Origin of the sequence: Bacteroides sp. AM32-11AC (assembly GCF_003603515.1) — a bacterium.
GTDB lineage: Bacteria > Bacteroidota > Bacteroidia > Bacteroidales > Bacteroidaceae > Bacteroides > Bacteroides uniformis.
Genome location: NZ_QTNH01000009.1, coordinates 138,569 through 227,634, shown reverse-complemented (window position 1 = coordinate 227,634; position 89,066 = coordinate 138,569). Strand labels below are relative to the sequence as shown.

The window sequence follows — 89,066 nt, the reverse complement described above, 5'->3', positions numbered from 1 at the left end:
CCTGCCACAAACCAGCCATTGATACAAACATACCGGAAGTATCATAGCCAAATAGCCCGAATAAGGTCCCGGATTGAAGAAAGAACCCGTCAAGGCGTACATAGAGTGACCGGAAGTTGCAAAGCCATAGAGTTGGCGCAACCCTAAAATAGCTTCAGATCCTCCCAACACAACCAATACCCAGAAAATCACAGAATCCAAACTTATAAAATCCCCTTTAGACTTAAAGATAAGCGCCGATAGAATACATCCAGCCAACAAGAAGGACGCCTTGTCGAACCAGACCCACTGCCCGACAGTTTCAGCAGGAAGTAACCCTGAAGAAGCTACGCATACCATTGACAATAAAACCAGAACAGCCATCCAAAGCACAGTCCAAGTAACGACAGCCTTTATTTGCCTTATTCTATTTTCTTCCATACCCGTTCCCATTTTATACTTCCTGACATATCATCCTTCGATTTCCAAATGCGTAGAGCCCTGCCTACAATAAAAGGTTCAGGCAACAATCCCCAATAGCGTGAGTCTTTCGAGTTCTCCATCTTGTCACCGGATACGAAATAATAATTCTCACGGAAACAGTATCTGCTTATAACACTGTCTCCTAACAATACAGTATCCCTCCTGAACGTCAGTTTCTCCTTCTGTTCCCATTCTATCAGATTTCTATAAAGCATCCGGTTCAGTGAATCCATCTCTACTACACTTCCTTTAGCCGGTATGTACAATGGTCCAAATTCGGCAATGCTCCAGCCCAGTTCTTTATCAAAAGGATAACTTTCAACCACTATTCCCCTATTCACAAATTCCTCGGAGTCAAGTAATTTTTGCAATTTATCTTGTGCAGCAGTATTCCCCAAGTATCCGTCATGCCCTTTCACCCTATAATGGCAGTCCTTGATTTCCAAAGTGTCTCCCGGAACTGCTATACAACGCTTTACATAATATGACATTACATCAAAGGCAATGCTGTCCCAACTTCCCGGATAAGGAAAATTGAATACAAGCACATCATTCCTCTTGAACTCCCTCCATCCGGGCATACGATGAATCTTAACCTCTTTCCTTTCCAATGCGGCAAACACATCGAACAACCTCGCTCCTTTTGAGCACTTATCAACCAGAATATAGTCTCCTGCCAACAAGGAAGGTTCCATCGAATCAGAAGGAATCTTAAAGGAAGTGACAAGCAACAACTGAGCCAACAGTCCCCAAAGAGCCACAAAACACAATCCATAGACTAAATTAATGCCCCAAGCCAACAACTTACGCAAGAATAAATTATTCCGAAACCTCATTTCCCAAAATTTGATATGAAAACCTGCTTTCCGTTCTCAATCCGAAATACTTGCTCCTCTTTGCCACGTGTGATGTCATGAAGATAAAAAAGTGCGCCCCTAGGCATGTTGTCATACACCAAAAAAGTATCGGTAGCCTTTTTCTGTCCCAACGAAATCCATCCATCTTTTCCCCCATGATAAAACAACTCATAAACATCGCCTATACGGACAAAATTATCATCATTTCTGGGCATATACATCAATTCATTGAAACATATCTCCTTACCAAAATCAATCACCATAGAAGCACCTCCCTTTTTAGGTAAATAGTAAGTAAGCACGTCACCGTCAATAATATTATCTATTTTAAGATACTTATTTTCCGAAACATCTCCTTCTATTTTCAGAGGATTCACCTTCACTCCATCATAACTGAAAGACAACTCGGCCAATTCAATACGTATATCTTTTGGCGTAGAGAACCTAACATACCGTCCTTTCACCGGTTCCGGCAAATGTATAAAAGTACGGTTGGTATGTGGGGTATCGCAAATACAATAAAATGGTTCATTCCCTGAAAAATCTTTTCTATTTGACACCTCAAATTTACTGCCTACCATGATATTGAAACAGTATCTAATCCAGTCAAAGAAAGCAGCTTTTCTTTTTAAAACGACAGTATCCTTTACAGACAAATCAGGAATGTAAGGATGTGCCTCCTTACCGTCAAAGAAAAAGGGATAACCTATGGGCTTATAGGTTGAATTCTCATAAGCAAGAGGCATATATATCATTTTAGCCTCTATATTATTGAAAGTCGCTTTTCCTTTCCTCAATTTAGCTATATCCACTCCCTCTCCTGCCGTTTGCGGACGAAATACTCCCAAATATACATAGTCGTCTTCTACATCACTTAAATCCAACACCAAATCATCTTTAAAATAATCTTCAGAAACATCCTTCACAAAACAATGTCTGAACAAGGGAGGTATCTCATCTTTCACACTCAGAAACTTCAGTTTCTCTTTTTGTAGACCATAACAATAGCGAAATACCTTCCCTATCCTTCTTCCGTCCACGTCCCACTTAAATTTAGCCACATGGAAAGAGTTTATATTAACAAAATTTCCCAAAGAATCTCTCACTACATCCCAGATATGGCCCATTCGGGATTCCGATTCAAAGAAATACACGTCTGCTGTGGCCGGAATTCCTAATGAGCGCAAAACATAAAGTCCAAAATCACACATGTCCACACATTTTCCGGCCCGATGCTCCAATAGGAAAAGAGCACCCATATGAGGTGAATCAAAGTCATTATTAAACCGAAATCCCCTTTCCCTCAGGTTCTCCATAACAACCTTCGTGGCTTCCATTACATCTGTTCCTATATAAACAGAGTCCAATAAAAACGAGAATTCCTCGCTGTATACACTCCGCCAGTCTTCAAGCGTTTCATCACCGATACGATAAGGAAGAATCAATTCACAGAAATCATCAAAGGAAAGATCTTTATTCCAAGGCCTTTTCTTCCAGACCACAAAGGCTTGATCTATATTACGAATCAGATAATCAGCAGTTATAACATGAATATCATACTCTTTATTCATCATCGAAGCCGGATATTTCTCCCATTTTGCTACTTGACTACTATCAATGATACCAAAAGAATCCGTAGTTGCTTTCCAATATCTCAACGTATCTATCAGCCACCCTTTGTAACTGTAACATTTAGGCATATTCTCAATCAAAAAGCAAGCTGCTTTATATTTCTCCCCACTATCTTTATAGTGGATAAGTACCTTTTCTAACTCGCCCCGATTACTCCCAGCCAGTTCAAGCGCTTTACTCAAACGATGGTTGTTCACACAAGAGCAAAGAAGCAATAATGTAAACAACCACACAGATTTCCTCATACCTTATTAATTTTCGTTTTTACTTTTTTAAACACTCACTGTGCATTACCAGAAACCGTAAGTATTATCGGAGATGACTCCGAATTACAATGTATTCTTACTGTTTTACTAAAATGTTCAGGATGTTCTGCCTTATAAATAATAGACAAATTCAAATCCATTCCCGGACGAACCGGCTCTTTAGAGTACTCTACAGAAATACAGCCACAAGACGTATCCACCCCCTCTATTGCCAACAGTTTATCGCCTACATTTTTCATGATAAAAGTAACCTTCTGTTCTTTTTGCCAGTCGAAATTCCCCATAGATGTCGAAACTTTATCCACATCAACAATTGTTTGAACATCATTGTCTTCATCATCAGATTTTACTTCTCTGCCTTGTATAATCTTCAAATAGAGCTCTCTTACTTTCAAATTATGGATAGGATTACCCATAGCTACAACTCTATTATCATTATCCAACAAAAAAGTTTGAAATGCCATATCAGCAGGAAAATGATTCAACTTATTCAAGTAGTCTCCTTCATCAATACAAATCGGATGTTTAAACCTTTCCACCCGTAAAGTTTGATATATCTCCATTCCATTTTTAGGACACAAGAAAAAAAGGAACTGTACCGTATGAGGTCGTATAGAATCGACTACGGTGATAAACTTTTCCCATTCAGCAAGTTTCAGTTTACAACTGGTACAACCCGTAGAATCAATATAAGTCAATATTTTATATGTGTTTTGAATGGGATATTCTACCGTATCTTTTCCTTGAATCGTAAAAACCGACCTAGCAGGCAAACTCAATTCTTTTCCTATCCATTTCTGTAACAAAGAAAAAGATTTGTCTTTATTGGATTTTCCACATGAAGCAAATACCACAAAACCTAAGATTATTATTATAAAATTCTTCATAAGTTATCATTTATAAACTACCTTCAATCAATTATCTAATAAATCCATCTTGAAGAATCGTGTACTTTCATAATCAGAGCAACTTCCACAAAGAATTTTTCTCTCTTCATCTACAAATATATCATTGATAAGCACACTGAAACGATATTTAGCGACCAAATTCCCTTCCCAATCCAAAACCAACAAATTGCAATGCGGAAGCAAAGGCCCCGCACCCAACTGATTCGGATTTATCAAATAAATATACCTATCCGTTACAAACGGACAACTAAAATGCCAATACTGCTCTGAAGGGCGAGCGGGAACTACCTTGTAATTTCCCAGCCCACCTTCCAGAAAGACGTCATGCCGCAAATTTTCATTCCGATCATAGATCCGGATACGTCTCAAAGAAGCGTAAGTAACCACAAAAGCACTCCTATCCGGTTTCATCATCAGATAATGATAATAAGCCGATTTAAAGCTTTCCAAATTCTTAAAACGAATATCATTTTCCGGATAATTCCCCCCTGAGACATCTCTTCCCGTCTGAATATCTGTCACATGATATTCAGACACTCCCGGATGTTTTCTCCTATCTGCATATATATACACCCCGGGATTCAACTCTTGCACCGTCCCAATATTTTCACTTACTTTATCAATAACAAAAGAAGATGTTTTACACAAGGAATCACTTTTCAAGGTATAGGCATCCACTTCTCCTCCCGATTCAAGATACAAACAATCTTTTCCTTGAGAAACAGAAAAACGACCGGGAAGCACCATTTTCTTTATGAATTTTAAATCGGGGTAATCATAGATTCCTACTTCTTCATATCCCCCAAAAGCAATCACCCGATTGTTGATTCTATTCATCCGAGCGGGACGTACCAATTCTTCTGCCGGATATGTCTTAATAGGAAGCATTGTATCTATAGGAAAATGTTCTTTATAGACGACAGCCACAGCATTACGCTGTTCCCCACAAGCCACACAAAGAAGTAGTGCAACGCAAATAACGATTAAATGCCCTATCTTATAATTCATATTTCACCAAGACAAAATCCGGATTCACCCCTATGGCATACAACGTATTACTCTGTTCTTCAGAAGCTATACGCATTACGGGAATGCCCAAATCAACAATCTTCACTAAATTTCCATCATAATCATACAAGAAAACAGTATGAGGGCATTTGCTTGCATCCCTTCCCACTGTAGATTCATCCGTATCATCCTTTCTACGGTCTCGTTGCAATGTAATAATAAAATCCTTGCTCATACAAAGTCCCCGGACACCTTTTACCCTGCGGTCAAAAATCACCTCATTGTTCCGAATCTCGTATTCGTCACCATCTGTTCTCCATTCCCACACTAATGAAAATTCATCCTCACCCTGCTGATACAATGCTAAATAAGGGAAATCATAACAAGAACAGACAAATACTCCACGAGATGCATTATATCCTCTCTCTCCCCCTAAATATTGTTTCACCTGCGGAATGGGATAATTGCCAAACGAAGAAGCCTGACCATGCAATAGAGTTTCAAAACAATGTTCCGCACCAGCATCCGCAACTCCAATATACACATTCTTGGCATATTCAGCCATGGCAGGACGTGATAACCGTTCCTCTTCCGTCATAGGAATAAACGCATCTTTACTTTGCGACAAGCTATCAAGAGACAAGAAGCCACGCGTCTTTCCATTAGCATCCACGGCAAAAAAACGATTGTCGATACATGAGCCATTTATACCTCCTGTGATAAATTCACGCGGACCTTCTCCTACCTTTCCCATCACTCCCACTTTACGACCAGTTTCTTTTTCGTGCACATGTACAAAATAGTCGCGCGCAAAAGGGTCCTCCCACACCAAAAAATCACCGGCTACGCGTAAGGTTCCCGGCATGGTAGTTGCTATTTCATCATCCAGCAACTCATAAGTTGCACTCACATATTCTACATTCAGTTTTTTCTCATTTGCACAGCCATACAAGAAAAAAAATATAAGCAAATAATAATATGTTTTCATTATATACTATTTTTTATTAGCGAGCACCGCAAAATAGTTACATGATCCAACGAATTTTATAAATATTCTACAGTGCTCTATCATTTTATGTCTTTAAGCAGCCATTAGGCTGTCAAATTCCACTAATAATGACAATTCTTTCGAGTTTCACAACTATTTTTACCATTAGCATACGCATATGTATGATGTACATTAAAGCAAACACAACATTCTCTATCCCAACTGGGGTCACAACCTGGATTCGATATTTCACTACCTGCCAACGCTTCCACATTCGCCAACATCAAATCAGACATAGTTTCCGATTGTTGGTTAGCATAAACACCGTATCCTGCCACTGCCGCAAATGCTGCAACAAAAGCTATTTTCATTATCTTTTTCATTGTTTTCTTTGTTTTTCTTAATCAATAATATTTTGTTTTGTCTTCCATATCTATCCTTTCAATGGGAAAGCAAACATTTTGCTTATTCAATCCAAATCCTTATCTTTGCCTCGACCTCCTTTCTGGGTGGGTTATGGAACGGACGGCTCATCATGCACCAACAAGACGTTTGCCGTCCGTTCCTCTCCATTCCTATTTATATTTTTCTTTTATTTCATTGTATACTCTATTATCGGTTCATCCTTGTTCACATCCGTAGCAAGAATCGTCCCTTTTTGCTCATTTACAGAGATGCCATAGATACAATGGTCGAGTACATATTCACAGAGAGGTTCCCCCTTCAAGTTGAATACATAAATATATTGTCCCCCATCCACTTGGATGCCTTTCCGTGCATTCTGGGCTATTTCTTTAAAAGAGCGTCCATGAAAGACGGCATAAATGGCACTGTCCGTCACTTGCACATCGCTGAATCCCATGATACCCGTAGGAATGCCATAACCTTCTGACAATTTGAATTCCGGCTCGCCATGAGGCCCGATGCGTACCACGTGCGTGCTGTCTTTCAAATTAAAGACTTCAAGCACTTCGCCCAGTTGGGTGACCGCCGCCAGCACTCCGTTTCGGGGATTGTAATCGATGAAGCTGCGCCATGCCTGCGCCAATGCAGGACGAGCATGCTTCATGGCATCCTCATTGGAAGAAGGGATTGCCCCCATTTTATACAACAGTCCGCCTTGCCTGTTCACCCAGCAAAAACGGTTGTCTCCCGAATAATCGGGAATAATAAAGGTAGAATCATCCATCATCACAAAGTCCAAAGCACGGAGAATGTCTTTATCCAGGTTCACTGCTTCTTGACGAAACAGTGAATCACCGGATAAATCACAACCAAACCGAGTTAATTCAGACTTGTTGGCATCAAGAGACCACAAAGATTCCCCATACCACCGGATATTTTCGACAGAAATCTGCTCATCGGGAGATTCTCCCCGCTTGCCGAAAGAGGATATGTAGTGAAATTCCGGATAACTAAAAGCATGACAGAAACAGTCTGTCCCATGCAAATCCATCACCACAGCCATATCTCCCTGCACCCGAATACGGAAAGGATAACGGAACAAAGCAGTATCCAGCGGAATAACTGTTCCTTTCAGTTCCCGCGTTTGCGGGAAATCAGCACAAAACATCCCGTTACTGTGTGGAGTAGAGGTACAAGCTACTAAAATAATGAACAAGAACAATATGTTAATAAAGTTCTTCAAGGCTACCTACTCATTACAGCCCAAACCTTAACATGATTAATCGGACAATCCACAGATCCGGTACCACGACAGTAGATATTTGTACCCGTTTCACCGGATGCCAAAGCATCTATATTCTCCAACATTAGACTTCCTAAATCATTTTTTCCTGCATTCAATTGAAAAGAGATTGTAACTACTGCAACCAAAAACAAGCTGATAAATAAAATTTTCTTTTTCATCCTTTTACTATTCTTTATATTAATAGTTTTGTTTCTAAACGATGGTGCGAAGTACCGAAAAAGAAAAGAAACTACCAAATTTCAAGTCTGACAAAGTCTGACAAGCACTTATTTTAGGCTTTGTCAGGCCTTGTCAGATGAAAGATTCCATCATTCATTCAAGGATTTTTCCGATGAAATGGGGCTTTTTAGTTGATAACAAAGATCTTTATTTTCTATCCGCCAATCAGAAACTTCGGACAGGGCTTTTCGTAATCTTGTTATTACAGTATGTACATTTCCCGGTGTTACTGAACCGTCCGGCCACAATAGTTCCATAATTCCATTGACTGACAACCTATAATCTTCCGCATCCAAGAAGGCTTGCAGTAGTCTTGCAAGAGTTGCCGTCAACTTCACCCTATGGTCTACTCTATACAACACACCGGAATCGGCATCAAAAAACAAATCATCTTCCAACCGATAAACAAGCGCCTCACTCCTATCTACTACAATCATTGGTATTTCTTTCTCCACAAATATCGGGACTGGGGTTTCTACCGTCACCTCTTTGACAAAGAAACGACAATAAATCTTTACAATGTATTCTTGCAGAAAAAACAGCAGAAAGCAACAAAGAGCAAGAGCGCACAAAAGAATCTTATCCTTAACTGTAAAAACGTTCAACCAAGAATAATACAAATATCCCGTCACACCAATTTCGCACCTATAGCCCAAATAACAAGACATAAGACTATCCGGTTTTAACATATAAAGGGAATCATCCGAAAAAGTATAAGTTTCACGTTCATCCCAATCAGCCACAGATATACGTACTACCGTTTTACCAAAATAGTTCATTTCTTCCAGTAAGCGATACCATATCCTATTCAACGAATCAGCCTGCAAAGGACTCTTATACAACACATAAGAATATGACGCTCGCATATCTGAAGAGCGTTCTATATTATGGGAATGCTTTTCATAAGGGATAAAAAAGTCTTTTACCCCATATTCACTTTCTATACGTACTTTTATCGGTTCCTTCTTAATATCAATGGAATTATCTGGTAATCTAATATTTCCTGACGAACTGAAATACACGTCAACTTCATTCCTTTTCTGCAACTCTTCTCCCAAAGCCATACGAAAAGCACTCCGTGCCTGCGTTTCCCAGAACTCCATTCGGTTTTGATACAAGAACCATCCAGTAATTACTGCTACAATAACCCCTATAGCAACGTATATCAATAGCATTTGTCGTCTCTCCCTTTTCTCGTCCATGTGGTGTGTCTAATATTAATCCGCCTCAAAGTTAAGCATTTTTTTACAAGGGACACCAATCTTAATCATCTTCTTACCATGCTCGCCTGATAAGAAATGGTAAGATACCATTGCGCAGCAGATAAAATACTTGAAGAAAAACGAGAAAACCATAAAAATATGGCATAAGCATACTTACAAGAGTTTCTAATCAGCTTTAGCTATTTTCCACCCACCAATCGTCCGCGTGGCACTGTCAAAATTCACACCAATCTTGACCACACGCCTGCCGTCCGCCCGGTAAGGGATGGCATACTGCTTGCTGTCAATCTGAGCCAACGCCTCTTCCGGGGTACCGTCGTATTTGAACTCGAAGACATAAACGACATCCTGCAACTGCACCACCACATCCGCACGGCCTACGGAACTCTTCACTTCCGACTCCACATATTGCCCCATCAACCGGAACAGCAAATAGAAAATGGTCTGATAATGCTTTTCGGTCTTGTTCTCCAAATCATTGGGAATGGAGGCAAAGAAGGAACGGGTACGCTCCAGGCAGCTCTCCACATCACCCTTCATCAAGTCGCGAAGGAAAGAGACGACGTAGAAGGTGTTGTTCTGGGCAGGCAAGTGCACGTAAGAGGGAAGCAGGGATTCAATGAACCCTTTACGGACCTCACCGTTGGGATAGGCCAAACGATAGATTTGGAAATTACGGTCATAGCCCTTAATGGTCAGATAACCGCTCTGGTAGAGCACCGGGATGGGACTCGTTATCTGTTCCGTAGGCGCATCAAACTGCTCATCGGTAGCCTCAACACCTTCCAGCGCACGCACATCGAAGTCTGCATGGCGCAGAATATCTATCAGGAAAGTAGGCGTGCCCGTGGAGAACCAATAGTTCTTGTATTCTTTGGAATTGAAAGCATTGAACAGGCTGAACGGGTTGTAAATATCCGCACAAGCCTTACTGAAATGATAACCGTCATATTGCCGCTTCAAATGCAAGCATGCCTCCTCGTAAGTCTCATCATTAGCCTCGGCCATCCGCTCAATATCGGGTTTCAACTGCGTCAGCAGTTCCTCCTCGGTGATGCCGCAGAGGGCACTGAAGTCATCGCGCATACTGATATTTTGCAAATTGTTCAGTTCGCTGAAGATGCTCAGCTGGCTGAACTTGCTGATACCCGTGATAAAAAGAAAACGGAGATATTGCCCCAGCCCCTTGAGAGGACTGAAGAACTTGCGCATCTCGTTGCGAAGCTGTTGTTGCAAAAGGGCATCGGAATTACTGTCAAGCAGAGGAGCATCGTACTCGTCAATCAGCACTACAACCGGCTTTCCGGTCTTGGCGTAGGCACGCAGGATGATGCCTTGCAGACGCTCTGCCGCCCCCTCTTCCTCTTCCTTTTTTCCGTAAATTTCTTCCCAACGAGATAAAAACAAATTCAATTGCCCCGTCAAGTCACGCAGCTCAGTATATTTCGTCAAGCTGAAATCAACGTGCAGCACCGGGCAAACCTCCCATTCCTGCTCCAGACGTTCCATAGCCAGCCCTTCGAAAAGTTCCTTTTTCCCCTGGAAATAGGCCTCCAGCGTAGACACGAGCAAGCTTTTGCCAAACCGACGGGGGCGGCTGAAGAAATAAATTTGGTCTGTATTCACCAATTTGTACACCAGCTCCGTCTTATCCACATACACACAATTCCGCGTACGCAGTTGCTCAAAATTCTGTATCCCTATCGGATAGCGTCTGCCACTCAATTCCATAGCTGCTACTGTTTAAATTACAAGTATGACAAAGATAGCACATATTCCGCAAAAAAGAAAGCACGCCCATGGCTTTTTCATCACAAGCCCTCACTGCAAACCTACTGCACATCTTTTGCAGTAACACTGCAAAGGCGTTGCAGTAGCACTGCAAAACAGTTGCAGTGGCACTGCATCTATGTTGCAGCGGCACTGCAAAAACGATGCACTGGTTTTGCAGTGAGTATTTGGTATCTTTAACATTGGCACCCAAAGCCTTACAGCGGAGCAGAGCCCGTTTTCATCACATAACGCCCTGTCCTGAAAACAGTCAACCAAAATCAGGAGAACAAAAAGGGTGAGGGCAAAATTTGCCCTCACCCTTTTAAATTGCTCTCACTCACCCCTGAAACACCGATGAACAAGCAGATGCAGACAAGCGGTGAGGGTGGTGAGGGTGGAATTGCAAAACTTTTATTAGTTTGCTTATTTCAGCAAGCTTTCCGCATCCAGGTGCTCTGCCTCAATATCCTTGAAGTAGCGGTAAGTACCCACCTTCAATTCTTCGGTGGCCGCATCGTCACAAACGATGATACCCTTTTCGTGCATCTGCAAGGCGCTGATAGTCCACATCTGCATCACGGGACCCTCGACTGCATGATAGAGGGCACGTGCCTTGTTGTGTCCGTTTACGATAATCATTACCTCGCGGGCGCTAAGCACAGTACCCACACCGACGGTCAGGGCAGTCTTGGGCACCTTGTTCACGTCGTTGTCAAAGAAACGGGAGTTGGCAATGATGGTATCGGTAGTCAATGTCTTCTGGCGGGTGCGTGACGAAAGGGAAGAACCCGGCTCGTTGAAAGCGATATGTCCGTCGGGACCGATACCGCCCATGAAGAGGTCGATGCCGCCGTAGGACTTGATTTTTTCTTCATAGCGTGCACACTCGGCATCCAGGTCGGCAGCGTTGCCGTTCAGGATATTGGTGTTCTCCGGCTTGATGTCTATATGGCTGAAGAAGTTGTTCCACATAAAGGAATAGTAGCTTTCGGGATGTTCCTTGGGCAAACCTACATACTCGTCCATATTGAAAGTCACTACGTTCTGGAAAGACACGATGCCTTTCTTGTTCAGGTCGATAAGTTCCTTGTACATGCCCAACGGAGAAGAACCGGTGGGGCATCCCAATACAAACGGTTTTTCAGGTGTCGGATGAGCGGCCTTGATCTTGGCAGCCACATAATGTGCCGCCCACTTTGATACGGATTGATAATCCGGTTGAATGATTAGTCTCATTGTGATTGTTTTATTAGGTTAATAAATTAGGGGTAATTTTCAACTTCAATTCTTAATTCTTTAATTCTTAATTTTCAACTACTTCCTATCCTTCTTCAAACGCTCTGCCATGGCACGTGCCAGGTTTTCGCATTGTTCGTAAGTAATGTCCTTCATGGCCTGCTTCATCTCTACCGGGTCGCCCACAATCTCGAACTTGCTCTTTTCGGCAAACTCGCCCATGCGCTTCACGGCAGCACCTGCCCAGCAGAAGGATCCGAAGTATCCCAGATAACGTCCCTTCACTTCGCGTACCAGAATCTTGGAGAGCAAGGATTCTATCTCAGGATAAATCTGGTTGCTGTAGGTGGGGCTGCCGATGATAAGTCCGCGATACTTGAATATGTCGGCAATGATATAAGAAGGATTGCTCTTGCTCACATTGTGCATCACGATGTTCTTGATGCCTTGTGCAGAAAGTTCCGCCGCAATGGCTTCCGCCATCTGCTCCGTGTTGCCGTACATGGAACCATAGGCAATGACCACACCTTCGTCAGCGGCGTAGCGGCTCAACTTGTCGTAGATGCCGATAACCTTGGCTATGTTTTCCGTCCACACCGGCCCGTGCGTGGAGCAGATGGTGGAAATGGGCAGACCGCCCAGCTTGGCAAGTGCCTTCTGCACCGGAGAGCCGTACTTGCCCACGATGTTGGAATAGTAGCGCACCATCTCGTCCCAGTATCTGTCCAGATTGATGCGGGTATCCAGGAACCCTCCGTCCAACGTGCCGAAACAGCCGAAACCGTCACCGGCGAAAAGGACTCCTTCCGTTTCGTCAAAAGTCATCATCGTCTCGGGCCAGTGCACCATCGGGGTCATATAGAAGCGGAGCTTATGATGTCCCAAAGCCAGAAAATCCTCGTCCTTCACCATGTACTGTTCGCCCGTCACGCCATAAAAGCCCTCTATCATGCCGAAGGTCTGCTTGTTGCCCACGATGATGATGTCGGGATAATGCTGCTTTATCAGGCGGATAGAGCCCGAATGGTCCGGCTCCATATGGTTGATGATGAGATACTGGATGGGGCGCTCGCCGATAATGCTCTTTATCTTGCGCAGATACACCTCGAAATAGCAGATGTCTACCGTATCGACCAAAGCGACCGTCTCATCATCTATCAGGTAAGAGTTGTAGGAAACCCCATACGGCAACGGCCACATACCTTCAAACAAATGCTTATTGCGGTCATTCACTCCCACGTAGTGGATTTTTCCTTTTATCACTGTTTTTGGGTTCATAATTATTCTTTATTTAGATTGATTCCATATTTAAAGTTGCGGCAAAAATAATTCTTTTTTCTCACATTTCATACTTCTTTCCCTGATATGCACCGAGTTCTTTCATTCTTTTTTGAACCCGATGATTAAATTCATAATTTTTCAGTCCCCAGTCGGGTGCAATGAGCAGTTCCTTAGGAGACTGGGAGACAAAACGCTCCAGCACCAAATCCGGCCGCAGATGCTCGATATAGTCTATCACGAGGCCGATATATTCCTCCACATCAAACAGATGAAAATCTTCAGGATGCTGCCGGTACTCCAGAGCCATGCGGGTACCCCTTATCAGTTGCAACTGGTGCATCTTCAAGGTAGTGAGTGGCAGGCGGGACAATACACCGGCTTGTGCCACGATGCTTTCGTGCGTCTCGCCCGGCAGTCCGAGTATGACATGCCCACCGGTCAGGATTCCGCGTGAAGCGGTTCTTTCCACCGCATCGGCGGCGGCATGAAAAGTATGCCCGCGGTTGATGCGGCAAAGTGTCTTGTCGTCGGTACTCTCTATGCCGTACTCCACTAAGAGGAATGTATGCCGGTTCATCTCCTCCAGATAGTCCAGCAGGCTGTCGGGCATACAGTCCGGACGGGTGCCGATAACCAGGCCCACCACCCCGTCTGCCGACAAGGCCTCCTCGTATTTCCGCTTCAAGTCTTCCAATTCACCATACGTGTTGGTATAGGCCTGGAAATAGGCGAGATACTTCATCTCCGGATATTTGTGTGCAAAGAACTGCTTGCCCTCTTCCAGCTGGCGGGTAATGGATTTCTCCGTACGGCAATAATCGGGGTTGAAGGTCTGGTTGTTACAATAGGTGCAACCGCCGACTCCTTTGTTTCCATCCCGGTTGGGGCACGTAAAACCGGCATTCAGCGATATTTTCTGTACCTTATAGGAAAAATATCGCTTCAGAAAAAGAGGGAACTCATTATAGAGCGTAGATTTGGTTTCCATACATATTCCTTATGTAAGTGGCAAATATAGGATTTTTCCGTGGGATGAACCTGCAAAAACAAGAATACTTTCCACCCGATTTGTTAACGAACATAAAACAAAGAAATTCCACCTGCACTAAAAAATGTTTCATCCACTGATATACAACTAATTAATTGAGAAAGAGTACATCCAAGCGCAATTACATTAAACACAATTTAGTGATTAGACACTCTTTTTACACACAATTTCCTCAGTTTATACACCTCAAGAATGAAATAAATTCATAGCTTTGCATACAACCTTAATGAATCAACCTATAAATACTATAACACCATGGCAACAATCGCATTGGACATAGGCGGCACAAAAATAGCCAGCGCCATTTTCTTTCCGGACGGAAGCATGATGTTTAACCGCAAACGGCTCCTGAAAGGAAGAACCGGACACGAAGTGGGCAAGCTCGCCGCGGATATCCTCGCCAAACTTCTTACCGTAGCACGCAGAAGCCGTATACACGTCGACGGAATAGGTGTCTGCATCCCCGGTATCGTTTACTCCCAAACCAACCGGGTATGGGCCCCCAACATACCGGGCTGGGACAACTACCCCCTCTATGAGGAGCTGCGCAGTGTAACGCCTCCGGGCATCGAGATATACATCGACAGCGACCGTACCTGCTATATGTATGGAGAGATGTGGCAAGGTGCCGCCAAAGAATGTCACAGTGCCATATTCATTGCCGTGGGAACCGGTATCGGTGCCGGCATCATCATCGACGGGCACGTGTTGCACGGAGCCAACGACATTATCGGCGCCACCGGCTGGATGGCCCTGCAACCTCCCTACCGGGAAGAGTATGACGCATGCGGATGTTTCGAATATTACGCTTCCGGCAATGGTATCGGGGCACGGGTACGCGATGCCGTACGCGCCAACAAGGCATACAAAGGAAAACTGCGCCAGAAACCCATCTGCCGCATATCGGCCTATGATGTGTTCAGTGCCTATAATGAAAAAGACCCTATCGCAATCTCCGTATTGCACAAAGCCGTCGAGATGTGGGGCATGGCTTCCGCAAATCTGGTCAGCCTGCTCAACCCGCAGAAGATAATTTGGGGCGGAGGCGTATTCGGCCCTGCCGGTATCTTTATAGATGACATTTACAAGGAAGCCTGCAAATGGGCGCAACCGCTCAGCATCAAGCAGGTGGAATTTGTACCTTCTCAGTTGTCCGGTAATGCCGGACTGATAGGAGCAGCGTTTCTTGCCATCAAAAATCACTTGTATGAGTAACAGTTATCACAAGAATCTCGTATTCACGGCAGCGTGCATCGGGATGTGTTTCTTCGGAGTCTCCATGATTACATTGGGAGCAGTGTTGCCATCCCTCATAGCCAAGCTGAATCTGAGCGGGTTGCAGACAACCTCACTGGTCACTTTCCTGCCTCTGGGCATGCTGGCCGGTTCCCTGATTTTCGGTCCCATCGTAGACCGGTTCGGACATAAAGCCCTGCTGGTGCCCAGCTGCATCATCGTACTGCTGGGGATGGAAGGACTTGCCTTCTTTGAAAGCGTGCCACTGCTGCAAGCTTCCATCGTCGGCATCGGTCTGGGCGGAGGCATCCTCAACGGAGAAACCAATGCATTGGTATCCGACATCTCAGGAGAATCCGAAAAAGGCTCACGCCTCAGTTTTCTGGGCATGTTCTACGGACTGGGCGCATTGGGCATACCAATGTTGCTGGGCTCCCTTTCCAGGCATTATTCATTCGAAACCATCTTACTGGGAATTGGCGTAGTGATGCTTGCGGGCATTATATTCTGCATCCCCGTACGCTTCCCCGCCCCTAAGCAGGCGCAAGGTTTCCCGGTAAAAGAGGGATTGGGACTGCTGAAAGAAAGCAGCTTACTGCTACTCAGCTTCATTCTTTTTTTCCAAAGCGGCATCGAGGGTGTCTGCAACAACTGGTCCACGAGTTACTTTGGGCAGATGACGGATATTCCGGCCAATCAGGCATTGATTGCACTGACCTGCATGGTAACGGGACTGACCGTAGCACGTATGATGCAAGTTGCGATATTCAAGAAGATAAAACCGGAAACCGTGCTGCCCTACAGCCTTACGCTCACTGCCATAGGATTCTGTTTCCTTATGTTCTCGCCGAGTTTTGCACGCGCGGCAGTCGGCATGGTGCTGGTAGGTATGGGGCTGTCGGCCACGTATCCCGTGATACTCAGCATTCTTGGAAGCCGGTACCCGTCCTTATCGGGAACAGCATTCAGCGTGGCGCTTGCCATAGCCCTCATTGGCCAGACTGCAATGAACGGCCTGATGGGAATGGTTTCCCAATACACCAATGGCATCGGGCTTTATCCTTATCTGATGATTGCCTCACTTGCCGTCATGCTCCTTTTGTATAAACGCTCACTCAAATAAATTTATTAACTTCTTAAAAAACAAAAAAGTTATGTTAGCACTCGAATGGTTAAAGAATGCCCATGGCATTATGGAAAAACTGGAGGCTACCCAGTTGGAAAACATCAAAAAAGCAGCCACTGTTATGGCAGACTCCATCGAAGCCGGTCGTTGGGTCCACACGTTTGGTTGCGGCCACGCAACAATTCCCGTAGAAGAAATGTATCCGCGTATCGGCAGCTTTGTAGGATTCCACCCACTTTGCGAATTGCCTCTGACATTCTTCACACAGATTATCGGCCAGATGGGTATTCATCAGTTCCTCTTCCTGGAACGGGCAGAAGGCTACGGCCAGGAAATCATGAAGAATTATGATTTTGATTCCAAAGACTGTATGTGGATTTTCTCACATACCGGTATCAATGCCGTCAATATAGACATGGCATTGGAAGCCAAGAAGCGCGGCATGAAAGTTATCGTATACGGTTCGGCCAGCGAAACGGGCGACAAGGCCAGCCGCCACTCCAGCGGAAAGAACCTCTTCCAGTTGGCAGATATCGTAGTGGATTCCTGCGTTCCCCTGGTAGACGCCTCTGTACCTTTGAAGAACCACTTCGACAAGGTAGGTCCGTTGTCTACATTGAGTTTCGTCACCATGGTATGGATGACCATCACTACCGTTGCTGAAATCCTTGCCGACCGTGGCGTACACTTGTACATCCATCCGTCGCACAACGTTCCGGGTGACACAACCGCCCACGAACGACTGGATGCAGCCATTGCAGAATATCAAAGAAAAGTCAAGTGCTTGTAACGAAAGATATTCCAATCATCATCTCATCCAATCATCATCTATGAGTGACGGAGGCCCGTTCCTGCTTCGCCCCCAAGAAGCAGGACGGGCTTTTTCTGTTCAAAAAGAATAAAATCGGCCCACTGCTTCGATAAATCTTCCCTTTGTTGTATATTTGTTCCCCAGAAAAAATAGGGAAACAGATAAGCATAAAAGATAGATATGAAACAGATAAGCATCGCACTTCTCCTCTGCCTCTGTACGCTGGCAGGTTTCGCCCAAAGTGGCAAGGCACTCGATTTGAAAGAAATCGTATCGGGCAAGTTCACTCCGAAGAATATTTCCGGCGTTATCCCCATCCCGGGAGACGGGGAACATTATTCGCAGATGAATGCGGACAGGACACAAATCATCAAGTACTCCTTCAAAACGGGAAAACCCGTGGAAGTGCTGTTTGATGCCGCTACCGCACGCGAATGCACGTTCAAGACATTCGACAGCTACAGCTTTGCTCCGGACGGCAGTAAGCTGCTCATTGCCACCGAAACAACTCCCATCTACCGTCATTCCTATACGGCTGTGCATTACATCTACAGCCTAAAGCGCAATCTGGACGGTAAAATCAACAACATTGTGGAAAAGCTTTCGGACGGCGGCCCGCAACAGGTGCCCGTATTTTCACCGGACGGCAACCTGGTGGCTTTTGTACGCGACAACAACATCTTCCTTGTAAAACTGCTCTACGGCAACAGCGAAAGCCAGGTGACGGAAGACGGGAAACAGAACGAGGTGCTGAACGGCATCCCCGACTGGGTTTACGAAGAGGAGTTCTCCTTCAACCGTGCGCTGGAATTCAGTGCCGACAGCCAGATGCTGGCTTTCATCCGCTTCGACGAGAAAGATGTTCCCTCCTACTCTTTCCCTCTTTTTGCCGGACAAGCCCCCCACTTCACCCCTTTCGAGAAGTATCCGGGAGAGTATACTTACAAATATCCTAAAACGGGAGAAGTAAATTCCAAAGTGTCCGTACACACCTTCGACATCAAGTCGAAAGTGACCCGCAAGATAAACGTGCCGGTAGATGCAGACGGCTATATTCCCCGCATCCGCTTTACCCAAGACCCCAACAAACTTGCCGTCATGACACTGAACCGCCATCAGAACCGGTTCGACCTATACTTTGCCGACCCTCGCAGCACGGTAGCCAAACTGGCTCTGCGTGATGAAAGCGATACCTATATCCGCGAGAATGTATTCGACAACATCGTCTTCTATCCGGAAAATTTCAGTTTTGTCAGCGAAAAGAGCGGATACAACCATCTGTACTGGTATAGCATAGGCGGCAATCTGCTGAAACAAGTGACAGCCGGACAATATGAAGTGCAGGAGTTCCTGGGTTATGACCCCGAAGAAGGAAGCTTCTACTTCAGCAGCAACGAGGAAAGCCCCATGCGCAGTGCCATCTACAAGATTGACCGGAAAGGTAAAAAGACCAGACTATCGTCACAAGCCGGAACAAACAGTGCGCAGTTCAGTGCGAACATGAAGTACTATATGAACCGTTATTCCAATCTGGACACTCCGACCGTCATTACGCTGAACGACAATACCGGCAAGACTCTTGCCACCCTGATGGACAATGCGGCATTGAAGCAGGAAATCAGCGGCTATGACATGCCACGGAAGGAATTCTTCACTTTCCAGACTTCCGACGGAACCACATTGAATGGCTGGATGATGAAACCTGCCGACTTCTCTGCCGGCAAGAAATACCCGGTACTGATGTACCAGTACAGCGGCCCCGGTTCACAGCAAGTGCTTGACAAGTTCAGTGTAAGCTGGGAAACCTACATGGCATCACAAGGCTATATCGTGGTTTGCGTAGACGGGCGTGGCACCGGAGGACGGGGTGCCGAATTCGCCAAATGCACCTATCTGAACCTGGGTATCAAGGAAGCCAAAGACCAGGTGGAAACCGCCCTCTACATGGGCAACCAGCCTTATGTGGACAAAAACCGCATCGGAATCTGGGGATGGAGTTACGGTGGATACATGACCATTATGAGTATGAGTGAAGGAACACCGGTATTCAAGGCCGGAGTAGCCGTAGCTGCCGTTACCGACTGGAACTACTACGACACCGTTTATGGCGAACGCTTTATGCGCACACCGAAAGAAAACGCCGAAGGCTATAAGGCCAGTTCCACCTTTACCCGTGCCGACAAGCTTCACGGCAACCTGCTGCTGGTACACGGCATGGCAGACGACAATGTACACTTCCAGAACTGTGCCGAATATGCCGAACAACTGGTACAACTCGGCAAACAGTTCGATATGCAGGTTTACACCAACCGCAACCACAGTATCTACGGAGGAAATACCCGGTTACACCTATACACGCGGTTGACCAACTTCTTCAACAAAGAATTGAAATAATGCCCGAAAGAGTACGTAAGCCTGAGTGGCTCAAAATAAGCATCGGTGCCAACGAGCGCTATACCGAGACCAAACGCATTGTCGAATCGCATTGCCTACATACCATCTGTAGCAGCGGCCGTTGCCCCAATATGGGGGAATGTTGGGGGAAAGGCACCGCAACCTTCATGATTGGGGGAAATATCTGCACCCGGTGCTGTAAGTTCTGCAACACGGCAAGCGGGAAGCCCTTGCCACTGGATGCCGATGAGCCTACACATGTGGCAGAGTCCATTGCCTTGATGAAACTCTCCCATGCAGTCGTCACCTCCGTAGACCGTGACGACCTGCCCGACTTAGGCGCGTCACACTGGGTACGTACCATCCGGGAAATCAAGCGGCTCAACCCTGACACCACCGTCGAAGTGCTGATTCCCGACTTCCAGGGAAGAAAGGAACTCGTGGCACAAGTCATCGATGCACAACCGGAAATCATTTCGCACAACATGGAGACTGTCCGTCGCATCAGCCCCCTCGTACGCAGTGCCGCCAAGTATGAAACAAGCCTGGAAGTGTTGCGGCAAATTGCAGAAAGCAATACTACCACCAAGTCCGGCATTATGGTGGGATTGGGCGAGACTCCGGAAGAAGTGGAAGAACTGATGGACGACCTCCGCCGGGTGGACTGCCACATACTGACTATAGGCCAATACCTTCAACCCACACACAAGCATTATCCGGTAGCAGCATATATTACTCCCGAACAATTTGCACTCTACAGAGAGAAAGGATTGAAAAAAGGGTTTCAGCAAGTGGAAAGCGCTCCATTGGTACGCTCCTCTTATCATGCGGAAAAACAGATCCATTTTATACAAAAAAGAAGTAAAATAGGAAACATTTAAATTTCCCAGTTGTTATGATGTAAACGACAAAATCATAATACGGATAATGAGCCATCAAAGAATTTTATCATCAAGATTCAATATGTCGCTGGGATTCATCCCCGTTATAATATCCATCATATTATGCGAGTTTATAACGCAGGACATGTCCATCTACATCGGTGCAGGTGTAGGACTCTTGTTTAGCATCTATTCGGTGAGGCATAGAGGAACGCATGTTCCGCAAATCATACTTTACTGTACTACCGGAATATTACTGCTGTTATCGGTAACAACCCTATTCCTCGTAAACTACTGTCCCCGTTTCATGCTTCCGTTCACGCTGGAAATCAGTGCCATCATTCCCCCATTCGTCATCTACCTCAATAGGAGAAAATTTCTGGACTACCACATGTCTCAGACACAGAAATGCTGCAAGCAGCTTTTTGCACAAGGGGCAGAAGCCGCCATCGTATCCTCACGCGTAATCCTTATCATAAGCCTGCTGCATTTTCTGATTATCTTCTTGGCGGTTCTGGTCAGTTACCCTTTGGGAGACACTACCCGCCACATTCTGTTTTATGTGGCGCCTCCCCTCGTCTTTATATCAGGCATTCTGTTCAATCAGTTCGGCATTTTCTATTTCAATATAGTGATGAACCACACGGTTTTCGTACCGATAGTCAATACCAAAGGAGATGTCATGGGGAAAGCCATCGCCTCAGAAGCCATCAACCGGAAAAACGACTATATCAATCCGGTCATCCGGATTGCCGTTGCCTCACACGGCATGCTGTTTCTCCTCCCCCGCCCCAAATGCAACGTTTTCGAGAAAGATAAAATCGACTTGCTGATGGAGGGTTACCTGATATATGGAGAAACATTGGAACAAGGCGCACACAGAATTTTACGACAAACGCTTCCCACCGCCCCATTAGACCATTTGCACTTCAACTTCATGTATCATTTTGAGAATGAAGCCACCAACCGCCTGGTCTATCTCTTCACACTAGACCTGGACGATGACTCCATCCTATGCAATAAGAATTTCAAGGGGGGAAAGCTATGGACATTCCAGCAAATGGAACACAACCTGGGACGGAACTTCTTCAGCAGTTGCCTGGAATATGAATTCGAGCACCTGGAAGCTATTATTTATACAAGAGAAAAATACAAGGAATCTTAGAAAGGTCGGGAGTCTTGCCCTGCCACTCCCTCACGGTCTTGGTTTTGATATACTCCCCTTCACAAGTAATGTTCGCCGCAATGCAGAGCTTGGTCTGCGGACGGCAGTTATGAAGAATATCCTCTATCATCTTATTATTGCGATAAGGCGTTTCAATGAAAAGCTGAGTCTGATGTTCATTATAGACGCGTTGTTCCAGCATTTTCAGCTTTTTGGCACGCTCTGCCGGTTCAATGGGAAGATAACCATGGAAGGCAAAGCTCTGACCGTTGAAGCCGGAACCCATGACGGAGAGGATAATGGAAGAGGGCCCCACCAAGGGGACCACTCTCAAGTTTTTCCGTTGTGCAATAGCCACTACGTCCGCTCCCGGGTCGGCCACAGCCGGACAACCGGCTTCGGAGATCACGCCCATCGGATGCCCCTCCACCAGCGGCTTCAGATAGCCGGAGATGTCTTCGGGCGACGTATGCTTGTTCAACGTATAGAATGTCAGCGCATCAATATCTATTCCCTTGTCCACCTTTTTCAAAAAACGGCGTGCCGAGCGCACATCCTCCACGATGAAATAGCGGATTCCCAGTATTATCTCCTTATTATAAGGAGGCAACACCGTTTCAATAGGCGTATCGCCCAGCGTGACTGGCAAAAGATAAAGTGCGAGTTCCATTAGCCGTAAATGATATTTCCGTTTTCGTCCTTATACTCATCCAGTCCCTTCTCGTAAGTAGCCATGGCGCGAAGGCTCATACCTACGCTGGAGAAACCTCCATCGTGGAACAAGTTCTGCATAGTGACCTTGCGGGTGAGGTCGGAAAACATCACGATACAGTAGTCCGCACACTCATCGGCAGAAGCATTACCCAGAGGAGACATGCGGTTGGCGAAGTCGAACAGTTTGTCCATACCCTTCACACCGGAACCGGCAGTGGTCATCGTGGGAGACTGGGAAATGGTGTTGACACGTACATGGTGTTCACGTCCGTAGATGTAACCGAAGCTGCGGGCAATGGATTCCAGCAGTGCCTTGGCATCTGCCATATCGTTGTAACCGTAGAACGTACGTTGCGCAGCCACATAACTCAAAGCCAGAATTGAACCGTAGTCGGCAATGGCGTTGAGTTTCTTGGCAGCTTGTATCATCTTGTGGAAAGAGACAGCGGAGATGTCCAGCGTCTTTTCCAACATATCGTAATCCAAATCATCATATGTACGTTTCTTACGCACATTGGGAGACATACCAATGGAGTGCAGCACGAAGTCAACCGGGCCACCCAATACTTCCATAGAGCGTTTGAATACATTTTCCAAATCTTCTACACTTGTAGCATCTGCGGGAATCACCTCGCAGTTCAGTTTCTCCGAAAGAGCGGACACTTCGCCCATACGGACAGCAACCGGTGTATTCGATAAAGTGATGGTTGCACCTTCTTTTACTGCTTTTTCTGCTACTTTCCAGGCAATGGACTGCTCATTCAGAGCACCGAAAATAATGCCTCTTTTTCCTTTCAACAAATTGTAACTCATACCTATTTTTAGTAAAATTCGGCTGCAAAGATAGGAAGTTTTTGCATAAAAAGCCCGAAAGTGTGCAAAGAAAAGGGAAGAACGGCAAAAAATACACCGATCACCCACTGCAAAACTACTGCAACGCTTGTGCAGTGCCACTGCAATACAGTTGCAGTATCACTGCAAACATATTTGCAGTAACGCTGCACTCCATCTGCAGTACTACTGCAAAACGCATGCAGCAGGAATGCAGTAATAACGCACTGATTATCAGCCCAGGGCTTCCTATTCTGCAAATACCTGATGAAACCCGAGACAGCATTTGAACATGAGCGCAAAAAGCCCTATATTTGCAGCAAACTAAAAAATAGAGAAGGCAATGAAGAAGTTGATTATATTTGACCTGGACGGAACTTTACTGAATACAATAGCCGATTTGGCACAAAGTACAAACCATGCCCTGCAAGCGCTTGGCTATCCCACTCACCCGGAATCGGCCTATAACTTCATGGTTGGCAACGGAATCAACAAACTGTTCGAGCGCGCCCTCCCGGAAGGGGAAAAGAGCGAAGAAAACGTCCTGCGCGTCCGCAAGGAGTTTGTGCCTTATTATGACGTGCACAATGCTGATAAAAGCCGCCCTTACCCCGGCATCCCCGAACTACTGGAACAGTTGCAGGAGAAAGGGATGATATTGGCAGTGGCTTCCAACAAATATCAATCGGCTACCGTGAAACTGATTTCACATTATTTCCCCAACATACGTTTTACCGCCGTCTTCGGACAACGGGAAGGGGTCAACGTGAAGCCCGACCCAACAGTGGTGCATGACATTCTGGACATCACCCGGATATCCCGTGAAGACGTGCTATATGTGGGAGACTCCGGAGTGGATATGCAGACGGCCGCCAATGCCGGAGTCACTGCCTGCGGAGTCACCTGGGGATTCCGTCCCCGCACAGAACTGGAAGAGTTTCATCCGGCACATATCGTAGACAATGCTACGGACATTGCCGTTATCGCCGATCTTTGAGAGGGCACTCCCTCCCCCAGCTATCCGAGAGCGCATATTTACATTATGATATTTTTTAGGCGCGGATTACGCGAAAAACGCGGAGTTTTTCTTTGTCTCTCCGTGAAATCCACGTATTTCCACGCCTAAAAAATAATCAGAAAGAGAACAGCCTCAGAACAATTTCCGCATCGTTCCTTTATCTCCCACCACAAGATAGGTATTCCCGTCAATCAGTAAAGCGCGCCCACGTTTCTTCTTTCGGTTTTCCTCGTTATCCACATTCACTCCAATCACCCGTCCATCATAGAAAGTGGAAATATCCTTAAAGATAGTATGCCCCACAATGATATGTTCGACGTCATAACGTTTCAACATCAGTTGCAGGGAGTCTTGTGCCAATGGATGGTATTTTGCATCCGTCCGTACCAATCCACGATACCAGATAGGGCCGCTATTACCATATAGGAAAGCCGTGAGAGGCGATAGAGCCTTACGTTCCTTCTTGCTCATGAACAATGCACGGCTCATTTCCTCATTCACTGTGGGAATATTCAAGTCACTGTCATAAAACTCCTTTCCCAAACCTGCATGCACATACAGATTAGGTCCGATGGTCTGCATCGTATTACGGGTACCAAGCCATTTGCCAAGTTCTGTGTCCGGACCGAACAATGCCGGATAATCCATACCCAGTTTTCGGGCCAATGTCTTGTACTTTTCTTTGGTATAACGCAAATCATTTGCCGTCACAAGCGGTTCATGGTTACCCAACAGAAACGAGACATGACCACCTGCATCCGCCGCCTCCTTCTCCAATTTATAGAACAGCCAAAATATCTGCGGCACATCTTTGCCACGGTCAAATATATCACCGATAACCACCAGATGGTTGGTTCCAAAACTCCAATGGTAGTCTTTATCAATGACATTGTTGCCCCGCAGCAAGCTCATCACGCAATTCAGCTTGCCATGGGGGTCAGACATCACAAACACTTTATCCGGTTGTCTGTATTGCCATTCCGGACGTTTGACCGGATGCAGCTTCACATCAAACGGATAACGCCCTTTGTGGTCCGTGACATGAAGAGTGAAATCCTGAGGAAGTACTGTATAAGTCGTATCTTCTATCTGCCCTTGGGCTGTAACGCTTATGACGCGCACCTTTCCGTCCGGTTCATAAATCACATAAGGTCCGTCTGCCGACAATTCCTCCTTCTTCTCCTTATCCTTCTTCTTACCGTCTAAACCAAGAGTTCCGGCACTTAGGCCGGAACTGATGAAGATTAGAATAAATACAGTAAAAAAAGACTTTACAATAGTAGTCTGATACTTCATATTCTCGCTTTTTTGGAATTAATCACCATAAGTCGGATTCTGCTGCATATTCGGATTGGAATTCATCTCTGCCTTAGGAATGGGCAATACTACACGATAATAGTTCCAATCAAAAGATACGCTCTCATCCACCATCTTCAGATGTGAAGTCTCGGCTATTTCCGGGAATTCCTTGGTCGACTCCTTGCGCACGATAGTCTGATGATTACGAAGGGCGTCGAAGAAACGGTGTCCTTCACCGAACAACTCTTTACGGCGTTCCAACAGAACATCATCCAACGTCACCGTCTTACCCTGCACGGTCTTTTCCGGATTGGCACGGCTGACAATAGCATCCAGATACTTTACAGCCTTGTCATTGTTATTGAGCTTTACAGCCGCTTCGGCAGCAATCAGATAAAGTTCGGACAGACGAAGTACTGGAATATTGGAATCTTCCACAGCCTTGCCGCTTTGCGGCTGATACTTGGCTATGTAAGCTCTCTTTGTCTTAGGAACAACCGTATATGCCTGATTCCTGACATCATCCGGATCTTCCTGCATCAGTTCATAGAAAGAACTGGTCAGGCAATAATCATCATAACCCGCCTGCCAACAAAGGTAAGCCACACTTTCTTTGCCAACGCCGTCCACTGTCAGATTCACCAACTCAAACAAGACTTCTCCCGGATCGGAAGAGGCAAAATCAGTTCCCCATATCGTGCCATACTCATCATTGGTCCACAAACGGTACTTATTCTTTTCCGCTCCCGCAATGGCAGCTTCAGCCGTAATCAAGGCATTCTGATTATCTTCCATATACAAATAGGCTCTACTCAGCAACAGCATTGCCGCCCACTTATTAATCTTACCCTTGTTGAATTCTTCATCCAGCAGGTCAGCACCTTCCTTCAAATCCTTGATGATTGCCTCATAACACTGGGCAACGGTATTGCGCGACGGCTTGTTTTCCGTATTGGATACTTCGGTCACAATAGGCACTCCCAAAGAAGCTCCTCCATCCTTGGCATACGGATAGCCGAAGAAACGGGTCAGGTCGAACAAGGCAAATCCACGGAGAGCCAAGGTCTGGCCTTTCAGGTCGTTGAAGTATTCCGTATCATCCTCACTGACATCCAATCCGTCTATTTGAGACAAAATGATATTACAATTCTGGATAATCTTATAGGCATAAGACCAGTGGGAAGACGGACCGGAATCCTTTGTATAGTCCAGCATATAGTAGCTGGTGGTACGCTTTCCGGTCTTTATGGACTGCGTATCGTCACCCGTCACGTCTCCGTAATAAATCATACGGCCCGAGTAATAGTTGGTACTGCGCATCACGTCGTAGATACCGTTCAAGCTATATTCCACATCATCCAGATTCTGTATGGCGGTTTCAGTCGGAATCTTTGTACTGGATTCAACATCAAGCCAGTCATTGCCACAGGAGGCGGTCAGGCTGACCAACATCCCCATCATCATATATTTTAATGCTTTCATTGTGTTTCTTTATTATGAGGTTAGAAATTCAAATTAAGACCGAAAGTTACTGTTTTCAAAGGAGGTGTTCCCCAGCCGGCTGTACCAGCACTGACTGATTCCGGATCATAGAAATCGTAAGCGGCCCAAGTCCACAAGTTGTTGGCAGATGCGTAAAGGCGCAGGCTGTTTACGCCGATTTTCCGGGTCCATGTTTTAGGAACGGTCACACCGAAAGTCAACGTTTTCAGACGGATAAAGTCCGTGCTGTGCAAGCGGCGGGTAGTGGTAACGCCATTCATGGCTACCGCCGGCTTCTCTATAAACACTTCATATTTACTGATATCTCCCGGTTGCTTCCAATTGTCACGATAATAGGCCGGAATATTAAGAGTAAAGTCCTTGCCGCCATGTTCTGTTTTCTGTGCCCAGTTATCATATCCATAAGCACCGAACTGATAAGAGAACATGAAGCTCAAATCGAACCACTTGTAACGCAAAGTATTAGAGAGACCACCGGTCACATTGGGCTCGGCATGTTTCTTCAGAGGAATGGCTTTGGCATCCTTGTTATTCTCTGTGATTTCCTTGATATAGTTTCCATTCTCGTCCACGTCGTTGGTATAGAACTGAGGTGCACCGGTCTCGGGGTTGATTCCGGCAAATTCTATCATGTAGAATGTACGGTAGGACTTGCCAATCATGTGAATCTGCGAGCCGCTGATAATCTGGGTCTGTTCGCCGTCCAGTTTCACAATCTTATTCTTGTTGTGCGAAAGGGTGAAAGAGGTAGACCAGTCAAAGTCTTTGGACACAATGTTCTTGGAATTGATTTCCAATTCCACACCCTGGTTCTTCACCTCACCGATATTCATCAGATAGGAACTGAAACCGGTAGTCATAGATACGGGACAGTCCATCAAAAGGTTCTTAGTGGTACGGGTATAGTACTCCAAAGTGAAGTTCAAACGGCTGAAGAAGCCGAAGTCCAGACCGATATTCAAGTTGTAATTCGTTTCCCATTCCAAATCCCTATTTTCAATCTGCGACTGAATCAATGCGGGATTCTCCATATAGCCGCCACTAAGGCTCGTCAAGCCCATATAGCCGTATAAGTCGGAGGGCAACGTACCATTCACACCGTAGGATGCACGGAGTTTCAAATCGGTCAGCCATTTGGACGTGGGTTTCATGAAATCCTCTTCGATAATACGCCATGCTCCTGAAACAGACCAGAAACTTCCCCAGCGATTATCTCTGTGCAAGCGTGAACTGCCATCCATACGATAGCTCCCACCCAGATAATACTTGTTCTTGTAGTCATAGTTGAGACGGGTGATGTAAGAAACCATTCTTGACCTCTTGGAAGAACCATCTATGCTCTCTAAAGTCTGCCCGTTGGCAATGTCATTCTTTATCGGAGTCAGGAAGTTAGTAGCATATCCCGACAAGAAATCATTGTACTTGGAATCGATTTCATATCCGACAAGGGCATCCAAATTGTGGTCCTTTTGGATAGTAGTCTTGTAAGTCAACTGGTTTGACCACACCAACTTGTTATATTCACTATATGCCTTTTCGGCTCCACCATTATTCTTCTCACCGTCGGAGGTACGGGAGTCTTTCCATTCTTTACCCTTACTGATGTTATAGTCATAGCTCAAAATAGACTTTAACTTCAAGTCCTTGATAAATTCATATTCGGCATTAATCGTATTGAACATACGGGTAACATACTCACGCTGGTAATTGTACTCCTGGGCAAGAACGGGATTTCTTCTTGACAACGAAATCAAGTCCTGGTTATAGCTTCCATCTTCATTGTAAACCGGATCTGAAGGCGTCAATTTGCTTACGCTGGAGTAGAAAGGAGCAGTATAACCGGTTCCTTCACTATATACATCCTGATTCAGATTGGTAAACATGATGTTGGCACCGAATTTCAATTTATCCGTAGCCTGAAAATCAACATTCAAACGTCCGGTAATTCTTTCCAGCCCCGATGTTTTTACAATACCTTCTTGGTTGAGATAGGACAATGAAGAATAGTATTTGAATTTGTCAGTTCCTCCGGATATGGAAGCCTCATAACTGGAATGGCTTCCTTTCTTGAACAGATAATCTCCCCAATCCGTATAGCCGCACCAGGGAACCGGAGCATATTTGTCGATATTCTTATCAGCATAAGCTATGGCATCCGCATCCGATTTGCCGCTGCGCTGTTGTCCAAGCACCATACCATTGTATATGTATTCGCGACGTTCTGCTCCGCTCAAAGTAGGACGATAATCCATAGCAAAGTCACTGAATCCCCAATCGGCTTTCAAACTGATAGAAGCCTTACCGGTTTTACCTTTCTTCGTCGTAATCAGAACCACACCATTCGCAGCGCGCGAACCGTAGAGTGATGCAGCAGCGGCATCCTTGATAATCGTAATATTCTCAATATCCGAAGTGTTGACGGTTGACATGGCATCCAGACCACCATCCGAACTGATGGAGTTTATCGAACCGGAAGTAACGGGCACTCCATCAATAACATACAGCGGAGAGTTGGAGGCATTGAAAGAGCCCATACCACGAATACTCAAAGAAGCTGAAGAACCCGGCTGGCCGGAAGCAGAAGTAAACTGTACACCCGTAGCATTTCCCTGCAACAAATCCTGGAAAGAAACGGAAGGCACATCGGCAATCTTTTCATTCTTCACACTGGCAGCCGAACCCGCATAAGCAGATTTCTTGAATGTACCGTAACCAGTTACAACCACCTCTTCCATCATATTTGCATCCGGCACCAATACAATCTTCAATATCTTACCCGAAGTAGCTTTCACTTCCTGACGAACATAGCCGACATAAGAGACAAGCAAGGTAGCCGATGCATGCTCCACCTTGATAGAGAAACCTCCATTCAAATCGGTAATCTGACCGTTTGTAGTACCTTTGACCAAAACATTGGCTCCAATGACGGGCTCACCGGTCTCATCCACCACTGTTCCGGAAATAACATTAGCTTGTTCTACTGCCTTCACAGCATTCACTTCATTGGCTGGACGGATAGCAATGGCCCCGTCTTTTACGACATAAGCCAATCCGCTATTCTTAAGACATTCATCCAGCACTGCTGCGATTTTTCCATTCGTGACCCTCAAATTACGTACCTTGACATTCTTTACGTCATTTGTACTATAAATGAAAGTAAAATCCGTCTGGCGTTGAATTTCCCATAACACGTCACTTAAAGTGGCGTCCTGCACATTTACAGTAACTGTTGTCTGGGCAAACGCCGTATTGGCAGCCTGCACAAAGCCAATCATAATAAAACTGAAAAACAGGAATGTAATCCACATACGTTTACTACCTTCCCAAAACCTGGTGTAGCTCTGTTCCTTAGTCATAATTAAATTATTAAATGGTTATTTATAGAATATAATAGTTTTACCGTTGATTTTGACATGTATGTTTTCCGTCGCTTCCAGTAGCTCAAGGAAAGGAGCTATTTCCTCATAACGGTTCACATAGCAACCGAAACGCAGGTTCTTTAACGCTTCGTCTGAATAGTCCACTTCAATATTATACCACCTTGAAAGGATTCTCATAATATCTTCCAGCCGTTGATCTTTAAAATTGATTTTTCCCTTCACCCATGATGTATAGAAGGCAGTATCTACTGTACGCACTTGTATATTCCCGCTCCCGGGAATTAATGATGCCTGCTGTGAAGGTTTTAAGACAAGACTCTGTCCCTCCCCGGTGTCCACCTTAACAGAACCACTGACAAGAGTCGCCTGATATTCTTCACCCGGATAGGCCGAAATATTGAAAGTTGTTCCCAACACCTCAATCTGCATACCTTGAGTCGATACAATGAAGGGATGACCGGTCTTATTTACTTCAAAATAAGCTTCTCCCGCCAATTCCACTTCCCGCTTCCCTGCTTCGAAAGCAAGCGGAAAACGTAGACTGCTCATTGAATTCAGATGTACTTTTGTACCATCATTCAGAACAAGTGTATACTCACCGCCTCGAGGCACTTCAACTTTATTATATGCCAAAGCTGACAGCACAACCTGCCCGTCTGCAGCGCTGTAGTTCAAGGTCGTCGAATCTATCTGTATTTGTTTACCAGCCAACTGCAACTGCCGCCCATCGGCATTCTCATCCAGATAAACCGTTTCCCCATTATCCAATGTAAGAATAGCTTTGGCTCCACCCGGCAGTATTTGCTGGGCAGCCAATAATTGATTGCCATCCATGACATGGGGTACAGAAATATCCTGAAATGCAAAAACCAATATCAGCACCGGTGCAATAAAAAGAGCAACGTACCGTAACAGTTTCAAATGTCTCCTTCTGAGCTCCATCCTCTTGATACGTGTTTCGACACCTTTCCATCCAGCCTGCGAATCAAACTCCATTTTACGAATTTCGTGCTGTGCATAATGTTCATCACTACAAATCTTTTGGAAAAGCTGCTCATGGCTTTTGCTCTCTTTGCGCCATTTATCCAAAAAACGGCTTTCTTCCGGTGTTACTTCACCGGATAGGTGCTTGGAAATAAGATGAGCTATATGAAAGTACTCTTTTATCATAATTTGGCATGTTTTAGTCTATCTTTAATGATAATACAAGCCAAAATGAAAACATGGTGAATCGATAAAGACTTTTTTTTGAAAAAATAGAAAAAAATGTGCTTTTAGATAAATAACAGAAGGCAATAATAATAATCGGTAAGGAATGCACGAAGCTTTTTATAAGCCACTTTTTTAAGAGTATGTACCGTTTCGGGAGAGACATTGAGACGCTCTGCTATTTCTGCATTCTTTTTGCCTTCCAAAGCCAACTGCATGATGGCTCTCATTTGGGTAGGAAGTTTCTCTATAGCTTCTGACAGAATCCGGAAAGTCTCTTCTTCCACAATCGCATCACGAAAAAAAGCATCTGCTTTTTTGGCTATAATCTTTTGCTCGTATTCATGAGCTACCTTCGAATGCTCAAGTTCGTTCAAGGCATGGTTACGTACGGCCGTATAAAGAAAAGCTTTCACCTGATGAAGATAAAAGAAATCGTCTCTTATCTGCCACAACTTGGCAAATACGTCTTGTACTATATCTGCTGACATATCCGCATCCTCCATGTATTGGAACGCGAAAGAACAAAGCGCCGCATAATATTCCTTAAAAATATTATGAAACTCTTGCTCATCCAGCTTAATGCTTACAACAGAGTGGGATTTATCCTTTTTTATCAGATTTAGCGCCATATTTATGCTTTTCTGGCGCTAATATAGTTAAATTTTCAGAATATAACCAATATAACTATCAATCCTCTAAATCTTTTCCCCATAAATCAATATCGGATGGAGCTTTCCATAAGCTCCATCCGACCAATAGTCCTATTGCCAATAAAAAAATCAAATATATCATTATAGTCCGGTTTGTTTCAATGTCTTATAATAACACAGTAAACTGGATTAAAGTTCACTCCACCCAAAATTGTTGTTTTTCCTATGTATACTTTTCAATGCAGAGAGTGTATTATTTGGTTTTCGTGTACGAAAACGAGCAATTTTGTGCACGATAACGACCAATTTCGTCCAAAATTGTCCCATTTACTAAATAATTATGCTTTTCGAGTTTGATTAATTGAGAAAAGGTCTTATTTTTGACCCGGTTTTTAATTCATACTATTGCAAAAACAAACTCAATTACCTAATTAAATCACAAGAGAATGGAACAAGTTTTCGGCTATATCATCGGCTTAGGAGCAGCAGTGATGATGCCTATAATCTTTACAATTTTGGGAGTATGCATCGGCATCAAATTCAGTAAGGCGCTAAAGAGTGGTCTGCTGGTAGGTGTCGGTTTCGTAGGTCTGTCAGTTGTCACTGCGCTGTTGACCAGCAGCCTCGGTCCTGCTCTGAGCCAAGTCGTTGAAATTTACGGTCTTCAGTTGAAAGTATTCGATATGGGATGGCCTGCAGCTGCGGCTGTAGCCTATAACACATCGGTGGGTGCATTCATCATTCCGGTATGTTTGGGAGTAAATCTTCTGATGTTATTAACGAAAACGACCCGTACGGTCAATATCGACCTTTGGAACTACTGGCATTTCGCATTTATCGGCGCAGTCGTTTATTTTGCCAGCGACAATATCTGGTGGGGTTTCTTCGCCGCTATTATCTGCTACATCATTACCCTGATTATGGCCGACTATACCGCCGACAAATTCCAGGGATTCTACGACAAGATGGAGGGTATCTCCATTCCCCAGCCTTTCTGCGCAGGTTTCGTTCCATTTGCCGTAGTCATCAATAAAGCATTGGACAAAATCCCCGGTTTTGACAAATTGAACATTGATGCGGAAGGCATGAAGAAGAAATTCGGTTTGCTGGGTGAGCCTCTGTTCCTGGGTATTCTGGTCGGTTGCGGTATCGGTGCTTTGTCTTGCAAGAACGGTCAGGAACTGGTAGACAAGATACCTTATATATTAGGTTTGGGTATCAAGATGGGCGCCGTAATGGAGCTGATTCCGCGTATCACCGCTTTGTTCATCGAAGGCTTGAAGCCTATTTCTGATGCTACCCGCGAGCTGATTGCCAAGAAGTTCAAAGGTGCTGTCGGCCTGAACATCGGTATGAGCCCCGCATTGGTTATCGGCCATCCTGCAACGCTGGTGGTTTCCCTGCTGCTGATTCCCGTAACCATACTGCTGGCTGTCATCCTGCCGGGTAACCAGTTCCTGCCTCTGGCATCGCTGGCCGGAATGTTCTACCTCTTCCCACTGGTACTGCCCATCACGAAAGGAAATGTAGTAAAGACGTTCATCATCGGACTCGTTGTACTGACCATCGGTCTTTATTTCGTAACAGACCTCGCCCCCTATTTCACACAAGCAGCCCACGATGTATACGAGAAGACACAAGATGCTGCCGTGAATATCCCCGCCGGCTTTGAAGGCGGCGCACTGGATTTTGCATCCAGCCCCTTTGCTTGGGTCATTTTCCACCTGACCTACTCGTTGAAATGGATAGGCTCCGGTATCCTTGTATTATGCACATTGTTCCTGATGATTATGAACCGTCGTGCTATCATCAAATACCAGAAATCAATCAAAAATTAAAAGTTAAAAATTAAATAGTAACGGATTATGAAAAAGTTAGTACTTGCATTTATGATGGGAGCAGCTGCCATGGCAGCCAATGCCCAAGTGAATTACAAAGTGCAGACCGCCTGCCATCCGCAGGACGTGAAGCATTATGACACGGAACTTCTGCGCAGCAGATTCATGATGGACAAAGTGATGGCTCCGGATGAAATCAACGTAACCTACACCCTCTACGACCGATTGATTTACGGTGGCGCCATGCCGGTGAACAAGACATTGAAGTTGGAAGTGTTCCGTGAACTGGGTCCGGAAATCACTTACTTCCTCGAACGCCGCGAACTGGGTGTCATCAATACCGGCGGTGACGGAGTGGTTACTGTAGACGGTAAGGAATACCCCATGAAGTATAAGGAAGCCCTTTACGTAGGCTGCGGAAATAAGGAAGTAACCTTCAAGAGCAACGACGCTACCAATCCCGCCAAGTTCTACATCAACTCGGCCCCGGCCTACAAACCCTATGTTACTCAGCTGATTACCACCGATGCCAAGCTTCAGAAAGCCAACCCCAAGAAATATGCACTGGGCATCTCCGACCATTATGGAAAAATGGGAGACAGCAACGACCGTATCGTAAACCAGCTGATTGTGAAAGATGTACTGGAAAGAGTGAAAGACGGCGGTACCAACCAGTTGCAGATGGGACTCACGGAACTGGCTCCCGGCTCTGTATGGAATACCATGCCTGCCCACACGCACACTCGCCGCATGGAAGCTTACTACTACTTCAACCTGAAACCCGGCAACGCTATCTGTCACCTGATGGGCGAACCACAGGAAGAACGTTTGATATGGCTGCACAACGAACAAGCCATCACTTCTCCCGAATGGTCCATCCACGCTGCTGCCGGAACCAGCAACTATACTTTCATCTGGGGTATGGGCGGTGAAAACCTGAAATACAGCGACAAAGACGAAATCAAATACATCGATATGAAATAAAGTTGCCCTGCAACGTCCGATAGGCATGGACTTAAATAATCCATGCCTATTTTTGTCATTTTCTACCTCCTTTTTACTCAATATTACACCTCGAACAACACACAAACCCCTACATTTGCATCAAAATATAAATCTATTATCATGAGTACATTTCAAAACACCGCAGGGCGGATGACCAATTACCGTTGGATTATCTGCGCCATGCTATTCTTCGCGACAACCGTCAACTACCTCGACCGTCAGGTTCTTTCATTGACCTGGAAAGATTTCATCTCCCCCGAATTCCACTGGACCGATACACACTACGGCTACATCACAGCTATCTTTTCCATCGTCTATGCCTTAGGCAATCTGTTTGCCGGACGTTTCATCGACTGGATGGGAACGAAAAAAGGGTATTTATGGGCCATTGCCGTATGGTCTATCGGTGCTTGTATGCACGCCCTCTGCGGACTTGCCACAGAAATGACCCTCGGCATTGAAAATGCCGCCAACATGATTAGCGCTACCGGTGCATTGGCCTCTACCATAGCCATCACCAGCGTTTACTACTTCATTGCCGCCCGTATCATACTGGGCATCGGTGAAGCAGGAAACTTTCCTGCCGCCATCAAGGTGACTGCCGAATATTTTCCAAAGAAAGACCGTGCCTTCTCCACTTCCATATTCAATGCCGGCTCTACCATCGGAGCACTGATAGCCCCATTGTGTATCCCTACCCTGGCCCGCTACTTCCAACGCATGGGCGTGGGCAACGGCTGGGAAATGGCTTTTATCGTTATCGGCGGATTGGGTTTCATCTGGATGGGACTGTGGATATTCATGTACAAGAAACCTGATGAAAATCCACACGTAAACGCAGCTGAGCTGGCATATATAGAACAAGACAAAGACAATGAGGAGGATAAAAAGGCGACTACTCCGACAACCAAGGATGAAAAGAGCATTTCTTTCCTGCAATGTTTCAAATATCCGCAAACCTGGGCTGTATTTTTCGGCAAATTCATGACTGACGGTGTATGGTGGTTCTTCCTCTTCTGGGCACCCGCATACATTTCGGACGTTTACGGATTCTCCTCAGATACTCCCACGGCACAGATGCTTATCTTTGTGCTCTATGCCATCACGATGTTGTCCGTCTATGGCGGGAAATTGCCCACCATCATTATCAACAAAACCGGTAAGAACCCCTACGCCGCACGCATGCAGGCCATGTTCATCTTTGCACTGTTCCCGCTATTGGCATTGTTTGCACAGCCATTGGGCAACAAGGAAGTATTTGGCGAACAAGCCTATTGGTTCCCGATTATCATCATAGGTATTGCAGGCGCTGCCCATCAGTCCTGGTCGGCCAACATCTATTCTGTGGTAGGTGATATGTTTCCCAAGAGCACCATTGCCACCATTGTGGGAATCGGAGGTATGGCGGGCGGTATCAGCTCATTCCTTATCAACATGAGTTCCGGTTTGCTGTTCGACTATGCCGACAAGACACAAATGGTATTTCTTGGATTCCAGGGCAAGCCTGCCGGATATTTCATCATCTTCTGTGTATGTGCAGTGTCCTACCTGATAGGCTGGTGCATCATGAAGGCACTGGTTCCGAAGTACAAACCGATTATAGTGGACTAATCAGAAGTCTTTTTATAGATATTCAGAATCATGCGGAGTTTGCAAACTGCATTACATGCCTTGCAAACTCCGCACAAAAAAAGCCTTTTCTCACGAAATGGCTTTTCTTCGTTCAATTACAGTCAAAAACAAAAAACTGTAAATGGAACACAATTTAAGATGAAAAAAAGGGAAGTCTCACGACTTCCACAATTCTTCTAACCTTAAATCTAAATCTCTATGAAAAAAACGTGATGCAAAGATAATGGTTTATCTCACACAGCGTTATTAATAAACTCTATAAAGAAGCATAAAATATTTAAGATTTACTAAATAAGACGGTTACGAATGGCAAACTACAGACAAGAGCTCGGCATAAATAGGATTAAGTTTCAATAGTTGCGGCACTCCTGTCATAAACATCTGCTTGCGGGCACGAGTAAGGGCTACATTCAATTTCCGGTCAATCCGAGTACCGTTTTCCTCCGTCATATTTGCCAGAAACTTCAACTGATAAGCCCGGTTCACACAGAAAGAGTAGATAATGACATCCCGTTCGCTACCTTGGAAGCGTTCCACGGTGTCTACCAATATATCCTCCAAAGGAGCAATACCCAAAGCGGCAATCTCTTTCTTAATCAAGGCTATCTGACTGCGATAAGGAGTGATGACACCTAAAGTGACAGCCGGGTTGAAACCGGAAACAGCTGCATACTGCCGATAGATAGCCGCTGCCAACCGTGCCACAATCCGCGCCTCCGAATGGTTCATCTTGGCCGACTGTGCCGGCGGTTCGACTGCGGCAGGCAGAAAAGCGACACGACGAGTCAGCAAACCGGCAAACTCACAATCACACAGCTCAGGAGCAAGAGTCAGCTCTCCCTGCTGGTGCGGCAGACCAACCGGTTCCAACAGACCACCGTAAAAAGCCCGGTTAGGAAACAAAGCTACCTCGATATTCATACGCCCCTGACGGCAGAGCATGTCGTAGGAGGGATGAGGGATAAAAGATGAAGAATGAGAGGTTGATGCCTGGCGATTGGCACTTTCCTTGGAGAGATTCCTATAAAGGCGTTCGAAAAGGGAATCTTTCAAATTATACAATCCGATGGCCTGCAAAGCTTCGTCACACACTTCCGACTGCTCGGACGACTGCAAGACCACTGCGGGTAGCTGCTTATGGTCACCTATCAAAATAAATTTGCCGATGGCATCCGCGCCTGCGGGATTGCGGGTACAGAGTAACCCCAGCAGTTGTGGTTCCAAAATTTGGGTAGCCTCATCCACAATCGCTACATCAAAAGTCTTCAACCGGAAAAGTTCGGTCTTGGAAGAAAGCGTGGCAACCGTACCGACAAAAACACGGCAACGGGCAATGCGCTCCTGCACCTGCCGCCGAGTGGCACAAGGTTCCAACACATTCTCAATCAGATACGGGCGGAATGAGTCATCGCAAGACAACTCACTACCTAAACGGATAAAGTCTATTTCAGGCTCAATGGAAGCCAGCGCCTTACTGATTTCATCTACAGCACGATTGGTATACGAAAGCAGTAGAATCTGTTTCCCCTCCCGGTAAAAGGCTTCTACCATGCCCCGCAGCGCGCGAGAGGTCTTGCCAGTACCCGGCGGACCGATTAAAAGGAAATAGTCGCGGGCAGCCTGCGCTTTCAGAATAATCCGCGAAAAATCATCCGGAGCGGTCGCAATAGCGGCATCCAAAGAAGTATCGAATTCGGGAGAGCGCTGCCCCAACAACAAGTCACGCCGTCTTTGGGTGGCAGAAAGGAAAGCGGAAAGTCCCAGATACATGCTACGAAAGGAGGTGTCCATATAGTCGTGCTCTATGGCATAGAGGCTAGCAACAGGCAATACACCCGCATTCTGCTGGGTGGCACGAAGACGGATACAGACCTCGTTATCGGATATGCGCTCTATATTACCTTTAAACACCATCTTGTTGGTAACGTTGTCGGTATCCGTATTCCGTTCGTAAAGAACCACCGCATCACCCTGACGGAAATTGGGCAGAACCCGCTCCTGCCGGGAAGCAACCATTTGCTTCGTTCTGAGGGACAAATACGGTTTATGCGCATCTGCCGCATGATTCTCGCAAATAGCCAAATCGTACAGAATTTCACCTGCCTCACATTTCTCAGCCAGTGTGGAAAGCCAGAGGGCGGCAGCGCCAGTACGTCCTTCATAATCCACATCTCCAGATTTGGAGGTATAGAGTTCCTTGGTTATAAAGTTATAGAGCGTATAAAAATAGCTTTGTTCCAACGACGAAAGCGAACGGATGCGTTGCGCTACGGCATCGATGGAGGGGCAAAGGAAGCGTTTCCACAAGGTATTGTCCAAACCGCGCTCATTCAAGGTATCCGGATGGATGTCTTTCAGGCGCTCTGCCGTATACTGTGGGCTATTCCGTAACTGGATGCCATATTCATTGGCTACAATCCGGTTACGCACATCCATCACACGGCGCACCATTGCCCACGAAGGACGTGCCGGATAAAGCAACGGATAACGGGTATAGAGCAGGTAGGCCTTTACACGTCGATGGTCCATTCCCATAGAATACTCCAACACAGCCTGATAGAGCAACATCTGTACCTTATTGTTTTCTTTAGGCTCCACCTTACCACGGATGGAATACTCGTCCGCCTTACCGGACTTCATTTCAATGAACGAGGTCATATCCCGCTGCATGTAGTCCAGACGCCCTTGCAAACCCAATGCTTCACAGATGTAAGAAGGTTCCAGCACGGCATCAGTCCTATCGAGCTCATAGCCGGATGCACGGAATGTTTCTGTCACTGTCCGGTGGATATTGTCGAAATGGCGCTTGCAATCGGAAAAGAATTCGGCTTCCTTCTCCCGGTCGCGCAGGTCGGCACATGCTGCCAGCTCGATGAGATAAGAACGGAAGGCCTTCTTCATGCATGCCAAATAATCGGGTGCCTCCTTGGCATGAATCCATTCGTCCAGAAAGAGGTTGGCAATATTACCCAACAGTAACGGACGGGTATTGTCTGGCGACTGGAGCCGTGCCAGAATATAGTTGGCAGGATGATGCCCGTAATCCTTGAAGCATTCGGCAAGCGAACTGATGTCTATCAAGTAATCGGGCTCAAGTATAATAAAGGAAGGGGTGAGTATACCGACTTCGTCCACCGTAACATCCAGCAGATTGACCTGGGCATGCCGCCACAGAATCCGGCAGGTTTCTGCAAACTCTTCATTAATCTGAGGTACATTATAACGGACACGCAACGGCTCATCGGCCACAGTGTCTACGGGCAGTACATATAAATAAGTATCATCGGCATACTGAAAACAGACGCGCATGCGCTTTATCCGCTCTTTGACAGGCGGTGCCACTATATAGGTGGCATCCGCACGGGGTAGCAGGCGATAAAGTTCGGCAGGTATCTCCTCCCCCGTCAAGCGCTTGACAAAGAATGCCAGTGTCTTGGCATCACGCAACAACTGTTCACGTTGCGGTTCCGCCTGGCGGTTCAGAATAGCATTGGAGGTCAGCCGGAAGGTATGCAGACGGTTCTGTTCCACGGTGGAAAGTCCGACCTTCGAAGCCACGAAACTGATACGTGCAGAAAGGTCTGTCATCTGCAAGCTGCCGTCGGACATCTGTGTACGGCACAAACGCTCCAGCAACTCGCGCAATTGCCGGTAGGCCACGTCCAAGGAGATTTCCTCAACGTGGCAGGCTTCCAGCAATATACTAAAATATTCCTTTACTTCACAATCCATCATTCCTCTGTCTCCACTTCTTCCGCTTCATCATCAGTCTTTTTATCCTTTATCATCAGGATACTCAACTCATAGAGCAGATAAAGCGGCACCGCCACTACTGTCAAGGTAAACGGGTCACCGGTCGGAGTAATGATGGCCGAGGCAATAACAATGATGACAACAGCATGACGGCGGTATTTCCGCAAAAAGGTCTTGTGCACCAGTCCCAGCAGGGAAAGCAGCCATGTCACCAGCGGCAGTTCGAATGCCAGTCCCATGCAAAGCACCAGCATCATGAAATTGTCGATGTACGAGTTCAGGGAAATTTGATTCTCGATGGCTGCGCTCAATTGATAAGTGGAAAGGAAACGCAATGTCAGCGGATAGACCATAAAATACCCCAGCAACACACCGATGAAAAACATCACCGTACCTATACCCAGCGCTTTCCTCACCCCTTTACGCTCGTTTGGATAGAGTGCAGGGCTTACAAAGCGCCAGATTTCATAGAAAATATAAGGAGCAGCCGTTACCACCGACATCCAGAAAGCGGTAGACATGTGGACAAAGAACGGTGCAGCAAGATTGATATTGACGAGCTTCACATGAAACTCCTGGGTAAAGAATTCATCCTGCAAGTCCAGTCTCTGCCCTATCCAGCGCAGCAAGTCATAGAAAATGAAGTCGTTATGGCAAGGAGCCAATATCACATTGTCAAACAGATAAGGCATGGCAATAAAATAACCGATAGCCAATACAAACCACACACCGAGTACACGAAACAACACTCGGCGCAACTCGTCCAAGTGGTCCCAAAAGGTTAGTTCTTTTTCTGACATAAAGGGATTTACTATTTGACAATTTACTATTTGGGCTGCGCTGTGGGGATTTACTATTTGACAATTTACTATTTACTATTTGGGCTGCGCTGTGGAAAAGGCAACAAGCCTACCCATACTCCTGAACTTCTCAGAGTATCAAATAGTAAATAGTAAATCGTCAAATAGTAAATACCCTTGTTCCTTTTATTTCTTTTCAGCCGGTTTATCCAAATCTTCCTGAGCCTTGTTTATCTCTTCTTTGGCTTCATTCACACCATCCTTGAAGCTCTTCACCCCTTTGCCCAAACCACGCATCAGTTCGGGAATTTTCTTACCACCAAACAACAGTAAGATGACCAATGCAATAATTATCCATTCGGAACCGCTGGGCAGAAAGCCTAATAAAAGTAAGTTTGTCATAGTTATATCTGATTAATTATAGTGCAAAGATAGGAAAATTAAGGATTAGGGATTAAGGATTAAGGATTAATTTTATCGCAATCCCTAATCCCTAATCCCTGCCCCCTATCTTCAGTCTTGATAATAAATACGTTTTACCCGCGTAGAAACGCTTGTCAACACCTCATAAGGAATAGTTTCGAGTACATCGGAAAGAACGGTTATAGGCAGATGGTCACCAAAAATTTCCACACTGTCACCCTCCTTGCAATCAATGTCCGTCACGTCAATCATACAGACATCCATGCAGATATTCCCTACATAGGCTGCCCGTTGGCCGTTTACAAGACAATAAGCATGTCCATTTCCAAGATGGCGGTTCAGGCCGTCGGCGTAACCGATGGGAAGAGCCGCTATACGCGACGGACGGGTGAGATGCCCTTTCCGGCTATACCCCACCGTATCCTCTTCGGGAACATCACGTATCTGGAGGATGGTAGTCTTCAACGTGCTCACATTATTCATAATGGAATTGTCTATGGGATTGACACCATAGAGGCCGATACCCAGGCGCACCATATCGAATTGCGCCCCCGGGAAACGCTCGATACCTGCGGAATTGCAGATATGGCGAAGTATCTTATGCGGAAAAGCCTCCTGCAATTCCATGGACGCTTTCTCGAACATTTCTATCTGCCGGCGTGTAAAACTGTCGAATTGTTGCGAATCGCTCCCTACCAAATGCGAGAAGACGGAACGGGCAATCACGGCATTCTGTCCCTTCAGCCGTTCTATCAGCCGGGGCATATCCTCCGGAGCAAACCCCAGGCGGTGCATACCGGTATCCAGCTTTATGTGGATGGGGAAGTTTGTGATACCTTCCTTTTCCGCTTCTTTAATCAAAGCGTCCAGCAGATGGAAGCTATATACTTCGGGCTCCAGCTTGTAATCGAACATGGTCTTGAAAGCAGTCATCTCAGGATTCATGATAATGATATTCGCAGTGATGCCCGCTTTGCGGAGTTCGGAGCCTTCGTCGGCAACCGCCACGGCAAGATAATCGACATGATGTTCCTGCAAAGTCTTGGCTATCTCGTAAGAACCTGCACCGTAAGCGGAGGCTTTCACCATGCAGACCATCTTTGTTTCCGGCTTCAGCTTGCCACGATAATAGTTCAGATTGGCAATCATCGCTCCAAGATTAACCTCCAGAATGGTTTCGTGCACCTTCTTCTCCAATACTTCCGTCAAGGAGTCAAAACCGAACTTACGTGCACCCTTAATCAGAATTATTTCGTTTCCAAGGCGAAGTTCCCCACGCTGAATGGCACGTATCAAGGCCGCTGTATCCGGATAAAAGGTCTTCTCTATATTAAAGCGTGCAGCGCAGGAAGATATTTCATTTCCTACACCTATGATGCGTTCAATGCCACGGCTGTTTACCAGCTGTGCCACTTGTCGGTAAAGTGTCGGCGTGTTCTGACCGGTCTCCAATATATCCGAAAGAACCAAAGTCCGCCTCAATCCCTTACTTTGCGAACGGCGGTAAAGAAAATCGAGTGCAATATCCAATGAGCCAAGGTCAGAATTATAACTGTCGTTAATCAACAGACAGTTGTTTTTTCCCTCCTTGACTTCCAGCCGCATGGCGATGGGTTCTAGCCTTGCCATACGTTCTGTAATCTGTTCGGCAGGAAGCATCAGATAGAGGCATGCGGCCAGGCAGTTCAGCGAATTCTCGATGGAAGCATCATCTATGAACGGTAGAGTAAACGTATTATCCATATCCAGATAGCGATAGGAAATGACAGTACAGTCATCCCGTTTCTCCACCTTACTTATATATAGAGGACGTTCCATATCTTTCCGGCTCCACGCAATCTCACGTGCAGACAGCATGGACTTCGCCACACAGTTGCTGACGAACTCATCGTCACCATTATAAATCACTACATCACAATTCTTGAAAAGCGTCAGCTTCTCCATGCATTTCTCCTGCAACGAGAAGAAATTTTCCTGGTGAGCCCCTCCTATATTGGTCAGGATACCTATGGTAGGCTTGATGATGTTCTGCAAAGCACGCATTTCCCCCGGCTCGGAAATACCGGCTTCAAAAATAGCAAGTTCGGACTGTTCGTTCATCTGCCACACAGACAAAGGCACTCCAATCTGGGAGTTATAACTGCGGGGAGAACGGATAATGGCACGTTCCGGACTGAGCAACTGGTGCAGCCATTCCTTCACAACAGTCTTACCGTTGCTTCCCGTAATACCGATGACCGGTATCTGGAACCGGTTCCGATGCTGTTCCGCCAGTTTTTGCAAGGCTTTCAGCGGGTTGGGAACAATGAGATAATTGACAATTGACTGCGCATCATCACGCTGCATAGCATTGTCAATTGTCAATTGTCCATTGTCCATTAATCTAAAGCTTTCTTCGCTAAGCACAAAATTACGTACTCCACGGGCATATAAATCTGCAATATAGCGCGCACCGTCATTCCTCTTGGTGGTCAAGGCAAAGAATAATGTTTCCTCAGGAAAATTCAGGGAACGGCTGTCAGTGAGCAGCCAGTCTATGGTAGCCGGCGCGTTTCCCATACGCCGTGCGCCAATACTTTCGGTTATGCTTTCAATCGAATACGACATATTTCTCTCTCTTTTTGGAAATCTAAGTACGGGTATTTTCCGTTAAGTTGGTCTATTTTTAACACAATTTGTCCTAAAAAACGCTTATACTCTTCTGAAGCGGGATAAAATGGCTTATGCAACAACATCTTACGGATATTTTCACTTTCTTCCATAATCCGTAACGCATCGGCAGAGATGCACGACTGGGTAAACCGTTCCCAGACATAGCGAATGGCCGTTTCGGAAGGATGCACCATGTCTTCTGCATAGAATCGATAGTCACGAAGCTCGTCGAGCAGCAACTCATAAGCCGGAAAATAGAAAACATGTTCCGGGAAAGTGGCTTGCAACTGGTTCACGGCAAGCAGCAAGGTAGCTTTACTGAGCTGGTTGGCATGCATTCCGTCACGCACGTGGCGGATGGGGCTGACGGTGAACAATACTTTCAACCGGGGAATCCGCGCCAGCAAGCCGGAAAGCAAAGAGGTGTAGTCAGATACTATTTCACTGACAGAAAGCATACGGCGGGTAAAGCAGGACTCAGGTTGCTTATGACAGTTGGCAACTACAGTTCCCGTCTTTTCATTTTCATAAACCCAGGCAGAGCCGAAAGTCAGCAACAGACAATCCAACCGGTCCAGCCTTTCATGGGCGCTTTTCAAACGCCCGTTAATGCCTGCCAATGTTTCCTCTGCAGAGACTGAGGAAAAACTACCATGATGCATGGCACTATGCCAAAGTTCATGAAAGAGGAAAATATCGTTTTCATTGTAGCATCTGCCCGCAATGATTTCACGCAATGCCGCAGAAATGGAAAACGGATTATAAAGCACACCATAAGGATTGACGTCACAACGGAACTTGGCATCCACCAGCCTTTGCCCCATCTCGGACGCAAAACAAGAACCCATCAGCAACAGATTATTCTCTTGCGAAAGAAGGGGCATACTGGAAACTACTTCTACAGGCGTATAAAGATTCATAAGTTCGAAATAAATAAACCATTCACTTTCTCAGAAAAAATGATGTACCAACTGCTTGCTACGCCACAAAGATAGTAAATTTCAATATATAACGGTCGAAACATAAAAAGGCAGGTGATATAACCTTTCATTATATCATCTGCCTTAAATAAAAATACTATATATTCTATTAATACCAATTAGCCGTAGGATCAGCCACCCAATCTGCAAAACCTGGATATTTATCATTAATAGCCTGACGCTCAGTAGTCCATTCATATCTTGTCTCTACACGTATCTTCTGCGGAGCTTTGCCAATCTCTGCTTTCAGTGTATATACTTCAGCATTTTGGCCTTCCACTTTGATATTTACGGCACCGGTACCGTTAACTCTGTACATCACCGGAGCCTTAGTTGCCCCAGCATCCGTATTTACCATTGTAGTATTAGAAACACCAAAGAGTTCATGAACTTCACGGCTATCACCGCCTACCTCAATATACAAAGGCAAAGTACCACCCGCAGCCTGCAGGGTAATGATAGTTGCTCCCCCATTGGTCGCTACATCAAACACGACATCGTTGAAGTCAAAATCATCACTGTCTCCAAGGTCTTCTGCTATGATTCTGTACGCATTCGTATATATGGCCGGAGAGATTTTCACAATCCAATCACTATAATACCCATCTGCAGCCACTTGTTGATTTGGGTTCTGTCCGGTAGCTTCAAAGTCAAATCCCACATAATAAGCACCCCCAATATATTGTATAGTATAATTATAGTGCATTTTACCATCCAAAGAAACCCTATAGCCAAAAGAAGACGTTCCACTATTCTGCATTAGCATTATAGCCCCCTCAGTAGCATTAAAATTATTGATATGCTCATCTGATGCTGCAACCAAAAAATCCATATTAGAGTGTGAGCCACTTACATGTTGAACAAAAAAGTCGGTCCAATCCACACCAATGGATTGTGGATTCTGATGTGTTTTAAACCATTCCGTAACCACTTCTTTTTCTGTAGCCGTAATACCCTCGGGTACTTCCGTAAAATCTTTCCATTGATTGCTATTAGTGTTAGCAACACGCGTTGTCGGTGTTGCCCCAAATCCCCAATCCTGATCAACTGCAATTTCTCCATACCTCTGCACAAAAGCCGATGCATACTGTGCCTCTTTCTTAGCTGCCGCCTTTTCCGGGTTGAACAGATCGCTATCAGAATCGCAAGTGGAAAAAACCACTACGCCCATAATAGCCAAAACTTTAAAGTCAAGCTTTTTCTTCATATCATTCATTGTTTATTCATTTAACAATTCGTGATTACACCCCATTCCGACACATATTACAACCAAGGATATCATTATATACAACTCAAAATTGTATAACATATTGATAAATAGGACATATTCTACTTCGCAAATATACATAATACTATATCAAATAACAACCAAAACCTCAAAAAGTTGCAATAAATAATTTATTAAGTTGTATTTTTCAATAAACATTAAATTTAAAGCATCTCTTATCATAGATGCACACATACGAAAGTACAAGTCAATTTTTGAAAGGACTAATATCTTTGCCTACCAAAATTAAATTATTCCTATATGGAGAAAAAATCGTTCCACCATGGTGGAACGATTTTTTCTCCAGGATGGAACAATATTTTCTCCATGGAGGAACGATTTACTATCAGGCATCTTTTCCCTTAACCATAGGCAGGCTGAACGAGAAATATGGCGTATGCAAAGAGAAAGTAAAAACAGAAGTGAACAAAAGAGGCTTTTTTTCCTTCTAAAACTTCCCGCCATCCGTTTTCTTTTGCTATTTTTGCATTTTGTAATCTTCAGATTAGAAATGAGAACAGAACCAACAACATATAACTTGCTTAACACCATTACATTTCCCGAGGATTTACGCCAACTCAGCGTAGAAGAGCTTCCTGAAGTCTGTAAAGAATTGAGGCAAGACATTATAAAGGAGGTTTCGTGTAACCCCGGACATTTCGCTGCCAGCCTGGGCACGGTAGAGCTGACCGTTGCCTTGCACTATGTATTCAATACTCCGTACGACCGCATAGTCTGGGATGTAGGCCATCAGGCGTACGGGCACAAGATACTGACCGGACGCCGTGAAGCATTCTCCACCAACCGTAAATTCAAGGGAGTTCGTCCTTTTCCCTCACCAGAGGAAAGCGATTATGACACATTCACCTGCGGACATGCGTCAAATTCAATCTCCGCCGCCCTTGGCATGGCTGTTGCCGCTGCCGAAAAAGGCGAGAAGGACCGCCATGTAGTGGCCATCATCGGCGACGGAAGCATGAGCGGCGGCCTGGCTTTCGAAGGACTGAACAACGCTTCGTCTACCCCTAACAACCTTCTTATCATTCTCAACGACAATGATATGTCGATAGACAGAAGTGTAGGCGGCATGAAGCAGTACCTTTTCAACCTGACTACCAGCAACCGCTATAACCAGCTGCGCTTCAAGACATCCAGACTGCTGTTCAAAATGGGACTTTTGAACGAGGACCGCCGCAAAGCGCTGATTCGCTTCGCCAACAGTCTGAAATCAATGGCCGCCCAACAGCAGAATATCTTTGAAGGGATGAACATCCGCTACTTCGGCCCTATCAACGGACACGATGTGAAAAACATAGCCCGTGTCCTACGGGACATCAAAGATATGCAGGGACCGAAAATACTGCATCTGCACACTGTAAAAGGAAAAGGATTCGAACCTGCTGAGAAGAATCCCGATATCTGGCATGCACCGGGCAAGTTCGATCCGGAAACCGGAGAACGCCTCAAGGCGGACACCAGCAATTTGCCTCCGCTTTTCCAGGACGTGTTTGGGGAAACGCTGGTAGAACTGGCAAAGGAAAATCCGAAAATCGTCGGAGTAACCCCCGCCATGCCCACCGGCTGCTCCATGAACAAGCTGATGGACACCATGCCCGACCGTGCCTTCGATGTGGGTATTGCCGAAGGGCATGCAGCCACTTTCTCGGGCGGTATGGCTAAAGAAGGAATGCAGCCTTTCTGCAACATCTACTCCTCCTTCATGCAGCGGGCATACGATAATGTCATCCATGACATCGCCCTGCTCCGCCTCCCCGTCGTACTTTGCCTGGACCGCGCCGGACTGGTAGGAGAAGACGGACCGACACACCACGGAGTTTTCGACCTGGCCTATTTCCGTCCGATTCCCAACCTGACCATATCTTCACCGATGGACGAACATGAATTGCGCCGTCTGATGTACACGGCACAGTTACCGGACCAAGGTCCGTTCGTCATCCGCTATCCCCGCGGACGCGGCGTATTGCTGGATTGGAAATGTCCGCTGGAAGAAATCCCCGTAGGCAAAGGGCGCAGACTGAAAGAAGGCAAAGACCTGGCAGTCATCAGCCTCGGTCCCATAGGCAACGTAGCCGCACGTGCCATAGAGCGTGCGGAGAAGGACAAAGGAATCTCCATAGCCCACTACGACCTGCGTTTTCTCAAGCCGCTCGACGAAGCGCTGCTGCACGAGGTAGGACTCAACTTCCAGCATGTCGTCACCATAGAAGACGGTGTCAAAAAAGGAGGAATGGGCAGTGCCATACTGGAGTTCATGGCGGACAATGACTATATTCCCCATTTCAGACGTATCGGTGTACCCGATGCCTTCATAGAACACGGCACCATACAAGAGTTACACCATCTTTGCGGAATGGACGAAGAAGGAATCTATAATCAATTGATAATTGATAGTTGAAAATTGACAGTTTGAGCATTTACCCCATATGTCAACTATTAATTATCAACTATCAACGAACTAAAAGTGAAAATAATTATTGCAGGTGCCGGCGCAGTAGGCACACACTTGGCCAAGTTGCTGTCCCGCGAGAAGCAGGACATCATTCTGATGGACGACAACGAAGAGAAGTTGAGCACACTGAACTCCAACTTTGACTTGATGACGGCTACAGCTTCCCCTACCTCCATAAAAGGCTTGAAAGAAGTGGGAGTGGGAGAAGCCGACTTGTTCATAGCCGTCACCCCCGATGAAAGCCGGAACATGACCGCATGCATGCTTGCCAACAATCTGGGAGCACAGAAGACCGTAGCCCGTATTGACAACTACGAATACCTGCTGCCCAAAAACAAGGAATTTTTCCAGAAGCTGGGCGTCGATTCACTCATCTACCCGGAAATGCTTGCCGCCAAGGAAATCGTGTCCTCCATCCGCATGAGCTGGGTACGCCAATGGTGGGAGTTCTGCGGAGGAGCCTTGATACTGATAGGCACCAAGATGCGCGAAAAAGCCGAGATACTGAACATCCCCCTCCATGAGTTGGGCGGACCGGAGCTGCCCTATCACGTGGTAGCCATCAAACGGGGAAGCGAAACACTGATTCCCCGTGGTGACGATACCATCAAGCTACATGACATCGTATACTTCACCACCACACGAAAATACGTCCCCTACATCCGCAAGATAGCCGGCAAAGAAGATTATGCCGATGTGCGCAACGTAATGATTATGGGTGGAAGCCGGATTGCCGTACGCACCGCCCAATATGTCCCGGACTACATGCAGGTGAAAATCGTGGACAACGACCTGAACCGCTGCAACCGCCTGACCGAGCTGCTTGACGACCGTACCATGATTATCAATGGCGACGGACGGGATATGGACCTGCTTGTGGAAGAGGGACTGAAAAATACGGAAGCCTTCGTTGCCTTGACCGGCAACTCGGAGACTAATATCCTGGCCTGCCTTGCCGCCAAACGCATGGGAGTCAGCAAAACCGTAGCGGAAGTGGAGAACATCGACTACATAGGCATGGCCGAAAGCCTTGACATCGGCACCGTCATCAACAAAAAGATGATTGCTGCCAGCCACATCTACCAGATGATGCTGGATGCGGACGTCAGCAACGTGAAATGCCTGACCTTTGCCAATGCCGATGTAGCGGAATTTACCGTTAAGGCCGGCTCGAAGATTACCAAACATCCGGTAAAAGACCTCGGCCTCCCGAAAGGAGCCACCATCGGCGGACTTATCCGCCAGGGGGAAGGCGTTGTGGTTATGGGTAACACCCTGATACAGCCGGGTGACCATGTAGTGGTATTCTGCCTGAACATGATGATTAAGAAAATCGAAAAATACTTTAACTAATTGAGAATGAGTAGTTGGTAAATGATTAACTTCAAGACAATCATACGGATTATCGGTATTCTGCTATTGCTGGAAACAGTCATGTTTCTGGTCTGTTCGGGCGTGTCCTTCTACTACAGAGAAAGCGATATGCTCGATTTCTGGAAAGCAGGAGGCATCACAGCAGGGGTAGGCTTATTGCTGGCAGCTCTCGGCAAGGGAGGCGAACGGCAACTGACGCGCCGTGACGGATATGTACTGGTCAGCTTTGCCTGGGTGGCATTCTCTCTTTTCGGAATGCTGCCTTTCTATATAGGCAGATACATACCCGACATTGCCAATGCATTCTTCGAAACCATGTCCGGTTTCAGCAGTACGGGTGCCACCATCTTGGACGACATCGAGTCACTTCCTCATGGAATACTGTTCTGGCGCAGTATGACACAGTGGATTGGCGGCTTGGGAATCATCATGTTCACCATTGCAGTGCTTCCCATCTTCGGAGTCAGTGGCCTGCAGGTGTTCGCCGCCGAGGCAAGCGGCCCTACACATGACAAGGTTCATCCCCGTATCGGTATCACCGCCAAATGGATTTGGAGTATCTATGCCGGCATAACCGCTCTGCTTGTCGGCCTGCTGATGCTTGGAGGTATGGACTGGTTCGACAGTATCTGCCATGCATTTGCCACTACCGGTACCGGTGGCTTCTCCACCAAGCAGGCCAGCGTTGCCTACTACAATTCTCCTTATATAGAATATGTCATCTCCATTTTCATGTTTATCTCCGGCATCAACTTCACCTTGCTATTATTGTTCGTCAACCGGAAATTCAAGAAGTTCATCAGCAATGCCGAGCTGAAATTCTATTTCGGTTCAGTTGTGCTCTTCACTGCCGTCATAGCCATCGTACTTTACTATACCAGTCCCATGGGGATGGAAGAATCCTTCCGCAAATCCTTGTTCCAAGTAATTTCCCTCCATACATCCACCGGTTTTGCGACAGATGACTACATGCAATGGACACCCGTCCTGTGGGGGCTGCTTACCATCATCATGCTGATGGGGGCGTGTGCAGGCAGTACCACCGGAGGCTTGAAGTGTATACGTATGGTAATTCTTACCAAAGTCTCACGAAACGAGTTCAAACACATCCTACACCCCAATGCCATACTTCCGGTACGGATAAACAAGCAGGTAATCTCTCCCTCCATTGTCTCCACCGTACTGGCTTTTTGTTTTATTTATATCGCCATTATAGTCATCGGCACACTGCTCATGATGGCTATGGGTGTCGGGGCTGAAGAATCAATGGGCTGCGTCATTTCCAGTATCGGTAATATGGGACCCGGATTGGGTGAAACCGGACCTGCCTATTCGTGGAATGCCCTGCCCGATGCAGCTAAATGGCTGTTATCCTTTTTAATGCTTCTGGGTCGTCTTGAGTTATTTACCGTACTGCTGCTTTTCACACCGGATTTCTGGAAACGGAATTGATTTAGGATAAAAAGTGTAAAAATAATCATTTTTTGTTATGCGGGGATAGCAAATTGAACAATACTTATTATATCTTTGCGCCCTTGAAAGAGAGAATTGTGGTATGAAGCAATGCATTAAATACTGTTTAATCATAATCTTTGCAGCCCTATTGCACGACAGTGCAACCGGAGCTGTAGACATTTTGTGCGTTCCTGCCACCCGACAAGCAGAATGCTGCACGCTGTCACAAGCTCCTACCACCCAACAAGCAGTCCAGAAGTTCTACGACTTGTTTTCACCAAACTCCCTCTGCATAGAACATGTAGACCATACGCAAGTACCAACCAACAAAAACGTACTCCTGCGCATGTACATCTACAAGATGCAGCAGCATGCCTATGCACCGGAATGCGACCGTTTGTTGAATCTGTCTCCGCATCCCGTACCCGACGCGAACTATTACGTGTTCGGGCTAAGAAAGATTATCATTTAGAAGGCCTGCAAGCGCAGACGCTTGCCCCTGACTCGCCGGACAACAATTCAGAGGTTTTGTCCTCCGGTGCGATGTATCTATTATTATATATCTAAAATCTTATCAGGTTTATGAACTTTACTTTGTTAGTGGTCGTCTTATTGACGGCAATCGCTTTCGTGGGTATCGTCATCGCGCTCTCCAATGCGATAGCACCCCGTTCGTACAATGCACAGAAGATGGAGCCGTACGAGTGTGGTATCCCTACCCGCGGTAAATCGTGGATGCAATTCCGGGTAGGTTACTATCTGTTTGCCATCTTGTTCCTGATGTTCGAAGTGGAAACGGTATTTCTGTTCCCTTGGGCAGTCATCACCCGCGAACTTGGCGTGGCAGGACTTTTCAGTGTTTTATTTTTCCTGATTATATTGATTCTGGGCCTTGCTTATGCCTGGAGGAAAGGAGCTTTGGAATGGAAGTAACAAAGAAGCCGAAAATTAAATCTATCCCTTATGAGGAGTTTACAGACAACGAAACGTTGGAGAAACTGGTTCGGGAACTTAATGCCGGAGGCGCCAATGTCGCCCTTGGCGTACTGGACGACTTCGTCAACTGGGGACGCAGCAACTCACTGTGGCCTCTTACGTTTGCAACCAGCTGTTGCGGTATCGAATTCATGGCCCTCGGCGCAGCCCGCTACGATATGGCGCGCTTCGGGTTCGAGGTAGCCCGTGCCAGTCCGCGCCAGGCAGACATGATTATGGTTTGCGGAACAATAACCAACAAGATGGCTCCCGTTCTGAAACGTCTTTACGACCAGATGGCCGATCCGAAATATGTAGTAGCCGTAGGCGGCTGTGCCGTCAGCGGAGGCCCGTTCAAGAAATCCTATCACGTGGTGAACGGTGTGGACAAGATTCTGCCGGTGGATGTCTACATTCCCGGTTGTCCTCCGCGTCCGGAAGCATTCTACTACGGCATGATGCAATTGCAGCGTAAAGTGAAAATAGAGAAATACTTCGGTGGAGTAAACAGAAAAGAAGAGAACCACTAATCAGTACTTAAAAATATGGAAATAAAATACATAGAGCCCTCAGTCCTGCACGACGAAATGCTGCGTCTGCGGAAAGAGAAACAAATGGACTTCCTGGAATGCCTCAGCGGTATGGATTGGGGAATACCCGACGAGAAAGACGCACCGGACACCCCCCGCGGACTCGGCGTAGTCTATCTGTTGGAATCTACTGTTACCGGCGAACGGATAGCGGTACGCACCGCCACTCTAAACCGGGAACATCCCGAACTTCCTTCCGTCAGCGATATCTGGAAAGCTGCGGATTTCAACGAGCGCGAAGTCTACGACTTTTACGGCATCGTTTTCATCGGTCATCCGGATATGCGCCGACTCTATCTGCGCAATGACTGGGTAGGCTATCCCATGCGTAAAGACAATGAGCCGGAAAAAGATAATCCGTTGCGTATGGACAACGAAGAAACGGTGGACACTACCATGGAATTGGAGCTGAATCCCGACGGTAGCATCAAGAATAAGGAGATGCAACTTTTCGGTGATGAGGAATATGTGGTGAACATCGGTCCCCAACATCCGGCCACCCACGGCGTAATGCGTTTCCGTGTATCATTGGAGGGTGAAATCATCGACAAGATTGATGCCAACTGCGGCTACATCCACCGGGGTATCGAGAAGATGTGCGAAAGCCTGACCTATCCGCAGACCTTGGCTCTGACCGACCGTCTGGACTACCTGGGCGCACACCAGAACCGCCATGCCTTGTGCATGTGTATCGAAAAGGCAATGGGCGTGGAAGTAAGCGAACGCGTGCAGTACATACGTACCATCATGGACGAGTTGCAGCGAATAGACTCTCACCTGCTGTTCTATTCTTGTCTTGCTATGGACCTGGGTGCATTAACGGCCTTCTTCTACGGTTTCCGCGACCGCGAAAAGATACTCGACATCTTTGAGGAAACTTGCGGTGGACGCCTCATCATGAACTACAACACCATCGGTGGCGTGCAGGCAGACATTGCTCCCGGCTTCGTAAAGAAAGTGAAGGAGTTTATCCCCTACCTCCGCGGTATCCTACACGAATATCACGACGTATTCACCGGGAACATCATTGCCCAGCAACGTCTGAAAGGTGTGGGTATACTCTCACGGGAAGATGCCATCGCCTTTGGAGCTACCGGAGGCACCGGACGCGCCAGCGGATGGGCCTGCGACGTGCGTAAGCGTATGCCATATGCCGTATATGACAAGGTGGACTTTAAAGAAGTCATCCGCACCGAAGGCGATTCATGGGCACGCTACCTTATCCGTATGGATGAAATTCTGGAGAGCCTGAAGATTATCGAGCAACTGATAGACAACATCCCGGAAGGAGCCTACCAGGAAAAGATGAAACCTATTATCCGCGTACCGGAAGGCACTTATTATGCAGCCGTAGAAGGTAGCCGCGGTGAATTCGGCGTCTTCCTCGAAAGCCACGGCGACAAGACGCCTTACCGCCTGCACTTCCGCAGTACGGGCTTGCCATTGGTATCGACCGTAAATACGATTTGCCGCGGAGCTAAAATCGCCGACCTTATTGCCATTGGCGGAACATTAGATTATGTAGTACCAGATATTGATAGATAAAAGAATTTACGATTTGACAATTCACAATTTACCATGCGGAATTACAGCGCAGCCAAATTGTAAATTGTACATTGTAAATCAAAAAGCGCCTCGTAAATTGTACATTGTAAATAGTAAATAGTAAATGAACAACGTGTTTGACTTTAGTATAATAACCAACTGGATACACCAGATGCTGACTTCCCTGATGCCGGAAGGTCTGGCAATATTCCTCGAATGCGTGGTGATTGGCGTATGCATCATCTTGATGTATGCCGTGCTTGCCATCATCCTGATTTACATGGAGCGTAAAATATGCGCCTTCTTCCAATGCCGCCTCGGTCCGATGCGCGTGGGGAAATGGGGATTGCTCCAAGTGCCCTGCGACGTCATCAAGATGTTGACAAAGGAAATCATTGATTTGAAATTCTCTGACCGGTTCCTCTACAATCTGGCACCGTTCATGGTAATCATCGCTTCTTTCCTGACATTTGCCTGCCTGCCCATCAACAAGGGATTGGAGGTATTGGACTTCAATGTAGGAGTGTTCTTCCTGCTGGCTGCATCGAGTATCGGCGTAGTGGGTATCCTGCTGGCAGGCTGGAGTTCCAACAATAAATTCTCGCTGATTGGAGCCATGCGAAGCGGTGCGCAGATTATCAGCTACGAGTTGTCCTGCGGATTGAGCATACTGACAATGGTAGTGTTGATGGGAACCATGCAGTTCTCCGAAATAGTAGAAGGACAAGCTGACGGCTGGTTCATCTTCAAGGGACATATCCCTGCATTGATAGCCTTCATCATCTACCTCATTGCCGGAAATGCGGAAACCAACCGCGGTCCCTTCGACTTGCCCGAAGCCGAAAGCGAGTTGACTGCCGGATACCATACGGAATACAGCGGTATGGGCTTCGGATTCTTCTATCTGGCAGAATATTTGAATCTGTTTATCGTAGCCTCCGTGGCAGCCACCATCTTCCTGGGAGGCTGGATGCCGCTACACATCGTAGGCCTGGACGGCTTCAACGCAGTGATGGATTACATTCCGGGATTTGTATGGTTCTTCGGAAAGGCCTTCTTCGTAGTCTTCCTGCTGATGTGGATAAAGTGGACCTTCCCCCGCCTGCGTATTGACCAGATTCTGAATCTGGAGTGGAAGTACCTGGTACCCATCTCTATGGTGAACTTGATTTTGATGGTATTAATTGTAGTATTTAAATTGCATTTCTAACCGGCGTAGCGCCGGAGCAAGATTTCCTTGCGGATAATTTTAATAAAGGCAAAAGTAATGAAAGAAAAGAACTCTTATATCGGCGGACTCATACACGGCGTCACTTCTCTGCTGACAGGTATGAAGACAACCATGACCGTATTCTGCCGACGAAAGACTACCGAACAATATCCGGAAAACCGCTCGACATTGAAACTCTCCGACCGTTTCCGTGGCACGCTGACCATGCCCCATAATGATAAAAATGAACATCGGTGTGTAGCTTGCGGTTTGTGCCAGATGGCTTGTCCCAACGACACCATCAAGGTGACCGGCGAGATGGTTGAAACGGAAGACGGTAAGAAAAAGAAGATATTGGTTAAGTACGAATACGACCTCGGTTCGTGCATGTTCTGCCAACTCTGTGTGAATGCCTGCCCTCACGATGCCATCACGTTCGACCAGGATTTTGAGCATGCAGTGTTCGACCGCACGAAACTGGTCATGACGCTGAACCGTCCGGGCAGCCATGTAGAAGAAAAAAAGAAACCCGCTGCTCCCAAAGAAGAGACAACAAAGTAATTCGTTAATAGTAACTTGTAATTAAACAACATGGAAATAACTCTTGAAACAGTAGTATTCTACTTCCTTGCGGCCTTTATCACCGTATTTTCCATCTTGACGGTAACGACCCACCGCATGGTGCGCTCGGCCACCTACCTGCTGTTCGTGCTTTTCGGTACGGCAGGCATCTACTTTCTGCTGGGTTACACCTTCCTCGGTTCCGTGCAGATTATGGTCTATGCCGGCGGTATCGTAGTGCTCTACGTCTTCTCCATACTGCTTACCAGTGGCGAAGGCGATGTCATCGAGAAGTTAAAGCGTAGCAGGTTCCTTGCCGGACTGGGTGCCACCGTGGGCGGTGCCATCATCGTAGTATTCATCACCTTGAAGCATAAGTTCATTGCCACCACCGACGTGGAACCTTTGGAGGTCAACATCAAGACCATCGGTCACCACATGCTGAGCGGTGACAAGTATGGTTATCTGCTTCCCTTCGAAGCTGTCAGCATCTTGTTATTGGCATGTATCGTAGGCGGATTATTAATAGCACGTAAAAGATAAGAATTATGATACACATGGAATATTATCTGATAGTTTCGGCTATCATGTTCTTCGCAGGCATCTACGGGTTCTTTACCCGCCGCAACACGCTGGCGATACTTATCAGCATCGAGCTGATTCTGAATGCCACGGACATCAACTTTGCGGTGTTCAACCGTTTCCTATTCCCCGGAGGACTGGAAGGATATTTCTTCTCTTTATTCTCCATCGCCATCTCGGCGGCCGAAACGGCTGTAGCCATTGCCATCATGATTAACATCTACCGTAACATCCGCAGTATCCAGGTGAACAAACTGGATGAGATGAAGTGGTAAGAGCAAGAATCGCCAAGCGATGTTTCTTGAATAGTAATAATTGATAAACATAGTATATATGGAATATACAATATTAATCCTTCTACTCCCTTTCCTCTCTTTCCTCGCTCTGGGACTTGGAGGTAAATGGATGTCACACCGCACTGCCGGCCTTATCGGAACTGCGGCACTGGGTGTGGTCGCAGTGCTTTCCTATCTCACCGCAGGAATGTACTTCAGCGCTCCCCGCCTTGCCGATGGTACGTACGAGGCGCTGATGCCCTATAACTTCAAATGGCTGCCTTTCACAGAAAGCCTCAGTATCGACATGGGTATCCTACTCGACCCGATTTCGGTTATGATGCTCGTGGTCATCAGTACCGTTTCGCTGCTGGTACACATATACTCTTTCGGCTACATGAAGGGCGAACGCGGTTTCCAGCGTTACTACGCCTTCCTGTCGCTCTTCACCATGTCCATGCTCGGACTGGTAGTAGCAACGAATATCTTCCAGATGTATCTGTTCTGGGAGTTGGTGGGCGTGTCCTCCTATCTGCTGATTGGTTTCTATTATACGAAGCCGGCGGCTATTGCCGCTTCGAAGAAGGCTTTTATCGTGACCCGTTTTGCTGACCTGGGATTCCTTATAGGTATCCTCGTCTATGGGTATTATGCCGGTACATACACCTTCAGCCCTAATGAGATGGCGCTGGCAAAGGGCGGTGCGGCAATGATTCCGCTTGCCTTGGGACTGATGTTCATCGGTGGTGCCGGAAAGAGTGCCATGTTCCCGTTGCACATCTGGCTGCCCGATGCCATGGAAGGTCCTACGCCGGTCAGTGCACTGATTCATGCCGCCACAATGGTGGTTGCAGGTGTCTATCTGGTGGCACGCATGTTCCCGTTGTTCATAGAATATGCTCCCAGCGTGCTGCACATCGTGGCATACGTAGGAGCCTTCACGGCATTCTATGCCGCCAGTGTGGCATGTGTGCAGAGTGACATCAAGCGTGTACTGGCATTCTCCACCATCTCCCAAATCGGTTTCATGATGGTGGCGCTGGGTGTATGTACATCAGCCGACCCACACGAAGGGGGACTGGGCTACATGGCAGGCATGTTCCACTTGTTCACACACGCCATGTTCAAGGCATTGCTGTTCCTCGGAGCGGGTAGCATCATCCATGCCGTACACAGCAACGAGATGTCTGCCATGGGTGGACTGCGGAAGTATATGCCCATTACGCATATCACGTTCCTCATCGCCTGCCTTGCCATTGCAGGTATTCCTCCGTTCTCCGGATTCTTCTCCAAAGATGAAATCCTGACGGCATGCTTCCAGTTCAGCCCCATCATGGGATGGATTATGACAGTGATTGCAGGTATGACAGCATTCTATATGTTCCGTCTTTATTATGGTATCTTTTGGGCCGGCTCAGAGCCGGGGCAAAAGTCGGCAAGCGATGGGGGCGACAGCCACATGCCTCACCCCCACGAGAGTCCTCTGGCGATGACCCTGCCCCTGATGCTCCTTGCCGTGGTTACGATAGTTGCCGGTTTCATTCCTTTCGGACACTTCATCAGTTCCAACGGTGAAGCATATAACATCCATCTGGACTGGAGTGTGGCAGGTACAAGTATCGCCGTAGCGGTGGTTTCCATAGCCATTGCCACCTACATCTATGCAGGTAGCCGACAGCCCGTTGCCGATACATTGGCACACCGTTTCAAAGGCTTGTGGACAGCAGCTTACCACCGCTTCTATCTGGACGAGGTCTACCAGTTCATCACCCACCGCATCATCTTCGGCTGCATCTGCCGCCCCATCGCCTGGTGGGACCGCCATGTAGTGGACGGCTTCTTCGACTTCCTTGCTTGGGGCGCCGATGCCACCAGTGACGAGATACGCGGTCTGCAGAGCGGACGCATCCAGCAATATACATTTGTATTCCTGCTGGGCACGCTGGCACTGATACTGCTACTATTGCTATAACCCGAAATTTTTCAATCGTAAATCGTAAATCGTTAAATCGTAAATATAAAGATGAACTTTTTATCATTATTCGTACTCATCCCCTTGCTGATGCTGCTGGGTCTTTGGCTCAGCCGCAACATCGCACAAATACGCGCGGTGATGGTGACCGGTGCATCGGCTCTGCTGGTTCTTTCTGCGGCATTGACCGTGATGTACCTCAATGCACGCCACGCTGGTGCCACGGATGAAATGCTGTTCCGTGCCGACATGGTCTGGTATCCTGCACTCAACATCCACTATTCGGTAGGAGTAGACGGTATTTCGGTAGCCATGCTGCTGCTTTCGGCCATCATTGTCTTTACCGGAACATTCGCCTCCTGGAGGCTGCAACCGCTGACTAAAGAATATTTCCTTTGGTTCACCTTCCTCTCCATCGGTGTGTTCGGGTTCTTCATCTCGATAGACCTGTTCACCATGTTCATGTTCTACGAGGTTGCCCTTATTCCCATGTATCTGCTTATCGGTGTATGGGGGTCGGGACGCAAAGAGTACTCTGCCATGAAGCTGACACTGATGCTGATGGGCGGCTCTGCCTTCCTGCTTATCGGTATCTTGGGTATCTACTACGGTGCCGGAGCCACCTCTATGAATCTATTGGAAATAGCACAGATGCACAATATTCCCATCGAACAGCAACGTATCTGGTTCCCGCTCACTTTCCTCGGTTTCGGTGTGCTGGGCGCTCTGTTCCCGTTCCACACATGGAGCCCCGACGGTCACGCCTCCGCACCGACTGCCGTATCCATGCTCCATGCCGGTGTATTGATGAAGCTGGGAGGTTACGGTTGTTTCCGCATAGCCATGTACCTGATGCCCGAAGCTGCACAGGAACTGGGATGGATATTCCTGATTCTTACCGGAATCTCCGTGGTATACGGCGCATTCTCCGCTTGTGTACAAACCGACTTGAAGTATATCAACGCCTACTCTTCCGTCAGCCATTGCGGTCTGGTGTTGTTCGCCATTCTGATGATGAACCAGACAGCTTGCACGGGTGCTGTTCTGCAGATGCTCTCTCACGGACTGATGACAGCCTTGTTCTTCGCCCTTATCGGTATGATATACGGACGTACCCATACGCGTGACGTCCGCGAACTCTCCGGTCTGATGAAGATTATGCCTTTTCTGGCTGTCTGCTATGTAATCGCCGGTCTTGCCAATCTGGGACTGCCCGGACTCAGCGGTTTCATTGCCGAAATGACCATCTTCACCGGTTCGTTCCAGCATCCCGATACGTTCCACCGCGTGTGGACGGTCATTGCATGCAGCTCCATCGTGATTACGGCAGTCTATATCCTGCGACTGGTAGGAAAGATTCTCTATGGCACCTGCACTAACAAGCATCACCTCACCTTGAGCGATGCAACCTGGGACGAACGTACAGCGGTCATCATCCTCATCGCATGCGTTGCCGCCCTCGGTATGGCACCATGGTGGATTAGCGGCATGATTGGAGACAGCGTGCTGCCAATAACTGATTTATTTACGATTTGACGATTTACGATTGATAAATGACTTGTAAATCCCAAGAGTAACCTCAATCGTAAATCATAAAATCGTAAATCCCAAGAGTAATTTCAATCGTAAATCGTAAATCGTAAAATCGTAAATAGATATGGATTATTCCCAATTCCTCCTGCTCAAAGAAGAGCTTTCGCTGATATTGGTCATCGTCATCCTTTTTGTCGCCGACCTCTTCATGAGTCCGGATGCACACAAGAATGACGGCAAACCGGTGCTGAACACAATGCTGCCCGTTGCTCTGCTGACCATACACACACTTATCACCATCGTTCCCGGTCCTGTGGCAGATGCTTTCGGCGGCATGTATCACAATCAGCCGATACAGAGCATCGTGAAATCCATCCTCAGTATAGGTACACTGATTGTATTCCTGATGGCGCACGAATGGATGCGCCGTCCGGACACTGCCATCAAACAAGGTGAGTTCTACATTCTGACACTTTCCACCCTGCTGGGTATGTACTTCATGATTTCTGCCGGACACTTCCTGATGTTCTTCATCGGACTGGAGACGGCAAGCATCCCGATGGCAGCCCTGGTTGCCTTCGACAAATACCGCCACCATTCTGCCGAGGCAGGTGCCAAATATATTCTCACGGCACTGTTCTCCAGCGGATTGCTGCTATACGGATTATCTTTGATTTACGGTACGGTAGGCACTCTCTACTTTGCCGACATACCGGCACGCCTCACCGGCGACCCGTTGCAGATTATGGCATTCGTATTCTTCTTCTCCGGCATGGGATTCAAAATATCACTGGTGCCTTTCCATCTTTGGACAGCAGACGTTTACGAAGGTGCTCCAAGCACGGTGACAGCCTATCTGAGTGTCATCTCTAAAGGCTCTGCCGCTTTCGTGCTGATGGCTACTCTCATCAAGGTATTCGCTCCGATGGTGGAACAATGGCAGGAAGTGCTGTACTGGGTTATCATCGCCTCCATCACAATTGCCAACCTCTTCGCCCTACGCCAGCAGAGCCTGAAGCGGTTGATGGCTTTCTCCAGTATCTCGCAAGCTGGTTACATCATGCTGGGTGTCATCAGCGGAAGCGCACAAGGTATGACGTCGCTGGTATACTACGTGCTGATATATATGTTTGCCAATCTTGCCGTATTTACCGTTATCACGATTGTGGCACTGCGGGCAGGCAAGTTCACACTTGAAGACTATAACGGGCTGTATACCACTAATCCGAAGTTGGCGTTCCTGATGACACTGGCACTGTTCTCTCTGGCAGGCATCCCGCCGTTTGCGGGCTTCTTCTCGAAGTTCTTCATCTTCGCGGCAGCTTTCGAAGGCGGCTTCCATCTGCTGGTATTCATTGCCCTTATCAATACAATCATCTCGCTTTATTACTATCTGAAGATTGTAAAGGCAATGTACATCAACAAGAGCGACGAGCCGATTGCAGCATTCCGCAGTGACAACTATACACGTGCCAGCCTGGCCATTTGCACACTGGGTATTGTGGTACTGAGTATTGCAAGTGTGGTATATCAATCCATCGATAAGTTCTCATTCGGATTATAACCGGAGGGTATCATCACTTACCACAAATTACGCAGATTGGCACAAATTATCTTTAGAAGTTCTGATAATCAAGAGCTTTGAGTTGTGTTAATCTGCATAATTTGTGGTGAGTGTGTATTTTAGCACATTTCCATACTATACAATCGGCAGCACAAACCAAAAGCATGAGCCTTTCCCCGGTTCACTGTCCACACCGATTGTGCCACCCAACTGCTCTATAATGCTCTTGCTGATAGAAAGCCCCAGGCCGGTGCCATGCACAAACGTATTCAGCTTTATAAAACGGTCGAATATCTGAGCCTGCATTTCCGGCTCAATGCCAAGGCCCGTATCGGCCACATAAAAACGCAAATGAGTTTCATCCACCTTATTATATCCTACACGTATACTTCCCGCAGTGGTGAACTTGATGGCATTGTTGACAAAGTTGGCTATGACCTGATTCAAACGGTTACGGTCACTGACAATCCGGCATTCCGGCAGATGACGGTCGAAGAGAACTTCCACACCCGGTTTGGCCTTCATCTTCATGAAGCGCACGATGTCCTCACACAGCATGTTCACGTCCAGCTCTTTTTCCACAAAGTCAAATGTCCCGGCCTCTATCTTGGACAAATCCAGTATGTCGGAAATCAGCTGCAACAGCAGGTCATTGTTTTCTTCAATAATCGCCATATACTGCCTTTTTTCCTCCATGTCCCCGGTCTCTCCCATCAGACTGGAGAAACCGACAATCGCATTCAGGGGCGTACGTATCTCATGGCTCATATTGGCAAGGAAGGCACTCTTCAGACGGTCGGCGGTTTCTGCCTTCTCCTTGGCTTCAATCAGCATAGCCTCCGTCTCCTTCAATTCCGTAATGTCATAGTTGACGCCTATCAGCTCTATTTGTCCGTTCTCCGGTTCAAACAGATTGACAACCACATTGGTACGTACCCAGTTCCATTTTCCCTTTTCGCCCGGACGTTCAATGCGCATCTCTCCCTGGAAATGTTTGGCTTCGCCCACACGGGCCTTACTGAAGAAATCAAGCATCCTCCTGCGGTCACTGGGGTACATCTTGCTGTATATTCCCACGACATCCGCCAATTGGGTATTCTCGTCCTCTCCCATATTCTTATACCATTGCTTGATGGCATAGCCTTTCCGGTCGAGCAGATTCAGCTTGGCATAACCTACCTTCGCATAATCCGATATAAGCAGGAAGAAATTCTCGAAATCACAGATACGGCTCATGGCATCAATCCGTTCCGTATTGTCGATGTTAATCATGGCATAGCCGGTAAAGTTACCTTTACTGTCATACACCTTGCTCACTTTCGTATAAAGATGTATCACATCCTTCGGCTGTTTGGAAGTGGAGTAATACCCTTCAGTCCGGTCGAAAGCATAATTCAGGCGGAAGTCGACCATATCCTCAGTCTGTATACGTTCTGCCAATTGGGCGGACACATTCGGGTTCTCGAATAAGTTCACTCCAATGACATCCTGTTTGTCACGGACCCCGAATATCTCCATATCCTTATTGTTGATGTCTACCAGGAATCCGTCTTTGTCATAGATTTCCACCCCGACCGGTATATTGGCAAAGATATTCTTGAACAGTTTTTCGCTATGGTCCAAAGCCAGATGAGTCTGTACCGAGTCTGTTGTATCGAGGAATAACGCCACCACTTCATTCTTTTCCGGAGAGTATATCACCACGTGGCAGTGCTTGTTGGTGAGCTCAAAACACATGTCCATTTCCTTATGTGTCCCGGTGTTCACTATATCAAGCAGATATTCTAGTCTGGGGGCCGCCTCCCTTGAAAAAGACGAGGCAGTCTTGCCGATAAACGTCGACGCGGGTTTTCCCAGAAAATCGGCAAAGATAGAATTCGCATCTGTCACATAATACCCGTAGGGATTGTCCTTTTCATCACAGACAATGGACATCCGCACATACCCCAAAGGCATATAGCGGAACAAATTGCTGAGGAAAGTACGTTCACGCACAGCCTCATCCTTCGTTTTGCGCAACTCTATGCAAATGCTGATGACATTTGCCAACGAACTAAACCATTGGTAATCCTCGTTAGTCCACATTCGGGTACGGTCCACCAAATCAATGCCCATATATCCCCACACCTGGTCATTGGCAACCAGCGGAGTTACCATCAAGGACTTTATATTCTGTCTCGCCAGAATTTCATATTCGGCGTAAGCGTGCTCCGGCAGTTGCCCCAGCGTTTCCAGCAGAACGGGCTTTTGTGCCATAATCTGTGACGTCCACCACGGCAGGCTGTCAGCCTGGACTCCTTGAAGCATTTCTTTCTCAGGAGCCACTCCCGGAGCCACCACCTCGTATGTGCAGCTCTGGTACCGGCACTTCTCATCGTATTGGAATATATAGACACGTCCGCCGCGAAAGAAATCAAGAATATCTTTCAGTATGTCGTAAATGCCCGCACTTATATCCTCGTCTTTCAGGAAGCGGAATAGGGAATGGGATATTGAGGTCTGCCGATAAAGTAAATCGTTCACTCTTTGCAAAGCCTGCTTCGCAGCCTCCTCCTTCGGCATCTCTACGCGCTGCAACACTCCGAAAGCCTTCAATGTACCATCCGGCAAATGCTCCTTGTATCCCACACGCGAGTAGACCCAGACCACTCCTTCGGTAGAATAGACGGGAAACGTCTGTTCATAGACCTCCATATTCTGAATGGCAAGGAACTCCCGGCTGATACGCGCCCGATAGTCTTCGCGTATCATTTTACCGAAATCCTCAAAGCTCAGGTATTCCCCTTCCAAGCCTAACAACTTACAGACATATTCGGAGCAGAGATACTGCCTTGAAGAAAAATCAGCCTCCCACCAACCTATCCGGCCAAGAATGGAAAGGCGCCGGAAACGTTCACTATCGTCACGATGAACAGCCATATATTTATCAATATTGGTTTGAGATACAAAAATAGCCATAAAACTCTAATAAGCAACCATTAGAAACCTTTTTCGTCCCAAGCAGCCTATATATAAGGATAACAAACAATCCGGAAGAATGTGCGGTAACCAAATCGTAATAGATTTGAAAATGAAACGTATGTGCCATGTATCACCGGTGTAATGTCATTGCCTCATCTTTGCAGCGGATTAAAAAACGTACAAAGAAAAGAGATGAGCATGAAATTAGACTTGGGAAAGATTTTCTTCCTTATTTTATTCCTCACACTTTCCGTCATGGCTGCCACGGCGGGAACCATCAAAGGGACAATCACCGACCGACAAACCAAAGAACCGCTGACGGGAGCCACCGTGCAAGTGAGCGGAACGGCACAAGGCGCCGTCGCCGATTTGGATGGTAACTATACACTGGAGCTGAAAAACGGGACCTATACCCTCACCGTCCGTTACATCGGCTACAAAGACATGACGATAAATGCCGTAGAGATAAAGGGTGAAACCGTGCTGAACTTCGACATGGAGCCGGACACGCAAACCTTGGGCGAAGTGCAGGTCACCGCCAAGAAGAACCTCGAAGGCGAACGTGCCTTGCAAATGGAACGGCAAAAAGCGACCCTCGCCATCGAGAACCTCGGTTCCAAAGAGATGTCCCTCAAAGGCATCGGCAATGTGGAAGAAGGAGTAAAGAAAATAACGGGTATCTCCATCGCCAGCGCCGGACAACTTATCGTCCGCGGACTGGGCGACCGCTACAGCACCACCACGCTGAACGGACTGCCCATCGCCTCGCCCAACCCGGACAACAAGCTGGTGCCGCTCGACCTGTTCCCCTCGTCCACCGTACAGAACATCACCGTCAGCAAAGTGTATGACGCAGCCGCCTTTGCCGACTACAGCGGTGCGCACATCAACATCAGCACCAAAGAAAACATACCGGAAGATTTCTTCCAACTGAGCCTCAACACGGGCGGGAAGTTCAACACCTTAGGCAAAGACCGCTATCAGATGGACCGCAGCGGTTCGCTCTTGAAGACACCCGGCGTAGACGCGGCCGCCCTCGACATGCCCTTGATGGAGTTTGACAAATACGTGAAGACCCACAATATCTTCGATACCTCCTTTGCCGCCAGCAAGAAGAGCTCGTTGCCCGAACTGGGTGGAAACCTCGGTTTCGGCAAGAACTTCGGTATAAGCAACCAGACACTCAGCCTGCTTGCCTCCTTCAGCGCCAGCAACGGCTACCAAAACATGGAAGATGCCTTCTACAAGACACTCGAAGCCACTGGCACCGTGCAGGACGACTTCTCCTACGACAGCTTTGCGCAGGAACTGAAGCTCGCCGCCCTCGGCTACCTGGGCTACACCTTGCGCCGGAGCGACCGCATAGGCTACACTTTCTTCTACGCCCGCAATGCCATCGACACCTACCAACGCCGCGAAGGTACTGATGCCGAAGGACACGAGCTGACCGGCAGCAACAACATCATGCACATATACACCCTGCAAAACCATCAACTGAACGGAATCCATAACTTCGGCGAGGGCGACAGGTGGCAACTGACCTGGGGAGGCTCGTACAGCAAGACCGGCAGCGAAGAGCCCGACCGACGGCAAGTGATGTACGTCAAAGACAACGACGGCAGTCTCAGGCTCTTCAAACTGAACCGCCAAGAGACTATGCGCTACTTCGGCAGCCTGGACGAAGAAGAGTGGAATGCCAACCTCGCCATGCGCTGGAAGTGGAACGACACCAGCCACCTCAAGCTCGGCTTCAACTACAAGGACAAGAACCGCGACTACAACGCTACCCGCTTCTACTACAACCTGAACAAACTGAACCCCGTCATCACCGACATCTACAACACCGACGGCTTCCTCAACCAGCAGAACATTGCCGACGGACAAATCGTGGTACAGCGTGTGATGCAGCCCAAAGACAGCTACCGCGCCGGAAACGAAATCTACTCCGCCTACCTGCTGACCGACTTCTATCCCACCGAAGCCCTCTTGGTGAACCTCGGCCTGCGCTACGAAATGAGCAAGCAATGGGTGCGCTACGCCAGCGACGGCGGCTACTGGTACTCCCGTCGGCGCAATTTAGACAAGAACGACCTCTTCCCCGCCCTGAACCTGAAATATGCGGTGAACCCCACCAACAGCATCCGCTTCTCTGCCTCGCGCACCGTCACCCGTCCCTCGTTCATCGAGATGGCCCCCTTCCTCTATCAAGAGTCCTACGGTTCGGCACAAATCCGCGGTAACGAAGAGTTGCAGAACGGTTACAACTACAACTTCGACCTACGTTACGAACGCTTCGGCAAGGACGGCGACATGCTCTCCGTGACCGGCTACTTCAAATACCTCGACAGCCCCATCGAACGCATCCAAGACCTGCAAGGCGGCGCCACGCTGCACAGCTTCAAGAATGCCGACAACGGCATGGCTGCCGGCGTGGAGCTGGAGATGCGCAAACGGCTCGTCAAAGACCTGCGCCTAGGCGCCAACATCAGTTACATGTACACCAACGTGAAGCTGCCCCAAGGCGGTGCCTACACCAACAAGGAACGTTCGCTGCAAGGCGCATCGCCCATCCTTGCCAATGCCGACCTCACCTACTCGCCACGCTTCGGCGAAGACAGGCAGCTCAACCTCGCCCTGCTCTACAACCTGCAAGGCAGCCGCATCCATGCGGTAGGCGTGTCGGGTCTGGGCGATGTCAGGCAACAGACGCTGCACACGTTGAACTTCAGCGCCGGATATAGCCTGAACAAGCACTTCAACCTGAAGCTGCAAGTGAACGACCTGCTGAACCGCGATGTCATCTTCAAGCAAGATGTGCCCACCACGGGGCAGGAAATGGTAGTGGAACGCTACCACAAGGGAACGAACTTTGAGGTGGGAATAAGCTACAACCTATAAAACCCCCGCCCTCCCCCTGAAGGGAACGGAGAACACTCTTTGACAAACAAGCAGATTTAAGAGAATCAATCTGAATGACAGACAGATAAATTGGATATAACAACTAAAACAATTGAATTATGAAAACAATGAAATGGAAATTCTACTCTCTGGCCTTTGTAGCCGGAATGTCTATCCTCACCGCTTGCAGCAGCGACGACAACAACGACAATGACGGTAACGGCGGCAACGGAAACGGCAATGAAATCGAAAACGGTACGATATTGAAAGGTACCATCACCTCCGACGTGACCCTGGCTGCCGGAAACACCTACAAGCTGAGCGGCGAATACATCGTAGAAGAAGGTGCCACGCTCCACATAGAGGAAGGCGTGAAGATTATCGCCGTCTACGATGACATCGCAGACTACATCCTCGTGAAGCAGGGCGGTAAAATCAACGCCGTAGGCACGCCGGACAAACCCATCGTAATGACCAGCGAAAAAGAAGAGCCGGGCGCATGGGGAGGCATCCACATCTGCGGACGCGCCCACACCAATGCCGAAGGCGGCAAGGGAAGTTCTGAAATAGGCGGTGCCGTTTACGGCGGCAACGATGATGCCGACAACTCGGGCACGCTGCAATACATTCGTCTGGAATACACCGGCTTTGCCTTCGATGAAGAGCACGAAGCCAACGGTATCTCTTTCTACGGCGTAGGCAACGGTACCATCGTGGACCACTGCCAAGCCTACAAAGGTTCCGATGACGGCTTTGAGTTCTTCGGCGGCTCGGTAAACGTGAGCAACCTCGTAGCCGTAAGCTGTAGCGACGACTCCTTCGACTGGACCGAAGGCTGGAACGGCAAAGGCACCAACCTCGTGGCTTACCAAGAAGCCGAATCCACACTGGGCTACGACTGCGACTGCCTGATGGAGTGCGACAACAACGGCAGCAACAACGCCGCCACTCCCGTTGCCCACCCCGTATTGAAGAACCTCATCCTCGTCGGCAACGGCGGCAGCAAGCAAGGCATCCGTCTGCGTGCCGGCACGGAAGTGGAAATAGACAACGCCAAGGTCTGCGGCAAAGGCCAACCCCTGACCGTGGAAACCGCCCTTACCGAAAACGCCCTGAAGAACGGCACTTCCAAGCTGACCAACATCACCCTCACCTCCGAGCTGAGCTGCAAAGAAGGCATCTACACCCATGCCGACTTTATCGCCGTGACAAGCAACAAGGTGGACGCCAACCTGAGCTATAGTTCTTTCGAGGACATCAGGAAAGAATGCAGCTGGATGAACGGAAGCTGGGTGAAGTAAAAAAAAGAAGCACTCGCAAGGCTATAAAAAAACACACAACTTCTTCAACAGCGTACCCCTCGAATGCCTTCCGGCTTCAAGGGGTACGCGCTGTTTCAAGAAAGAAACTAAAAGTACCGTTTACTTCTTCTTCAGCTCCTTCTTCAATTCCTGAACCTGAAAGCTGAACAAGTCCAGATGACGGCAAACGCGCTGCATGAAACTGCCTGCCGCCCTGAAGCAGATACGCGAAATGCGCACTTTATCTGCCGTACAGTCCTCTATCCGTTCCACCGGTTCGCTGGTGATGGAGGGAAAAAAGTTTCCAAGTCCCTTGATGTTCACCGTGCGTCCACTGGCCAGATAGTCCGCTATAATATCCGGCAGTTGCACCAGCACGGACTGGGCATCGCCCACCTGCAGGGAGCTGACAAAAGCCAGCCTCTTGGCCAGTTCGTCATTGCTCACCGGTTCCGGCTGAAGCACTTTTGACGCCGCGTAGTAGCGCACCACTTCCTTGTCTCCACTCTTGTCCACCTTCTTGCGGACCACATAATTCATTGACATACCAATCTTTCTTTATAATTAGGTTCGTAAAAAACGAAAGATATTCCCGCCCGACGCGAGGCACACCTACAACTTGCATACACAAAGCCTATACCTTACGGTAAAGACTCCGTGACCGAATACCTTTCACTATATGACTGAATACCTAAAACACCCGGATGTATTGCCCCAAAACATGGGGATGTTTTCACCCAAAACACCCGGATGTAATACCCCAAAACATGGGGATGTTTTGGGAGAAAAGATGGGGATGTTCTGACCTTTCAGTATAGGGTTCAAAGGTAATGACTCCCTATGAGAAATACAATAGATATAGGCCTTTTTGATGGTCGGAATCAAGCTCCTTTTTCTTCGGAAGCAGCAGGCAGTACCCGCTGGAAATCTCTGCCGGACGGAGACTGGAATACCTGCAAATCGAATTCGGGGATGATTGCCAGCACATGGTCGAACACATCCGCCTGCACCCCTTCATAGGGCACCCAATCCTTCAGCGCACAGAAGAAATAAAGTTCTATCGGGATACCGCGGTCGGTAGGCTGGAGTTGGCGCACCATGCAGGTCAGTTCCTGATTTACGTCGGGAAGACTTTTCAAATAAGCCGTCAGATACGCCCGGAACACACCCAGATTGGTCTGGCGGCGTCCGTTGACGAGGATGGAGTTATCGATGCCGTTTTCCACATTGTACTTTTCAATCACTTCCTCCGTCTGCTCCACATAATCTTTCAGTAGCTGTATCTTGCGATATTTTGCCAGCATCTCCGGAGTGCAGAAACGGACGCTGGTCATGTCGATATTGATACTGCGCTTCACTCGCCGCCCACCGCTCTCGCGCATGCCGCGCCAGTTCTGGAAGGAGTCGCTGACAAGCAGGTAAGGAGGGATGGTGGTAATGGTATTGTCCCAGTTGCGCACTTTTACGGTGTTCAACGTTACCTCTATCACCGTACCGTTGGCACCGTACTTGGGCATCTCAATCCAGTCGCCCACCTTCAGCATGTCGTTGGCCGAAAGCTGCACACCGGAGACAAAGCCCATAATGGAATCCTTGAATACCAGCATCAGGATGGCTGCCGAAGCACCCAATCCGGCAAGCAGCGAAAGCGGGTCGCGGCCTATCAGTTCGCCCACGACCACAATGCCGCCCACCAGCCATAGTATGACTTGCATGGTTTGCAACATCCCCTTTAAAGGGCGGTCACGAAATTGCTCCTTCTCACTGTATACACTGTAAACAGCCTTCAGGAACGAGTTAACGAAACTCAGGAAAGTAATGATGATGTAAATAAGGCAGATACGCCGGATGAAATCCATTGCCGATGAACCGACTTCGACAAATGCCAATGGAACAAACAGATAGATGATAACGGGAGCCACCATGCGGCTGAGGTGCACCATCACTTTACGGTCGAATACGATGTCGTCCCACGTAGCCTTGGTCTTCTTCACCAGTTGTGCCACTACCTTCAGCAGGATTTTCCGGCATAGGGCATCCGCCAGGAAAGCAACGGCAAGTATCAGTGCGAAGGCAATGAATTGGTCGAGCATATCAGCCCGGGAAGGGGATACGCCCCACCCGATTAAAAGGTCGTCTATCTTCTTCAATATCTCCATAATCGTATGTTTATCATAATGGCAATCTTATCTACGCGACTGTTCCTCCCGCTCGAGGAACTCCATAATGTCTTCTTTCAACCACTGATAAAGATAAAGGTTCTTGTAGCCGCTGTTTTTTTTCAGCATCACGGATACATTGACCTGACTGTTCTCATACCCCGTCAGTTCGTTACGGAACTGTTCGTTATGCTCTGCCAGGCGCTTTATCTCCTGCTCGCGTTCACGACGCAGCACCGTACATACCGGGATAAGGATTTTCAGCACTACACAATCCATGATATGGTGTCCTTGGATATAAAGATAGGTATTGTCCGGAGTCAGTCCCAAATGTTCCAACTCCGTGCCCAGCTGCTCCACCCGGTCGATGTAGCGGGGGAAACGGGCTTGCAGTTCGGACAGCTTTGCCGACACCGTCTTTTGCATCTCGTCCAGACTACGGTAAGGATGACGCAGGTTTATCTCTTGCAAACGCACGCAGGCGTTGAAGTCGTACATCGGGAAAGTGTGTGTGTCGTGCTGGCGGTAGAACCAGACATTCCACAGAAACAGCGGATAGGCAATCTGAGAATAACGCTTCAGAAAAGCAGGGAAGTCCAGGATATGCCGGTCGTTCAGCGTGGCCTGCACACAGACTTCATGCAGACTGTCGGCAAAGCAGTGGAAGTTCTCGATGGCATAGCCATAAGTCTGAAAGATATAGGGATTCTTGTTTATCTTATGCGACACCTTGGTGGCACCTTGCAGCAGGAAGTCGTAGTCGCTGTCTACACAAGCTATCAGGCTGCGGCCCAGTTCCGATGTGTTCAACGTATTCATCAGCACCATCTTCTTGCCCTTTGCCAGAGAGGTGGCCGAGGGAAGCATCACTTGAAAATAACGTTCCTCATTCTCGAACTCGGACAGCAGCGTCCGCCAGAAAGCGATGTCGTCATAGCTCTCCACATACGCCACTATGCGCCTGCGTGCTCTCTTGGGAGACAACTTGCGGGCGGCATCCAGATAGGCGGAAGTAAGGTTATGTTTTAAAGAAGTGGACACTTGGGCAGGGATTAAGGATTAGGGATTAGGGAGGAGATTTCGCTGACTTCGGTGACGGCATCCAGCCAACCTTCCATGATGACGGCGGGCGAATGGGTGGTGAGGATAAGCTGCACATTGGGATTCAGGTTGCGTATCATGCCGATGAGCTTCTGCTGCCATTCGATGTGCAGGGAGGCTTCCGGCTCGTCCATGAAGAGTACGCAGTGGTCATCGTCACGCACCAGCACGGTCAGCAGGATGACCAGCATCTGCTTCTCGCCCGAAGACAGCTTGTAGGGCAGCAGGCGCTCACCGTTCTGATAGAAAACGATGTCGTTGCTTTTGCGGTCTATCGTCTTATGGGTATAGCTGAAAAGCTCGTCAATCATATCCTGGAACTTCCGCTTGGGGAGGGAAAGGGAGGGAGCCAGACTACGCTGCTCTTCATCACCGCTGAGCAGTTCTATCATCTTGTTGCCGATGTTCACCTGATAGTCCAGATAACGGCGCTGGAGCAGATAGAGCTGCCAGTCCAGTTCCGACTTCACGTTGGCATCGGCCATGCGTGCCGTAAAGTCGCCCATGATAAGGGGACGGTCGTAGCTGCGGATTACATCATAGGGGATAAAGGTGGCTGCAGAATTGTCGAAGTAGACGTGTACGCCGTTCTTCTCGTCACTCTTCACTTCACCCGATGTCTGTTCCAGATAGTTGACCGAACGGTTCAGGATAGTGGTTTTCCCCACTCCGTTGATGCCGGAAAGTATATTGACGTCAGGACGCAGGTCCCAGGCAATATCGTACCGATGCCACAATCCGTGTATTTCGATACGCTTGATGTAATTGGCTTGTACTTCCATGGTTTCTTGCTTTAATTAGAAGCAAATATACACGATAATCTCTTATTTCTACGCCCATGAACCAGAAAAATCATATAATGAAAGATTTTCTCTTTTCAGAAAATAGTTGTTCTTTTGCACCCGCAAAGAACAAAAGAGTATGAACAAGAACATTCAAGGGCATCTGTTCGCCCTTACCGCAAATATCTTATGGGGCTTGATGGCACCTATAGGCAAGTCAGCTCTGGTAGAGTTTTCCGCGTTGTCAGTAACCACATTCCGCATGGTAGGCGCAGCCGCCTGCTTCTGGCTCCTCTCCTTATTCTGCAAACGCGAACAGGTGGACCACCGGGACATGCTGAAGATATTCTTCGCCGCACTCTTCGCACTGGTATTCAATCAGGGTGTCTATATCTTCGGACTCTCCATGACTTCGCCCATAGACGCCTCCATCGTTACAACCACGCTGCCTATCGTCACCATGATAGTGGCTGCAATCTATCTGAAAGAACCGGTCACCAACAAGAAAGTGCTGGGCATCTTTGTAGGGGCTATGGGAGCATTTATACTCATCATGAGCAGCCAGACCACCGGTGCCGGCAATGGCAGCCTCATCGGAGACCTTCTCTGCCTGCTCGCCCAAATCAGCTTCTCCATTTATCTGACCGTATTCAAGGGGTTGTCGCAAAAATACTCTCCCATCACCCTGAACAAATGGATGTTTGTCTATGCCTCCATGTGCTACATCCCGTTCTCTTACCACGACGTGGCTGCCATACAGTGGAGCGAAATATCTACAGCCGCCCTGCTGCAAGCGGGATATGTGGTTGTGGGAGGAAGCTTCCTTGCCTATATCTTCATAATGAGTGCGCAGAGGCTGTTGCGCCCCACTGTGGTGAGCATGTACAACTACATGCAGCCCATCGTGGCCTCAACCGTTGCCATCATCTTAGGATTGGGAGTGTTCAATTTGGAAAAGGGAATAGCCATAGCCTTGGTATTCCTGGGAGTGTACATCGTGACACAAAGCAAGTCACGCAAGGATTTCGAGAAAGAAGGGAAAGCCGTATAAAACAGCCGTTCCACCGTCACAGTACTCCGGCACGTACCCGGCTCAGAGACTCGGGAGTCATTAACAGATAAGATGCTATGTGGTTGACTGAGGCACGCCGGGCTATCTCCGGATAATCCCTGACGAAGCGCGCATACCGCTCGCGTGAGGTTTCGAAACGCCAAGAGTCTGCTTTATATTGGGAAAGCATTAAAGACCCCTCCAACAAATGGCGAAGCAGACGGGCTATATGCAGATAGCGCTCAGAGAGTTCGACCAGCCCTGCATACGAAATGCTCCAGATGACGCCTTCCTCCAGGGATTCCAGCTGAAGGCAATTACGGCGTCCGGTGAAAAGGCTGACGATACACATAGCGCCGTCACCGTCGCAGGCAAAGTTCTCTGTAATGTCCCGGCCTTCTTTGAAATAGAACTGGCGAAGCAGTCCTTTCTCTACGAAAACAATATCCCTGGCTATATCTTTCTCACTAATCAACAGTTCTCCTTTGTGCACCTCACGGCGTACAAACAAACCGGCAATGAGCTCCAGCTCCTCAGAAGGGAGTTCATGAAGGCGGCGGGTAAACCGCCGCGCCACTTCCATGTTGTTTTCCTTAGTCATCGATATAGGGAAAGGGATATGCCCTTATTTCTTCAGTTCTGCAAAATAGGTGTCCAGCAAGTTCTTGGCAGCCACAAAAGAAGTCAAGTTACCTTGCAGCACTTGGTTTTCCTTACCAGTCAGCATCGCTTCAATCTGCGGATTGTGGTAGAAGCTGTCGCGCAGCTGTTCGTTAATGGTCTCGTACATCCAGTATTTGCTTTGCTCATTGCGGCGGTATTCAAAGTAGCCGTTGTCTTTCACAAAGTCAATGTATTTGTAGACCATATCCCACACTTCTTTTACACCAAGATTATAGAAACCGGAATAAGTCAGCACTTGGGGTGTCCAACCGCTCTCCGGAGCCGGGAAGAGGTGCAGCGCATTACGGAACTGCGTTGCTGCCAGTCTGGCCCGCTCCAGGTTGTCGCCATCAGCCTTATTAATAACAATGCCATCGGCCATTTCCATGATGCCGCGTTTGATGCCTTGCAACTCATCGCCCGTACCCGCCAGCTGTATCAGCAGGAAGAAGTCTACCATAGAATGTACGGCAGTCTCACTCTGCCCCACCCCTACCGTCTCTACAAATATCTTGTCGAAACCGGCAGCCTCACAAAGCACAATCGTTTCACGCGTCTTGCGTGCCACGCCACCCAGCGAACCGGCAGAGGGACTGGGACGTATAAAGGACTTGGGATGAACGGAGAGTTTCTCCATACGCGTCTTGTCACCGAGAATACTGCCTTTGCTGCGTTCGCTGCTCGGATCAATGGCAAGGACAGCCAACTTGCCACCGTGTTCCTCCAGTACATGCAAGCCAAATACATCAATAGAGGTACTTTTACCGGCACCGGGCACACCACTGATACCCACACGGACGGAGTTGCCCGAATAGGGCAAACACTTCTCTATCACCTCCTGCGCCACAGCCTGGTGCTCCGGTTTCACACTTTCCACCAGTGTTACAGCCTGGCTGAGTACCGTAACATCACCTTTCACTATACCCTCCACATAGTCTGATACGGAAAGCTCGCGTTTCTTCCGCCTGGGACGGTTCTTCAAGTAAGGATTGACCGATGAAGGTTGCTCAATGCCTGCATTGACAACCAAGCCTTTATATGCTTCATTATTTTCGGGATGTTCCATGGCTATTTGTGAGTTATAAGTTATGAGTTATGAAGGACTTTACGACTTCTTATTGTTTTGCTTTAATGTTGATTTCAACTTTCGGCTGCATCGGGTCATTGGTAATCATCAGCAGACGCAGATGACGGCGCTTCTTGCCTATATTCTTCTTCACTACCGTTACCCGCAGGCGAGTGCTTTCACCGGGTTGCAATACACTCTTCTTGAGGTTAACTCCCACTGCCGGGTGGAATACCTGGAGCTTGTTTATCTGTAAAGGAGAACGCCCGGTATTGGTAATGGTAATATCCTGACGTGCTTTTGACTTCTTTGCCAATATCGCACTCATATCAACTTCTTTGGTAGAAAGGCTGATGGCAGGAGCATTTGCCTTCTCCACTTCCGTCATTCCGGAGAAATCCGGTAAAAGAATGGCAGAAACGGGAATCTCGTTTTCATCGCCCACCTTGTCACCGGAGAAGCGAGAAAGATAGACCGACGTTTGAGTCAGTCCGAGGCCAGTCAGTCTTTCCGAATTCAATGTAAGTGTAATCACTCCTTTTTCTCCCTTTTGCAAGACATTGGGCTCTACTTTTGTCTGCAAATAAGGAGGCAGATGCATCAGTACCGGTTCATAAGGACGGTCGGAAAGATTGACCACGCCGATATGAATCACCGGCTGCTCACCATGCTGAATATCGGGAAAGTCGAGGCTGTTCTTGTCAATACGTATCTGACCGATAAGATAAGGGTGCGTCTTGGTAAAGTCCTTGATTTCCTGTACTACTTCACCATTGAACTTCAAATAGACCAGATTGGGTTGCGCATTGCTGTAAATAGCCACGGATTTCTGGAAATGTCCCAATGCCTTGGCGTCAAAAGTCACATTTACTGTTCCTTTTGCCCCCGGAGCAATAGGCGTTTTTGTCCACTGGGCCACAGAGCAGGCGCAATCCGGCTCTACTTCTGTAAGCACTAAAGGCTGGTCACCCGTATTGGTGATGGTATATTGCACAGTCACGGGATGCTTCCATTCTATCTGGCCGAAACTGTACATCTCTGTATTCGAGGTAAAACGAGCTTGCGCTACAGCAGTCAATACCACACTTGCAAGCACATATAAAGTTATCAATATCCGCTTCATCTATTTTTCTTAATATCAAGATTTCCTAATTCTGCCACTCTCATTCAATATCCGCTTCATCTATTTTTCTTAATATCAAGATTTCCTAATTCTGCCACTCTCATTCAATATTAGTCGGACAAAAATAGGTGTTTTTAGCGAGAGTACCTAAAATAGCGGAGCGCAATTTGTACAAATTGCGCTCCGCTCCATACTCTATTGTTACTTTATTACAATTATCCCTCCCGCCGAATGCGAAGCATACTCCGGAGCATACGCACACTGTATCGTGGCCAGCCCCGTTTCGTATGTTCCGCCACGGGCTATGCGATAACTGTGCTCTAAGACATAAACGCCTTTGCCCAAATGGTCGAAGAAGAAATTGGTTGCGGCATCTTCCACTTCTGCATAATAACCGAGGCCATTACTCCAACGATAACCGGAAAGCGAGCCTATAGGTTCAAAGCAGGCACCCCGCTGGTCTTTCAACTGAACAAAATCCATAGTACGGTCCAAGCGGATAGTCAAACGGGCCACTATTTTATCACCGACGGATAATACGGTCCCTTCCGTAACCGGTTGCAAGGACTTGCTACCACCGGCCGATATACGCTCTACATAAAGTTTCTTCTCTACATTCAATTCACCCCCCTGCTGCTTTACATCAGATATGGGTGACAGATACTGGGCATAAACAGCTCCCCAGGCAATGCCTGCATCCCGTTTCTCTACGGTGACGGTTTTAGCTTTCAGCTCCGGACTTCCTTGAGCGAAGGTTTCCTTGACATAACCCAAACCCGGGATTATGGTCTTTGTAGGCGACAATGTTTCCAAAACTTTGTTACCTAACGTGATACGTACGTCTCCCCGACTTTCCAGCAGATTAGTACCTTGACAAAGCAATGCATAAACAGCATCAGCCGTTGCAACCGGAGAATTCCAACTGGTAGTCTGCTTCTGTTTCAGCAGCCAGAGTTTCATTTCCTCCACCAAAGCATCGTTGCCACCTGCCATACGCAGGGCTTCCATTACTTCCACATGGGCAGGGATGGGCAGCATACCCCAGTTATACGGATTTGCTTGGAAAGCAAAGTATGCACCCAGTTCATCCGTCTGTACCAGATGTTCCTTGAGGGAAGCGATGAATTCATTCGCCTCGGCTGTACGCCCTACTGCATTCAGGATGATGGCAGACTGCGCCTTGCTGCTCATGGTTCCATCTTTAAGATTGGCACCTACTTTTGATAGGAAATAGCGGTAAGCCGCTTGATTGTCTGCCGGCACTTGTTCGCCGCTAAGGGCTATCAGATACAGATATGTCATTGCCGATTCGGAGTTGGCAGTAATTCTGGCGCCATTTTTTTCGGCTTTACGGATATTGCGATACTCTTCCAAAGCCTGCCGATTCAAATAGCCGAAAGCTTTCTGCCGCATGGCGGCAACTTCTTCAGGCAGTTCATTTTTCGTCAGCAGAGGAAGACGAACAAGTAATTCTGTAATATAGCCAGTTATATAGCGGCTACCGGACATTCCCTTATACCAGCTCCATCCACCGTCTTCACCCTGCAATTCTTTCAATTTGGTAAAAGCGGAAAGATTGCGGTTATTCAGTTGGTTGATATCAAACAGCGTGGCAATACGTGCCTGCTGTTCGGCTTCAGTAGTAGCTTCCAGTACCCACGGAGACTCGCTGAGCAGGATATTCTTCACATCCTGATTCTTCTCCAACTGGCTGAGGAAGGTTTCTTTCGTGCCACCGGCAGCCTTCCAACTGTCAAATACAGTCTTAATGCGGGGCTGGCTGTTGGCAATGAAGCCTGCCAGACTATTGGCATACCAAGCTGTAGCCCAAGAAATGGCATTATCATTGGCAGGCAGGCTCAATGCCGGCAACGCTTGTACAGCATACCAAGCCGGATTCCCGGTAAATTCTACAGTCAGACGACGGTCTGTCGCTGTACGGCTATTACGGTTGAAAAGGCTGTCTAATGAGAACGTACGGGTCTCCTCGCCACGGATAGGCATAGCAAGCGTTTCCGTAATATACTCCTTATTACTTAATACGGGCAACAGATGCTGCTCGCCATCGCTAAACGTACCTCCATCGGCAACCATACGAATACCAAGCAAATCATAGCGGTCGGACACTTCGAAATGGAAGTTGACAGCAGTATTTCTTCCTGCTTCTACCAAGAATTTCTGACGTTGAGTAGCAATAACTTTCTCCGTCATAGGGTCGAACAGTGTGAATACTGCTGTTCCTTTCACCGCTTTACCCGTCAGATTGGCTATTGTTCCGGCTATCTGTGTTTTATCTCCAACGCGGACAAACCGAGGCATATTCGGAGTCAGCATAAACTCCTTGGCAGTTACAACGGAAGCATCCAATATCCCAGTCAGCATATCCTTAGTATGTGAGTAACCACGGAAATTCCAACGAGTCAAGCTCTGCGGCATCGTAAAAGAAAACGCAAGCTCCCCTTGTTCGTTTGTACGAAGTTGAGGATAAAAAAAGGCTGTTTCGGCAAAGTTGGTGCGAAGCCCCTCAATAGGTTGCAAGGCCTCGCCAACCGGTATCGTTTCCGATTCAAAAACAACATCTTCCACCGCGTCTTCCGCTACTTGTGCAGGAACATATTTCACTTCAACGGCATTCCCGGATTCTGCTTTGGAAGCAAGCATCGGCTGGTTGGCACCACGTATTCTAAGATTACCGGTCAAAGAGCTATTCCGGGTAGTCCCATACCCCACAACACTTACTTCTTCCAAAAGCGCATTGTCTTCTACCATCACTATCCGCATCCTTCCATCCATATAAGGAGAACAGAAGTAGTCAAACGACCACACCGGAACCCTCCAAGCCTTCAACGGGAAATAAACGGAGAAGTAATTGCTATTATAACGGCTCGCACCACGGAATGCCCCATACAGATTATCCGGATAGAAAACCCGTAGTATCTGGTTACTCTTATAAATCTTATCCAGTGAAGCGTCGTACATCGTAGCCAACATCTCAGCCGCAGCAGGCATACCTTGAGGCGTCTTTATGACGAGCTTCCACTCTTCTTCCTGTCCGGGACGCAAACGGTCACGGAACACTTCCCATTTCATGTCGAGAGCACGTTCCGGCTCCCGCTTCTTCAGTTCAACCTGATGACTGTACATCTCGCCAGCTTTCACAAAACTGAAAAGAATGGTGATTCCCTTGCCATATGCTTCCTTATAAGGGAATTCCATACGAATAATAGTATCATTCAACTGCAACACACGGCTTTCAATGCGTTTTCTGTCACAAAAGACATCCATCAGCACATATGCATCCCGATAAGAAGTCCCCAAAAGAAAAGCGGCAGGGTACTGTACATCAAATTCCTCATTTTCTTTATAATAAAAGAAATCTGTAAACGCAGCCGGACGCTTGTCACTCTTTGAAAAGAGCATGAAACTGTCACTGCCATATGCCCCGTTATTCTCTTCACGTCCCAAACTATCACGTACAGAAAGTTTCAAGCGATAGTTACCTGAAGGAAGCTTGTTCCAAGCCGAAAAATCCTGGAGCCGATTGGCTGTGAAGGTACCCTCCAATACAACATCATCCAAGGGTTCAGAACCTGCAATATTCCTTGCCCCATTTTGTTCTGCAAATGGATAAAGGCAATAGGAACCTTCAATGTGCTGAGGAATATTCATTACATTATTCACTCCAAAAGTGAAAAGCATACTATCTTCCTTACAAACATATTGAGGCAAGCGAATATCAAAGGAATAAGCCTTAGGACCTGCCAACAAGTTATACGAAGCGGATTGCGTTTCACCGGCCTCATCCGTCACCACCGCCTCCACATGATAAGTATACACACTCCCATACCCGTCTGTATCTACAGCCGGAGCTTCCAAAGTCAAGGGTATGGAAAAATCCCCGTTGGTATCCAATTGTATGGTGTCAGACAATAATGGTTTATCAGCATTGCTCCAATAACCAGGTCTCGGATTCCGGCGAGTCACCGTATATGCCAATGGCACATCCTGCACCATCATGCCATTGAAGGCCTTGACATTTCCTTTCAACACAACCTTGTCACCCAGCCGATAAGCTTCCGAAACCGGAGTGAAGGCAATCTCGAACGTAGGTCGCTTGTACTCCTCTACCCTAAAAGTGACGGTAGATTGAGTCTCTTTGGTTCGTATGCTGAACATGCCATTCAGGCAAGCTGCCGGAAGTACAAACTCCGTAGCAAAAGAGCCGAAATCATTGGTCCGCCCCTTCCTGGTGGCAAGTTCCTTGCGGTTGGCATCCAACAAGACAAGCTCATAATCAACTCCTTGTAGTACCTGGGCGCTATCACTATTCTGCTTGTAAGCTATCCCTTTTACATGAACGGTCTGCCCGGGACGATAAAGCGAACGGTCTGTCAGCAATGCCATCTGCCTCCAATCTGTATCCTTAATACCGTAATAAGGATGATTCATATAAACGTTCTGCGGCATCATGGCTGTGTCTCTGCCTTTACGCGCCACATAACTTCGGATTTCACTCTGCCAGGGTAATACAGCTTTCCCCCCGGCATCAGTCAGTACCTCTGCCATCGCTTTTCTATTCTTCTCATCATAAGAAGAGTAGAAACTCACCTTGGCACCAGCAATCGGCTGTCCACTACGGGCATCCAATGTAGCCACTTCCATACGGTTGTCACCCAAATCCAATGTCAGCACCTTGAAGCGGGTAGATACCAGAAATTTATCATCTGTACGGGCCGTTTCAGTATCAGGTACTATTTGAAGAATATAGACTCCCGTTTCCCGAGGAATCATGAACTTAAATACAGTGTCCGAGGCAAGATAAGGGACATCTTCAGGCAATTTATCCTTGCCTGGCAACGGCTTTAAGCCAAAATGCGTGGAAGAAAACTTCCGGGCATACTTTCTATAAGTATCTTTATTTATACCATGGTCCATCCAAGGTACTTCACTTAAAGTAGTGGTATATAAGTTGAGAGTAAAGCCCTCGACATTACGATAATGCAGCCTCATATTCACCGAATCGCCGGGATAACCGCTTTCATTCATAGTCAGAATGAGTTCAGGCTGTAAAATCTGTTCACGGATATTTTTCAACTCATTGATACGCTTATACGCAGGATAGCGCTTCAAGCCTTCTTCACAGACTTTTAGAGCCTCATCAGCGCGTTTCGGTTCCAAACGGCGCAGGTGGTTGGCTTTATGAATGTAAACCTCGGCACAAACCTCTCGTGAACCGTATTCCTTTATCAATTTATTCAAAACCTCAAGATATTCCCGATTAGCCTTTTCCTGACGCATTCGGAAAGTAGGATAAGGCTGCTGGCTGATACCACCGGTCAACTTCCAGTTCCAATAATCAAGAGAACAGAGCAACATAGCATCTTCCGAACCGGCACGACGGCGATAAGCATTCATCATATCCAGATAAATCCTTTCGATACGGGTCTGTACCAAAGAATCCACGCTGAAACCATCCAGCTGCCGATAAGCATCAACAGCACGGCTTACCAATAGATGGTACATATCGTGCCCATAGAACCGGCTACCGTCTTCCAACACCACAAAAGGCACATATTGTTCTGCAGATGTATTGAGCAAGCGGATGGAATCCTGCAAGGATGCACGGTTACACCTATCTATTTTATCCACAAACTGGCTGATACTCCACTCACGGATATCTTCTGGAACCTCGTCAACAGTCAGTAAAGTACGTGACAGCAAGACACGGCGATTCTTCCGCATCAAGTCAGCATATTCATATGCCAACAAAGAATGTAGAATAGCCTTGTTCACCGGATTCCTCTCCGATTGTGCCCAAGATTCCATATATTTCAGACTGGAGTAAAGGCTGTCCGGAGTCAGCCCCTCTTGATAAGTCTCCCTACAAATGTAGGCTTTCAACATTTGCGGAGCATTCTGCTCTTGCCGACCTTTCCGATAGATTTCATCAGCCAGTTTTATCACTGTTTGAGGCAGGCTTTTCTTTTGAGCCTGCTCCACCTGCTTCCACAACTTATCGTACGTCTGCGCATACAATGCCGAAGCCCCAAATGTAACCAGCAGCAACAATATGCTACAAATTCTTTGAATTACTCTCATAATTATTCGTTTGTTAGTCTTTGTATTAATAACAAAGGAAGTGAATAAAGTTCAAACAAATGTACTTTTGGACATAAAAAATCTTATTCTACTCCTACAAAAAAACAAGGGATATGTTTTGCAAACATATCCCTTGTGCTATACTTAAATGTTAGTGTACTCACATTTGGAGGCTATAATATCTCATTGCCTCCATCCAATTCTTACCAGCTGCGGTAAGAATGTGCTTAAATGAATTTGCAATCTTCTTTTTCATAATCTTAAAAAATTAAACTAATACCTGAAAACTAAAATTCAATACTTCACGAAAGGGGGGGGAATGCTTAAAGCATTACGTAACCCCAAATGTTCTTATCGGCTTCGCCGACATGCTTAAAAAAACTCTTTAACATTTTCATTTTGTTATCCTCCTAAAATCAATCTTGTTATCCTTAAAAAATCTACTAGTTTTCTATTGTTTTCATGTTTTACAACACAAAAATAGAGCCTTTGTTCAAGACAACAAGCAAAAAACGGATAGAAAACATGTTTTATAACACATTTCTTGACTTAGGTCAATTTTTAGGGAGAAAGTGCAAGGATATTGACATACCATTGTAATAAGTCTGGGACATTCTGGCAGAAAGAGGACAAACTGTCACAGACAAAAAAGGCAGGATACTTAATAAAGCACCCTGCCCCTATTCATTACATAAAGTATTCTCTACTTTTCAGGAGTCTGCTCCAATGTAGCCACCAAGAAATCATAGAACTTGGAAACAGTAGGAATTAACGCACGCTCGTCCGGTGAATGCGGAGAACGCAAAGTGGGACCGAAAGAAATCATATCGAGTCCTGGACAATTGGCACCAATAATACCGCATTCCAGACCTGCGTGAATAACCTTCACGGCAGGTTCCACACCAAACTGCTGCTTATAGGACAGCTTCATGGCATGCAGTATAGGAGAATCCACATTAGGCTGCCATCCGGAATAGCCACCACTCAATTCCACCTTCATACCTGCCATAGCGAAACAAGCTGTCAGGCTGTCTGCCAGGAAATCCTTCATCGTATCGCAAGAACTACGCGCCAAAATACGAACTTCGGCCTTACCGTCTGCAATGATTACGATAGCCAAATTGGAGGAAGTTTCTACAGTATCGGGAACAGTAGGAATCATACGCATCACACCATTCTGGCAAGCCATCAACACGTTAATCATATTATCCTGGATTTCTGAAGGAACAACGGCAGTGGGTAGAGTTACCTCTTCTATACTCAGGGTAATACCACTTTCAATCGGAGCATATTCGTCATTCAGTTGTGTCTCGTATTCCTTCATATAATCTTCCAAACCGTCCATATCCTCAGGATTGAACACCAATACCGCATGTGCTTCGCGGGGGATAGCATTACGCATATTACCACCTTCAAAACTTGCCAGCTGGGAGTCAAACTCAATCAGCAAATCATGTACGATGCGTGCCAGCAATTTATTGGCATTACCGCGCCCTTCATTGATTTCCAAACCGGAGTGACCGCCACGCAAACCTTTCAGCGTAATCTTACGAGCAATGAAATTGGCCATAGGCGTCTCCTCCTTATATTCCAAAGTAGCAGTAATATCAAGACCACCGGCACAGCCGATATAGAGTTCGCCTTCGTCCTCAGAATCAAGGTTCAGCAGAATTTCCCCTTGCATAGTTCCGGGTTTCAAACCGAATGCACCATACATTCCCGTTTCTTCATCCTTGGTTATCAGAGCTTCCAATGGGCCATGCTTCAAGTTATTATCTTCGAGCACCGCCATAATGGCAGCTACTCCCAAACCATTATCTGCTCCCAGCGTGGTTCCTTTGGCTTTCACCCAATCACCGTCAACATAGGTTTCAATGGGATCTGTTGTAAAATCGTGAATAGTATCGTTGTTCTTCTGAGGCACCATGTCCATATGCGCCTGAAGGATGATGCCTTTGCGGTTTTCCATACCCGGAGTGGCAGGCTTACGAATAATAACATTGCCGACCCCGTCGGCAAATGATTCCAACCCCAAGCCTTTTCCAAAATCAATAAGGAATTTGGTAATCTTCTCCATATGTCCTGACGGACGGGGAATCTGGGTCAGTGAATAAAAGTGCTTCCATACATTCTGTGGAGCTAACTGTAAGATTGTACTCATAATTCTAAAAAGTTAGTTTTCGCAAATATAACGGTTTATTCTCGGAAAGTACAATAAACCGGGATTTTTCTAAAGTACTAAATCATCAGCTATCTTAAACATGGCTTTTACATCTTCACATATTGCGATAGAACATCTGCACCTAATATAGCTACCATATTTAGGAATTTCTCCCACTTCTATATCCAAGCAACAATATCGTTTAAAGAAACCAATCTTCCAACAACCTTTAGGTTTCAGTACTTATAAGGAAGTACTGAAGTACTTGCAAAGAAGTATTACAGTACTTTTAAAGGAGTACTCTCTATAAGTACTGTCTCTGTCCTCTAACACAAGAAGTGACAATATAGGAACCCACCACAAGAAACGTCTATTTCTTTGCCCTATTCGCCAACGCCAGGTGCAACGACCCGTAGATGCCCAACACTATCACCAGCAACGTCTGTATGCCATGCACTATCAGAGCAAATATACCCGCATCCGTAGCATTTACCCCATAAAGCATCATCATAGTGATGACAGCAAAGTGCCAGGGTCCTGCCCCGTTGGGCGTGGGAACAATGACTGCAAACGTTCCGCCGACAAACATCACCAGTCCGGCAAGGAAACTAAGGTGCTCCGTAAACTGGAAGCAATAGAAAGTTATATAGAAATGATAGAAATAGCATAGCCAAATAAGTAAAGTGTAAAGAACAAACAAAGGCACATTCTTCACATTCTTAAGCGACATCACACCTTCCCATATATTCAAGACTACTCCCTTTACCTTTTCAAAAAAAGAAAGCATACGCAACAGAAAATAGAGAAGTACCAAAACACCAATAATAGAAAAAAAAGCCACATAAAACCAAGGGGAAGTCACAAGATGCACCAGCGAAGGAATCTTGGTGCCCGTCTCCTCAAAAAAACGGAAAAAAACGGGCATCTGCACCAAAAAAGTAATCCCCGTAATCAGCAGAATGCAAAGCGTATCTACCAACCGCTCTGTCACCACCGTCCCCAAGGACTTCGCAAAGGAAACATTATCATATTTGGCAAGTACTCCACAACGTGAAACCTCTCCCACACGGGGCAGTACCAGATTGGTGGCATAAGATACGAAAATGGCATCGACGCAATCGCTTGTTTTGGGATGAGCATCCAGTGGCTCCAAAGTCTGCTTCCAACGCCAGCCTCGTAACACATGGCTCATCACACCGAAGAACAAGGACAACAACATCCACCACCAGTTCGTCTGATGAAGGAGAACTTCTTCTGCCTTTGAAAAGTCAAAATCACGATATACCCAATAGAGGATAAAACCACCTAATAAAATGGGTAAGATGATTTTCAATGTCTTTTTTAGCAGCTTATTCATACGATATTCCCAAATTCTTCATTCTTCATTCTTCATTCTTCATTGAAAAGAACTACCTTTGCTCCGTGTAAAGATAGGTTGTAGTTCGCATTACAGCCTGCATTTACGGAGCAAAAGTAATGATTTAGTTGATACATGAGAGTAGTTAAACCTAAAAAGTTTCTCGGGCAGCACTTCCTGAAAGACCTGAAAGTGGCACAAGACATCGCCGACACGGTAGATGTCTGTCCCGAAATTCCCATCCTCGAAGTTGGTCCGGGAATGGGGGTACTGACCCAGTTTCTTCTGCCCAAAGAGCGCAACGTCAAAGTAGTAGAACTGGACTACGAGTCAGTGGCCTACCTACGGGAAGCCTATCCGCAACTGGAAGACAACATCATTGAGGACGACTTCCTCAAAATGAACCTGCAACGGTTGTTTGGCGGACAAGCTTTTGTATTGACGGGAAACTATCCTTATAATATCTCCAGCCAGATATTCTTCAAAATGCTGGAATATAAGGACCTGATTCCCTGCTGTACGGGTATGATACAAAAGGAAGTAGCCGAGCGCATAGCAGCCGGACCGGGCAGCAAGACATACGGAATCCTAAGCGTACTGATACAAGCATGGTACAAAGTGGAGTACTTGTTTACGGTACACGAACATGTCTTCAACCCACCCCCAAAAGTTAAAAGTGCCGTCATCCGCATGATGCGCAATGAAACGCACGATTTAGGATGCGATGAGAAATTGTTCAAGCAAGTAGTGAAAACCACGTTCAATCAACGACGCAAGACTCTACGGAACTCCATAAAGCCGATACTCGGCAAAGACTGTCCACTGACGGAGGACGTATTATTTAATAAACGCCCGGAACAACTGTCCGTAAAGGAATTTATTCAGCTGACCAACCAAGTGGAGCAGGCATTGAAAACGATTAATGATTAGTGATCAAACACGAACAATCATGGAAATAGACGAAGAATACATAGACAAAGTCAAAAGCCTGATAGAACAGAAAGACGCGGAAAACGTCAAAACACTTTTGACAGACCTTCACCCGGCGGATATTGC

66 protein-coding genes and 1 pseudogene (1 of these 67 cut by a window edge) are annotated in these 89,066 nt (G+C 47.0%); 29 read left to right on the top strand and 38 right to left on the bottom strand.

The annotated features are described in order from the left end of the window. The 14 genes and pseudogenes from DW800_RS11755 to DW800_RS11685 all read right to left on the bottom strand — a co-directional run. Positions 1-420, bottom strand: a pseudogene (locus DW800_RS11755) (hypothetical protein); the annotation flags it as partial. Next, the gene (gene lepB, locus DW800_RS11750) at positions 402-1,298 is read right to left on the bottom strand and encodes a signal peptidase I (RefSeq protein WP_035450049.1); all 897 of its coding nucleotides are present in this window, start codon (positions 1,296-1,298) and stop codon (positions 402-404) included. The pseudogene DW800_RS11755 and the gene lepB, both read right to left, overlap by 19 nt. Further along, positions 1,295-3,196, bottom strand: coding sequence for a hypothetical protein (locus tag DW800_RS11745; RefSeq protein ID WP_035450051.1), 1,902 nt, complete (start codon positions 3,194-3,196; stop codon positions 1,295-1,297). Before DW800_RS11745 ends, lepB begins: the two co-directional genes overlap by 4 nt. Before the next feature lie 35 nt (positions 3,197-3,231). Further along, positions 3,232-4,104 carry a DUF1573 domain-containing protein gene (locus tag DW800_RS11740; protein WP_057256523.1) on the bottom strand — a complete coding sequence of 291 codons (873 nt, stop codon included), beginning with the start codon at positions 4,102-4,104 and terminating at the stop codon, positions 3,232-3,234. Positions 4,105-4,131: 27 nt separating this feature from the next. Next, positions 4,132-5,133 carry a hypothetical protein gene (locus DW800_RS11735; protein WP_133302532.1) on the bottom strand — a complete coding sequence of 334 codons (1,002 nt, stop codon included), beginning with the start codon at positions 5,131-5,133 and terminating at the stop codon, positions 4,132-4,134. Continuing rightward, entirely contained in the window at positions 5,123-6,121 is a 999-nt protein-coding gene (locus tag DW800_RS11730) for a hypothetical protein (RefSeq protein ID WP_057256525.1), read from the bottom strand. Before DW800_RS11730 ends, DW800_RS11735 begins: the two co-directional genes overlap by 11 nt. Positions 6,122-6,243: 122 nt before the next feature. Further along, positions 6,244-6,504: an NVEALA domain-containing protein gene (locus DW800_RS11725; RefSeq protein ID WP_081028992.1), complete on the bottom strand. Its 261-nt coding sequence runs from the start codon at positions 6,502-6,504 to the stop codon at positions 6,244-6,246. 209 nt (positions 6,505-6,713) lie between these two features. Then, complete coding sequence (locus DW800_RS11715) at positions 6,714-7,742, bottom strand: BF3164 family lipoprotein (protein ID WP_119958096.1); 1,029 nt, start codon at positions 7,740-7,742, stop codon at positions 6,714-6,716. Between the two features lie 29 nt (positions 7,743-7,771). Next, complete coding sequence (locus DW800_RS11710; RefSeq protein WP_057256539.1) at positions 7,772-7,990, bottom strand: NVEALA domain-containing protein; 219 nt, start codon at positions 7,988-7,990, stop codon at positions 7,772-7,774. Positions 7,991-8,140: 150 nt separating this feature from the next. After that, positions 8,141-9,253: a transcriptional regulator gene (locus DW800_RS11705; RefSeq protein ID WP_227224183.1), complete on the bottom strand. Its 1,113-nt coding sequence runs from the start codon at positions 9,251-9,253 to the stop codon at positions 8,141-8,143. Positions 9,254-9,439: 186 nt separating this feature from the next. Further along, positions 9,440-11,005, bottom strand: coding sequence for an ATP-binding protein (locus tag DW800_RS11700; protein WP_008665600.1), 1,566 nt, complete (start codon positions 11,003-11,005; stop codon positions 9,440-9,442). A 465-nt stretch (positions 11,006-11,470) separates the two neighbouring features. After that, positions 11,471-12,283, bottom strand: coding sequence for a glucosamine-6-phosphate deaminase (gene nagB, locus DW800_RS11695; RefSeq protein ID WP_005823882.1), 813 nt, complete (start codon positions 12,281-12,283; stop codon positions 11,471-11,473). A gap of 78 nt (positions 12,284-12,361) precedes the next feature. Beyond that, complete coding sequence (locus DW800_RS11690) at positions 12,362-13,561, bottom strand: FprA family A-type flavoprotein (protein ID WP_005835258.1); 1,200 nt, start codon at positions 13,559-13,561, stop codon at positions 12,362-12,364. Between the two features lie 61 nt (positions 13,562-13,622). Next, positions 13,623-14,552 carry a TIGR01212 family radical SAM protein gene (locus tag DW800_RS11685; protein ID WP_005823884.1) on the bottom strand — a complete coding sequence of 310 codons (930 nt, stop codon included), beginning with the start codon at positions 14,550-14,552 and terminating at the stop codon, positions 13,623-13,625. Between the two features lie 315 nt (positions 14,553-14,867). Between DW800_RS11685 and DW800_RS11680 the strand changes: the two genes are divergently transcribed. The 6 genes from DW800_RS11680 (at position 14,868) to DW800_RS11655 (ending at position 22,225) form a co-directional block, all read left to right on the top strand. Then, entirely contained in the window at positions 14,868-15,827 is a 960-nt protein-coding gene (locus tag DW800_RS11680; protein WP_005823887.1) for an ROK family protein, read from the top strand. Then, complete coding sequence (locus DW800_RS11675) at positions 15,820-16,971, top strand: MFS transporter (RefSeq protein WP_119958087.1); 1,152 nt, start codon at positions 15,820-15,822, stop codon at positions 16,969-16,971. The genes DW800_RS11680 and DW800_RS11675 overlap by 8 nt, the downstream gene beginning before the upstream one ends. A 31-nt stretch (positions 16,972-17,002) precedes the next feature. Next, positions 17,003-17,764: a sugar isomerase domain-containing protein gene (locus DW800_RS11670; protein ID WP_005823892.1), complete on the top strand. Its 762-nt coding sequence runs from the start codon at positions 17,003-17,005 to the stop codon at positions 17,762-17,764. A gap of 201 nt (positions 17,765-17,965) precedes the next feature. Further along, complete coding sequence (locus DW800_RS11665; protein ID WP_119958086.1) at positions 17,966-20,179, top strand: S9 family peptidase; 2,214 nt, start codon at positions 17,966-17,968, stop codon at positions 20,177-20,179. Further along, positions 20,179-21,060 (top strand): lipoyl synthase, encoded by an 882-nt coding sequence (gene lipA, locus DW800_RS11660; protein WP_005823900.1) that lies wholly within the window; start codon positions 20,179-20,181, stop codon positions 21,058-21,060. The genes DW800_RS11665 and lipA overlap by 1 nt, the downstream gene beginning before the upstream one ends. A gap of 46 nt (positions 21,061-21,106) precedes the next feature. Beyond that, on the top strand, positions 21,107-22,225 hold the full coding sequence (locus DW800_RS11655; RefSeq protein ID WP_119958085.1) for a hypothetical protein: 1,119 nt from the start codon (positions 21,107-21,109) through the stop codon (positions 22,223-22,225). On the opposite strand, the gene DW800_RS11650 is transcribed toward DW800_RS11655, so the two are convergent. Together DW800_RS11650 and DW800_RS11645 are read right to left on the bottom strand one after the other, a co-directional pair. Further along, positions 22,191-22,895, bottom strand: coding sequence for an SAM-dependent methyltransferase (locus DW800_RS11650; RefSeq protein WP_005823906.1), 705 nt, complete (start codon positions 22,893-22,895; stop codon positions 22,191-22,193). The genes DW800_RS11655 and DW800_RS11650 overlap by 35 nt on opposite strands. Continuing rightward, on the bottom strand, positions 22,895-23,752 hold the full coding sequence (locus DW800_RS11645) for an enoyl-ACP reductase (RefSeq protein ID WP_005823911.1): 858 nt from the start codon (positions 23,750-23,752) through the stop codon (positions 22,895-22,897). The genes DW800_RS11650 and DW800_RS11645 overlap by 1 nt, the downstream gene beginning before the upstream one ends. A gap of 361 nt (positions 23,753-24,113) precedes the next feature. On the opposite strand from DW800_RS11645, the gene DW800_RS11635 reads away from it, so the two are divergent. Further along, on the top strand, positions 24,114-24,767 hold the full coding sequence (locus tag DW800_RS11635; protein ID WP_119958084.1) for an HAD family hydrolase: 654 nt from the start codon (positions 24,114-24,116) through the stop codon (positions 24,765-24,767). 153 nt (positions 24,768-24,920) lie between these two features. Here the strand turns inward: DW800_RS11635 and DW800_RS11630 are convergent, their stop codons facing one another. From DW800_RS11630 to DW800_RS11610, 5 genes are all read right to left on the bottom strand, one after another. Then, a complete protein-coding gene (locus DW800_RS11630; RefSeq protein ID WP_057097231.1) occupies positions 24,921-26,084 on the bottom strand; it encodes a metallophosphoesterase in 1,164 nt (387 codons plus the stop codon). Positions 26,085-26,102: 18 nt separating this feature from the next. Continuing rightward, the gene (locus DW800_RS11625) at positions 26,103-27,569 is read right to left on the bottom strand and encodes a RagB/SusD family nutrient uptake outer membrane protein (RefSeq protein ID WP_005835238.1); all 1,467 of its coding nucleotides are present in this window, start codon (positions 27,567-27,569) and stop codon (positions 26,103-26,105) included. 20 nt (positions 27,570-27,589) lie between these two features. After that, a complete protein-coding gene (locus DW800_RS11620; protein ID WP_057088548.1) occupies positions 27,590-30,946 on the bottom strand; it encodes a TonB-dependent receptor in 3,357 nt (1,118 codons plus the stop codon). An 18-nt stretch (positions 30,947-30,964) separates the two neighbouring features. Beyond that, positions 30,965-32,140 (bottom strand): FecR family protein, encoded by a 1,176-nt coding sequence (locus tag DW800_RS11615; protein ID WP_119958083.1) that lies wholly within the window; start codon positions 32,138-32,140, stop codon positions 30,965-30,967. Between the two features lie 104 nt (positions 32,141-32,244). Next, complete coding sequence (locus DW800_RS11610; protein WP_005823929.1) at positions 32,245-32,811, bottom strand: RNA polymerase sigma-70 factor; 567 nt, start codon at positions 32,809-32,811, stop codon at positions 32,245-32,247. 467 nt (positions 32,812-33,278) lie between these two features. On the opposite strand from DW800_RS11610, the gene DW800_RS11605 reads away from it, so the two are divergent. The 3 genes from DW800_RS11605 to DW800_RS11595 all read left to right on the top strand — a co-directional run bounded on the left by DW800_RS11605 (position 33,279) and on the right by DW800_RS11595 (position 37,286). Beyond that, entirely contained in the window at positions 33,279-34,670 is a 1,392-nt protein-coding gene (locus DW800_RS11605) for a PTS galactitol transporter subunit IIC (RefSeq protein WP_005823931.1), read from the top strand. Between the two features lie 27 nt (positions 34,671-34,697). After that, positions 34,698-35,654, top strand: a complete 957-nt coding sequence (gene kduI, locus DW800_RS11600; protein ID WP_119958082.1) for a 5-dehydro-4-deoxy-D-glucuronate isomerase — start codon at positions 34,698-34,700, stop codon at positions 35,652-35,654. Between the two features lie 141 nt (positions 35,655-35,795). After that, a complete protein-coding gene (locus tag DW800_RS11595; protein WP_034523103.1) occupies positions 35,796-37,286 on the top strand; it encodes an MFS transporter in 1,491 nt (496 codons plus the stop codon). 321 nt (positions 37,287-37,607) lie between these two features. Here the strand turns inward: DW800_RS11595 and DW800_RS11590 are convergent, their stop codons facing one another. The 6 genes from DW800_RS11590 to DW800_RS11560 all read right to left on the bottom strand — a co-directional run bounded on the left by DW800_RS11590 (position 37,608) and on the right by DW800_RS11560 (position 47,122). Continuing rightward, on the bottom strand, positions 37,608-41,039 hold the full coding sequence (locus tag DW800_RS11590) for a DEAD/DEAH box helicase (RefSeq protein WP_165859898.1): 3,432 nt from the start codon (positions 41,037-41,039) through the stop codon (positions 37,608-37,610). Beyond that, entirely contained in the window at positions 41,039-41,860 is an 822-nt protein-coding gene (gene tatC, locus DW800_RS11585) for a twin-arginine translocase subunit TatC (protein WP_005835227.1), read from the bottom strand. The genes DW800_RS11590 and tatC overlap by 1 nt, the downstream gene beginning before the upstream one ends. Before the next feature lie 186 nt (positions 41,861-42,046). Further along, complete coding sequence (locus DW800_RS11580; RefSeq protein WP_005823939.1) at positions 42,047-42,262, bottom strand: twin-arginine translocase TatA/TatE family subunit; 216 nt, start codon at positions 42,260-42,262, stop codon at positions 42,047-42,049. A 111-nt stretch (positions 42,263-42,373) separates the two neighbouring features. Then, positions 42,374-44,890: a bifunctional UDP-N-acetylmuramoyl-tripeptide:D-alanyl-D-alanine ligase/alanine racemase gene (locus DW800_RS11575; protein ID WP_117652463.1), complete on the bottom strand. Its 2,517-nt coding sequence runs from the start codon at positions 44,888-44,890 to the stop codon at positions 42,374-42,376. Beyond that, positions 44,866-45,855: a GSCFA domain-containing protein gene (locus tag DW800_RS11570; protein WP_119958080.1), complete on the bottom strand. Its 990-nt coding sequence runs from the start codon at positions 45,853-45,855 to the stop codon at positions 44,866-44,868. Before DW800_RS11570 ends, DW800_RS11575 begins: the two co-directional genes overlap by 25 nt. Before the next feature lie 169 nt (positions 45,856-46,024). Beyond that, positions 46,025-47,122: a hypothetical protein gene (locus DW800_RS11560; RefSeq protein WP_119958094.1), complete on the bottom strand. Its 1,098-nt coding sequence runs from the start codon at positions 47,120-47,122 to the stop codon at positions 46,025-46,027. Positions 47,123-47,693: 571 nt separating this feature from the next. Between DW800_RS11560 and dxs the strand changes: the two genes are divergently transcribed. From dxs to DW800_RS11485, 14 genes are all read left to right on the top strand, one after another. After that, positions 47,694-49,598, top strand: coding sequence for a 1-deoxy-D-xylulose-5-phosphate synthase (gene dxs, locus DW800_RS11550; protein WP_119958093.1), 1,905 nt, complete (start codon positions 47,694-47,696; stop codon positions 49,596-49,598). Between the two features lie 66 nt (positions 49,599-49,664). Further along, entirely contained in the window at positions 49,665-51,005 is a 1,341-nt protein-coding gene (gene trkA, locus DW800_RS11545) for a Trk system potassium transporter TrkA (RefSeq protein WP_005835221.1), read from the top strand. A 21-nt stretch (positions 51,006-51,026) separates the two neighbouring features. Beyond that, positions 51,027-52,478 carry a TrkH family potassium uptake protein gene (locus tag DW800_RS11540; protein ID WP_117652462.1) on the top strand — a complete coding sequence of 484 codons (1,452 nt, stop codon included), beginning with the start codon at positions 51,027-51,029 and terminating at the stop codon, positions 52,476-52,478. 103 nt (positions 52,479-52,581) lie between these two features. Then, complete coding sequence (locus DW800_RS11535; protein WP_016274120.1) at positions 52,582-52,953, top strand: hypothetical protein; 372 nt, start codon at positions 52,582-52,584, stop codon at positions 52,951-52,953. Between the two features lie 110 nt (positions 52,954-53,063). Further along, positions 53,064-53,414, top strand: coding sequence for an NADH-quinone oxidoreductase subunit A (locus DW800_RS11530; protein ID WP_005823956.1), 351 nt, complete (start codon positions 53,064-53,066; stop codon positions 53,412-53,414). Continuing rightward, the gene (locus DW800_RS11525; protein ID WP_005823959.1) at positions 53,405-53,986 is read left to right on the top strand and encodes an NADH-quinone oxidoreductase subunit B; all 582 of its coding nucleotides are present in this window, start codon (positions 53,405-53,407) and stop codon (positions 53,984-53,986) included. The genes DW800_RS11530 and DW800_RS11525 overlap by 10 nt, the downstream gene beginning before the upstream one ends. Positions 53,987-54,001: 15 nt before the next feature. Continuing rightward, positions 54,002-55,591: an NADH-quinone oxidoreductase subunit D gene (locus DW800_RS11520; protein ID WP_057253165.1), complete on the top strand. Its 1,590-nt coding sequence runs from the start codon at positions 54,002-54,004 to the stop codon at positions 55,589-55,591. Between the two features lie 133 nt (positions 55,592-55,724). Further along, complete coding sequence (gene nuoH, locus DW800_RS11515) at positions 55,725-56,801, top strand: NADH-quinone oxidoreductase subunit NuoH (RefSeq protein ID WP_117652473.1); 1,077 nt, start codon at positions 55,725-55,727, stop codon at positions 56,799-56,801. A gap of 57 nt (positions 56,802-56,858) precedes the next feature. Then, entirely contained in the window at positions 56,859-57,362 is a 504-nt protein-coding gene (locus tag DW800_RS11510) for a 4Fe-4S binding protein (protein WP_005835213.1), read from the top strand. Between the two features lie 30 nt (positions 57,363-57,392). Next, entirely contained in the window at positions 57,393-57,905 is a 513-nt protein-coding gene (locus DW800_RS11505; protein ID WP_005823970.1) for an NADH-quinone oxidoreductase subunit J, read from the top strand. A gap of 5 nt (positions 57,906-57,910) precedes the next feature. Continuing rightward, on the top strand, positions 57,911-58,219 hold the full coding sequence (gene nuoK, locus DW800_RS11500; protein WP_005823972.1) for an NADH-quinone oxidoreductase subunit NuoK: 309 nt from the start codon (positions 57,911-57,913) through the stop codon (positions 58,217-58,219). 58 nt (positions 58,220-58,277) lie between these two features. Beyond that, positions 58,278-60,191, top strand: a complete 1,914-nt coding sequence (gene nuoL, locus DW800_RS11495; RefSeq protein ID WP_016274122.1) for an NADH-quinone oxidoreductase subunit L — start codon at positions 58,278-58,280, stop codon at positions 60,189-60,191. Between the two features lie 51 nt (positions 60,192-60,242). Continuing rightward, positions 60,243-61,727 carry a NuoM family protein gene (locus DW800_RS11490; protein WP_005823976.1) on the top strand — a complete coding sequence of 495 codons (1,485 nt, stop codon included), beginning with the start codon at positions 60,243-60,245 and terminating at the stop codon, positions 61,725-61,727. Between the two features lie 121 nt (positions 61,728-61,848). Continuing rightward, the gene (locus tag DW800_RS11485) at positions 61,849-63,288 is read left to right on the top strand and encodes an NADH-quinone oxidoreductase subunit N (RefSeq protein ID WP_016274123.1); all 1,440 of its coding nucleotides are present in this window, start codon (positions 61,849-61,851) and stop codon (positions 63,286-63,288) included. A gap of 135 nt (positions 63,289-63,423) precedes the next feature. Here the strand turns inward: DW800_RS11485 and DW800_RS11480 are convergent, their stop codons facing one another. Next, positions 63,424-66,207 carry an ATP-binding protein gene (locus DW800_RS11480; RefSeq protein WP_119958092.1) on the bottom strand — a complete coding sequence of 928 codons (2,784 nt, stop codon included), beginning with the start codon at positions 66,205-66,207 and terminating at the stop codon, positions 63,424-63,426. Positions 66,208-66,441: 234 nt separating this feature from the next. On the opposite strand from DW800_RS11480, the gene DW800_RS11475 reads away from it, so the two are divergent. Together DW800_RS11475 and DW800_RS11470 are read left to right on the top strand one after the other, a co-directional pair. Further along, the gene (locus DW800_RS11475; RefSeq protein ID WP_117703477.1) at positions 66,442-69,147 is read left to right on the top strand and encodes a TonB-dependent receptor; all 2,706 of its coding nucleotides are present in this window, start codon (positions 66,442-66,444) and stop codon (positions 69,145-69,147) included. 119 nt (positions 69,148-69,266) lie between these two features. Further along, the gene (locus DW800_RS11470) at positions 69,267-70,448 is read left to right on the top strand and encodes a hypothetical protein (protein WP_117703478.1); all 1,182 of its coding nucleotides are present in this window, start codon (positions 69,267-69,269) and stop codon (positions 70,446-70,448) included. A 120-nt stretch (positions 70,449-70,568) separates the two neighbouring features. Here the strand turns inward: DW800_RS11470 and DW800_RS11465 are convergent, their stop codons facing one another. From DW800_RS11465 to DW800_RS11445, 4 genes are all read right to left on the bottom strand, one after another. After that, positions 70,569-70,994, bottom strand: a complete 426-nt coding sequence (locus tag DW800_RS11465) for a hypothetical protein (RefSeq protein ID WP_005835201.1) — start codon at positions 70,992-70,994, stop codon at positions 70,569-70,571. 335 nt (positions 70,995-71,329) lie between these two features. Next, positions 71,330-72,607 (bottom strand): mechanosensitive ion channel family protein, encoded by a 1,278-nt coding sequence (locus DW800_RS11455; RefSeq protein WP_165859895.1) that lies wholly within the window; start codon positions 72,605-72,607, stop codon positions 71,330-71,332. A gap of 27 nt (positions 72,608-72,634) precedes the next feature. Continuing rightward, a complete protein-coding gene (locus DW800_RS11450) occupies positions 72,635-73,648 on the bottom strand; it encodes a DUF4435 domain-containing protein (protein WP_117703480.1) in 1,014 nt (337 codons plus the stop codon). 11 nt (positions 73,649-73,659) lie between these two features. Further along, on the bottom strand, positions 73,660-74,490 hold the full coding sequence (locus DW800_RS11445; protein WP_009037164.1) for an AAA family ATPase: 831 nt from the start codon (positions 74,488-74,490) through the stop codon (positions 73,660-73,662). Positions 74,491-74,629: 139 nt separating this feature from the next. On the opposite strand from DW800_RS11445, the gene DW800_RS11440 reads away from it, so the two are divergent. Then, complete coding sequence (locus tag DW800_RS11440; RefSeq protein ID WP_009037165.1) at positions 74,630-75,541, top strand: DMT family transporter; 912 nt, start codon at positions 74,630-74,632, stop codon at positions 75,539-75,541. A 16-nt stretch (positions 75,542-75,557) separates the two neighbouring features. Here DW800_RS11440 and DW800_RS11435 read toward each other — a convergent pair whose 3' ends face one another. From DW800_RS11435 to DW800_RS11410, 6 genes are all read right to left on the bottom strand, one after another. Further along, positions 75,558-76,142 (bottom strand): Crp/Fnr family transcriptional regulator, encoded by a 585-nt coding sequence (locus DW800_RS11435; protein WP_005824006.1) that lies wholly within the window; start codon positions 76,140-76,142, stop codon positions 75,558-75,560. A 24-nt stretch (positions 76,143-76,166) separates the two neighbouring features. Beyond that, entirely contained in the window at positions 76,167-77,270 is a 1,104-nt protein-coding gene (gene meaB, locus DW800_RS11430; RefSeq protein WP_057088576.1) for a methylmalonyl Co-A mutase-associated GTPase MeaB, read from the bottom strand. A 49-nt stretch (positions 77,271-77,319) separates the two neighbouring features. Beyond that, positions 77,320-78,393, bottom strand: a complete 1,074-nt coding sequence (locus DW800_RS11425; protein ID WP_005824010.1) for a DUF1573 domain-containing protein — start codon at positions 78,391-78,393, stop codon at positions 77,320-77,322. A 201-nt stretch (positions 78,394-78,594) separates the two neighbouring features. After that, complete coding sequence (locus tag DW800_RS11420) at positions 78,595-84,492, bottom strand: alpha-2-macroglobulin family protein (RefSeq protein WP_117703481.1); 5,898 nt, start codon at positions 84,490-84,492, stop codon at positions 78,595-78,597. Between the two features lie 703 nt (positions 84,493-85,195). Beyond that, positions 85,196-86,653 carry an aminoacyl-histidine dipeptidase gene (locus tag DW800_RS11415; protein ID WP_117703482.1) on the bottom strand — a complete coding sequence of 486 codons (1,458 nt, stop codon included), beginning with the start codon at positions 86,651-86,653 and terminating at the stop codon, positions 85,196-85,198. A 370-nt stretch (positions 86,654-87,023) separates the two neighbouring features. Then, entirely contained in the window at positions 87,024-88,010 is a 987-nt protein-coding gene (locus DW800_RS11410; RefSeq protein WP_009037168.1) for a lysylphosphatidylglycerol synthase transmembrane domain-containing protein, read from the bottom strand. A 135-nt stretch (positions 88,011-88,145) separates the two neighbouring features. Between DW800_RS11410 and rsmA the strand changes: the two genes are divergently transcribed. Then, positions 88,146-88,940, top strand: coding sequence for a 16S rRNA (adenine(1518)-N(6)/adenine(1519)-N(6))-dimethyltransferase RsmA (gene rsmA, locus DW800_RS11405; RefSeq protein ID WP_009037169.1), 795 nt, complete (start codon positions 88,146-88,148; stop codon positions 88,938-88,940). Between the two features lie 19 nt (positions 88,941-88,959). Continuing rightward, positions 88,960-89,066, top strand: the 5' end (the start) of a protein-coding gene (gene mgtE, locus DW800_RS11400) for a magnesium transporter (RefSeq protein ID WP_005824027.1). Its footprint extends 1,240 nt past the window's final position; the window shows 107 of its 1,347 coding nt (coding positions 1-107); the start codon lies at positions 88,960-88,962; the stop codon falls past the right edge of the window.

What these genes read in the sequence shown, in the direction of transcription:
- dxs (WP_119958093.1), top strand. Translation starts at nt 47,694, where the DNA reads ATGAGAACAGAACCAACAACATATAACTTGCTTAACACCATTACATTT.
- DW800_RS11590 (WP_165859898.1), bottom strand. Translation starts at nt 41,039, where the DNA reads ATGGATTGTGAAGTAAAGGAATATTTTAGTATATTGCTGGAAGCCTGC.
- meaB (WP_057088576.1), bottom strand. Translation starts at nt 77,270, where the DNA reads ATGGAACATCCCGAAAATAATGAAGCATATAAAGGCTTGGTTGTCAAT.
- DW800_RS11470 (WP_117703478.1), top strand. Translation starts at nt 69,267, where the DNA reads ATGAAAACAATGAAATGGAAATTCTACTCTCTGGCCTTTGTAGCCGGA.
- DW800_RS11420 (WP_117703481.1), bottom strand. Translation starts at nt 84,492, where the DNA reads ATGAGAGTAATTCAAAGAATTTGTAGCATATTGTTGCTGCTGGTTACA.
- DW800_RS11485 (WP_016274123.1), top strand. Translation starts at nt 61,849, where the DNA reads ATGGATTATTCCCAATTCCTCCTGCTCAAAGAAGAGCTTTCGCTGATA.
- DW800_RS11725 (WP_081028992.1), bottom strand. Translation starts at nt 6,504, where the DNA reads ATGAAAAAGATAATGAAAATAGCTTTTGTTGCAGCATTTGCGGCAGTG.
- DW800_RS11570 (WP_119958080.1), bottom strand. Translation starts at nt 45,855, where the DNA reads ATGAATCTTTATACGCCTGTAGAAGTAGTTTCCAGTATGCCCCTTCTT.
- DW800_RS11540 (WP_117652462.1), top strand. Translation starts at nt 51,027, where the DNA reads ATGATTAACTTCAAGACAATCATACGGATTATCGGTATTCTGCTATTG.
- DW800_RS11655 (WP_119958085.1), top strand. Translation starts at nt 21,107, where the DNA reads ATGAGCCATCAAAGAATTTTATCATCAAGATTCAATATGTCGCTGGGA.
- DW800_RS11610 (WP_005823929.1), bottom strand. Translation starts at nt 32,811, where the DNA reads ATGGCGCTAAATCTGATAAAAAAGGATAAATCCCACTCTGTTGTAAGC.
- DW800_RS11730 (WP_057256525.1), bottom strand. Translation starts at nt 6,121, where the DNA reads ATGAAAACATATTATTATTTGCTTATATTTTTTTTCTTGTATGGCTGT.
- DW800_RS11690 (WP_005835258.1), bottom strand. Translation starts at nt 13,561, where the DNA reads ATGAACCCAAAAACAGTGATAAAAGGAAAAATCCACTACGTGGGAGTG.
- DW800_RS11560 (WP_119958094.1), bottom strand. Translation starts at nt 47,122, where the DNA reads ATGAAGAAAAAGCTTGACTTTAAAGTTTTGGCTATTATGGGCGTAGTG.
- DW800_RS11670 (WP_005823892.1), top strand. Translation starts at nt 17,003, where the DNA reads ATGTTAGCACTCGAATGGTTAAAGAATGCCCATGGCATTATGGAAAAA.
- DW800_RS11740 (WP_057256523.1), bottom strand. Translation starts at nt 4,104, where the DNA reads ATGAAGAATTTTATAATAATAATCTTAGGTTTTGTGGTATTTGCTTCA.
- nuoK (WP_005823972.1), top strand. Translation starts at nt 57,911, where the DNA reads ATGATACACATGGAATATTATCTGATAGTTTCGGCTATCATGTTCTTC.
- DW800_RS11465 (WP_005835201.1), bottom strand. Translation starts at nt 70,994, where the DNA reads ATGTCAATGAATTATGTGGTCCGCAAGAAGGTGGACAAGAGTGGAGAC.
- DW800_RS11635 (WP_119958084.1), top strand. Translation starts at nt 24,114, where the DNA reads ATGAAGAAGTTGATTATATTTGACCTGGACGGAACTTTACTGAATACA.
- DW800_RS11575 (WP_117652463.1), bottom strand. Translation starts at nt 44,890, where the DNA reads ATGTCGTATTCGATTGAAAGCATAACCGAAAGTATTGGCGCACGGCGT.
- kduI (WP_119958082.1), top strand. Translation starts at nt 34,698, where the DNA reads ATGAAAAAGTTAGTACTTGCATTTATGATGGGAGCAGCTGCCATGGCA.
- lepB (WP_035450049.1), bottom strand. Translation starts at nt 1,298, where the DNA reads ATGAGGTTTCGGAATAATTTATTCTTGCGTAAGTTGTTGGCTTGGGGC.
- rsmA (WP_009037169.1), top strand. Translation starts at nt 88,146, where the DNA reads ATGAGAGTAGTTAAACCTAAAAAGTTTCTCGGGCAGCACTTCCTGAAA.
- DW800_RS11620 (WP_057088548.1), bottom strand. Translation starts at nt 30,946, where the DNA reads ATGACTAAGGAACAGAGCTACACCAGGTTTTGGGAAGGTAGTAAACGT.
- DW800_RS11490 (WP_005823976.1), top strand. Translation starts at nt 60,243, where the DNA reads ATGAACTTTTTATCATTATTCGTACTCATCCCCTTGCTGATGCTGCTG.
- DW800_RS11700 (WP_008665600.1), bottom strand. Translation starts at nt 11,005, where the DNA reads ATGGAATTGAGTGGCAGACGCTATCCGATAGGGATACAGAATTTTGAG.
- DW800_RS11535 (WP_016274120.1), top strand. Translation starts at nt 52,582, where the DNA reads ATGAAGCAATGCATTAAATACTGTTTAATCATAATCTTTGCAGCCCTA.
- DW800_RS11455 (WP_165859895.1), bottom strand. Translation starts at nt 72,607, where the DNA reads ATGGAGATATTGAAGAAGATAGACGACCTTTTAATCGGGTGGGGCGTA.
- DW800_RS11680 (WP_005823887.1), top strand. Translation starts at nt 14,868, where the DNA reads ATGGCAACAATCGCATTGGACATAGGCGGCACAAAAATAGCCAGCGCC.
- nuoL (WP_016274122.1), top strand. Translation starts at nt 58,278, where the DNA reads ATGGAATATACAATATTAATCCTTCTACTCCCTTTCCTCTCTTTCCTC.
- DW800_RS11615 (WP_119958083.1), bottom strand. Translation starts at nt 32,140, where the DNA reads ATGATAAAAGAGTACTTTCATATAGCTCATCTTATTTCCAAGCACCTA.
- DW800_RS11745 (WP_035450051.1), bottom strand. Translation starts at nt 3,196, where the DNA reads ATGAGGAAATCTGTGTGGTTGTTTACATTATTGCTTCTTTGCTCTTGT.
- tatC (WP_005835227.1), bottom strand. Translation starts at nt 41,860, where the DNA reads ATGTCAGAAAAAGAACTAACCTTTTGGGACCACTTGGACGAGTTGCGC.
- DW800_RS11665 (WP_119958086.1), top strand. Translation starts at nt 17,966, where the DNA reads ATGAAACAGATAAGCATCGCACTTCTCCTCTGCCTCTGTACGCTGGCA.
- DW800_RS11415 (WP_117703482.1), bottom strand. Translation starts at nt 86,653, where the DNA reads ATGAGTACAATCTTACAGTTAGCTCCACAGAATGTATGGAAGCACTTT.
- DW800_RS11410 (WP_009037168.1), bottom strand. Translation starts at nt 88,010, where the DNA reads ATGAATAAGCTGCTAAAAAAGACATTGAAAATCATCTTACCCATTTTA.
- DW800_RS11705 (WP_227224183.1), bottom strand. Translation starts at nt 9,253, where the DNA reads ATGGACGAGAAAAGGGAGAGACGACAAATGCTATTGATATACGTTGCT.
- DW800_RS11530 (WP_005823956.1), top strand. Translation starts at nt 53,064, where the DNA reads ATGAACTTTACTTTGTTAGTGGTCGTCTTATTGACGGCAATCGCTTTC.
- DW800_RS11425 (WP_005824010.1), bottom strand. Translation starts at nt 78,393, where the DNA reads ATGAAGCGGATATTGATAACTTTATATGTGCTTGCAAGTGTGGTATTG.
- DW800_RS11595 (WP_034523103.1), top strand. Translation starts at nt 35,796, where the DNA reads ATGAGTACATTTCAAAACACCGCAGGGCGGATGACCAATTACCGTTGG.
- DW800_RS11605 (WP_005823931.1), top strand. Translation starts at nt 33,279, where the DNA reads ATGGAACAAGTTTTCGGCTATATCATCGGCTTAGGAGCAGCAGTGATG.
- DW800_RS11520 (WP_057253165.1), top strand. Translation starts at nt 54,002, where the DNA reads ATGGAAATAAAATACATAGAGCCCTCAGTCCTGCACGACGAAATGCTG.
- lipA (WP_005823900.1), top strand. Translation starts at nt 20,179, where the DNA reads ATGCCCGAAAGAGTACGTAAGCCTGAGTGGCTCAAAATAAGCATCGGT.
- DW800_RS11525 (WP_005823959.1), top strand. Translation starts at nt 53,405, where the DNA reads ATGGAAGTAACAAAGAAGCCGAAAATTAAATCTATCCCTTATGAGGAG.
- nagB (WP_005823882.1), bottom strand. Translation starts at nt 12,283, where the DNA reads ATGAGACTAATCATTCAACCGGATTATCAATCCGTATCAAAGTGGGCG.
- DW800_RS11475 (WP_117703477.1), top strand. Translation starts at nt 66,442, where the DNA reads ATGAGCATGAAATTAGACTTGGGAAAGATTTTCTTCCTTATTTTATTC.
- DW800_RS11510 (WP_005835213.1), top strand. Translation starts at nt 56,859, where the DNA reads ATGAAAGAAAAGAACTCTTATATCGGCGGACTCATACACGGCGTCACT.
- DW800_RS11675 (WP_119958087.1), top strand. Translation starts at nt 15,820, where the DNA reads ATGAGTAACAGTTATCACAAGAATCTCGTATTCACGGCAGCGTGCATC.
- DW800_RS11625 (WP_005835238.1), bottom strand. Translation starts at nt 27,569, where the DNA reads ATGAAAGCATTAAAATATATGATGATGGGGATGTTGGTCAGCCTGACC.
- DW800_RS11445 (WP_009037164.1), bottom strand. Translation starts at nt 74,490, where the DNA reads ATGGAAGTACAAGCCAATTACATCAAGCGTATCGAAATACACGGATTG.
- DW800_RS11630 (WP_057097231.1), bottom strand. Translation starts at nt 26,084, where the DNA reads ATGAAGTATCAGACTACTATTGTAAAGTCTTTTTTTACTGTATTTATT.
- DW800_RS11505 (WP_005823970.1), top strand. Translation starts at nt 57,393, where the DNA reads ATGGAAATAACTCTTGAAACAGTAGTATTCTACTTCCTTGCGGCCTTT.
- DW800_RS11435 (WP_005824006.1), bottom strand. Translation starts at nt 76,142, where the DNA reads ATGACTAAGGAAAACAACATGGAAGTGGCGCGGCGGTTTACCCGCCGC.
- DW800_RS11645 (WP_005823911.1), bottom strand. Translation starts at nt 23,752, where the DNA reads ATGAGTTACAATTTGTTGAAAGGAAAAAGAGGCATTATTTTCGGTGCT.
- DW800_RS11650 (WP_005823906.1), bottom strand. Translation starts at nt 22,895, where the DNA reads ATGGAACTCGCACTTTATCTTTTGCCAGTCACGCTGGGCGATACGCCT.
- DW800_RS11580 (WP_005823939.1), bottom strand. Translation starts at nt 42,262, where the DNA reads ATGACAAACTTACTTTTATTAGGCTTTCTGCCCAGCGGTTCCGAATGG.
- DW800_RS11480 (WP_119958092.1), bottom strand. Translation starts at nt 66,207, where the DNA reads ATGGCTGTTCATCGTGACGATAGTGAACGTTTCCGGCGCCTTTCCATT.
- DW800_RS11735 (WP_133302532.1), bottom strand. Translation starts at nt 5,133, where the DNA reads ATGAATTATAAGATAGGGCATTTAATCGTTATTTGCGTTGCACTACTT.
- DW800_RS11685 (WP_005823884.1), bottom strand. Translation starts at nt 14,552, where the DNA reads ATGGAAACCAAATCTACGCTCTATAATGAGTTCCCTCTTTTTCTGAAG.
- DW800_RS11710 (WP_057256539.1), bottom strand. Translation starts at nt 7,990, where the DNA reads ATGAAAAAGAAAATTTTATTTATCAGCTTGTTTTTGGTTGCAGTAGTT.
- DW800_RS11440 (WP_009037165.1), top strand. Translation starts at nt 74,630, where the DNA reads ATGAACAAGAACATTCAAGGGCATCTGTTCGCCCTTACCGCAAATATC.